General features: G+C 56.3%; 85 protein-coding genes, 4 tRNA genes and 2 pseudogenes (1 of these 91 running past the window's edge). 23 read left to right on the forward strand and 68 right to left on the reverse strand.

The window, feature by feature from the left end; translation table 11 throughout:
- From G3M56_RS10250 to G3M56_RS10265, 4 genes are all read left to right on the forward strand, one after another.
- Positions 1–436, forward strand: partial view of a sodium:solute symporter family protein gene (locus G3M56_RS10250; RefSeq protein WP_164362283.1) — the end only. 2303 nt of this gene lie to the left of the window's left edge; 436 of the gene's 2739 nt are visible here — the last part of the coding sequence; its start codon lies off the left edge, out of view; its stop codon occupies positions 434–436.
- A gap of 83 nt (positions 437–519) precedes the next feature.
- The gene (locus tag G3M56_RS10255) at positions 520–1722 is read left to right on the forward strand and encodes an AGE family epimerase/isomerase (protein WP_164362280.1); all 1203 of its coding nucleotides are present in this window, start codon (positions 520–522) and stop codon (positions 1720–1722) included.
- A 190-nt stretch (positions 1723–1912) separates the two neighbouring features.
- Positions 1913–4144, forward strand: coding sequence for an NPCBM/NEW2 domain-containing protein (locus tag G3M56_RS10260; protein ID WP_164362278.1), 2232 nt, complete (start codon positions 1913–1915; stop codon positions 4142–4144).
- A 199-nt stretch (positions 4145–4343) separates the two neighbouring features.
- A complete protein-coding gene (locus G3M56_RS10265) occupies positions 4344–4934 on the forward strand; it encodes an REP-associated tyrosine transposase (RefSeq protein WP_164362276.1) in 591 nt (196 codons plus the stop codon).
- Between the two features lie 240 nt (positions 4935–5174).
- Here the strand turns inward: G3M56_RS10265 and galB are convergent, their stop codons facing one another.
- The 8 genes from galB to G3M56_RS10305 all read right to left on the reverse strand — a co-directional run bounded on the left by galB (position 5175) and on the right by G3M56_RS10305 (position 15906).
- On the reverse strand, positions 5175–8108 hold the full coding sequence (gene galB / locus G3M56_RS10270) for a beta-galactosidase GalB (RefSeq protein WP_164362274.1): 2934 nt from the start codon (positions 8106–8108) through the stop codon (positions 5175–5177).
- 208 nt (positions 8109–8316) lie between these two features.
- A complete protein-coding gene (locus tag G3M56_RS10275) occupies positions 8317–9423 on the reverse strand; it encodes a M42 family metallopeptidase (protein ID WP_164362272.1) in 1107 nt (368 codons plus the stop codon).
- 45 nt (positions 9424–9468) lie between these two features.
- Entirely contained in the window at positions 9469–10668 is a 1200-nt protein-coding gene (kbl, locus tag G3M56_RS10280; RefSeq protein ID WP_164362270.1) for a glycine C-acetyltransferase, read from the reverse strand.
- A gap of 182 nt (positions 10669–10850) precedes the next feature.
- The gene (sufD, locus tag G3M56_RS10285) at positions 10851–12176 is read right to left on the reverse strand and encodes a Fe-S cluster assembly protein SufD (protein WP_164362268.1); all 1326 of its coding nucleotides are present in this window, start codon (positions 12174–12176) and stop codon (positions 10851–10853) included.
- A gap of 51 nt (positions 12177–12227) precedes the next feature.
- Positions 12228–13649, reverse strand: coding sequence for a Fe-S cluster assembly protein SufB (sufB, locus tag G3M56_RS10290; RefSeq protein WP_164362266.1), 1422 nt, complete (start codon positions 13647–13649; stop codon positions 12228–12230).
- Positions 13650–13714: 65 nt separating this feature from the next.
- On the reverse strand, positions 13715–14476 hold the full coding sequence (sufC, locus tag G3M56_RS10295; RefSeq protein ID WP_164362264.1) for a Fe-S cluster assembly ATPase SufC: 762 nt from the start codon (positions 14474–14476) through the stop codon (positions 13715–13717).
- A 68-nt stretch (positions 14477–14544) separates the two neighbouring features.
- A complete protein-coding gene (locus tag G3M56_RS10300) occupies positions 14545–14991 on the reverse strand; it encodes a Fur family transcriptional regulator (RefSeq protein ID WP_235203384.1) in 447 nt (148 codons plus the stop codon).
- Positions 14992–15057: 66 nt separating this feature from the next.
- A complete protein-coding gene (locus G3M56_RS10305; protein ID WP_164362262.1) occupies positions 15058–15906 on the reverse strand; it encodes an LpxI family protein in 849 nt (282 codons plus the stop codon).
- A gap of 130 nt (positions 15907–16036) precedes the next feature.
- Between G3M56_RS10305 and G3M56_RS10310 the strand changes: the two genes are divergently transcribed.
- From G3M56_RS10310 to G3M56_RS10330, 5 genes are all read left to right on the forward strand, one after another.
- Complete coding sequence (locus tag G3M56_RS10310; RefSeq protein WP_164362261.1) at positions 16037–16648, forward strand: AP2/ERF family transcription factor; 612 nt, start codon at positions 16037–16039, stop codon at positions 16646–16648.
- A gap of 296 nt (positions 16649–16944) precedes the next feature.
- Complete coding sequence (locus G3M56_RS10315) at positions 16945–18069, forward strand: glycoside hydrolase family 3 N-terminal domain-containing protein (protein ID WP_164362258.1); 1125 nt, start codon at positions 16945–16947, stop codon at positions 18067–18069.
- A 46-nt stretch (positions 18070–18115) separates the two neighbouring features.
- Positions 18116–18358: a DUF6868 family protein gene (locus tag G3M56_RS10320; RefSeq protein WP_164362256.1), complete on the forward strand. Its 243-nt coding sequence runs from the start codon at positions 18116–18118 to the stop codon at positions 18356–18358.
- A gap of 104 nt (positions 18359–18462) precedes the next feature.
- Positions 18463–19164 carry a zinc ribbon domain-containing protein gene (locus G3M56_RS10325; protein ID WP_164362254.1) on the forward strand — a complete coding sequence of 234 codons (702 nt, stop codon included), beginning with the start codon at positions 18463–18465 and terminating at the stop codon, positions 19162–19164.
- A gap of 259 nt (positions 19165–19423) precedes the next feature.
- The gene (locus G3M56_RS10330) at positions 19424–20653 is read left to right on the forward strand and encodes an AI-2E family transporter (protein WP_235203385.1); all 1230 of its coding nucleotides are present in this window, start codon (positions 19424–19426) and stop codon (positions 20651–20653) included.
- 775 nt (positions 20654–21428) lie between these two features.
- On the opposite strand, the gene G3M56_RS10335 is transcribed toward G3M56_RS10330, so the two are convergent.
- From G3M56_RS10335 to G3M56_RS10520, 39 genes and pseudogenes are all read right to left on the reverse strand, one after another.
- Positions 21429–21505, reverse strand: a tRNA-Arg gene (locus G3M56_RS10335).
- An 88-nt stretch (positions 21506–21593) separates the two neighbouring features.
- Positions 21594–21670, reverse strand: a tRNA-Arg gene (locus G3M56_RS10340).
- A 26-nt stretch (positions 21671–21696) separates the two neighbouring features.
- Positions 21697–22401, reverse strand: a complete 705-nt coding sequence (locus tag G3M56_RS10345; protein ID WP_164362250.1) for a M28 family metallopeptidase — start codon at positions 22399–22401, stop codon at positions 21697–21699.
- A gap of 384 nt (positions 22402–22785) precedes the next feature.
- Positions 22786–22862, reverse strand: a tRNA-Asp gene (locus G3M56_RS10350).
- Between the two features lie 178 nt (positions 22863–23040).
- A tRNA-Asp gene (locus G3M56_RS10355) sits at positions 23041–23117 on the reverse strand.
- 97 nt (positions 23118–23214) lie between these two features.
- Complete coding sequence (locus G3M56_RS10360; RefSeq protein ID WP_164362248.1) at positions 23215–23658, reverse strand: acyl-CoA thioesterase; 444 nt, start codon at positions 23656–23658, stop codon at positions 23215–23217.
- Between the two features lie 52 nt (positions 23659–23710).
- Complete coding sequence (locus tag G3M56_RS10365; protein ID WP_164362246.1) at positions 23711–24988, reverse strand: CinA family nicotinamide mononucleotide deamidase-related protein; 1278 nt, start codon at positions 24986–24988, stop codon at positions 23711–23713.
- Between the two features lie 31 nt (positions 24989–25019).
- On the reverse strand, positions 25020–25388 hold the full coding sequence (rsfS, locus tag G3M56_RS10370; protein WP_164362244.1) for a ribosome silencing factor: 369 nt from the start codon (positions 25386–25388) through the stop codon (positions 25020–25022).
- A 595-nt stretch (positions 25389–25983) separates the two neighbouring features.
- Positions 25984–26898 (reverse strand): PulJ/GspJ family protein, encoded by a 915-nt coding sequence (locus G3M56_RS10375; RefSeq protein WP_164362242.1) that lies wholly within the window; start codon positions 26896–26898, stop codon positions 25984–25986.
- Positions 26899–26980: 82 nt separating this feature from the next.
- Positions 26981–27709 (reverse strand): prepilin-type N-terminal cleavage/methylation domain-containing protein, encoded by a 729-nt coding sequence (locus G3M56_RS10380; RefSeq protein WP_164362240.1) that lies wholly within the window; start codon positions 27707–27709, stop codon positions 26981–26983.
- Between the two features lie 48 nt (positions 27710–27757).
- The gene (locus G3M56_RS10385) at positions 27758–28522 is read right to left on the reverse strand and encodes a pilus assembly FimT family protein (protein ID WP_164362238.1); all 765 of its coding nucleotides are present in this window, start codon (positions 28520–28522) and stop codon (positions 27758–27760) included.
- 754 nt (positions 28523–29276) lie between these two features.
- The gene (locus tag G3M56_RS10390; protein WP_164362235.1) at positions 29277–30806 is read right to left on the reverse strand and encodes a sugar transferase; all 1530 of its coding nucleotides are present in this window, start codon (positions 30804–30806) and stop codon (positions 29277–29279) included.
- Positions 30807–30970: 164 nt separating this feature from the next.
- Positions 30971–32665, reverse strand: coding sequence for a hypothetical protein (locus G3M56_RS10395; RefSeq protein WP_164362232.1), 1695 nt, complete (start codon positions 32663–32665; stop codon positions 30971–30973).
- 971 nt (positions 32666–33636) lie between these two features.
- Entirely contained in the window at positions 33637–35355 is a 1719-nt protein-coding gene (gene xrtU, locus G3M56_RS10400; RefSeq protein WP_164362230.1) for an exosortase U, read from the reverse strand.
- A gap of 74 nt (positions 35356–35429) precedes the next feature.
- A complete protein-coding gene (locus G3M56_RS10405; protein WP_164362228.1) occupies positions 35430–35789 on the reverse strand; it encodes a four helix bundle protein in 360 nt (119 codons plus the stop codon).
- Between the two features lie 53 nt (positions 35790–35842).
- Positions 35843–37366 (reverse strand): tetratricopeptide repeat protein, encoded by a 1524-nt coding sequence (locus tag G3M56_RS10410; RefSeq protein WP_164362226.1) that lies wholly within the window; start codon positions 37364–37366, stop codon positions 35843–35845.
- 1169 nt (positions 37367–38535) lie between these two features.
- The gene (locus G3M56_RS10415; protein ID WP_164362224.1) at positions 38536–39618 is read right to left on the reverse strand and encodes an adenylyltransferase/cytidyltransferase family protein; all 1083 of its coding nucleotides are present in this window, start codon (positions 39616–39618) and stop codon (positions 38536–38538) included.
- A gap of 65 nt (positions 39619–39683) precedes the next feature.
- Positions 39684–39995, reverse strand: coding sequence for a four helix bundle protein (locus G3M56_RS10420; protein ID WP_327786990.1), 312 nt, complete (start codon positions 39993–39995; stop codon positions 39684–39686).
- 107 nt (positions 39996–40102) lie between these two features.
- Positions 40103–41350, reverse strand: coding sequence for a glycosyltransferase family 4 protein (locus G3M56_RS10425; RefSeq protein WP_164362220.1), 1248 nt, complete (start codon positions 41348–41350; stop codon positions 40103–40105).
- Position 41351: 1 nt separating this feature from the next.
- Entirely contained in the window at positions 41352–43088 is a 1737-nt protein-coding gene (locus G3M56_RS10430; RefSeq protein ID WP_164362218.1) for a heparinase II/III family protein, read from the reverse strand.
- Positions 43089–43183: 95 nt separating this feature from the next.
- On the reverse strand, positions 43184–43543 hold the full coding sequence (locus G3M56_RS10435; RefSeq protein WP_164362216.1) for a four helix bundle protein: 360 nt from the start codon (positions 43541–43543) through the stop codon (positions 43184–43186).
- A 57-nt stretch (positions 43544–43600) separates the two neighbouring features.
- Complete coding sequence (gene wecC, locus G3M56_RS10440; protein WP_164362213.1) at positions 43601–44845, reverse strand: UDP-N-acetyl-D-mannosamine dehydrogenase; 1245 nt, start codon at positions 44843–44845, stop codon at positions 43601–43603.
- Positions 44846–45276: 431 nt separating this feature from the next.
- Positions 45277–46470, reverse strand: a complete 1194-nt coding sequence (gene wecB, locus G3M56_RS10445; protein WP_164362211.1) for a non-hydrolyzing UDP-N-acetylglucosamine 2-epimerase — start codon at positions 46468–46470, stop codon at positions 45277–45279.
- 81 nt (positions 46471–46551) lie between these two features.
- Positions 46552–46863: pseudogene (locus G3M56_RS10450) on the reverse strand (four helix bundle protein); the annotation flags it as partial.
- Between the two features lie 90 nt (positions 46864–46953).
- The gene (locus G3M56_RS10455; RefSeq protein ID WP_164362209.1) at positions 46954–49200 is read right to left on the reverse strand and encodes a bi-domain-containing oxidoreductase; all 2247 of its coding nucleotides are present in this window, start codon (positions 49198–49200) and stop codon (positions 46954–46956) included.
- 66 nt (positions 49201–49266) lie between these two features.
- Positions 49267–50235: a glycosyltransferase gene (locus G3M56_RS10460; protein WP_235203387.1), complete on the reverse strand. Its 969-nt coding sequence runs from the start codon at positions 50233–50235 to the stop codon at positions 49267–49269.
- A gap of 5 nt (positions 50236–50240) precedes the next feature.
- Positions 50241–51617, reverse strand: coding sequence for a hypothetical protein (locus tag G3M56_RS10465; RefSeq protein WP_164362205.1), 1377 nt, complete (start codon positions 51615–51617; stop codon positions 50241–50243).
- Positions 51618–51633: 16 nt separating this feature from the next.
- Positions 51634–52773 (reverse strand): glycosyltransferase family 4 protein, encoded by a 1140-nt coding sequence (locus G3M56_RS10470; protein ID WP_164362203.1) that lies wholly within the window; start codon positions 52771–52773, stop codon positions 51634–51636.
- A gap of 24 nt (positions 52774–52797) precedes the next feature.
- Complete coding sequence (locus G3M56_RS10475; protein WP_164362201.1) at positions 52798–53745, reverse strand: glycosyltransferase family 2 protein; 948 nt, start codon at positions 53743–53745, stop codon at positions 52798–52800.
- A gap of 96 nt (positions 53746–53841) precedes the next feature.
- A complete protein-coding gene (locus G3M56_RS10480; protein WP_164362200.1) occupies positions 53842–54969 on the reverse strand; it encodes a polysaccharide pyruvyl transferase family protein in 1128 nt (375 codons plus the stop codon).
- Between the two features lies 1 nt (position 54970).
- Positions 54971–55990, reverse strand: coding sequence for a nitroreductase family protein (locus G3M56_RS10485; RefSeq protein ID WP_235203389.1), 1020 nt, complete (start codon positions 55988–55990; stop codon positions 54971–54973).
- 3 nt (positions 55991–55993) lie between these two features.
- The gene (locus tag G3M56_RS10490; protein WP_268839995.1) at positions 55994–57037 is read right to left on the reverse strand and encodes an oligosaccharide flippase family protein; all 1044 of its coding nucleotides are present in this window, start codon (positions 57035–57037) and stop codon (positions 55994–55996) included.
- Positions 57038–57074: 37 nt separating this feature from the next.
- Positions 57075–57488 (reverse strand): annotated as a pseudogene (locus tag G3M56_RS14250) (oligosaccharide flippase family protein); the annotation flags it as partial.
- A gap of 395 nt (positions 57489–57883) precedes the next feature.
- Positions 57884–59953, reverse strand: a complete 2070-nt coding sequence (locus G3M56_RS10495; RefSeq protein WP_164362193.1) for a polysaccharide biosynthesis tyrosine autokinase — start codon at positions 59951–59953, stop codon at positions 57884–57886.
- A 1771-nt stretch (positions 59954–61724) separates the two neighbouring features.
- On the reverse strand, positions 61725–62543 hold the full coding sequence (locus tag G3M56_RS10500; protein WP_164362190.1) for an SLBB domain-containing protein: 819 nt from the start codon (positions 62541–62543) through the stop codon (positions 61725–61727).
- Positions 62544–62676: 133 nt separating this feature from the next.
- Positions 62677–63276 (reverse strand): hypothetical protein, encoded by a 600-nt coding sequence (locus G3M56_RS10505; RefSeq protein ID WP_164362189.1) that lies wholly within the window; start codon positions 63274–63276, stop codon positions 62677–62679.
- A 50-nt stretch (positions 63277–63326) separates the two neighbouring features.
- Positions 63327–64550, reverse strand: a complete 1224-nt coding sequence (locus tag G3M56_RS10510; RefSeq protein WP_164362188.1) for an outer membrane beta-barrel protein — start codon at positions 64548–64550, stop codon at positions 63327–63329.
- A gap of 984 nt (positions 64551–65534) precedes the next feature.
- Positions 65535–67598 carry a polysaccharide biosynthesis tyrosine autokinase gene (locus tag G3M56_RS10515; protein ID WP_164362186.1) on the reverse strand — a complete coding sequence of 688 codons (2064 nt, stop codon included), beginning with the start codon at positions 67596–67598 and terminating at the stop codon, positions 65535–65537.
- 906 nt (positions 67599–68504) lie between these two features.
- Positions 68505–70136 carry an excinuclease ABC subunit UvrC gene (locus tag G3M56_RS10520; protein ID WP_235203390.1) on the reverse strand — a complete coding sequence of 544 codons (1632 nt, stop codon included), beginning with the start codon at positions 70134–70136 and terminating at the stop codon, positions 68505–68507.
- Positions 70137–70329: 193 nt separating this feature from the next.
- Between G3M56_RS10520 and G3M56_RS10525 the strand changes: the two genes are divergently transcribed.
- Entirely contained in the window at positions 70330–71265 is a 936-nt protein-coding gene (locus G3M56_RS10525; protein WP_235203391.1) for a MotA/TolQ/ExbB proton channel family protein, read from the forward strand.
- A 41-nt stretch (positions 71266–71306) separates the two neighbouring features.
- Entirely contained in the window at positions 71307–71723 is a 417-nt protein-coding gene (locus tag G3M56_RS10530; RefSeq protein WP_164362184.1) for an ExbD/TolR family protein, read from the forward strand.
- Between the two features lie 1352 nt (positions 71724–73075).
- Here G3M56_RS10530 and G3M56_RS10535 read toward each other — a convergent pair.
- Positions 73076–74461 (reverse strand): tetratricopeptide repeat protein, encoded by a 1386-nt coding sequence (locus G3M56_RS10535; RefSeq protein ID WP_164362182.1) that lies wholly within the window; start codon positions 74459–74461, stop codon positions 73076–73078.
- Positions 74462–75638: 1177 nt separating this feature from the next.
- Here G3M56_RS10535 and G3M56_RS10540 point away from each other — a divergent pair.
- Positions 75639–76160: a hypothetical protein gene (locus tag G3M56_RS10540; RefSeq protein ID WP_164362181.1), complete on the forward strand. Its 522-nt coding sequence runs from the start codon at positions 75639–75641 to the stop codon at positions 76158–76160.
- Positions 76161–76202: 42 nt separating this feature from the next.
- On the forward strand, positions 76203–77255 hold the full coding sequence (locus tag G3M56_RS10545) for a M23 family metallopeptidase (protein WP_164362179.1): 1053 nt from the start codon (positions 76203–76205) through the stop codon (positions 77253–77255).
- Positions 77256–77837: 582 nt separating this feature from the next.
- Here G3M56_RS10545 and G3M56_RS10550 read toward each other — a convergent pair.
- Positions 77838–78707: a cation diffusion facilitator family transporter gene (locus G3M56_RS10550; RefSeq protein ID WP_164362172.1), complete on the reverse strand. Its 870-nt coding sequence runs from the start codon at positions 78705–78707 to the stop codon at positions 77838–77840.
- A 989-nt stretch (positions 78708–79696) separates the two neighbouring features.
- Here G3M56_RS10550 and ileS point away from each other — a divergent pair.
- The 4 genes from ileS to G3M56_RS10570 all read left to right on the forward strand — a co-directional run bounded on the left by ileS (position 79697) and on the right by G3M56_RS10570 (position 85308).
- A complete protein-coding gene (gene ileS, locus G3M56_RS10555; RefSeq protein WP_164362170.1) occupies positions 79697–82438 on the forward strand; it encodes an isoleucine--tRNA ligase in 2742 nt (913 codons plus the stop codon).
- 156 nt (positions 82439–82594) lie between these two features.
- The gene (locus G3M56_RS10560) at positions 82595–83170 is read left to right on the forward strand and encodes a signal peptidase II (protein ID WP_164362168.1); all 576 of its coding nucleotides are present in this window, start codon (positions 82595–82597) and stop codon (positions 83168–83170) included.
- 626 nt (positions 83171–83796) lie between these two features.
- A complete protein-coding gene (locus G3M56_RS10565; RefSeq protein WP_164362166.1) occupies positions 83797–84549 on the forward strand; it encodes an NYN domain-containing protein in 753 nt (250 codons plus the stop codon).
- 18 nt (positions 84550–84567) lie between these two features.
- A complete protein-coding gene (locus G3M56_RS10570) occupies positions 84568–85308 on the forward strand; it encodes a hypothetical protein (RefSeq protein WP_164362164.1) in 741 nt (246 codons plus the stop codon).
- Between the two features lie 158 nt (positions 85309–85466).
- Here the strand turns inward: G3M56_RS10570 and gpmI are convergent, their stop codons facing one another.
- The 5 genes from gpmI to ccsA form a co-directional block, all read right to left on the reverse strand.
- Positions 85467–87014 carry a 2,3-bisphosphoglycerate-independent phosphoglycerate mutase gene (gpmI, locus tag G3M56_RS10575; protein ID WP_164362162.1) on the reverse strand — a complete coding sequence of 516 codons (1548 nt, stop codon included), beginning with the start codon at positions 87012–87014 and terminating at the stop codon, positions 85467–85469.
- 832 nt (positions 87015–87846) lie between these two features.
- Positions 87847–89385: a uroporphyrinogen-III C-methyltransferase gene (gene cobA / locus G3M56_RS10580; RefSeq protein WP_164362160.1), complete on the reverse strand. Its 1539-nt coding sequence runs from the start codon at positions 89383–89385 to the stop codon at positions 87847–87849.
- Positions 89386–89427: 42 nt separating this feature from the next.
- Positions 89428–90366 carry a hydroxymethylbilane synthase gene (gene hemC / locus G3M56_RS10585; protein ID WP_164362158.1) on the reverse strand — a complete coding sequence of 313 codons (939 nt, stop codon included), beginning with the start codon at positions 90364–90366 and terminating at the stop codon, positions 89428–89430.
- 8 nt (positions 90367–90374) lie between these two features.
- On the reverse strand, positions 90375–91391 hold the full coding sequence (hemA, locus tag G3M56_RS10590; protein ID WP_164362156.1) for a glutamyl-tRNA reductase: 1017 nt from the start codon (positions 91389–91391) through the stop codon (positions 90375–90377).
- Between the two features lie 43 nt (positions 91392–91434).
- Positions 91435–92217 (reverse strand): cytochrome c biogenesis protein CcsA, encoded by a 783-nt coding sequence (gene ccsA, locus G3M56_RS10595; protein ID WP_164362154.1) that lies wholly within the window; start codon positions 92215–92217, stop codon positions 91435–91437.
- 103 nt (positions 92218–92320) lie between these two features.
- Between ccsA and G3M56_RS10600 the strand changes: the two genes are divergently transcribed.
- On the forward strand, positions 92321–92857 hold the full coding sequence (locus G3M56_RS10600) for an adenine phosphoribosyltransferase (protein WP_164362152.1): 537 nt from the start codon (positions 92321–92323) through the stop codon (positions 92855–92857).
- A 100-nt stretch (positions 92858–92957) separates the two neighbouring features.
- Positions 92958–94511: an O-antigen ligase family protein gene (locus G3M56_RS10605; RefSeq protein WP_164362150.1), complete on the forward strand. Its 1554-nt coding sequence runs from the start codon at positions 92958–92960 to the stop codon at positions 94509–94511.
- 299 nt (positions 94512–94810) lie between these two features.
- Here the strand turns inward: G3M56_RS10605 and gcvH are convergent, their stop codons facing one another.
- Both gcvH and gcvT read right to left on the reverse strand, forming a co-directional pair.
- The gene (gcvH, locus tag G3M56_RS10610; RefSeq protein ID WP_164362148.1) at positions 94811–95188 is read right to left on the reverse strand and encodes a glycine cleavage system protein GcvH; all 378 of its coding nucleotides are present in this window, start codon (positions 95186–95188) and stop codon (positions 94811–94813) included.
- Between the two features lie 47 nt (positions 95189–95235).
- Positions 95236–96345, reverse strand: coding sequence for a glycine cleavage system aminomethyltransferase GcvT (gene gcvT, locus G3M56_RS10615; RefSeq protein ID WP_164362146.1), 1110 nt, complete (start codon positions 96343–96345; stop codon positions 95236–95238).
- Between the two features lie 97 nt (positions 96346–96442).
- On the opposite strand from gcvT, the gene G3M56_RS10620 reads away from it, so the two are divergent.
- A complete protein-coding gene (locus G3M56_RS10620; RefSeq protein ID WP_164362144.1) occupies positions 96443–97285 on the forward strand; it encodes a hypothetical protein in 843 nt (280 codons plus the stop codon).
- Between the two features lie 360 nt (positions 97286–97645).
- Here G3M56_RS10620 and G3M56_RS10625 read toward each other — a convergent pair whose 3' ends face one another.
- From G3M56_RS10625 to G3M56_RS10660, 8 genes are all read right to left on the reverse strand, one after another.
- Positions 97646–98410, reverse strand: coding sequence for a sulfite exporter TauE/SafE family protein (locus G3M56_RS10625; protein WP_164362142.1), 765 nt, complete (start codon positions 98408–98410; stop codon positions 97646–97648).
- Between the two features lie 46 nt (positions 98411–98456).
- Complete coding sequence (locus G3M56_RS10630) at positions 98457–99686, reverse strand: aspartate kinase (protein WP_164362140.1); 1230 nt, start codon at positions 99684–99686, stop codon at positions 98457–98459.
- A 52-nt stretch (positions 99687–99738) separates the two neighbouring features.
- Complete coding sequence (gene thrC / locus G3M56_RS10635; RefSeq protein ID WP_164362137.1) at positions 99739–100836, reverse strand: threonine synthase; 1098 nt, start codon at positions 100834–100836, stop codon at positions 99739–99741.
- 34 nt (positions 100837–100870) lie between these two features.
- Positions 100871–102178, reverse strand: a complete 1308-nt coding sequence (locus G3M56_RS10640) for a homoserine dehydrogenase (protein ID WP_164362135.1) — start codon at positions 102176–102178, stop codon at positions 100871–100873.
- Between the two features lie 262 nt (positions 102179–102440).
- Positions 102441–102884 carry a DoxX family protein gene (locus G3M56_RS10645; protein ID WP_164362132.1) on the reverse strand — a complete coding sequence of 148 codons (444 nt, stop codon included), beginning with the start codon at positions 102882–102884 and terminating at the stop codon, positions 102441–102443.
- An 80-nt stretch (positions 102885–102964) separates the two neighbouring features.
- Entirely contained in the window at positions 102965–104050 is a 1086-nt protein-coding gene (locus G3M56_RS10650; protein ID WP_164362129.1) for a peptidylprolyl isomerase, read from the reverse strand.
- A 127-nt stretch (positions 104051–104177) separates the two neighbouring features.
- A complete protein-coding gene (gene gcvP / locus G3M56_RS10655; RefSeq protein ID WP_164362127.1) occupies positions 104178–107042 on the reverse strand; it encodes an aminomethyl-transferring glycine dehydrogenase in 2865 nt (954 codons plus the stop codon).
- A 306-nt stretch (positions 107043–107348) separates the two neighbouring features.
- Complete coding sequence (locus G3M56_RS10660; RefSeq protein ID WP_164362124.1) at positions 107349–107723, reverse strand: NADH-quinone oxidoreductase subunit A; 375 nt, start codon at positions 107721–107723, stop codon at positions 107349–107351.
- A gap of 559 nt (positions 107724–108282) precedes the next feature.
- On the opposite strand from G3M56_RS10660, the gene dinB reads away from it, so the two are divergent.
- The 3 genes from dinB to G3M56_RS10675 all read left to right on the forward strand — a co-directional run bounded on the left by dinB (position 108283) and on the right by G3M56_RS10675 (position 111415).
- Positions 108283–109374: a DNA polymerase IV gene (gene dinB / locus G3M56_RS10665; RefSeq protein WP_235203392.1), complete on the forward strand. Its 1092-nt coding sequence runs from the start codon at positions 108283–108285 to the stop codon at positions 109372–109374.
- A gap of 257 nt (positions 109375–109631) precedes the next feature.
- Positions 109632–110732 carry a TIGR02597 family protein gene (locus G3M56_RS10670; protein ID WP_164362119.1) on the forward strand — a complete coding sequence of 367 codons (1101 nt, stop codon included), beginning with the start codon at positions 109632–109634 and terminating at the stop codon, positions 110730–110732.
- A 32-nt stretch (positions 110733–110764) separates the two neighbouring features.
- Positions 110765–111415, forward strand: a complete 651-nt coding sequence (locus G3M56_RS10675) for a PEP-CTERM sorting domain-containing protein (RefSeq protein ID WP_164362115.1) — start codon at positions 110765–110767, stop codon at positions 111413–111415.
- Positions 111416–111513: 98 nt separating this feature from the next.
- Here the strand turns inward: G3M56_RS10675 and G3M56_RS10680 are convergent, their stop codons facing one another.
- From G3M56_RS10680 to G3M56_RS10695, 4 genes are all read right to left on the reverse strand, one after another.
- Positions 111514–112386 (reverse strand): MYG1 family protein, encoded by an 873-nt coding sequence (locus tag G3M56_RS10680; protein WP_164362113.1) that lies wholly within the window; start codon positions 112384–112386, stop codon positions 111514–111516.
- A gap of 118 nt (positions 112387–112504) precedes the next feature.
- Positions 112505–113116 (reverse strand): orotate phosphoribosyltransferase, encoded by a 612-nt coding sequence (gene pyrE, locus G3M56_RS10685; RefSeq protein ID WP_164362110.1) that lies wholly within the window; start codon positions 113114–113116, stop codon positions 112505–112507.
- Positions 113082–113864, reverse strand: coding sequence for an orotidine-5'-phosphate decarboxylase (gene pyrF / locus G3M56_RS10690; protein ID WP_164362108.1), 783 nt, complete (start codon positions 113862–113864; stop codon positions 113082–113084). Before pyrF ends, pyrE begins: the two co-directional genes overlap by 35 nt.
- 356 nt (positions 113865–114220) lie before the next feature.
- Entirely contained in the window at positions 114221–115225 is a 1005-nt protein-coding gene (locus G3M56_RS10695; RefSeq protein ID WP_164362106.1) for a PhoH family protein, read from the reverse strand.
- Between the last annotated feature and the right edge of the window lie 118 nt (positions 115226–115343).

The raw sequence follows: 115343 nt of genomic DNA on the forward strand, positions 1-115343 counted from the left end.
CTTTGACTCCCGCCTGTTCCGCCCTGGCCGCGACGACAAGACCTACCTGCGCGCAGCACAGTTTGTCGTCACCGGCATCGGCATCCTCGGGACCATCGTTGCCATCATCATGGCAAAGTCGGACATCGAGTCGGCCTTCAAGACCTTCAACTCGATCATCGGCCTGACCGCAGGTTCGCTGGGTGGTCTATTCGCCCTCGGAATCTTCACCCGCAAAGCCAATGGCACAGCAGCTCTGATTGCCGCATTCATCGGCGCGGGAGTGGTGATCACACTCTTCCTCACGGAAGCACCTGTCACCGGTCTGCTCTACGCCTTCATCGGATTCGCTACCTGCTTCGTGCTCGGCATCATCCTCGGCACCATCATGCCGGCCAAGCCACAGCAACTCAAGGGGCTCTCGTTCTCCACCATCAAGGACATCGGAAAAGACTAATTCCAACAGCCCAAAATCCACATTAACTTCAAGGTAGCCACTCCGGTGGCTGCCTTTTTTCATCCACTCAAAAGCCACATCCCATGTCTGCTTATACCACCGAAGAATTGAACGGCCTGCGCGACTTCTACCGCGACAGCTTGCTCGACGACACCCTCAAGTTCTGGCTCCCTGACGCCATCGACAAAGAACACGGCGGCTACCTCCTGATGCGCGACGCCGACGGATCACTCGTCGACACCGACAAATCCGTCTGGTTCCAGGGCCGCTTCGCAACCATCCTCGGCACGCTCTACAACCAGGTCGAACCACGCCAGGAATGGCTCGACGGGGCCAAGGCAGGCGTCGACTTCCTGCGCAAGCACTGCATCGACGACGATGGTCAGATGTTCTTCATGGTCACCCGCGAGGGCAAGCCTCTGCGCAAGCGCCGCTATTTCTTCTCCGAAGCATTTGCCATCAGTGGCTACTGCCAGCTCGCCAAAGCCACCGGCGACGAGCAACTCGCCCAGGAAGCTCGCGATTTGTTCAAGCGCTGCATGGAGTACGCAGACGGCACCCGCCCGCTCGCTCCCAAGTTCACCGACGAACGCCCGACCATAGGAATCGGCGTGCCGATGATTTTCCTCAACATCGCCCAACAACTTGTCGACACCGTGGGCTGCGAGTTCGCCGAATCCTGTATCGACAAGTTCGTCGAAGACATCCGCAAGTTCGTCAAGGACGATATCGAATGTGTGATGGAGTGCCTCTCCCCTGAAGGCGATATCATCGACCACTTCCAAGAGCGCACGCTCAACCCGGGCCACGCCATCGAGGGCGGATGGTTCATCCTCCACGAGGCACGCCGCCGCGGCGGTGACAAAGACCTCGAAGACCTCGGCCTGCGCATGATCGACTACATGTGGAAGCGCGGATGGGACGAGCAGTTCGGCGGCATCATCTACTTCAAGGACGTCTACGACAAACCGGTGATGGAGTACTGGCAGGACATGAAGTTCTGGTGGCCACAGAACGAAGCCGTCATCGCCACCCTCCTCGCCTACACCATGACCGGCGATGAAAAGTGGGCCGAGCGCCACCGCATGATCCACGAATACGCTCACAAACATTTCCACGATCCTGAGCACGGTGAGTGGTTCGGTTACCTCAGCCGCGACAACCGCGTCTGCTCCACACTCAAGGGAACCCACTACAAGGGACCATTCCACCTGCCGCGCATGCAGACCTACTGCTGGCAGTTGCTCGAATCCCTCGGCACCGACCCGACTTTGGTCGTTCGTTAGACCTGCCTATCACCTATCAACCGCGGCTCCGATTCACTCCGGAGTCGCGGTTTTTTTTGTGCCCGCTCAACAAGCTTACATACAGATCATTATGTTATGTGGCACACTCGTCATACATCTGAAAATTTCGCGCTGGCTTTCAATTTTTGCCTGATACATCCTGCGACCACATCACGTAAGCCGCTCCGCTATGATCAAAACCATCGCATTTTCCACGATGATCGCCTCCGCAATCACTGCGGCCCAGGCATCACCCGCCACCGATATCCTCCAAGGCACGCAAACCTACGGCGCCGCCAAAATTAACGAATCGTCCAGCGGCGGCAAACTTACCATCGCCGGCAAAACCTACGAAAAAGGAATCGGCGTCCACGCCACCTCGGAAATCCCACTCAGCATTCCTAAAGGCGTCTCGTCCCTCACCGGATTGGCCGGAATCGACGACAATGCCGCCGGTCCGGGAAAGGTGCAGTTCCGCATTCTCTCGGGCAGCTCGGTGCTTTGGGAGTCACCGGAAATCTCACACGGTGATGCGGCGGTTGCGTTCGATGTCGCGGTCCCATCCGGCGCCCGCAAGCTCTACCTTCAGGTAGACGAGTTGGAAAACAACGCCCACGACCACGCCAACTGGGTCGACCTGAAATGGAAAGACGGCGATGTCGCCACCAAAGCGGCCACCACATTCAAGGGCGCGGACTTCGGCTTGAAGCCTAACGTCACCGAAGATCAGGCACCTGCCTTCCACAAGGCGCTCGATGCCCTGCGCTCGGCTCCGGGATCCACTCTCGTGCTGGAAAAAGGCACCTACCACTTTCACCACAGCAGCGCGATCAAGCGTCACTACCACCCGTCCAACCACGACCAACCGATCTGGCAACCTGTCTGTGTTCCATTGGTGGACCTGATGGACGTCACCATCGATGCTCAGGGATCACTCTTCCTCTTCCAAGGCAAGGTGGCACCGATGTTCATCCAGGACACGGACGGACTCACCATCAAGGGACTCGCTCTCGACTACGTCTATCCACCGGATTCCCAATGCACCGTCACCAAGGTCACCCCCGAGTTCTATGAAATGACCATCGACCAGCAGAAGTTCCCTCACCGCGTGGAGAACGGCTGGATCACATTCACCGGAGAAAACTGGGAAAAGCACGACGGATCACACGGTATTGTCTTCAGTGGAAAGACCGGCGAAATCGTCGCCGGCACCAGTGACTACGGCTACCGCGGCAAGCTCACTGTCATCGCAGACGGCCACTACCGCGTGGAAAAGAACGTCCAGAAAGACGGCATCGTCGCTGGCGACACCATCACCATGCGCCACGGCTGGGGCCGCCCACACCCAGGTGTCGTCATGTACCGCGCTAAGGACACCGTGCTCGAAGACTTCGTCATCCACGCATCGCAAGGCATGAGCCTCGTTGCCCAGCGTAGCGAAAATGTCCACATCAAGGGCGGTGGCGTATTCCCACGCGAAGGAACCGGCCGCAACTTCTCCGCCGGCGCTGATGCCACTCACTTCTCAAACTGCAAAGGCGTCATCATCACAGACGGCGCACTCTACGAAGGCATGATGGACGATGCCATCAACGTCCACGCCACCTGCCTGCGCATTGAAGAGAAAATCGATGCCAATACCATCCGCTGCCGTTACGTCCACGGCCAGGCCTACGGCTTCGAGGTCGTCATGCCGGGTGAAACCATCAACTTCCTCCAGGCCAAGTGGCTCACCCCGCGCGACCCAAGCAAGGTCAAAGCGGTGAACTGGATCGATAACAAGAACCTCATCCTGACTCTCGAAACTCCGATCCCGGACGACCTTGGCCCGGGCGATGCCCTGGAGAACGCCGATTGGCACCCGAGCGTCCACTTCAAGAACAACATCGTTCGCAACAACCGCGCGCGAGGCAGTCTCTTCACCACCCCTCACCCAGTGATCGTGGAGAACAACACGTTCGAAACCATCGCCGGCTCCGCCATCCTGCTCGCAGGAGACGCCAACGGCTGGTACGAAAGCGGTGCCTGCTACGACGTGGTCATCCGTAACAACACCTTCAAGAACAACCTTACCTCCCGCTTCCAGTTCACCGAGGCGATCATTTCCATCTTCCCTGAAGTGCCGGACCTCAAGGGGCAAAAGGAGTTCTACCACCGTAACGTCCGCATCGAGGACAACGTCTTCGAGACCTTCGATGTGCCATTGGTTTTCGCAATCTCGACCGATGGCCTGACCTTCACCGGCAATCAGGTCAGCTACAACAACGACTACCCGGCGTGGAACAAGCCACCGTTCATCCTCCGCCGCGCGGCCAACGTCACCGTTAAGGACAACACGGTGAAGGACGCTCCACGCCAGTGGACCAAGGAGAACAGCTTCGACCTCCACCTCACACCGGCGGAAGAGATTACCTTCGAATAACGGCACCAGCCCACATCAAAGCTCACGGCCACCACCCCGGCCGTGAGCTTTTTTTTTGCCGTGAGGGAACGGTCAGGCGCAAAATCATCGCCCGCAGACCGAGTCTGGAACGCCAAGCATCGCCTTGGCAAACCAAACCACCCGCGCAACGCGCGCATTACTCCCACCAAAAATTAACACTTAGGCGTAACGTTCAATAATGAATGAACACGGTCCCAACTGGCACTCCAGAGGCTACCTCCCACACTTCGACTCAAACAACCATGTTCAATCCATCACGTTTCGATTGGCCGACTCGCTCCCCACTGCCGCGTTGGAAGCCCTCAAAACTGAGCTCACAAAAGCTCCCGAAACCGAACGCGAGAAAACACGGAGAAGACTCATCGAAAAATGGCTCGATTCGGGCCAGGGCTGCTGTGCACTAGCCCACCCCGGCATGGCGAAGATCATGCAGGACACGCTTCTCCACTATGATAAGCAGCGGTACCACATGATTGCATGGTGCGTAATGCCAAATCACGTGCACGTCATGATCGGGCCAACCGCCCCCATATCTCAAATCGTGCAATCTTGGAAAGGCTACACCGGTTACTGGGCAAAACAACACGCAGAGGATATCGGCCTGAAATCCGCAGGCAGATTCTGGATGCGAGATTACTGGGACCGGTACATTCGCAACGAACACCACTTCCACCAAACGATGCGCTACATCCACCGCAATCCGGTGAAAGCGGGCTTATGTAGCGACCCTAAGGATTGGCAGTGGTCCAGCGCATGCCGATATCGGTAGACATGCGGCTTCGCCGATTACTGACGGCTTGCCGAGACGATGCTCGGCGTTCCAGTCGTTCTCACCAGCTTCCCCCCACCAACAGCCTCCACAGCCCCCGCGCACAGCTCACACTGAAACGCCAAGCATCGCCTTGGCAAACCAAACCACCCGCGCAAAGCGCGCACACCACAAAAAAAGCCGGAGAGGTCTCCCTCTCCGGCTTCCATGAACGAATTCTTCGTTGAATCGTAGGCTCGCCTACTTCACTTCAACATCCACTTTCGTGGTGCCAACGCCTTCGCCGGCGATTTCGATTGTGGCCGCGCCGGACTCGCCACGCTTCGAGCGGACGATGACCTGCGCCAGACCATTGAAGGCTGTGATGCGCGCCTTGGTCGGATCGACCGGCTTCATCACGGTGTGATCAGTTGGATCACCATTACCAATGCCGACGATCTCAGCAGGTCCGCTGATGCGCACGTGCACTGGCAAGCGGGTGCGTGGCACTTCACGCCCTTTCGCATCCAACACGCGGATGGTCAGGTACGAAAGGTCACGACCATCATTAGCAATCGTTGAACGATCCGCAGTGAGCTCAAGCTTGGCCGGTTCGCCGGTGGTCTCCTTGACCGCCTTCGCCCACTCTTTGCCGTCCTTGGTCACCACGACCTCCAGCTTACCTGGAGCGTACTTCACCTCGTCCCAGGTGAGACGGTAGTGATGCGGTTCACCAATCTTGCGCTTGCCGAGCGATTTGCCATTGAGGAACAACTCCGCCTCGTCACCATTGGTGTAAACGTGCACTGGAGTCACTTCGCCCTGACGCTCTTCCCAGTTCCAGTGTGGCAGGATGTGTGCCACTGGATAGTCCGGGCGCCAACGGGCCTGGTAGATGTAGAATCGGTCCTTCTTAAACCCGCAAAGATCGAGGATTCCGAAGTACGAACTACGCGATGGTGCGCGGTTGCCCAGTTTTTTGAGCAACTCCATGGCTTCCTTGCGCTCTTTTTCGTCGCGGAAGTTCAGCGCGTTGGACTGATCCTGGTTGTACGGAGTTGGCTCGCCAATGTAGTCGAATCCAGTCCAGACATACTCACCGGCAAAGCGTGGGTACTTGTCGAGCGCCTCGAACTGAAGGTCCGGACGGTTCGCCCAACCTGGAGCATAGAGGTCGTACGAGCTCACCTGGAAGTTGTAGAAGCCCTTCGACTTGTTCCAGTCCACCGGGAAGAAGTACTCGCCGCGGGTGCTCACCGTCGACGACGTCTCCGACGCGTAGAGCGGCATATCCTGACGGTTCTTGGTGAGTGCATCGTACGAGCCGAGGTGGTAGTTCACACCATAGACATCTACCGTGTTCTGGAAGCCATTGGTGGCGGCTGCCGGGTTGTTTGAGCCAGCGGTGACCGGACGGGTCTTGTCGTAGCTTTTGATCATGTCGCGCAACTTGGCAGGAACCCAGTGCATCGACGGGGTGCCAAGTTCGGGAATCTCATTCCCGGTGCTCCAGGCGATGATGCTCGGGTGGTTGCGGTCACGCAGCATGAAGTTGCGGGTGTCCTTCTCGTTCCACTCGTCCCAGTAGATGTTATAGCCGTTGACCTTGCCGTACTTCTGCATCTTCCAGATGTCGAACAACTCGTCGATCACCAGGATGCCCATGCGGTCACAAAGTTCGAGGAACTCAGGAGCCGGTGGGTTGTGCGCGGTGCGGATCGAATTGCAGCCCATCTCTTGCAGGATCTCAATCTGACGCTCCATGCCGCGGGTGTGAACAGCCGCCCCAAGAGGCCCGAGATCGTGGTGCAGGCAGACGCCCTTGAGCACGACCTTACGGCCATTGAGCAGGAAGCCCTTCTCGTTGTGCCACTCGATCTCACGGATACCAAACGTGGTGTCCTTGACGTCAATCACCTCGTCCCCTTTGAGCAACGTGGTGCGCAAGGTGTAGAGGTTCGGCGACTCGATATCCCAGCGCTTCGGCTGCTTCACGGTCAGCGAGGTTGGAACCATCGCGGTCTTGCCGGCTGGCACGTCGAGGCTGCTGACTTCGGTCGCTACGACTTGCTCACCGTCGAGCACTTCCGATCGCACTTCAAATGTACCAGAGGCCTCGGTCGTGTTGTCGATGGTCGTTTCCACCGCCACAGTCGCTGCTTCATCGGTGATCTCAGGCGTCGTGACATACGTCCCCCAGTGCGCAATGTGCACCTCAGGGGAAACGGTCAGCCAAACGTGGCGATAAATACCTGCGCCAGGATACCAGCGGGTGGATGCCGGCAGGTTCTGCAAGCGCACCGCCACAGTGTTCTTCTCACCAACCTTCAAATGCGGCGTCGCGTCGATGCGGAACGAATTGTAGCCGTACGCCCACTCACCAGCGAACTCGCCATTGATGTAGACCTTCGGCTGCGCCATCGCACCGTCAAAATCGAGGTAAACCTTCTTGCCCGCCATCGATGCAGGCACATCGAAGGTCTTGCGGTACCAACCGATACCTTCCCATGGCAGCTTGCCGGTCTCGTTCTCAATGTCCATGTGGAATGGACCCTCAATCGCCCAATCGTGCGGCAGATTCAGCTCGCGCCACGACGAGTCATCGAACGCCACAGCGTCCGGCGCCAACTGCACATCGTCACCAGTAGCCGGCTCAGGCTTCACCACATTGCCGTCTTTGCCCAACACTTCGAGTTCACGGATACTCGCCCAGGCGGCCTGCTTGCCGTCGGCCACCACGCGTACATATCGAGCTGGAGTCGAGAAGCGCACGGTCTGCTCGGCGCCTTTGGCTTCCGCCTTGGGTACCACTTCCACCCATGTCTTTCCATCACGGGAAAGGTCGACTTTAAACGGATTGCCACTGTCTTTCTCCCACACAATGCGAACACCGGTCATCTCAACCTGACGCCCCATATCCAACTGCAGCCACTGGTTGGCCAGTCCACTCGCAGCACACCAGCGTGTGTTAGTGTCGCCATCAATTGCGTGATCCACCGGGTTGTGGTTCTCGGCACTCGATGCGGTAACCATCCCGGTCACAACACCTGGCTCGGGCACCCGCGTGCCATCCGCCATTTTGCCAAAACGGGCAAACTTCCAATCCAAGTCAAACGAGCTGCGCTCGGTTGGCTCAGCCGACGCGGCGGCACATAGCAATGCCCCGCTGGTTATCGTCATCAATAATTTGTTCATGATATCCGTGAGTTCCCGTTTCTCCTATCATCGCGGGCCCGCCCTCTAACGTCGAAAGCCAGCCCTCTATTACAGGAATATTTCAGAAAAAACGCTACAGAGCTGCCTCACTTTCGTCACGACTGAAGTCACCACGAGCGAGACAAAAAAATCCCCGTGGAGCCCGGCCGAAACCAACTCCACGGGGACATCAAATGCATCCTACATTCTAGATCGCCCAGTCGCCCTGGTCGAAGTTGGCAACCACCAACTTGAGCAAGTCGATCGACGCGCGCAGATCTTCCTTGTGCGACATCTCGGTCGACAAGTGAATGTTACGCGTTGGAATCGAGATCGCGCCGACGATCGCACCACCTGGTGTGTTGCGCTGCATGCCCGCGGTATCCGTTCCACCTGCGGTCAGCACTTCCGGCTGCCACTTGATCTTGGCGGCATCGGCTTGTGCCTTCATGTAGCGGATCATGCGCGGATCGCAGATCACCGATGAGTCCATGATCTTGATCGCGGTGCCATCGCCCAGCGAGGTGACCTTCGTATCAGGACTCGATCCCGGACCATCGAAAGCAATCGTCGTGTCGAGACCAATGCCGAACTTCGGCTGAATCTCGAGCGAAGATGCCAACACACCACGAAGTCCCACTTCCTCCTGCACGGTGAACACCGCGTAGAAATCGTTGGAAAGCTCGATCTTCTCCTCGGCGATCTCACGCAAGGTCTCAAGCAACACGAAAACACTCGCGCGGTTGTCCAGCGACTTGCAGTTGACGCAGTCGCCTACTTCAACCAGTGGGCTCCATCGGGTGATCGGATCGCCGATCTCCACCAGCTCGTTCACCTGCTCACCCGGCAATCCGAGATCGATGAAGAAGTCGGTGATGTCGAGCGCCTTGCCGCGCTCGTCCGGCTTCATGATGTGGATTGGCTTGCCACCCATGGTTCCCATGAGGTCGCCGCCCTTGGCGTGAACGATCACGCGCTGCGCGGTCAGTGCCTTTGGATCGAAACCTCCGAGTGGAGCAAAGCGGATGAAGCCACGCTCATCGATGCTCTTCACGATGAAGCCAATCTCATCCATGTGAGCAGCAGCCATCGACGGCTCATCGGAATTCTTGCCTTTCACGTGGCAGATCACGTTGCCGATGTTATCGACACGCACCGAGTCACACCAATCGGTGACCGATCCGAGGATCAGGTCGCGGATCGGCTTCTCGTAGCCAGGAGCTCCCGGTGTGGTCGCAACCGCAGCAAGACGCTCCAAATTGATTTCCTGCGACTTCTCCGCAGCCTTCTTCGAACTTTTCTTAGCCTTAGCCATGTTCTGAAAATTTAATGATGAATCGTTTCTTATCCCGGAATCCCCTTAGCTGATCACGCCAAGGTCCTTACCGGTCTTGATGAACGCATCAACAGCTTTCTCCAACTGCTCGCGGGTGTGAGCTGCGGAAATCTGCGTACGAATGCGCGCAGTGCCCTGCGGCACCACTGGATAGAAGAAGCCAATCGCGTACACGCCGTAGTCGAGCAGACGGTCAGCGAACTTCTGCGACAAGGCAGCATCACCCAACATCACAGGAGTGATCGGGTGGTCTTTGCCGCTGATCTCGAAGCCGGCTTTCTCCATCTCGCCGCGGAAGTACTTCGTGTTCTCTTCCAATCGGTCACGCAATTCGGTCGACTCCTCGAGCATCTCGAACACGCGAAGTGCCGCAGCCGCAATCGGAGGTGCCACACTGTTGGAGAAGAGGTACGGACGGCTGCGCTGACGCAACAGATCGATGATTTCCTTCTTACCGGAGGTGTAACCACCCGATGCACCGCCGAGCGCCTTGCCGAGTGTGCTGGTGGTGATGTCGATGTCCCCCATGATTCCGCAGTGCTCATGAGTACCGCGGCCGGTCTTGCCGAGGAAGCCGGTGGAGTGGCAGTCGTCGAAATGAACGATCGCGTTGTACTTGCGAGCGAGCTCATGCACTTTGTCGAGCGACGCGATGATGCCGTCCATCGAGAACACACCGTCGGTCGTGATCAACTTGTTACGCGCTCCATTGGCATCGGCTTCCTGAAGCTTCGCCTCGAGGTCCGCCATGTCGTTGTTGGCGTAACGGTAGCGCTGGGCTTTGCAAAGACGCACACCGTCGATGATCGACGCGTGGTTCAAGCTGTCGGAGATGATCGCATCTTCCTTGGTGAGCAAAACTTCGAACAGTCCGCCATTCGCATCGAAGCAGCTTGGATAAAGGATGGTGTCCTCGGTGCCAAGGAAGCTGGAAATCTTCTCTTCCAACTGGCGGTGGAGGGTCTGGGTCCCGCAAATGAAGCGGACCGACGCCATGCCGAAGCCCCAGCGGTCGAGCGCATCGTGCGCCGCTTTGATCACCTCAGGGTGGTCCGCCAAGCCGAGGTAGTTGTTGGCGCACATGTTGATCACCTCGCGCCCGTCCTTAAGCGTCACGGTCGCATCTTGGGTGGAGTCAATGTAGCGCTCGCGCTTGTACAATCCGGCCTCGTCGATTTCACTCAACGTGGACGCCAACTGGGACTTGAAGTCATCGGTAATCATAGAATTTCAAGGAAAGATCTCTGTGTTGCAATCGGACAAAGGAATCACAGCGTCCAATGAACAAAAGAACACTGCAACCGATTTTCCACCGATTGCAGTGTTCTAGGAGTGAATTTAACGAATCCGCCGATGAGCGGACCCGGGTGTATGACACTTTCGCCGGAATTACCGGCAAAGCTGACTTACACCCCGATGGTGCGTAGCTTGGCTTCGATGCGATCGGCCAGCAACGCTTCGATTGCTTCATCGCCGATCTTCTCGATCACCTCCTGGGTGTAACCCGCGATCACCATGAATCGCGCCACATGCTCGTCGATACCACGAGCCAGGAAGTAGAACAACTCATCGCGGTCGATCTGTGCGCTGGTCGATCCATGACTGCACTTCACCTGATCCGCGTTAATCTCCAAACCTGGCATCGAGTTGGCCTCGGCTTCATCCGAGTTCAACAAGTTGCGGCAGGTCTGGTAGGCGTCGGTGTAATGCGCCCCTTCGTCCACCATGATCAATCCCGAGAACACGGTGCGGCTCTTGCCGAACAACGCATTCTTGAACAACAAATCACTCACGGTGTGCGGCGACTTATGGTGCTGGAAGGTACGCTGATCGTACTCCTGGCCACTGTCAGGCAGCGAGACCGACAGCATGTAGCTGTTGGCACCCTCACCCTGCACGTAGCTCATGTTCTCCGTGCGCACCCACTTACCGCCGGTGTTGAGCACAAAGCTGGTGGTGGTGGCGTTCTTGCCGGCCACTGAGTTGTTGACGAGGATGGCACGGCTCGCTGCGTTCAGCTCCTGCACGGCGTAGTAGCCGATGCGGGCGCCGTCACCTGCGACCAGGTCGTTGGCTCCAACAACCCAGTTGGCGGACGCATCGTCAGCCGAACGGAATTGGTCGATCACCTTCACCGAGGCGTTGTCCTCAGCCACGATCAAGGTGTGTGGGAAAACCATCACATCCGCCCCGCTCACCCAGTGGGTGATCTCAATTGGCTTGGATACTTCCACACCCTTCGGTACGAAAACCACCACACCCGAGCTCGCTGCCGCCTCGTGCAACGCCATGTACTTGGCACTGCCCAACTTGGCCTCACGCGCCATGAAGTGCTTCTCCACCACGTCACCCAACTCAACCAAGGCCTGGTCGAGCGGCAACACTTTCACCCCCGCAGCCTCAAGCGACGCGTCGAGCACGTCGTGGGTCACGCAGGCTTCGTTGACGAACACAAATCGTGCCGCCACGTCTTCGAGCATCGCCGACTGCGCACTCAATGCCTGCGCATCCGCCGCAGCCACTTCGCCCGCATAGCTCACCCCCTTGAGCTTGAGCTGACGCAGACTACTGAAGCGCCACAACTGATCGGTGCGCCCCGGCGTCTCGGTGTCCTGGAATTTCTGCCACGCCGACTGACGACGCGCATTCAACCACTCAGGCGCGCCCACCGCACTCACTGCAGCAGGTGCCACCGATTCAACGGCTGGCTGGTCAATGGAAACTTCTACCATATCTATAATCTTTAAATTTCGTGGATGTTCGCTATCCGTCGAATCAGGCGCTTAGCCCACCGACCCTTCCATCTCCAGCTCGATCAATCGCTTGAGCTCGACGCTGTATTCCATCGGGAACTCGCGCACCAAGTCGTTGACGAAACCATTCACCGCGAGACTCATCGCCTCACCTTCACTCAGACCACGCTGCTGCATGTAGAAGAGCATGTCCTCGCTCACCTGGCTCACACTCGCCTCGTGCTGAGTCGCGTGCTGGTTACCATTGACGGTGATTGCCGGGTAGGTATCGGTCTTACTGTTCGTATTGATCAGCAAAGCATCACACTCGGTGTTGTTCTTACACCCTTTGAGATGCTTCGGAATGCTTACCTGGCCACGGTAGGTCGAGCGGCCGGTGCCCACACTAATCGACTTGGAAACCACGTTCGAGGAGGTCTCGTCAGCCTCGTGGATCATCTTGGCTCCGGTGTCCTGATGCTGACCGTCGTTGGCCAAAGCAATGCTGATCACCTCACCACGGGCTTTACGCCCCTTCATCACCACACCTGGGTACTTCATGGTCAAACGTGAGCCGATGTTGCAGTCGATCCAGCGGATCTCCGCGTTCTCGTGCGCCAGTCCACGCTTGGTCACCAGGTTGAAGACGTTGTTGCTCCAGTTCTGAACGGTAATGTACTGGATCTTCGCACCAGGCATCGCCACGAGCTCCACCACCGCGCTGTGCAGGGTCGAGGTCTCGAACTTCGGCGCGGTACATCCTTCCATGTACACCACCTCGGATCCTTCGTCAGCAATGATGAGCGTGCGCTCGAACTGACCAAAGTTCTCGGAGTTAATGCGGAAGTATGCCTGCAGCGGGTGGCTGACTTTCACACCCGGAGGGACGTAGATGAAGCTACCACCGGAGAACACCGCACTGTTCAAGGCGGAGAACTTGTTGTCGGTGGTTGGAATCACTTTACCGAACCACTTCTTGAAGATCTCAGGGTGCTTCTTGAGTCCTTCGGTGCTGTTGACGAAAATCACGCCCTGCTCTTCGAGGACTTCCTTCACGTTCGAGTAAGCAGCCTCGGAGTCGTACTGGGCTTCCACACCGGCAAGGAACTTACGCTCCTGCTCAGGGATGCCGAGACGCTCGAAGGTCTCCTTGATCTCATCAGGCACTTCGTCCCAGCTACGCGTTGGACGGTCACCGCTGCTGAGGTAGTAACGAATGTTCTCGAACACGATGTTGTCCAGATCTTCGCTCGCCCAGTGCGTTGGCATAGGCTTGCTCTCGAAGACCTTCAACGCGCGCTTGCGGAACTCACGGACCCAGTCCGGATCATCCTTCACGTCGCAGATGTAGTCGATGGTCTTTTCCGTCAGACCATAACCAGCATCGTATTTGTGCTTCTCTGGGAATTTGAAGTTTCCGACATCGTCCTTCTCCGCGGCGATCTGGGAAACGGTTTGTACTTCGGTGCTCATAGCTTGCGCTCCTTTCCAAGTTGATTTCTCTAGCGGTGCCCCGCACGGGACCCGCGTCTTTCGGATTAAACCGACGCTGGCGCTGCCGCATCGATCACCCAGTCGTAACCTTGCTCCTCAAGCTTGAGGGCGAGATCCTTGTCACCGGATGTGATGATCTGGCCGTCGCTCATCACGTGCACCTTGTCTGGCACGATGTAGTTGAGCAGGCGCTGGTAGTGGGTGATCAAAAGGAATCCGCGGTCCGGTGAACGCATCGCGTTCACACCCTTGGCGACAATCTTGAGCGCGTCGATGTCCAGACCCGAGTCGGTCTCGTCGAGCACTGCGTACTCAGGACGCAACATCATCATCTGCAGGATCTCGTTGCGCTTCTTCTCACCACCGGAGAAACCTTCGTTCACAGCACGGGAGGTGAACTTACGGTCCATCTCCAACTCGTCCATTGCTGCGTAGAGCTCTTTGTAGAATGCCACAGCGTCAAGCTCTTCGCCCTTCGGCTTACGTGCCTGCAGTGCAGCGCGCAGGAAGTTGGCATTGCTCACACCTGGAACTTCGTGCGGGTACTGGAAAGCAAGGAAGAAACCAGCGCGGGAACGCTCGTCGATCTCCATGTCCAAAAGCGATTCGCCGTTCATCAGCACTTCACCTTCGGTCACCTCGTAGTCTTCGTGACCAGCCAGGATCTTCGAAAGCGTACTTTTACCGGAGCCGTTAGGTCCCATGATGGCGTGAACTTCACCCTGAGGAATCTCAAGGTTCACTCCTTTGAGGATCGGCGTACCGTCAACGTTTGCGTGCAGGTTCTTAATGATTAGTGAGCTCATAGTGGTTCTTACTAAATTGGGTTCAATAAAGGATTCGGGGGAAATTCGAATGCGGCTTCCAAGCCAGCCTAGCCAAGCGGCATCCCTTTGAAGGTGATGTCCGCGGCAGTCATCTCAATGCCATCCGGCAAGTCGAACACATCGCTCAGCGATGCGCCCTCTTTCAACGGCACGTCAATCACCTCGCCAGTGTCTTCACGAAGCAAGTGCGCATGCGGGCGCAGGTTCGGACAGTAACGGGACGGGCTGCGGTCAATGTTGACCTGCTTCACCAGCCCCGACTGCGTCATCGCCTCCAGCGAGTTGTAAACTGTCGCCAGTGAGATGCCTGGAATGTGCTCTTGCGCTTTGATGAACAACTCGTTTGCCGTCGGGTGGTTGCGCTCACCCATCAGCAGATCGTAAATCTCACGCCGCTGCGCGGTCCACCGAAACGCCTTGCCATCGACACGACGAAGGCCCGGCGCCTTGGTGTCGCCGGACTTGCCTGGTTGCGTTGTCGAATTCTTGTCCACGCGGCAACCTAGCCTCAAAAAAGGCTTAAACAAGAATTATTCTAATTTAAATTCAAAGGCAGAAACTCAGCCTTTGCGGTACCGTTCCGGCGTCGCATCCGTCGCCACCCCGTGCACCGAAACCCCGTGCCGCTCACACCCGTCACGCACCGCGTCCCAATCCAAAATCAACGTGCGCCCCGCCTCGAGCACCAGTGCTTTCACCCCGGCCTCACCAGCCACACGCACCGTGTCCGGCCCAATGACCGGTACATCAAATCGAAAATCCTGGTTCGGCTTCGACACCTTGGCCAACAACGCCTGCCCCTTGCCCAGTCCACCACCCCTACGAATGCACTCGTTGGTTCCCTCGAACGCCTCCACCGCCAGCACCGTGCCGTGACGAACAATCACCGTCTGACCGATGTCCAACTTGCTGGTCTGTTTTGCAATCTCAATCGCATAGGCGGCATCGCCTAACTGCCTCTCACTCAAAGCAGGCCCGAATACCGCCCCCTCTTTCACCAGCGCATCCTCCATAAACGTGGTGGCATCCAACAACTCGATTCCATCTTTGGCCAACTCATCACCAATCGCGCCGAAGATCGATTCCGCATTCCGCTGCTTGAGCTTACCCAACATCATCAGCGTGCGCATGTCAGGCCGCAGATCAAACAAGTTACCAGGAGTAATCTGGCCGGCCATCACCGCATGCCTCACCCCCTGCTTCTTGAAGAACTTGATCATCTTACCTAACTGCCCCACCCGCACCCACTCGTGCGCATCCGCCCGCCCCACCAATGCCTCCGAGGTCTCTCCATGGAAGGCCGCAATTGCTACCGATTTCACATTCGCTGCTCGAGCCCCCCGCAACAACAACTCAGGGTAGATTCCCTTCCCCGCTATCAAGCCGATTTTCTCAAATTTTACAATCATAACAATCTGATGAACAATTATCTAACTTTTTCAACCCAGCTTGCTAGTTGCCGGCGTATCCTAGATAGCCCGCTCCCATTGGTAACGTGGCTGACAAACAACCCACCTTGCAACCCCACAACCCTAAATCATGAAATCGAAACGCAACATTACGCGATTCGCTTACGAATCAACCGGCTTCAAGGGCTGGCGTGTTTCCATCACCCGCCATGGAGAGATTTTCACCGAGTACTTCTCTGATAAAAAGTTCGGAGGTCCTCGCAAAAGTCTCGCAGTAGCGGAGGAATGTCTGGAGTGGCTTCAACAGCGACTCGACAACGCAGACGTCACCACCAAGATCAAGAAAGCACCAGCGGGCCGCGTCATCGGTGTGACCCAAATCACCACCCCGCCTACCCGCAGCGGTAAAACCACCAACGTGTGGGTCGCCAGCTGGTCGGAAAATGGCAAGCGCATGGTGGTGAAGTTCCCCGAGAGCAAGCACGGCAAACGCGCCGCTCGTCAAAAAGCCATCGACGCCCGCAAGGATGCCGATGAGCGCCTCGGCCTGAACAAAGAAGTCACCATCAAAAAGGCAGACGTCGCGGCCATCAAAGAGGAATTCGCCTCCAAAGCCGCGCCACCTCCGAGCAAAAAGAAAGCTGCGAAGAAAAAGACCGCAGCAAAAAAGGCCACCAAGAAAAAGACCGCCGCAAAGAAGGTAGCTAAAAAGAAGAGCGCCAAGAAAAAGACGGCCAAATAGCGGATAACACCGCAGTCAAGGTTGCCACACTGCTTACCACCGCCGGACTTCCCCAGGGAGACCGGCGGTTTTTTTGTAGCTCCGCAGATGAACAGGGATTAGCGGCATTGATCCACAAGCGTTTCGGACCGCCGGATTTTACCCGGCCACCACGCCCAAAGGAGCGCAGCGACCACTTCCCCAATAAAACCTAACCACTCCCCCCCCGAATTCAAATTTCCGATTTGATTTTCGTAGCTATCCCCACCATCGACCGATAGAACTTCTTCCGACAATCCCCTTCCCAGCTTACCGCCATGAATCCAGCTCATCTCGGACAATTCCTCATCCTCGGCATCCCCGGCACCACGATCGACGCTCCACTTCGAGAGTGGCTCAAATCCATCAACCCTGGCGGCTACATTCTCTTCGGCCGCAACATCGAATCACCGCGCCAGGTCCACGAGCTCATCACAGACCTGCGCTCGATCAACCCCGTCGAAGAACCCATTATAGGAATCGACGAGGAGGGGGGCCGGGTCTCCCGTCTGCGCCCGATCCTCGATCATCCACTGCCCTCGCCCGGCGAGATCGCAGCCAACCACACTTTCAGGAATCAAAGCTTCGCCAATCTGGGGTTGATCACCGCGGAGGTTTTGAAATTCTTTGGCTTTACGATGAACTTCGCGCCGGTGCTGGACCGATCGCTAGGCAGTGACACCCAGGACGGAGTTCTTCGCCAGCGCTGCTTTGGCACCACCTCGATGGACATCATCTCGCGTGCCGGATTGTTCCTCAACAAACTCGAACGCGCGGGAATCCACGGATGTGGCAAACATTTCCCGACATACACCGGTGCCGGCGTGGACCCTCACCACCAACTGCCCACAATCAACGGTGACGTCAATGCACTACTCGCAGGCGAGATGGCCCCCTTTGCCGCCATGCTCCCCGACCTCCGCGCAGTGATGACCGCCCACGCTTGGTTCAAGGACCTCGACCCTCAAAGCCCCGGCCTGCCGGCCTCACTCTCCCAAAACGTCATCACCCAACTTTTGCGCAATCAGCTCAGCTATGACGGTCTGGTGATGACAGATGATCTCGACATGGCCGGAGCCCAGGCCAACTGCTCGGTCCCAGAAGCCGCCGCCCAAGCGCTCGCCGCCGGCACCGACATGCTACTCGTCTGCCACAAGCTCGAAAACGTTCCTGCCATCATCGACGCCATCGGCAAACTCCCCCACCACGTGTTACAAGACGCCGCCAGCCGCATCGAACAACACAGACGCCAAATTAAACCGGTCATCGCTGCCTTCAACGAAACCGAACTCGCCCGCTTGAACAAACAAATCCTCAAGTTCCGCATTCAGGTATTCGGCTCTGAAGAGCGCGCTCTCGACTACAACTACGACGCACCGGCCAACAACGTGGAGTCATACTAGCGTCACTCCGGCACCCGGAGCCTGAGTGAAAAGCGTACCGCCGTGTATGAGCCTCTCACAACTCAGCCCGCTTCTCGGCTGGTGCGCCATCATCAACCTCGGGCTCCTGCTCTGGTGGTGGATCGCCTTTCTCATCGCAAAGGACACCATCTACAAGATCCACACCCGCTGGTTCGCTTTGACCCGCCCTCAATTCGAAGCCATCCACTACTGCGGAATGGGCCTGCTCAAACTGGCCAACCTCTGCCTCTTCATCACTCCGTGGATCGCGCTACAGATTATCCGCTAGTTTTTTCCATCGGATAACCATTCGTCGCTTGGCAAACCCGTGCCACGTCATCAATGATGACGCCGTACACCTGTGGTTCACCCAACCTCACCCCATCACACACCATGCGACCGGAAATCACCGCCCTGCTCATCATCCAAGACCGCGACACCAAGATCGCCACCCTCAGCAAAGAGATCGAAAGCACACCGCGGATGATCGATGCCGCCAAACGGAGACTGGCCAGCGACCAGGCCAAAGTCGATGCAGCCAAGGCGCAGATGATGGATCTTGAAAAACAAATCAAGTCCCTCGAGATCGACACAGAAACCCGGCGCAACACCATCGAACGCCTGAAGACCCAGCAGTTCGAAACTCGCAAGAACGAAGAATTCCGCGCCCTCGGGAATGAGGTCATCCGTTACGAAAACGAGATCAGCGAACTCGAGGACCAAGAGCTCGAGCTCATGGAACAGGTTGAACAAGCCCACGCCGCGCTCGACCAAGCCCGCGAACGTCTGGCCCAAGTAGAATCCTCGGTCGAAAAGGAAATCGCCGAACTCGAACAACGCAGCGCCAACCGCACTACGCAGCTCGAAGAAGTCCAGTCCGACCGCGCCACCAAGGCCGCCGCCGTTCCAGAAGACTGGCTCGACCTCTACAACAAGATCCTCGACCGCACACCTCCGGCCATCGCCCCCATCACCCACGGCACCTGCGGCGGCTGCCACATGAAGCTGATCGGAGGCGACCTCTCGGCGGCCCGCTCCAATGAAGGTATTCCACAGTGCTCATCCTGCGGACGCATCATCTATCTTCAAGACTAGCGTTACGAGAACGCTGCTATTTTGTAATTCCAATTGAACAGTCGAATTGGCGGAATGGCGGAGAGCCCTTTCCTGTGAAGCTAAGCACGAGCCGCGATGCCTGCGTGCTACCTGAGCCGTGCCGAACGCAGCATCACCCCAAAAGATACCGACCACTCTGTTCACCCCATACCCCCCACAATCCCGATTGGTTACGCCAGCGTAACCTTTGATCTGGTTTAATCCCCTCGCTGCCCGTGCAGCATCGATGATCCGCTCCATGTCCGCGCCCAAGTTTCCCACTCCGTTTCAGAAGAAGACCCTGTGGAATGCCGTCACCGGCATCTCGCTACTGATCCTGGCCGCACTCATCGTCGGCGCACTCTGGCTCGGCATCAACATCATCGGCCTGCTTCAACCGGTGCTGATCCCCGTTGCGATCGCCGGAGTCATCGCCTACTTGCTCGACCCAGTGGTCCAATGGCTTGTTAAAAAACGAAAGTGGTCGCGCGTTAAGTCTGTCTCAATCGTATTCGCCGCCGGATTACTCATCCTAGGCGGACTCATCGCTTCCGTAGTCCCTGCCACAATCCGCCAAGGCAACGACCTTTGGGAGCAACGGCAAGCCTTGGTCAACCGAGTGAAGGGAACGGTTCAGGAATATGTCGAGGACCACCCCGACTCAGAACTCCTTGAGTGGTTCCAGCCACGCAAGGACGCACAGTCAGGAGCCCCGCTCCCGAGCGAGGCCGAGCAATGGTTCCGCAATAACATGTCAAAGATTTCATCCGGCGCCTGGAACATCCTTAGCTCCGGCTTCCGCGGCGCGTCCGCATTCTTCGGCATCGCGCTCGGCATCTGCCTGGTCCCGATCTACCTCTGGTTCTTCCTCATCGAAGCCGACCCCATCAGCAAGCAATGGCACGACTACATCCCTCTAAGAGCGTCCAAGGCAAAGGATGAGATCGTCGGCACCCTGCAAGAGATCAACGGCTACCTGATCTCGTTTTTCCGCGGCCAGATGCTGGTCTCAATGATCGACGGTGCACTCGTCGGCATCGCCCTCACCATCATCGGGCTCCCATACGGACTCATCATCGGATTCTTCGTCGGCGTGCTCGGATTAATCCCCTACCTCGGCAACCTGCTGTGCCTGGTCCCCGCCATGATTATCGCCGCAGTTCATTTCTCCAACCCGGCCAATCAATGGGAAGCTTGGCCCGGAGACACCATCTGGATGTACCCGCTCATCGTCGCTGCACTTTTCTTTATCGTCCAACAGATCAACGGCTTCGTTACCGCGCCAAAGATCGTCGGAGACTCAGTCGGCCTCCACCCGATGACCGTCATCTTCTCCGTCTTCTTCTGGTCATTCCTCATCGGTGGTGTGCTGGGCGCCATTCTCGCCGTCCCTCTCACCGCCTCACTCAAGGTGCTCTTCCGCCGCTACATCTGGGAAGCTCGCCTCAACAAAGAGAAGGAGACCGAGGCCACACCAGCCGAAGCCTGAACACGCGCAAGACTCGGACCGGCACCCTGCGGCATTGAGGGAATCCGCAGATGACGCCGATTATGATGATTTTCGCGCAAGCACCCTGGGAGCGGCGGATCTTACCCGGCCACCGCCACCGGAGCAAAGCGAGCACTTCCAAGGATTCTCACGCAGAGCCGCAAAGACGCAGAGGTGTCTTCTTCGGAGCAATGCTCGACGACCTCACCGCCGGTTGTGTCTTTTAGGTGACCCGCAGATTGTTATGATTTTGCGCAAGCGTGTTCGAGCCGTTGACCACACTGTCGTCGATCACGCGACCTCTTCTTAGAACCATCACGCAGAGACGCCTGGGCGTATGCGGAGCTAGGCGCGAGGTCTGCACCGCTCGTGCTGGCTTGTGCTATTCTTCCCCACAGATGAGCAGGATTGGTGGGATTCTTACCCAAGCGTGGAGTGACGGTGTCCCCACCGTCGTCACCCCTCCAGCGCGCAGCGCGCAGACCTCATTTCAAATTTCCAATTTCAGCTTCCCCATTTCGAGGAACTTCTCACGCAAAGCCCCGAGGATCCCAAACCTACTCCTCCCGAGCGCAGCGCGCTGACTTCCTTTGCGCCTTAGCGATAGCGTGGTCTCTGCGTGAGCCCCTAATCCCGTAAATCATGTCCATCCTGTCTAAAATGCCTCAGCCCTCCCGCGTGCTGAATGAATCTCAGCTTTCCCACGCCCTCTCGTCCCTCGATCACCTCCCAAACCACAAAAAAGCCACCTCGTCGAGGTGGCTTGATTTTTAAGTGGCGCGCCCGAGAAGATTCGAACTCCTAACCTTCTGATCCGTAGTCAGACGCTCTATCCAGTTGAGCTACGGGCGCATCCTTTTTCTTTTGAGCTCCTCATTCAAGAAACCCACACCACAACGAACACATCTAACAGAATCTGATCGATGCCCTCTGCAAAGAATGGCGCGCCCGAGAAGATTCGAACTCCTAACCTTCTGATCCGTAGTCAGACGCTCTATCCAGTTGAGCTACGGGCGCTTCGTTGCGGTGGTGATATCTACTCTCTATTGGGATCCTTGCAACAGAAAGTTTTGCAAAAATCGCACCACGACCGCCCCCGAAACCTCCAAACTCTCACTCGAGATCGTGCTAAGCACATCACCCTCAGTGTGCCACGGCTCGAAGTCAAAATCGATGAAGTTCACAACCGGAATCCCCAATAAATGGAACGGAACATGATCGTCAGTCACCCCACTCCGGGAACGGCCGACAAATTTCCCCGCGCCCACTTCGTTGGCGGACTTTAGTGCCAAATCGATCAAGCGCTCGTTGCAGTTTGCCGGTATCTCAATGTTCAAATTCCGATCGCCGATCATGTCCACAATGACGACGGCCTGCGGCCACTGAGTTCGCGGCTTCATCCGCAGCTGACGTGCGTAATAATGGCTCCCATATAGCCCGTCATACGCATTCTGTCGGTCGAACCCCGCAGTGGTCGGGTAAATAATATCCTCACCAATCGCCTCCTCGCCATCAAAGAACACCAGCTCCACCTCCCTTGCGAGCTGCGGGTACTTCGCCGCCAACACCGACGCCATCTCCATTAGCAGACCGCAACCGGAGCCCCCATCATTGGCCCCTACAAATTCAAACTCATCATAAAGCTTGGTGTCGTAGTGGCAGCCCAGCAAAACCTTAGCCGGACGCCCCCACACCGCATCCTCCCGCTCGCTCCCCAGGAAGCGAAACCGCAGGTTCTCCATCTTCATCCGACCAATAGGAGTCCTCGCAGTGAAGCTCTGGCGCACACCAGACCACCCAGCCGTTTCAAAATGGCGCTCAATGATCTGACGCGATCGCTCCAACTCAGCGGAAGCCGGTGGACGAGGTCCCAGCTCCACTACCTCGGTTGCGTGCGCAAGAGCCCTCTCCCCGGAGAAGCCCGTATCTCTCAATTGCTCGTCATCACAACCCACCAGGCAGCCGCCCAACAACGCGCACAGAAACGCTCTCCATCGTCCAGGATTTAGCAAAGTCATCACCCGAAGCCATCGCATCCCAGCCCGCCGCAATCAAGACGGATTTCCTACATGCTGCAGCCATACCTCCGGACATAAAAAAAACCGCACCGGGTAAACCGGTGCGGAAAAAAATGGCGGAACGGACGGGACTCGAACCCGCGACCTCCGGCGTGACAGGCCGGCGCTCTAACCAACTGAGCTACCGCTCCAAAAACTGAAGCTATCCAACCTCTCGGTTGGCGTGCGGATACTTAGTACATCCCAACAGTCCGCGCAACTAATATTTCACACATAAATCGATAAAAGTTACCGCTACGAAAAACCACTCTTCCACCAGGTAGACAGGACATAAAAAATCCCGCACCAGACGAACTGATGCGGGAAAAATGGCGGAACGGACGGGACTCGAACCCGCGACCTCCGGCGTGACAGGCCGGCGCTCTAACCAACTGAGCTACCGCTCCAAAAATTGAAGCCTTCCAACCTCTCGGCTGGCGTGGCGGAAAGTAGATCACACGGACATTCCCCGCAACTCATTTTTGATCGAAAAAGCCTCTAACCCTAGACTTCCGAGCCCCCCAATCGTTCCAACTCCTTGAGGAACAATTGACGATCACTAGAACATATTTCCGACGATTTTACCGCAAAATCCCCACCGATCTCGACATACGCATTCGTCATCGTGCCAGCACAAACGACTCGACCTGCTGCTGACATCAGCTCTGCTCGATATCGCACCGATTTCCGCCCCAATTCCTCAAGCCAGATCGCAACCTCTCCTTCATCCCCAAAGCGCATTGGCGAACGGAATTGAAAATTCACATCCACCCGAGGCCACCCCGAACGCACGCCCGCTTCATCAGTAAAGACTCCGATGCCAAGCGACTTCAAATAAGCATGCTCGGCCGCCTCGATAAATGTCAACAGCCGTGAAAAATGCGCCACCCCCGCGGCATCTGTATCCGCAAACTCCACCCGCACGGGATATCGAAAAGCTCTCTCCATACCAACAAACTAACCAAAGTCCGGAATCACCGCGACCAATATTCTCAGAGCCTCAACCACACCGGCCAACTGCCCCGCGCACCATATCCAATGCCTTCACCACAACCCGCTGCTTGAATGTCGCTCGGGCGCCAAGAAACAAGCATCGCTCAACATCCACATTGCCGCCCCGGGTCCCAACGCCGATGAATACGGTCCCCACCGGCTTGTCATCACTGCCGCCAGTTGGTCCGGCGATTCCAGTACAGGCCACCACCACATCACTACCGCTGGCCTCAAGCGCTCCTAACACCATCTCGCGGCAAGTCTCATCAGACACTGCGCCATGCTCGTCGAGCGTTTGCTTTGAAACCCCAAGGAAACGCATCTTCGCCTCATTAGAGTACGTGACCAAGCCACTGTCCACCACCGCGGACGCACCGCTCACATCTGTCAAAGCCGATGCGATGGCGCCACCGGTACAGGATTCAGCCGTAGTCAGCATCCAGCCCCGATCTGCCAATAGACGGATCACGGTAGGCACCAAGCCCCCCGCCGCCACCAACCGGTCAGCAAAGACACGGGTCACCACCTCGCGCCCCCGATCGACAATCTCCCGCTTTCCGATCAACCGCACGTCAACTTCACCAATTCTCGCGCAGTAGCCATGCCGCAGTCCGTCGATAGCTTCTAACGGGCCGTCCACTGCGGCAGCGACATCCGCCTCCCCCACCCCAATCAAATGCAACACGTCAGTCACCTCAGCGTCTCCCCTCCCGAAGGCACTCCTCAAACGCGGAATCACGAGCTCATTCACCATCGGATGCAACTCGCGCGGTGGCCCCGGAAGCACCGCCAGAAAACGACAACGCACCCCATCCCGAGGTAGACCATCAAACCACAACCCCGGAGCGGTGCCATTTGGATTCTCCAACACCTCCGCTCCCTGTGGCACCATAGCCTGGCGCGATTGCTCAGCGCGCACGGAAACTCCCCGACGCTCCAGATAGCTGCGGATAACTGAATCCACCGCAGGATCCAGCTCCAACCCCACACCCAGCGCACTCGCAACACACTCGCGGGTAATGTCATCACTGGTAGGCCCCAACCCACCGGTAACGATCACCACATCCGCCTGCGTGATGGCGCGCCCCACCTCATCGGCGATCACCTCACTATCTGGAATCGTCACCTGATGAGTCATCTCGACCCCGACATCCCACAACGCCTGCGCTAAAAAGGCGGGGTGCGTGTTCAAGGTGTGCCCTTGCAACAACTCCCCGCCTGTCGTGATCACATGGGCAACGATCCCCTCGTCTCCATGATGATCTTTAGCTTCTAAATCACTCATAAGACGGTTCCGCTGCACCAGCGCCGAGATCTCAATTGGTTTTCCATTCGACCTGTGGAGCATCGGCCCACAAGTCCTCAAGCGCGTAGTACTCGCGCTTCTCCGGATGGAAAATGTGAACGATCACATCGACAAAGTCGACCAGCACCCACTGGCTGTCTGGCATTCCGTCCTTGTGGTACGCTTCCACCCCATGCTCGTCTTTGAGCCGCTCGAGCACCTCACGACGCAACGCCTTGAGATGCGGCGTCGAATTACCGCTGCACACTACAAAGTAGTCCGCAATGTTGGACAACCCTTCTAGGTTCAACACTACAATGTCCTCGCCCCGCTGGTCTTCAAGTACCTGGGCTACGGCAATCGCAAGCGCCTTTCCGTCGAGTTCAGTTCCGGATGGCATCGGTTCGTTTGAGCTGGAATCGGTCAAAGTAAAAAAAGTTCAGTATGAATTCCGGCCAACCTGCAGCAAAAGCCGCGAAACGTCAACGGCAACTACACGCGCCACCAATGAGTTTGTGAATTTGCATCCACCCTATCCCCGCGAACCTTCACGGGTGACTCATGCGGAGCGATGCGCAAGAGCATCATCGCTCGTCGTGGCTTTGAGTGATCCGCAGATTTTGCTGATTGTTATGATTTTCACTCCCCCCCCCCTTTCGGACCGCCGGATTGCCCCCACCACCAACACAAGAGCGTAGCGACCACTTCTCAGAATTCTCACGCAAAGGTCCTAGAAGCCTCCCATTCAAAGCAAAACCTTGCTTAGAGGAATTCGACGTAAAAACAACAAACCACAGAAGCTGGTTCTACCCCCTCCAAATGACTTCCTGTTCTCCGTACCCTTCGCGGTTCTAAGGCTCCGCGAGGATCATCTGTGGTTCATACACTTAAATCACTTAAATCACTTAAATCACTTAAATCACTTAAATCACTTAAATCACGTAAATCGTGTAAATCCTGTCTAAAAAACGCCCCACCTCCAGCGGCCCAGCAGCCTAGATCGCGAGATCTAGCTCGGACTCTGGCAACAGCTTGATAAAACGTGAGTAAGTACGGCTGCGCTTCTGCAGGAACTCCTCAGGCTCAGTGCCCTCATAGGTCCCATCACGCACACGCTCGATCGCACCTTCGTCCAAAACCGTCAAATTCACCTCAACACCATAAAGCAAGGCACCAACACCATTTGCACTCAGGTTCACACCGTTCGCCACGACGCCTTCAGAGGTCACCGAAACCTCGGTACCTGGCGCCACCTTTACCAACTTACCCGTCGCGTCCCGCAACATTGGCACGACCTGAAAGTCGACCACATTCGTCGCCAACAAGTACGCAGAGTCCCGTGAGAACGCCTCGCCTGCACCGCTCTTCCAGTACGCGGTCAAGTCAGGCTTCCCGAGAACCTCATCAAAGGTCACCTTGGCGGCGTTATCAATGTTAGCGTAGTCCACAGGAAACGCACGATAAAGCGAGTAAAGCGGGAAATCACCGTTCTCCTCAACCGGATCCTGTTCGACCAAGCGGTAACTCATGGTCACCACATCACCAGGCGCATCCGAGCTACGGTCGGTTGGCGAGGTGAAAAACATCAACCAAGTCGGATCTTCACCCGATGCGACCACTCCATTGGCCAGACCACTCTTATCGGGCAAAACCCGAAACCACTCGGCATTCTCCAATCGGCTCACAAAGTAAGCAGAATCCAAATCCGTCGCGATGCGCTCGAACGCTCCCCGTGCCGTCGCATTAGAGAACAACTTGTTGCGCGACTTCCTCCAAGTGTCTGCCACCGTTGCGGTCAACGACAACATCACCAGAAGAATCACCGAGGTGATCGTCATCGAAATCAACAACTCAATCAAACTAAAGCCACGGCGGCCTGCAGTTGGGTTCTGGGAGCTTGGAGCAATCATGGAAATGAAATTAGGAAAGGGGTATTAACAAAGTCAGCTCGCTGCGGTCATTCGCCATTGCGCAAGCTGTGCGGAATTGGGCCTATCGACGGAAGCCTGTGTTCAACCGGATGATCGGCGAAACTTCGTCCGCTGCGATTCCTTCGAGCAGCTCGGTCGGGCGGTTACCACCGAGCACCTGGTCGAGCGACTCCACCTCATAGTAGGAAATGCTCGCAGGCAGTGTCGCCTTGATGAAGTCGTCCGAGTCAGCAGCATTATCGAAAGACGCCTGTGCATCTTCAGGCACGGTTTCCAACAGGTCCCTCAACAATTCAATCTTAGCCAAATAGATCCTTCCCTCGGCCGCATCGAAGTAATCATCCGCATCCCCATTGTCTACCGCCGCCTGAGTGAACACACCAATCGCAGGCATGTAGTCCACACCAACGCGCTGGTCAGTCAAAATCCCCGCAGTATCAGGCCGAGCCCGCTTGTCCGATGGATTCAATTCCACCTCACCGTTGTTGATCGGGGCACGATAAAAGAACGCGTAGACGAGCCCGTCGCCCTTGAGGACCTTGAATGCCTTATCGAAGCCAGACTTGTACTCAGCCAGCTCGTTCGGACGAACCACGGTCATCTCAGCCTCAATCCCGCGTTGCAAGCGGTTCAGCTCATCCACAGCCACGATATCCTCAACATTTTTGGCTGCGGGTCCGAGTAGACCCACCACCGCCAACACCACGACCGCCACAATTGCCAAAGCAATCGCGACCTCAACCAAACTAAATCCCCCGTTTCTCTTCATCCGCTGCATGCTGATCTTCATCACTTGTTTGCTTCTGATTTGCTCAAAATTACTAATGCGACCTAGGTCCTAGTTCTTACCACCGGTCAATTCGGCCTGCTCGTAAGCCAGCTCCAGGCGCACGGGTTGGCCATTGGAACGCACGACCATCACGCCCTCCGCATATTTTACATTCGGCGTGGGAACAAAAAGCCCATTCCCTTGCCCACGGGCCAGATTGACAACCAAAATCGGATTTTCATTCAGCGGAGTCTCACTCACCACGCGACCATTGCCGTCAAACGCCAGCGAGATCCACGCACCGATATCGGAATACTCCTCCAATGCTTTACCAAAATACGGCGATTGCGCCGACACCCCACCTCCGGTCTTATTCCAGCTCGTCGCCACGCGGTCGTAAACCTTGGACGAGGAACCTTCTGTGAAAGCTGACGGCTTCAAGTAAGCCACACCACCAGGAAACGTGCTTGGCTCACCAAGCGGCTCCCACACCCACTGGTCCTTATTCGTTGGATCAGGCTTGGCCACCACGACCATCGCCATCCGCAGGTAGCGCTCCTCATCTGATTCCAGGTTCGCAATCAACAAGCGCGCCTCGGTGCCCCGGCCAACAGCAGCAGCGCGAGCCTGGCTCACCAATCCTCTCACTTGGTCACCAGAAACACGCACAGAACTCGATTCCGTACCGCTCTTCATCACACCCGCTCCCACTGCAAGCAAAATGGCGATGATCGAAATCACCACCAACATCTCAATCAACGTGAATCCAGCAGAACCACGCGCCGCGGCACGACGAGAAGTTCGAACACATTCAGGGGAAGCTGCAATCATCATCAAAAAATCTGGGTTTGAACCGGGAGAACGCCTAAATCAAAAAACGCCGCGATCTGCGGCGTACTTCGCCGTCACTCTTGCGCGACGGCATGCATCACAGCCGATCATCGGCACCTTGCCAAGCGGAAACATGGACGATTTTGCGCATTCATGGAAGCAAATACATTGTATGGACAAGACCACCCAAGCACAACCATCCATTCAAGCCCCAGATTCCGCATAATCAAAGGCGCGACGCCCGCACCACTCGTTACGTGACATCCATCCGTGATCGCCATGTTTCGGAGATCGCTGTGCCATTTACGCGAGCACGTCAGGACCGCCGGATTTCACCCGGCATCCCGCAGTCGCGGAACTACGCTGGAAGCGTAGCCTGCGGAGCGCAGCAACTTCTTTCAAGGATTCTCACGCAAAGCCCCAAAGATCGCAGAGCTTCTTCATGCGATGTCACCCCCGAGTTCCTTACATTCCGTAGTGGCTTTTTCTGATCCGCAGATGACGCCGACTCCGCAGATTTTGAATCACGTGAATCCAGGAGATCCCGTCTAAAAAGAACCTCCTACCACCCGCGCGCAGCGCGCTGACTTTCTTTGCGTCTTTGGGTCTCTGCGTGAGCCCCAATCCCGCCTAGAAAAGCTTTCGTGATCTTCGTGGATCTACACTTCTGCCCCCCACTGTGCTCTCGCAGCCCTCTGTGGTTCAGACCCCCAAATCCCGTGAATCACGCCCCCGCCGCTCAAAGCGCCATCCTCGATCACTGACCACGACCAAACAGCATCATGTACAACGTCTTGATCACAATGGTCATGTCCAGCACAGGTGAATAGCGCCGGACATAATAGAGATCGTAATAAAGCTTCTCCACCGTGTCCTCGTCACTTGCACCATAAGAATAATTCACCTGGGCCCATCCGGTGATACCTGGCTTCACGATGTGGCGGAAATGATAGTACGGGAAGCGTTGCTCATACCCCTTCACCAGTTCCACCCACTCAGGCCTTGGGCCAATCAAACTCAGATCCCCCTTGAGAACGTTCCAAAGCTGAGGCAATTCATCGAGACGAGATTTGCGCAGGAAGCCGCCCACCGCAGTGATGCGCGAATCCCCCTTCGCCGTATACTTCGCCCCTTTCTCTGAGCCCACCTTCATCGAGCGAAACTTATACAACTCGAAAGGTTGCTCCTGCTTTCCGACCCGCGTCTGCTTGAAGATAATCGGCCCCGGGCTGGTCAACTTCACCGCAATGGCAGTCACCAACATGATCGGCGAGGCCATCACCAACCCAAACAGCGACAGCGCGATGTCACTCAAACGCTTCACTCGGTCGTAAGTGATACTCCGACTCAAGCGGAATCCCTCGGACAATGCCCACTGCATCGACAACTCACTCGGTGGAATCATCATCAGCTTCTGAGACAAAAAGGTATCGTAAGTGAACACGCGAGCACCATTGAAATGGGCCGACACCAAAGATCTTGAGAAATCCGCCGGATATTCATCAATAGGCGAAGCCAGCACAAAGGCCTCTACGTACTTCCCGCGGATCGATGAATTGAACTTCACCAAGTCCAAGCCAGCCACCTCAGGCGAATGGGGGTCACCTTCGATCAGCCGCCGTCCCACGCGCTCATCCCCACTGTCGACCACGAACACTTCATGACCGGTCTCGTGTTGGCGCATTCTGCGGTACAGATCCTCCGCCTGCGCCCCGGAGCCAATAATGCAGTACGCATTGCCACGCTGTAGCGCCAACTTCAGCTTTGACAACACTGCGCGATACAAGATCGAGGAGGCAGGGAACGCTACCAGCGTCATCATAATCGTCGCACGCGATGTGTGCACATGCCCACCATAGCCGACAAAAGCAAACACTACAGCCATCACCGCGATGAACGCCCCAATCGAAACGATCAAGTGCTCACTAACAAACCTCAGGGAGGCCTTGTTCACCTGATAGTTGTACCCCCCCACCAAATAAACAGACACCACGCTCACCGCAGCAATCACGCCAAGCACGCGCCGGCTAAACAGTCCCAAAACCTCGACCGAAGCAGCCTGCCGCAACTCCATTGCGACCAAAAACAACACAAACAGAGCCACGAGGTCGATCGCCAACATCACGATTGGATACAACCGCATCGCCCACGCCCGCTTCCAATGCAGCGCTCGTTGAATCCGGCCATCACCGAATATCGTCCCAACCGTTCCTCTCAGCCCCGATTCGCCGGGATTCGACTGGTGCATGGCGCTCTGATTGTTCTGGGTGTTTTCAGCAGTGCTCATATTTTTTTAGGTTCCATTCGGTGTCCGCAGCATGGAGCCGCGGACAGCTACCATCGATTGTCTCCACCCGCTAGTGAAAACGCTGTTTGGTATGATACAGGTGAAATTTTCGTTACTTAGTCCGGTTCAGTTTGACTTTACCCTCCCTGCTGCCGGGCCTTTAGCTACTGACCGCCCTGCTGGATCTCACGAGCCAGGTCGCGTTTGCCATCGTTCCAATAAGCGAGCGCCAGCAACTGCCGCGCCGTTGCGCGCTGTTCCTCATCCCCGCGCTCCAACATTGGCTCCAAACGCTCGGCGGTCGCAGTCCACGCCCCCTGTTCCAACATGACCCGACAACGGGTCAGCTCAACATCCACAGGATCCACACCCTCTACCGAAGCCACCGCCTCGACCAAGCGCATCGCAAGATCCCCTACACTTCGAGCCGCCCCCATCATTACCTGGCCCTCAATGCCCCCCCCCTCGGATACCGCCGACTGCACAACCGCCACATTAAGCAAGCAATCTACCGCCCCTTCGTCATGGTCCTTCGCACGTTTGAAATGAAAACGAGCTCGCTCCAGCTCCTTCTCTTTAAATGCATCCAGACCAAGCAGAACGTGTGCAACCATTACTCCTCGCCCACTGACGAGAGCTTCCCGCACGTCAACCAAAGACACAGACCCCACAGGATTCAACACCGACGCACGGTAAACTGCATTCGCCACCAAGTCGGGCGACAGCCCCAGATCAAGCGCCAACTGCAGATAACCAACACCCATCTGGTTTCCGTCCCAACTCTGAGTCCGCAACAACATCCGCGCCGCATCCAGATAACTCCGACCGGCAAAAATCTTCACCGCTGCACTGCCGGGATTCCGCAACAAAGCAGCATCGAGAACCTGCTCGACCTCTTGCACCATCTTGAGCTTGGCGTCGAGTTCTGGAGCACCATCGCCCAGCAGCATCAGCGCCCCGACCCGCAACACGTCGGCCTCAAGAGGATTATCACTCAACGCCCCATTGTCGAGTAGCTCGATTGTCTTGCGAGCCTCCAGCGCTGCCATCGTCGGATACTCCAACACCAAGCGCGCGCGCCCCTTGAGAAGCGTGGCTCGTGGATGCGGCTCGTGCATTCCATCCACCAGTTCAAGCAAATCCCAAAAGCGTAAGTCCTTCGCATAGAGTTCCGCCAAGCTCAACCGCAGCCGGTCCGACTCCTCGGCCAATTCCTCCTTCTCAGCCAGAGCCAATGCCTGATTCATGTACTCAATCCCCTCTCGCACGGTCGACGCACGGTTCCCCTCCGCCAACATCTGCTGTGCCAACCATGCGTACGCACGATAGTACGGGAGCTCAAGAGTCAGACGCTGAATCAGCTCATCCCGTCGCGCCATATCGCCGCCCCGATCCGCTACCATCATTGCCTGATACAACAACTCTTTGTCGGAGCGGTATGGCTCTACTGAGGTCAGCTTGCTGAACAACATCCCAGCCGACTCCCAATCCTCTTGCATCATCGCGTCAAATGCTTGCCCGCGATACTTCAGATAGCGCTCCTCATCACTCAAGTTGCCGGACATGAACCACAGCGACGCCAACCCACCGATCATCGCCAATCCGATGGAGCCAACCAACATCTTCTTCCAGTCACGAGACTCCCACCAACTTCTGGCAAAACCTCGCACAAAGTTCACCGGCAATGCCAGCACGACCTTCGCACGCTCAACGACCCGTTTGAGCCCGGTCGGCACGCTATCGACCACTTTCCACACCAACCACAAAGGAAAACGCACCACCGTACTGACCGCCAGGTGCACGCGTTTACGACGTCGCTTGTACTCTTGATGAAGGGGATTCGAGTAAGGGTTTCTCATTGATCAGTTAAGGAAATTGGGAACAAGAAGTGGGAAATCCGTTTGGCAGGGCCGTGGCTTGAATTCGTAAACTGTCTTGCGCGCACTAGTCGAACTCAGCTCGACTCGTTGCGTACAACTGAGCCAAGCCGACTGTTCAAAGGAGCTGTGCGCGCATGGTGCTGACGTTTTTCGCCAGAATTTACAAGAGCAACATTGTTTTAATTCTGAGAATACTTGGGGCGCGTTAGCATCTCCTTTCTCACACCACAATGAAAATGAGCGACCTACGCTCGAGAAAATGAGAAATTGGAAATCTGAGATTTGACTCTTCCCCCCACACACAAAGACTTCTCATTCGATGTCACGAGTGAGCTCACCACCTCCCGTGCCGGCTTTAGGAGATCCGCAGTTTTCGTGGCTTGTGACGCTTTGACGCAAGCGTGAAGTGACGGTGTCTCTGCCGCAATCAGATCTTACCCGGAGACATAGAGGGGCTTTGATAGCCACGAAAAAGCACAATAAGCCACAACAGGGGCCCTTTGCTCTTTGATTCCTCTGTGCCCCCCCCCCTCAAATCATGCTCATCATGTAGATCCCGTCCAAAATGCCACTTACCTCTCGCGCGTAGCGCGCTGACTTCCTTTGGGGCTTTGGGTCTCCGCGTGAGCCCTTAGTCCTATCTAAAACGGCGGGAATCGCAGGTTTCGCTGATGACTCAGATTTTTAGTCGCGTCAACCCTGCAAATCCTATCCAAAAAAACTTCCGCCCTCACGCATGCCGCGCGCTGAGCCAAGGATCCTCAAGCAAAAACGTAGAGATTAGGACTTGAGGGCCACGACGAGGGCCAAAACGCCACAAGAAAGGCTCTGTGCTCGTTGTGTCCTCTGTGGTTCAAAAACTCAAATCATGTCTCTCATGTAAATCCTGTCTAGAGCCCCATCTCCCCCCCCGCCAGCTGACTAATTTCAAATGTCAGCTTTCCCATTTCTCAACTTCCCCTTCTTGCCTGCAGCCTGGCCCTCACCTGCATACGGAACTGATCGTACATCGCTTGAATCTCCAATTCCTCCTCTGGGCTCAACTGATCGCGCGAGCGCACCATCATCTGCGTTTGATAGAACGTACGTTCATCCTTACTCAACTCTGGACCAAAGGGCATCACCATCCTCCGAGGCTCAAGACGATAGATCACAGCCATCAGGTTAGTGGCATCCGGGCGAGGCTCCACAGGGATTCCGCTCTGGTCACAGTGACTACACAGAATATAGGCATTCTCCCCGCTTGGCACCACCATCCGGCTTTGCGATGCCTTCCAATCACCAGTCGAAGACAACTCACTGATCACTTTGTTCTCAGTCAGCAACCACCCAATGTTCCCGTAACAACGGTTCACATCGTGCCAGTTACTGAACGCATAGTCTACCGCCATCACGATGGTTCGGCGGTTGTACTTCAATGTCCAAACATCAGACCAACGTCCCCACACGCTTCCCATCGGGCGCTCGTTGCGCTTGTACGCCAGCACTTCCCACCCTGGGCGCTCAAACGACACCACCTCCTGCGGGAAGCGCATCAACTCCTCCTCACTCGCCATGCGGGTGTGCGCACCGACCTTCCGTGCATAGAACGCCACGACCATCTGCAAAGCCACGAGCCCGACCAGAACAAACGCAAAGCCCACTCGGAAGATCATCGACCTACGGGCACGACGCGCGCGCCCCACCTCACTGTCGTCACGAGTCTTGAAGAACCAGTGACCAGGTATTGAGAAACTAGTCAACCAGTTCCAAAACACTGGCAGAGGGTTGGTGACATGCCTACGGCGCCACATACGCACTGTCGGCACGTTCGGCACTTTTTGGGTTAATACCGAGAACAGAGCATCGGTGCTGTAGACCCCCAACGCACACACCACAAAAATCAACACAGCTGTGATTGAACCCGCTATTCCCTCTGTCAAATTAGCCTCAAAGCGCATGTATGCAACGGTCGTTACCACAACACTCAGCACATTAAGAACGCCCCCCCACAGCAAGCCGCTCAGCATCACAAGCAAAGTATGAAATGCTTTGCGCTGACGCCAGACACACACCATCGCCGACGCAGTCACCATCGCCATCAGCGCATACTGACCATTACAAATACCATCGAGCGGCAATTCAGCGCCCGGCAGTTCGAGCACACTCTCTTTCACCACGTGGAAATATCCGAGGAAGTCGAGAATGCGGCTCGCCACCTGGGTACTGGCGTGGTGCTGGAAGTTAACAATCAACAGATCGACTTGAGGCGGAAGACGTAACAGCAACAGCAACAACATCCACAGCCCAAGAAAACCAGGCACCTGGCGCTTCGCCGAAAGACTCAACGCCCCCGCCCCCAAGACAAAGATCCACCCCACGTGCGCAAACCAGAGAATCTTGTAAACCTCCGCCACAGCCACCAACAAACATGCCAGTCCAAAAGTAAAACCAATCAACCACGGCCGCGCCACACAATCAGACGCCTCAGCCCTCCGCCACCGCACCACAAACATTAAAACCACCGCCCCCAACACAAACGGCGCGAACGTCCAAATATAGGAAAACGTCGCCTTCAACCCCAAAAAGTGACGCCACACAATCGGCACAAATGCCAACAAGACCAGCGCAGGGAACCAAGCGGTTGAAAAAATGCGGCGAAGCCGGTCAGAAATAGGAACTTCAGACATATGAAATTTGAAATATTTAATCGGCGTGGCTGGACAAGGCATCTCATTACCGCACCTCTAAGCAAGCACTTTCCTTATACTTGCGTATTCTTAATCATCGTACTCATAATCGCGATGAGCTCATCGCCCTCGCCCTCTAGGTCACGTGCGGCAGCTACATCACCACCACACTCCTCTCTCAACAACTCGAGCCACAAGAGGGATTCATCTGCCTCCTGTAACGCCCCACCCAGCTTTGCAACGAACTCAGCATTGGATCTCGCGCGATTTGCTTCCCGCACATGCGCTGCAACCGAGGTTCCCGCTCGAAGCAACTGCTTGCTGCATACTCGAACTTCTTCGCGCCCCTTCGAGAGCGCCACATAATAACGCATCTCCCGTTTGGCGAACCATTTGGTTCGAGCCAAAAAATCATCGGACAGCCGAGCACTCATGCACTTCCCTTGCCCCCCCATCTCAGATTTCCCATTTCCCATTTCCCATTTCCTCACTCCGCCATTGCGCTGTGGCGTTTGGAGAGCGCCTCATCTCCAACCTTGGCATAAGCAGCCGCCAGCATTGAATGCAGCTCCTTCGGAACCACGCTACGGTCTAGCGCCTTTTCCAAGTCGCCAATCACGACATCCCACTTCTCAAGTTCAAAGGCAAGACGCCCGCGCAAGTCATAAGCCTCACCCAAAAGCACCTCGGGATCCTTCGCCAAGCGTACCGATTGATCAGCCAGCTCATAGGCCATCTCCGACTCGCCACGCGCCCTAGCATTCCGAGCCAATGACAAAAGCATCACGGCATTGTGAGGATCCGCATCCGCGGCTTCCTCAAAAAACTTCATCGCATCCTCTAGCTCACCACGATCCTGCGCCCACTCCCCTAAAAAGCGCTGCACAGATGCAAAAACAGCATCCGACACTCCCTCAGCTTCCACGCTTTCAGCAAATGCCTCGGTGACCGCTGGACGTACTTCTGGATTCTCAGTCGCAAACTGGCCCATCACCTCAACCAAAGTCCCCTCGGTTGGCAAATAGCGAAGCGCCGCACAAAGGTGTCGCGCCGCCGCCTTCACATCCGGCTCTAAATCATCGCCCACGCCCATCGCATCCAACGCTTTGGAGTACTCAAGAGCCATCATCATGCCGTCCCAAGCTTGATGAACGCCGGGATATCGACGCGTGTCATAGAAGTCCGTACGCATCTTCTGCAAAATCACTGCGCAGTTATCATACTTGCGCAGCATCAGTGCGGTTGCAGCATAGTCCAAACGTACATCCAGATCTCCCGGCTTCTGTAGTGTTTCGTTGCCTTGGATCGCAAACGAATGCCACCACTCCTGATACACCGGACCGTCTTCTGGCAGCATCCGGGCCACATGCACCAACGGAATCATCACTCCGGCCTGAGGCGACTGCGGACGAGTCGCCGCCTCCATCAGTACCAACGCTGCCTCCCCCGTGCGCCCACGCGCCAGAGCGATCTCTGCCATCCACAAGGCACCGGTCGCCTGCTTGGGCTCCAACGTATCAGCAGCACGAAAATGATCACGTGCTCGCTGAACCAACTCAGGTGCCATCGCCGCCAAATCATTACTGCGGAATGTCGACAGTATTGGCGATTGCCTCACCAGCATCGAGCGGTCGGTCACCACCGCCGGGCGAACTAAGTCCAAACCCAACCACAAATGAGCCGGCACATGTCCCACCGGCTCCACTCCTTCTGCCCGCGGCGGTGCGATCTCACGCAAGATCAAGCGAGCTTCGTCCAACTTCTTCTCATCTACCAATGCCAGAGCCTCAACATACCGAGCCTCAACTGGCACATCCCCGATCTGAGTCCGAGGACCGCGCTTCTGATCCGCGATCGACTCCGCAAACGCATCGTAGTCCTTCTCCTTCTCACCGACATTTTGGGCTACGGTCACCATGCCATAGATCAATCCACCCACCACTGCCACGCCCACGCCCCAGCGCAGACCGGTCATCAGCTGTCGCTTCTTCTTATGTGATAACTTCGCCATGAATAATCAAAAATTGTCTCCGCAAGCCGGAGCGTGCGGAGAATTAGTGTGTTCCTCTCAAATTGACAAGCCTAAATCGGAGATCAGTGATTCAAGAGCCAAGACAGACGACGAGGGCGCTCTTGACTCACCACCTCCCCTAGTGGCTTCGAGTTATCCGCAGATTGCGCCGATTGTGATAATTTCTACGGAAGCACATTCGGACCGCCGGATTTCACCTGGCCACTGCCCCCCGGAGCGCAGCGACCACTCTCATTGGGTTCTCACGCAGAGTCGCAAAGACCCAGAGGCTTATCATGCGATGTCACCCGCGAGCACCTTACATGCCGTAGTCGCTTTCTTCTATCCGCAGATCTCGCAGATTGTGATGATTGAACACAAGTGTGGAGTGACGGTGTCCTCACCGTCGCCGGTCCTCCCGCGCGCAGCGCCTAACTTCCTTTGGCGTCTTGGGGGCTTTGCGTGAGCCCACTCCCTCTTCCCTCCGTGCGCATCGCGCTGACGTCATTGCAGCTTTCCTAGCTCTTGAGCATGTGCTGCTGCGCCGGATCTCTAATGCAACCTCAAGAGTGAGGCTGCTCTACCCTCAATCGTTTTCGTAGCCTTTTGTGCTCATTGAGGACATCACCTCCGCGTCTCAGTATGAACCATCAATCACGTGAATCATGTCAATCCTGTCTAAAAACAGCGCGATCCGCAGATTTCGCAGATTGTTATAATTTCTACGCAAGCGTGGAGTGACGGTGTCCCCACAGTCGACAATCACACCGGAACGCAGCGAGCTCTAATTGGGGTTCTCACGCAAAGCCCCAAAGAGCCCAAAGCCCCCCTTCTCCAAACACCTTCGTGACCTCAGTGCCTTTTCGTGGTTCCAATCCCATGAATCATATCAACACTGTCTAAAAAACCTCTTCCCCCCCCGCGCGTAGCGCGCTGACTTCCTTTGCGTCTCAGCGTCTCTGCGTGAGCCCCTAATCCCGCAAATCCTGTCTAAGATAGAGTCATCCGCAGATTGCGCCGATTGTTATGATTTCTACGCAAGCGTGTTTGGACCAGCTCCCTGCAAAACCTCTGCGTCTCTGCGTGAGCCTCCCTCCTCCTCCCGCGCGCAGCGCGCTGACCTCATTTCCAATTTCAGCTTTCAAATTTCCTCCCTCCTCTTCCCGTCCTCACCGGCAATACGGCTCAATAGCAATCATCGCGTCACCAGTATCGGTCACCGCAGCATCCCTCGCAGCGCGCGACGTAAAGAGATAGAGCGCATAGCCCCCATGCCCACCGCCACAATACTTGCTCGCGATTGCCCCATCAACTTCGCCTAGCTCCTCCATGCCCTCGCCCAGTTGCACCGCATAGGACAAACTGACAGCTTCCGCCAACTGCTCAATCGACTCATCAAGCACCGCCTGACGCGCTACCGCTGCCGCACGTTCGATTGCCGCGTAATCGCGCTCCTGATCCGCAACCCCTGGTGTATCATGCTCGTGCCCAGTCCACAGCAAGGCCATCCGGCCCTTGAGCATTTCCCCATTGCGCTTGAAATCCAACACCGGGCGCTGACCGCTGCGCCACACACACACACCGGTTTCACGGATCACCGCCGGGTCCTGCCACCCCACACCAAGCGCGAGCTCGCCAGTGACACCATCTTCGCCGTTCAACAACGCCCAGGCACCACTGCCACCAAGACCAGAGCGCTTGCGATAACCCCAATCACGCAAACTCACCATCGGCGAAATCGCACAGTTGACCACATAGGCACCCTCCCTGGCATAGCGCGGCACATCCAACCATCCGCCCGCGAAGTCCACCCGCAGCGGCGACTCCGTCGGCGCTTTCACCCACTTCACAATCCCGGAGGTCGAAACCGGCGCAAACCGCGGCGGAGTCTTCGGCAGCACGTGATAAGTAGCCCCAACCTCCGCGCACAACGCACGCTTCACATCCTCATACTGATCGTCCTCGGTGACCACCAGCATGTCGGGCTTGGCCTCCAAGAACCACGACTTGAAGTCCAACCCCAGATCGTGATCCGACCCGACGATCACTTCATCAATCATCCGCAGGCCCTCTAGCACCACCTTCTTGTGCTCGTCAGGGATCGACGACCGACGCTGCTTGTGGTGCCACAACACCTCCTCAGAGGCAAAGCTCACCGTCAGATGATCCCCCAGTGCCCGGGCCTCTTCAAAAAACTGAAGATGCCCAGCGTGCAAGATGTCATAGCAGCCTGATACGAAAATGCGCTTCATCGGTAAGGTACGGCAGTTAGGAAGTCTTGCAGTCCAGAATTCTCGAGTCGCGATCGACTAGAGCGTCACATCGTTTTGAGGTATTTGATGAGCCCTGCGGTGGTGTTCTTTACTTCGCCACACATCGCATAACAGCGGTCGAACACCTCGCGATCAACATACCCCAGATCCAGCGCCGCGTAGAGGTGACTCTGCACCTCACCAGCCGAGCGATAGCTGTATCGAAGAAAGCGAGCGAACTCGACATCGCTCCCCGAATCGAAGCCCTCCACAATGTTAGGCATTGTCGAGCCAGCCGCCCTGCGAATCTGATCAGCCAACGCCCAGTCCCTCGAAAACGGAGCCTCAGCGTTCTTGCTTTCTGCCAAGCAATGCAATCTTTGAACTTTTTCATAGTTCTAGAGGGCCGCAGTCGAGCTGTCTTGAATAGCGGGAGTCCCGACTTCAAGACTTCAAGACTTCAAGACTTCAAGACTTCAAGACTTCAAGACTTCAAGACCTCCAAATAATCCCGTGCCAGCTGGTCCCGATCGAAGTTCTTGAGCACATACTCACGCCCAGCTTCGCCCATTGCAGCCCGCCGCTCCGGATCGCGTTTCAATTCAAGAATCCGTTCCACCATCTGCACCTCGTCCTCAGGTTCCATCGAAACCCCACCTCCACTCGCCTCAACCAGATTTCTGGCTTCGCCATCCACTCCAATCAGAATCGGACGACGCATTCCCAATGCTTCGAAAATCTTCGAAGGCATGACCGTTTCAAACAGCGGCGTCTTCCTCAAGTGCACGAAACATACATCGGTAGCGGCCAGTAACTGCGGCATCTCCTCTTTTGGTCGACGCCCCGTGAAAACCACGTTATCCAGCCCTTGCTCAGCTGCGGCCTGCTGCAAATCCTCACGCACCGCACCGTCGCCGACAGCCAGTAACACCACATCATCTTCCCCCATCTCCTTGAGACGCTTGGCCGCCCGCAGATACACATCCAACCCGCTCGCCATTCCGATCGTCCCGATATAAGCGCAGACAAACTTATCCTTAAGCCCCCACTCCTTGCGCACCGGTGCGGGGTCAGGCGTCGATGCCTCGAGCAGATCGCGGTCCACTCCGTTCATCACGATCGACATCTTTTCCTCAGGCACCCCGCGTTCCAATAGGCGCAGCTTATAGCCATTGCCCACCGTCACCACATGGTTGGCCGCCGCATACATCCGAAGCTCCATCCACTCGAGCAGCTTCATCACCAACGGGTTCCCCAGTGCCCCCACCGCACCGATCGACTCCGGCCAAATATCACGGATCTCCAGAATGAACTTCGGCTTGCGAGTCCACGGACGACTCAGTCGGAACCACCACTTGCTCAGCACCCCGGCCCATCCACAGAAAAACTGCGGAGAAGTCGCAATCAACACATCAGGCCTCCCCATGGTCAGCACCTTCAATGTCGCTGTCACCATGTACGAGACATAGTTGGCGATGCGTCGCCCGGTTCCTTTGTTGGGAGCCAACAGTGACCACACACGGACCACCTTCACCCCATCAACGACCGAGGTCTGCGGCAGCAATCGGTTGGCGTAGCCCGGGTACACCACCCCATCCGGCACATTTGGAGCACAAGTAATCACAGTCACCTCATGGCCTGCCTCCACCCACCGACGGGCAAGTGCACCCACACGTGTCGCCGGTGCATTTCCTTCCGGCGGATAATAATGACACAAAAACAAAACCTTCACCTTAGTTCCCCCTGATCTTTCTGATTTCAAATCGACAATATGCCTCCGGTCCATCTGCGGGCAGTCGCACGACCAGTACCGATCGCTCTAACCCTGCGCCGAATGAGGGATGTGCCAAACAGTTCTCCACCTGGACATCCACATCGGCATTCCAAGAAAGCGCGTAGCTTCGTCCGTTGCTGCGAATAACCGCAGCCCCATCAGCTACCTCCAATGACACGCCTGGAGCAAAACAAAGTCGGCTCACTAACCGAGCAGGTGAGACAAGACGCACGCGATCCTCGATCACCAGTCCATCATTCTCCCACTCAATCCGGCGACGGTGAACCGCCTTGCAGGGTAAATGCACATATCCCCCGTGCTCCGCATCCAACACCATCGAATTCGCTCCCGGTATCCACTCGTTCACCCTCGGCTCTACCCGACGCCCGACACGAAACGCCCCCCAAACCTCACATGAGTTCTCACCTGCGACCTCGACCGTGCTATGCGCTGCAGTCGATCGATCAAACCGACGCATCTCACCAGCATCATAAGTTCCAACCCCCGTGTCCGTGATTATCCGCTGACCATCCAGACTCAGCTCGAAAGAAAGATAATCCGCATGGGCATGCCCCGGCTGGTAATCCGGACCGATCGCTCCTGCGTCTACCGCAAGATAATCCCCATCTACATTGCGGAAACCATAGTACCCCGCATCTGGAAGTGCCCATGCCCCGATCTCCGGCGCATCCGACCAGCCATCGTTGTAAACCCCGCGCACCGCATCGTTGAATTGTGCAATCCCTCCATCAGGATGACGCATCATCCCCAGCGCCCCCCGCATCCGAGCTGCTAAATCACCTAAATCTGAACTACCTAAACTTAAACTTCTCTCTTCAACTGGCGACATCGTCGCCCCCAGCATCTCCACCAGCCACAACATCCGCAGATGGTACATCGCCGACCGTTCGTAATGCAGCCCGTCCGGCAGGATCTGCTCGGCCAATTCCCGCTCAAGCAACGGCATCACCCGCTTCAATGTGGCTCTCGCTTGCGTTCCCTCAAGCACAGAACCGACACATGCCAGAGCAGCCAGATTCTCCAACAAATGGTTCGCCTGGATATGTGTCTCCAGGTTCAGCTCCAACCACCGCACCTGCTTGGCAATCGATGCCATCACCGCATCGTGAAACTCACCATCCGCCACAAATTGCTCTCTATACCGAACACCGAATAGCAACGCCCAGTTCATCAACCGCAGCGACGTTGGATAAGGCTCCCACCCACAAGCCCCCTTCACCGGCGGATGCCTCTCGATCCAATCAAACACATACATCCGCACCACATCCCAGCAATCAATCTCAGCTTTCCGCTTTCCGCTTTCCGCTTTTTTCTGCCTTCCGCTCTCATCTTTCCCCCGCGCAGCCAGATCAATTTCAGCTTTCTGCTTTCCACTTTCAGCTTTCAAAAGACTCCACAGCCAATCGAAATACTGCAAGTTATACTGCCACAGACGCGGCAATCCCTCAGCAGTCCAGTCCACCGCACCGGTGAACGTGTGCCTTCGCCCGATGAACACAAACGTTCCACCGCCAAGATCGGCAGCCGACTGCGGAGGCACCGGATCACACAGATCCAACTCACCCAAACCCGCCCTCACCTGCCATCCCGTGCCATCCACCGACGCCAGGATCCTCTCAGGATCGCGCAATCGGTTCTGCACCCGTACCCGCACCTGCCCCACAATCTGAGACAAGCGCAAATGCCGCAGGGTCCGCCCATAAAGAGTAGCCCTGCGGGCAGTTGAAGTGATTAGTTTAAGTTTAGACATACCGCCCTCCGCTCCATTCTTCAGTGATCACGCGTCAGCGACTGCATCAATGCATGGAGCATCCGCGCAATCTGCCGCCCTTCCTCAAGCCAATCCCCGGCAACTTCTTGGTCAAAATAGCCAAGCTCCTGCCCGATCATGATCTGAGTTCGCAGCTCACCCAGCGAGCCCTTGGCGATCCCTATAAACTGAACGAACTCCTTTGGCCCGTTGCGTTCCGCCCCTTCGGCTAGATTAGAAGGAACGGACACCGCACTCCGAGTGATCTGATCGCGGAATCCCCAGTCCTTGCAGTGGGCAGCTGCTTTACAAACATCAACAGCCAACGCCATTGAACGCTGCCAAACCTCAAGCCCCTCAAACGACTCCGAACTCCGCATTACCAACCAACTCTTAAACTTAAACTACCCCACTTAAACAGGAAGCAACGCTCCGCGTTACTTCCAAAACCCCCTCGTATCGATGATCATCCGCTCGGCAAGCACTGGCTTCGAAAGCGAGGCGAACGACTTGTGGTCAACCAGCAGTACCACGATATCCGCGGCCTTGATCGCGTCTTCCGCATCCATCAACTCACACTTTCCTTCGAGTGCCTTTGGCAGCTCGGTGATATGCGGTTCGGCCACCAACACTCGGGCTCCCTCGATACCAGCCACCTGCTTGGTGATGTCCAAAGCAGGGCTTTCACGCAAGTCGTCGACATTCGCCTTGAACGCCAGCCCTAGGCAGGCGATGACCGGGTCTTTCAACCGATCCGCCTTGCGCTGAATCTGTGCCAACACATACTCAGGCTTGCTCTCATTGACTTCGCGCGCGGTCCGGATCAACCGTGCCCGCTCAGGCGCAGCATCCACGATGAACCACGGATCCACTGCAATACAGTGACCGCCCACGCCTGGCCCGGGGTTGAGGATGTTCACCCGTGGGTGACGATTGGAAAGCTTGATCACCTCCCATACATCCATATCCAGCTCGTCGCAGACCATTGAAAGCTCGTTGGCGAATGCAATGTTCACATCGCGGAATGAGTTCTCGGTCAGCTTCGACATCTCGGCCGAACGTGCATCCGTAAGGAAGATCTCCGCCGTGCAGAAGCACTCGTAGAGTTCTTTTGCCTTTTGCGCCGCCTCTGGCGTCAAGCCACCGGAAATCCGGTCGTTGGTCACCAGTTCCTTCAGCATCTGACCCGGCAAAATGCGCTCAGGACAGTGCACAAAATGGTAGTCCTTCTCGTTGGCTTCGGTGTTGCCCTGCTTGACCAACTCATCGATCAACCAGTCGCGCACCTTCTCAGTCGTTCCCACCGGACTGGTCGACTCCAAAATCACCAAATCACCAGGCTTCACCACAGGAGCAATGCTGCGCGTCGCTGCCTCAACATACTTCAAGTCCGGCACACGACTCCCGTCCTCGCGCTCGTCAAACGGAGTCGGCACCGCAATGATAAACACATCGGCCACCGCAGGTGCCACCGCAGCGGTCAGGTTCCCACTCTGCACCGCTGCCCGAACCAACAAATCAAGGTCCGGTTCTTCAATGTGAATACGGCCATCGTTGATGGTGTCCACCACACTCTGCACAACATCCACCCCGAGAACCTTCTTCCCCTTGGTCGAAAAAATAGACGCCGTAGGCAATCCAATATACCCAAGGCCCAACACACAAATATCGTAATTATTCATAGATTTTAACAAATTAGAGAACTGAAAGCGGAAAGGTGAAATCGATTTCCTCTCGCACGCTAGAACTGAAGTCTGGAAGTCCGGCTGTGCTTTCGTCTGGAAGCTTCCGCGCTCCGCGCGCTAACCTCATTTCAACTTTCCCTAGCAAAGCGACCACTTTCACGGATTCTCACGCGAAGGCCCAAAGACCCAAAGTTTCTTCATGCGATACCGCTCACAAGAACATCAACAACCTTAGTGGGTTCTGTGGGATCCGCAGATTTCGCAGATTGTTGTGATTTTTACGCAAGCGCTTCTCGCACCGCCGGATTCTACCCGGCCATCACTCCCTGAGCGTAGCGACCACTCCTCTTAAACTGAAACTCTCAACTTAAACTTGCCGCGTCAGCGCCCCCGCTCGCAGTGCGCACTATCATTTCTACTTTCCAATTTCAGCTTTCAACTTTTCCCAGCGAAGCTTCCAGCGTAGCGACAATCTTCCTCGCCGCCGTGCCATCCCCATACGGGTTCTTCAACGCACTGCGTCGTGCATACTCGTCCGCATCGTCGAGCAACACAGCCGCCTCGGACAAAATCTTGTCCGGATCGGTGCCGACCAATCGACAAGTGCCAGCCTCCACTCCTTCCGGGCGTTCGGTCGTCTCGCGCATCACCAAAACCGGCTTGCCCAAGGAGGGAGCTTCTTCCTGTACCCCACCGGAGTCCGACAAAATAAACTTCGCCTGGTTCATCAACCACACAAAGTCCTCGTACCCCGCAGGCGAGCAAAGCTCTACCGCCGGGTTGTCTCCAAGAATCCGGTTTACCGGCTCCTGTACTTTCGGGTTCAAGTGCACAGGGTAAAGCACCCCCACACCCGGATGGCGCTTGGTCAGATCGTTGATGGCCTCGCACATCCGCTCAAACCCACCACCAAACGACTCGCGACGATGTCCAGTCACAAGGACGAAGTCGGAGACTTCGTCAGTTGAAATGGCTGATTTTAAGTTGAAGTATTTTTGTGCAAAGTCGTTGGAGATTCCGAGGCGCTTGGCCACGTCTGCAGCGTCTACTCCCGCACTTTCCTGCTTGTCGCGGATCCACAGAAGCGAATCGACCACTGTGTTGCCGGTCACGTAGCAATCGCACTCGGCAATGGCCTCGCGCACCAGGTTGTCTTTCGAGCCATCGGTCGGGCAGAAGTGCCACTTCGCAAGAGGCGAGGTCAGACGACGGTTCATCTCCTCAGGGAATGGTGAGCGCATGTTGCCCGTGCGCAACCCCGCTTCAATGTGCCCCACCGGCACATCCGCAAAGAACGCTGCCATTGCCGCCGCCAACACCGTACTGGTGTCTCCCTGGACCAGGATCGCATCCGGCTTTTGTTCATCGATGAACTTGGTCACCGCCTCGATCGCCCGGGCGGTCAACCCCGGCAAGGTCTGCCCCGGCTGCATCAATCCCAAATCAAAATCCGGCTTGAGGTCAAACGCCGCCAATGCCTGGTCCAACATCTCCCGATGCTGCCCCGTCGACAACAGAACCGGCTCGAGTTCCTTGGACTCGCGTAACGCGAACACCACCGGCGCCATCTTGATCACCTCAGGCCGCGTACCTACTACTACTGCTACTTTTCTTCGATTCATTGCATGAACTCCCGTGGGAGCTGTTTAAGTTGTTGTCGCTGTACGACAGTTTAGGTTTAAAAGGGGCGACGTTGTCGCAGTTTAAGTTGAAGTGCCGCGGAGTGACTTGATGAGTCCGTGCAGCATTTTCGGAAGCTCCCTCGTTTCGGCAATCCAGTGATGGGCCACGTTCTCTTCAAAATAATGAAGTTCTAGGCCGATCGTGATTTGAGTCCGCAACTCAGCAAGCGACCCTTTGGCTAAACCCAAAAAGTGGATAAACTCCTTGGGGCCATTTCTCTCCGCTCCTTCCGCAATGTTGGACGGCACAGATACCGAGCTTCGCATGATTTGATCACGAAAGCCCCAGTCCTTACATGCAGAACTAGCGCGGCAAACGGCAACAGCAATCGCCTTGGATCGCTGCTAAACGACCAAACCTTCAAAATCAGTGCTAGAACTCATGACTTAAACTAGGAGCGAAGCGCCCCTTGAACTTCAACTTTATAGCACAACCGTGCTTTTAGTCTGCAACGCCTCATGCACAGCGAAGCTCACTTCCGTCGTGTTCACCAGCGACTCCCATGAGATCGGGGATTCCTTGCCTTCTTTGATCGCTTCAACAAATGCATCCAGCTCCTGAGCAAAGCCCTTGGCTTGCTTGCCAGTCAGCTTCTCTTTGCCGAGCTTGCCTGAACAGGTCGTGGTGCAGAAGTCCTCCATCACCGCCACCGACTCATTGGCAAAGATCTCACACCGCTCTTTCGCAATGTCAGTCGAGCCCAGAGCCACATACAAAATGTTCGCTACCGATCCATCGGCATACTTCAGGTTGATCGAAACATTGTCTTCTGCCACCAACCCAGCATTGTCGGTCGTGACACACTGTGCCTGCACCTCCACCACGTTTTGGCCGATCACATGCGACGCGAAGTCGATGAAGTGACAGCCCTCGCCAATGATGCGCCCTCCGCCCACCGCAGGGTCTTGGATCCACACATCCGGTGGAATGATCCCGGCATTCACCCTGTAGCTCATGAAAACGGGCGTCTTACGCTTAGAGAAATAATCCTTCAACAACGTGGCATGCGGCGAAAAGCGTCGGTTAAATCCAACCATCAGGACGGGCGTGCAGCCCGTGTTTAAGTCGGATGCTGCCGCAGTCCCCTTCAGCGAAGCCGCCGATTCACTTAAACTTAAACCATCAACTTGAACTTTGAGCCGCTCCATCTGCTCTCGAGTAATCGCCAACGGCTTCTCAACAAACACATGCTTCCCTGCAGCCAGGGCCTCGCCGACAAATTTGGCGTGCGAGTTATGCTGGGTCGTCACGAACACTGTGTTGATCGAAGCGTCACTGAGCATCGATTCGTAATCGGTCGACGCGATCTCAAACCCTTCTTTCTTCGCCGTTTCACCGGCATTCATCCCGGTAGCGGTGCAAAGTGTTTTGAGGTTCACATCGATGCGCTTCTTAAGCTCAGGTAAAAGCACTGCTTTGGTGAAGTTCCCCGCACCGATAAACCCAATATTCACCTCGCCACTCTTGAGCCCCCCGGTATTCTTCGCTCCGTCACCACTTCCACTCTTGCCAACAGCAACCCGTCTCCCCTCTGCAAGCGCACCGGCCGGCTTCTCGTCGTAGTTCAGCACGATCCCAAGATATGGCTCTTCGGTCTTGCCCAACAGAAGGTCATACGCATCCAATGCATCGGCGATCCCAAAGCGATGGGTCACCAACTTGGATGGTGTGACCGCACCCGCGGCAACCAGATCCAGAAATGCAGCAATGTTGCGCTGCTCGGTCCACCGCACATATCCATATGGATAGTCATTCCCTCCTTCCTCGTAGCTGGAGTCGTAACGCCCCGGCCCGTAAGAGAGGCTCAACTTGAAGTCGAGTTCCTTCTTGTAGTAGTCGTCCCGCGGTAGGTCCATCCCAACCAATCCAGTCACCACGACTTTCCCTTTCATCCGGGCAATCTCTCCGGCAACGGTCACGGGTTCGTTGCTCTTGGTCGCGGCAGTGATTAACACGGCATCCACACCCACTCCTTGCGAAAACTGATCGCACGCCGCCACAAGGTCGGCGGAAACCGCCGCATCCGCTCCAAGGTTGAGCGCGTCCTGGCAACGCTGCGGGTTCGGGTCAAACCCAATCACCCGGCAGCCCGATGCCCTGAGCATCTGCACCGCCAACAAGCCCAACAGCCCCAAGCCCATCACACACACCTGCTCACCCAAACGCACGTCACACTGACGCACGCCCTGCATGGCAATGCTGCCGACCGTGGCACAACTCGCATCCTCAAAGCTCACCCCCTCTGGGATCTTCACCATCAGGTTTTTTGGCACGTAGTTGTAATCCGCGTGGTTGGCAAAGCCCGCACCGCCACAGGCAACCCGGTCACCTACCGCAAACCCACGCATGGAATGACCAAGCTCCTCGATCACCCCGGCACACGAGTAGCCTAGCGGAATCGGCTGGTCGAGCTTGGCCTTCACCTTCTCCAAAGTCTCGAAAACCCCTTCGGTCTTCATCTTGCGGATCACTTTGTTGACCTGATCAGGCATCGCCAACGCCTTGCCCACCATGTTCTTCTTGGCAAAGTCCACCAGCATCCGCTCGGTGCCCGCCGAAACAAACGAAGCCCGCGTCTGCACGACAGCACCACCTGATTTACACGCAGGTACAGGCACGTCGGCAAGCCACAGCTCGCCACTTTTGAATGATTGGATAATTTGCTGCATTGATATACTTCTATCTACTAATATTTACCGCTTCTAAATCGAATAGACGCCGCTGGGGCCGCTACGTCATACGCCACACAATCGATAGACCGAGACAATGTCGTCGTAACCGGTCGGCCCGTTGCTACGAGCACCCTCGTCCGGAGTATATTGCTCGAGCACATTGGCTAACTCTTCGAATTCAAGCTTCCGATATGTAATAACACCATCTGGCCGACTCACACAACCACTCGCAACGACGCCCTTTCCCAGATAAAGAGCCTCGCGCACCGAAAGAGAATCACCATCAGTTGTCGTAGCCCGGATCAAACAATCACTAATCTTCAGCACTTCGAAGAAAGAATGCGGGACCGGAAGCAACAACACATTCTCAGGAACCTCAATCTGTTCATCAATCAAATACCTCTCATATGCGGATGATGGATCTGAAATGATCAGTTGCGCGCCTGGCAAGGACCGGAACAACCGAATCAATTCTAAGATTCCATAGGTCTCATCTCCATTTGAGTCAAAAACGAAGTCATAAGCGTTGGTGCAGAACACCACTTCATCGCCGGTTCTCTCGTCAAGAAACTTACCAAGGGCCAAAGAAACTGCATCTGGCAATTTCTCACCACCCACGGGCGGTAGAAATGCCGACACCAACTGCACGTTTAGGTTCCAGCGTCCAACCATCGAAAAGCTGGCATCGTTAAGAACAAGCGGAATCGAGCACATCGACAACGTGACGCGGTCTAGAAAGTTCCGAAACGCTCCCCACCTCCCGACATTACCGTGATAGGTCAATATCGACGTCCTGCCAAGTAATTTGCACAGTACCGTCATAAAAAACAGCAAGTAGCTATTGCTCAAATTGAGATGTACAACCGATGCGGATAGAACTGCCCGTGCGAATGACACGGGAGAAAATGACGACAGATCGTAGAATGAGTGCGCGGTCTCATCGCGCACCAATGAATCCAACAAACGCTGCACGTGGATAGTAACGCCGCCTACAGGTGGAGGAACTTTACCGACTATCAACAAACTCCCCATTTTTCCTATTTTCCAATCAACAAGATCCAGTACACGAAATGCAGTACCACGAGACACCCCACACTGCCCCACGCTACTCTCTTTGCGGAAGGGCCTATCACCCGATAACATGCCACAGAAACGAGGTAAATCGGCAGATACATCGCCATCATCCTTCGGGTGTCGGCATTGGAAACCATGAGATAAAGCAGCAGCAAACTCATCCCAAACAGAATAAGAACCGACAGTGGGAACTTTTTAAACACACGCCCCCGTGTCGCAACTACGAACAATATCCCGCCCCACACGCATACCCAGAATATACCAGCGATCGCATGAGGGAAAGCTAGGGCACTCTTTGACTCATCGGAAACGGGAACAAAATCCGCCCACAACGGGAATGGCTGCATTTGGTTGAACCCAATAATCGCTAGATGTCTCGCGCCCCAAGGGAGAGAGTAGAGCTTTTTGCCAAACGAAGAACTGCTGGCCCCATCGACTGAGTAGTGCTCGTAGCGCGTCAGGGTCCTTTCGGCACTGGAGGAAACAGAACGATACCCGCCGAGAACAAGAACTGCACCAACCATCACGACGCCAGCGAAAACCGCAAAAGCGGTATTCACCTTATGTTGAAACTTCAAAAATAGAAAAACGGGGTATAACGCAGCCAAAAACAACCCGCTCTCAAAACGTAGTCCCATACACGCCCAGGCAAGTAGCGGAATCAGCCAAACCCCGTAGCTAACCCGCTTGTGAGCCAACACCATATACGTGCAAAAGTAATAAAGAAACGCGACATGAACGTCCCGAAGAAACACCAAAGAAAAGAACATGAAATGCCCTAGAAACGCGTAAACACACGCATACCTAAAGGATTCCTTCTGTTTGAAGAACACGCGAATCGAGCCGTAGACAAACACTTGACACATCGCAGCGAACCACGCAACATGCAACTTTTGATGCATCAAAGTAGCCCCATCGATCAGGTTTGCCATTCGTTGAATGCATCCGGTAAAATAAGAGAACAAAGGCAACTCGGAATACTCGAATTCCTCATAAGCCTCGTGCCTCATATCAACGAAACCGAACTCCGCCAACTTTGACGCACGGTCAAAGAAGCCCTTTTGATCAGGGTATCGAAAATAGTCCACATATGGATCAGAAATCTTAACAAGATCAATCATAAAGGAGTACGACAAGTACACTCCAAAGCATAAGAAGAACAACTTGAGGTAACCAGGGTCTCCACTATTCCCAAAAACTAACGCACACAGCCCCACTCCAAGCAACACCCAAGCGAGAGCCATCAGCAAAAACGACCCACCTGAGGTCAGGCTAACCAACAACGAAATCGCCAGAACGAGCGTTGCGTACGGACTATCTTGAAAAAATCCTTTCATCATAAATACTGCGACTCTCTCAGTCTTTGCCACGCATCAAACGTTTCATAAACCGAGCATTCAACAGGTTGTCACGTACCGAGAATCTCCCTAAATGTGCTCTAAAGGGCGCACTCCATGGTTGGATCTGACGCCAACTCCGATTTCTCAAAACACTCAAACAATCGGAATCACACGCAACCAAGTACCCCGACACGCCATGTTCAATCGCTTCGACCACGCCCCCATTCGGAGGGCCTATCGTGGGCAGCCCACATGCGTTCGCTTCAAAATAAACATTCCCGAGTGACTCTTGGAATTCAGTCAGCAACCAGAACACATCCGCCCCTGACAACAAGCTTGCGAGATCCTCTTGGGGATAACTTCCAACGAAATGCACTTTACTGGTGATCCCCAGCGCCTGTACGCCCTCTTTCAGGGTCTTCAAGTAAGCACCATCACCAACGACGACCCAGTGATAACTCTCCCCCATCTCACACAGTTCGCCGAACAAACGTAGCATTCTACCGTACCCCTTGCGCTCAACAATCCGGCTAACCGAGATCAACACATCAGCCTCATTCGGAATTCCCAGCCGGGACCTAAGCGAACTTTCCGTTGGGCAAAACATATTGGAGTCGAAGCCACTGTACACCACCGAAATCTTCGACTCGAGAGAAGCACAGCAGTCAAAATCTAAAATCTCCGACCTCATATAATGACTTACCGCAACCACCTCCTGACATCGGTTCATCAACTGCACAAATCTCTTTCGGTACCCCCCGATCCGCAACTTGAGAGAAGGGTTGCCTAATATATCTGGCCCTTCTTGACCGTGCAAGTAAACCACACACTTAGCGAGTTGCGTTGAGTTCAAACAATAAGCACCAAAACGCTTGGCAACTCCATCATTCAAAACCACAAGATCATACTGATCCCACCACTTGCGTATTGCCGCCCACAATTGATACGGCCGCAGTAATTTCGTGGTCTTAACCCCAATCACGCTGGCCTTCAACGAAGAGTCACCCTCCAAAAACTGGGCGTTTCGAGCTTCGGTCAACACCGTCACATCGAACCCGAATTCCGAGATCGTCTGCGCAGTACGGTAGCCGACAATACCAGCGCCTCCCACTTGAGGAGGCATCTCAACAGAGACCATCAATACCCTCTTTTTCATCTACTTACTTAACCATCTCCGCTACTACCGCAATCCACCAACTAATCGACGCAATTTCTCTGCACGGCGCTCCCCGAGAAATCGCCTTATGATTCGTGTAGCGAAGCGACCACGCATGTTAAAGTCGGGAGCCAGAGCATCTCTGGCATCGAAACAACCTTGAGCAATATCAGGAAACTCAATACAAGCCTGCCGACCAATCCAATCGTACCGATGCGCAAAACCGTCACGATAGACATCTATCCGCCCCCTCTCTTTTAACTCTGCGACGGTGCGATCCGTCACCCTTAACCGGCTTTCAATTTTATTCATCCCGTACCCCTTGCTCACGCGAGGTGCCCGATCGTGCTCACGATATACAAAGCACGTATCACCGCACCACACGTAGCGGTTATCGACCAAAGCGCAGCGGAAAACCAAATCGCCGTCCTGATCTGCACTAAGCGACTCATCCCAACCTCCGACCTGTTCAACAAGTGACCGTTTGAATGTGAGCGCTCCGCAACTCGCAGTACCATTGGTAAGATGAAGTTGAAGCAAGTCACATCGAACGCTCCCCTGATTACTTGGTTCTGTAAGTCTCCGCCGCCCACCACGATCAAAGAGATAGCGATAGGGTGAAACAGCAATCGAACAATTGGAAGAACGTAACGCCATAACCTCACAACGTAGCTGATTCTCACCTAAGAGGTCGTCGGAATCTAGAAACTTCACATACTCGCCAGTCGCCAATCCAAGGCCACGATTACGGGCAATTTGGGCACCTTGATTGGCCTGTAACAATACCCGGATCCGACAATCTCTCTCTTCAAGCTCGCGAAGCAAACTCCTGGTTTCCTCGTCGGACCCATCATCAACCAAAATCCACTCCCACTGAACTCCGCGTTGTGCCAGCACACTGTCTGCAGTCTCCAAAATCAGGCTGCGAACATTGTAGACGGGGGATATCACAGAAACATCAATTACATTCACTAAACTATTAACTTAAAGTACTGCCAGAGTCTCCCTCAAAACAAAACAACGCGAGCCTCTAAGAACAACAAAAAACAACACCAACAAGGACGCATGTCACAATAATGAGAAGACGTCGTTCCACATTTCGCGGCTCTTCGCCTTCATCTCCTCGGAAATCACCTCGATACGTCGTTTGACCGCTTTATCCTCACACCTGTCTATCATCGCTAAGTCCACTTCGGAAGACCCAAGCGTCTCCAAATTTTCAGCAAGGCCATACTCATCGAGAAGTGTTTCATATTTATGGTTCCATGACGTCGCGATAACAGGAACACCCTGAGACAGGGCGCTAACACAACCATGAAACCTAGAAGACATAATATATTTTGCCCGCCCGATCACCGTCTTAATCATAATAGGGTCCCACGAAGAGAACACATCAAGACCTCCGTACCTCCGGGAAAGGTTCGCACATATCTCCTCATCTTTCGCGCCTTCATGATTCAACAACACCACAGTCTCCCCGCGACCAACGCAAACCTCAATGAAGTTGCACAGATAGTCATAGTAAACAGAAGAAACAGATTCACTGGTCTTATCTAGCATCCTAGTATTAGGAATAACAAGAACCACGCCTTCATACTTCGCAGAGCAATCATCCCCTACGTAAGGAGCCAACAAATTGGTAAAATCAGGAGCAACGCGCAATTTGGACGCGTCAGTCAAAACTGATTTCAGATAGTCGGCAGAAATCGAGTCTCTTGCAAAACACACGTCTACACAATCCAATATACGGCAAGTCGCCTTAGCAACCTCTGGATCCCGAAAAGGACCAAAAGCCTGTGGCAGCATAACAATCTTCTTCCCTCTCTTTCGAGCTGCCTCATAACGCCTAGCCACCTTCTTCGCTCCAACACTCCCCCATTTATCGGAGTAGCGAAGACCAGAAGCGTCAAGAATAATATCGACGTCACGGCTTTTAGTCACACCGAAAGTATCGACTAGCTTCTGAGGCACCAAATCGACCATCCAATCAAGATCGACGCCCTTGAACGTAAAATGCCCTAATTGCGAAATATCTTTGCAACCCAGAACCTTATAACTATATCTAATCGATTGCCGTGGAGCACAACAGACATTCACTTTATCACCATAATGCGATCGCAACTCTTGAACTACCGCATACAACATCAACTCAGCCCCCTTATTCGGAAAACCTATCCCTTCAACTTGAATATTCATTTTATAGAAATTTTCGAATTTGATCTAAAGATTTCTTATGTGAGTGTGGAATCATTCCTGACTGTTTCGCATAGCCCACAGATATTAACATCACTGGACGCTCGCATGCATCAAGCCCAAGTTGTTTCGCCATCTCGTCCTCAAGCGTCTCTATGTCAGGCCAGTTGATCGGGCAACTACTCAACCCTAAGGTTTCTAATGCCAGCATAAAAGTCATCGCTGCGAGGGATGCGTCTATATATATTAAGTGACGATCTCTAGCGAAAGCAAAAGCCTCTAGCTTACCAACTAAAACCACTATCATTGGAAACTGATGGGCAAACCCTTTTGTTCCCATTGGAATATCGGACACTCGATTGACAACCGCCGGGGTATCTATAACTACAAATTCGAATGGTTGGCGATTACAAGCGCTCGGACTCTGGGCTGCGGCAGAAATAGCTTGATCTACCAGACTCCGTGGCACCGGAGTATCTTCATACCAACGTACCGAACGTCGTTGCCTGGTCAATTTGTAAAAGTCATCGAAACCAACCGGCGCTATTTCGTATTCCGATCTAGCAACCGGACTTGACTTCTGCGGTTCACTTCTTCTGCCGATACCTTCGGCCAGCAAACTGAAACGGCGTTCACACTTTTCTATCACGGGATCACTCCCTGTCACAGAGAAGTATTCAGTCAGAACGTCACAAAACCACGCAAGTTCATCGTGGTCTACAGGTTCACAATGACCCGAGACCACAGCTTCGAATGAATCAATCGTCTCTTGTATATAGCCCAACGCAAAAACATTTTTCATAGGATCCATAATCAATCCTTTTTCCAAACGATGAATATTGCGTCTAACCCTGAATCTATGTCCCTCCAAATTCAGCACACCAATACCATACCTCTCAATGCCACGATACACCGACAATATCTCTCTCCGAAACGCCTTGGCAATAAACACACCGTGGAATAACTTAAGAAAGTCGAACCGAGCCATTAACCAAAAGTAGATCCCTTTAATACACCTCTTCATAAATCAATTCCTAATTCTGTACCAAACGTCACCAAGAGGCTTTACAAGCCCCTCCCCTCTAAACGAGCAAACATCAACAAAAAGAAGCGAAATGACGTAGACCACCGTATACAAACATACCCTAAAAATTAACAACTCACCACCAATAACACTCTTGAACAGCAGGACCAGAAAAGCGGCACACAACACGGAGAACAAGGCCCTGAAAACCACTCGAAACACATCCGAACAACGAATCAAAGTTCCACGGAAAGTGTACGAATAATATGGCCAACGCAACAGAACAAACGCCACACTGATTCCATACGCAACGCCGACAGCCCCCCATCGCGAACCGATCCACATAGCCAAAACATTCAAAGGGGCGGCAAAGAGAGTCCACTTGAGCTGCCTATCGGTAGTGCCAAGCGACAGGTACACCCAACCTGTCGTGACATTGAGAGCACTTACAAAAGCCGCTGGCATCAACGCCTTGTATATAGCAATCGAACCAATCCACTGGTTGCCCAGAATCAACAGAATCACCTCCTCATTCAAGGCCATCAACCACCCTACGATAGGGAACCCTAGTGCCAAAACAACTGTCACACTCTTTAGATAGACTATCTTATATGCCTGCGGATCGTCTTGAAGACGACTCAAAGCGGGCAACATTATTTTCGTCATTGGCGAGTTTATCTGACTCAACGGCAGCATCAGCAGACTGTATGCCTTGGAATAGTATCCCAGTGCCGCCCCGCCGAACCGCCAACCAACCAACACATTGTCAGCGTTCCTTGAGAAATAGTTCAATACATTAAAGCCCGCGAGGTTCAGCCCATAGCGGATATAAGGACGGACACTCACCTTACTGCTAAGCTTGCTAGGAATCCAACGACTGCAAAAAACGAGTCCGATGCATTCGATGAACACTGTTGCTAAAACCTGCCACACCAATGCCCAATACGACCACCCTAACACCGCCAGACAGATCGCGACCAAGATCCCGAAAAAAGCTGAAATCAGATCGATCACAGCCAATTGAGTAAAGTTCATGTTTCGAGTCATCAGTGCGCGATGCTGCGCGATGCCCCCCTGCAATGCTAAAGCCGCAGCCAAAAAACAGCGTAATATCAAAAATTTCTGGCCGATCGTAGAGATTCGAAATCAGAGGTGCTGAGGCGCAGACAATGAGCGCAATAATTACACTGACTCCCAGATTAACCCAGAACAGATTGCTCACTTCTTGCCTGGTAACCTGCGCTCTCTGAATCGTCGCCTGTGTCAGGCCGAAGTCTTTGAACATGTTGGCGAAATTCAAAAGAACAGCCACCATTCCAATCAGCCCAAAATCGTCAGGGGTCAGAACTCTCGCTAGTGCAGCCGTGGAACCAATCGTCAGAACAAAGCGCGCTCCCTGCCCCCCCATAATGACAACACCTCCTCTCACGGTCTTCCGGCCGAGCGATCCAACCTGGTGAGAGTCAGCAAATAGTTTGTCGCTATACCTCAGCTTCATCGATTAGTAGGTGGTACTGAAAACAACTTGCCTTGCGAACCCCTTTCCTCATGTGGCGGCATGCATCACCCGTTTCCCAACAAGGGGCGACCTTCGCCCCTCCCCCCCCCGCTTCAACGATAAGCTTTGCGAGGGCACGCTACCGCCATTGGTTGGATCACGGCAGCTTCGTAAACTGCAGCCAACCCTCCAAATAGCTAATAAGCGGGTTCTGAGCCGAACAAGCTCTATGTGGGGTGCGACCGGTCCCTCCGGTCGCATAAAGAAATCAAATCAGTTTCGCGAACCTTGGGGAGTCGTGCATTCCCCCACCGTGGAGTTTGGTCGACTCCTTCCACTAGAAACTGATATGCGAAATGTGTGGATCCATCGATATATCCAGGAACATGAGTCGACTAGTCATTATCTCCGTAATACCCTTCATGTCCGTACTCGCCATATCCGTGGTAGCCGTAGTAGCCAGAACCTCCAGTGTGTTTGACGCGCAATGCGTTCACCACAACTCCAGCGAGGGATATCTTCGCATCCTGCAATAGGTCCCGTGCACGCAACACGGCGCCGACCGGCGTCTTCAATGCGCGCACCACCAAGATGGATTTCTGTGCGTGCTGGGCAATCAGTCGGGTATCACTCACCGGAAGCACCGGTGGGGTATCGACAATCACCCGGTCGAAGTGCTCGGCTGCATGGTCGAACAAACTCTGGATGTCTTCTGGAAGCAGCAACTCACTCGGGCTTGGTGCCTTCTTTCCGGAAACCATTACATACAGGTTCTCGGTGCCGGTGGCATGCACCGCCTGGGAAAACTCGGCTTGTCCGGTCAGAAGCTCCACCGTGCCCGGCTTCCCTTTCAGATCCGGGAACTCGGCGTGGACCCGCGGCTTGCGCAAGTCGAAGTCGACCAGCAACACCCGCTCACCAGCCAACGCGAATCCCGCAGCGAGCTCTGTCGCGGTAGTCGTCTTCCCCTCACCAGGCAACGCACTGGTCAGGCAGATTACCTGGTTGCGCTCCTTACGCCCAAGCAGACGAATGGACGCCCGCAGGTTGCGGATCGATTCGGCGTGAACGGTTTTCGGTTCGATCGCAATCACCGACTCAAACTTCTGTCCACTGCGACGGAAATCAGATCCCAGCGGGATCGCAGCCAAACACGCCATCCCGGTCGCCTCTTCTGCCGTGCGCACGTTGTAGATCTTGTAGTCCAGCAGCGAAAGCAGGAAAACCAGTCCCACGCCCACACCACTGCCAAGCACAGTACCGGCCGCGAGCGTGATCAGGTGCTTGTATTTCGATGGCGGCGGAATCGAAGCCTCTTCAAACACAGTGACTTCGGCGTTGGATGTTTCGTCCGCCACGTCGATCTCGGTCAGACGGTTTGTCACCGTTTCATAAAGACGGCGCTGATTAAGAATCCGCGATTCCAAGATCGATGCACGGGCCGACAGCGAGCTTTGAACCAGCGAAAGCCACCGATCCTTTGCCGCAGCGCGGGCCGACGGGGTTTGGGCGGTGCGAACCTCAATATCCAATTCGCGCATCTCATCGCGCTTCAAGCCCCAGAAATCGCGCTCCTCAGTGGTGCGGGATGCCGTATCGATCTCGCGGCGGAAGCGATTGTACAAATCTTCATAGACCGCCTCAGCCTCGATCCGCCGCGGGTGCTTGGGCAGGTAGCGCTGGCGCAACGCGGAAAGTTCGGTGCGGAATTGGTTCAACTCCTGGTTCAACGCCAAAGCGGCGCGGTAGACGTGGAACGAACGCTCGGCCGACTCAAGCTCCAGTGCGACGTCATCGGCCTCTGCCTTCAAAATACGAAACGCATCCGAACTGCCACCCGCACGGCGCGCCTGCTCTCCCTCGATGTAGACCATCATCACCGCATTGGCGATGGTCTTGGCGGTCTCCGGATCAGGGTGAGTCATCTCGATGTTGATGAGCGTCGTCCCGCGCTGATTAGAAACCGAGATTCCGCTGTAGAGCAACTCAAGGAAATCAGTCTCCGACGTCTCGGCGGCGCTTTGGAACTCACGCGAAGATTCATCACGCCAATACTTTGGCTTCAACGACAGTGGTGGTGGAATCACCTTCTCCAACGCCTGGACTTCGGGTCGCTGGATGACTTTTACAAACTGCCCTTGCCCGGTGATCTTGCTGGCAATGGTACCAATAATCTCATCGCGGAAGATCATCGAATCGCGCTCGGCGTCCCCCTGACCGACCAACTGAAGCTCTTTGGTGGTCACCTCGACCACAGCCCGCGCCTTGGTGGTTGGTTCTTTGATCGAAAGGTAGTACAGCGCGGCGACGTAGCCGAGCGCGGCGAAAATGACAATCATCCACCATTTCTCCAACGCCACCTGGATCAGCCCTGCTGCTGAACGGTTGCTGACAGGCACGTTTGAACCTGCATCAGAGCCCTCGGCGACTGCATCGTCGGAGAATGGATCAATCTCTTTCTTCATCAAAAATTGGAATCGGGGGAAAATGGGAGGACTGAGTCGGAACTTGCCCGAACTCAACCAATCATACCGGCTGTAGATACTCGGGATCCTAGCCAGCGCAAGTTTTTGATGAACAACTTTTGAAATCTGGCGACGCACAGCACGTCCCCCCGACACCGTGGATCCCACAGCTCCGGTGATCTCGCATCCGTAACCGCCACAGAAAAACGGCACGAAATTGTCACAAAAACTTCACCCGCGGCTGCGGGCGGAGGAAGGCCTATCGATTTCCCGCGCTGATGAAAAGGATTTTCTGCGGGTAATTTTCAAATGATTACCACCGCCGCCTCGGCCATCCGCACGGATAACAGATCCCGCGCAACACAGGCACTTCTCCCAGAAAACTCTGGGAGAGCGAGATACGGATATCGGAAAGCAGTCAGCGCACTGCGCGCGGGAGGTGGAGTTTTAATCTCACGCAGAGACGCAAAGACGCAAAGGAAGTCAACGCGCTGCGCGCGGGAAGCAGTGGGAGGTTTTAGACATGATTGACGGGATTTAGAATCTGTGTCATCTGAGGATCACCCAAAAGCAACGAAAACGGGCAAGGATGGAGCAACCTCACTCTTGAGGTTGACCAGCCAATCCGGCGCAGCCGCACATGCTCAAGAAGCTGGAAAGCTGAAATGTAAAATTGGAAATCAGCCAGTGCGCTGCGCGCGGGAGGCGGAGGAAGGTTTTAGACAGGATTTACAGGGTGGACATGATTTAAAATCTGCGGAGTCTGCGGATAGCCCATCGCCACAACGAGCGGTGACATCCCCACGCCTGGCTCCGCGCACGACACCTTGGCGTCTCCGCGCCTCTGCGTGAGAACCGACGACAGCGGGAACACCGTCACTCCACCCTTGCGCATAATCATCGTAATTCGAGTCATCCGCGGATCCCTCTATTCTTCAGACAAGATGGACATGATTCAACATCCGCGGAATCGGCGCAATCTGCGGATCCCCAAAAAGCCACTATGCTTGGTGATGTTCTCGCGAGCGGTATCGCATGAAGAAACTTTGGGAGCTTTGGGGCTCTGCGTGAGGTTCCTCAGAGGTGTTCGCGGAGGCTGCGATGGACTTGGCGACCTGGCACAATCCGGCGGTCTCATTCCTAGACAGGATTAGCAAGACGGACATGATTTGAGTAACTGAACCACAGCAGACTCAGAGAACACAGGGACATCTTTGTGACTTCTTGTACCTTTTCGTGGCTATCAAATCCCCTTGGCATCTCCGCACCTCTGCGTGAGAACGTAAAAATAGTGGTCGCTGCGCTTCTGGGCCAGTGGCCGGGTACAATCCGGCGATCCTAGCACGCTTCCGTTAAATCACCCCAGTCCGCCCAATCTGAGGTTCCCTCAAAGCCTCTACGGCTGGCAATGTTCTCAAGCGTGGCTCCGCACATGAGAGCTCTGCGTCTTTGCGTCTCTGCGTGAGGATCCATTCGCAGTGGTCGCTAAGCTCCAGGATTGGCGGCCGGGTACAATCCGGCGCACCGGGCACGCTTTCGTAAAAGCACAACAATCTGCTCAATCTGCGGATAACCCAAAGCCACTGTGGTTGGTGATGCTCTCTCGCTCGGCACCGCACATGACACCTCTGCGTCTTAGCGATCGCGTGGTCTCTATGTGAGAACCCGCGAAATCTGCGGACCAAAAAGCCTCCAGCCCCGCACACGCGAGAACTGGAGGCTAAAGAACCAATGACCACTATCTGTGATCATTCGCGATCATCTGCGGCCATTAAAAGATACTCTCATTGACGATCACGATGTCGCCAGCCTTGAGCATGAACAACTTAGCATCGCCACTGCGGATCTTCTTCACGTTCACCTCATAGGTCTTAAAACGGTCGCCTTCACGACGCTTCACTGTGACCACCTTCTCATTGGCAATCTCCGTGAAGCCCCCCGCTTGAGCGATTGCGGTCAGGATGTCCATTCCACCTTCCTTAGGAAACTCGACAGCCCGCGGACTACGCACCTTGCCAGAGACAGTCACAGCCAGTGCACTGAAGTCACTGCGAGGAACCGTTACGGTGTCGCCATGCTTCAGCGCAACGCTACCGGACGTCTTCAGATTGTAGGTCTTCACCGCCCCATCACGACTGCGCACGACAATCTTTGTGATATCACCGCTCTCAGCTTCACCACCGCCCTGGGCGATGGCATCTGCCAAGGTCATCACACCCTCTTCAGGATATGGCACAGTGCCCGGTCGACGCACATCACCGCCTACCGTGAGCCACTTCTTGGCATAACCCACGACTGAGATGTTCACCTTGGCGCTCGCGAGGTAGTCCTTCTCATAAAGCGCCTTCACCTCTTGCTCAACCTGCCCGGTCGTCTTGCCCAGCACTTTAACTGTCCCAATCAACGGCAACGAAACCTCACCGGACTTCCCAATCATGGCTTCCGTGGTCAAATCCTCTTCCTGGAAGACGGTCATCCGCAACACATCATTCTGCTGCAAAAAATACTCCTCCGCTGCCGCCACCGACGACAACCCACCAACACACATCGCCAGTGCACCCAGGCACCAGCGGACAAACCGATTTCTCATAAACTGCGATATTAATCTCATCTCTCCTCGGAAGCAACTAGCCGCTTCCATCCCACACTCATGACACCTGAGCGCAAAACGGCATCAGGGAGAATCTCTCCCTGATGCCAAATTATTCACAACTTGAACCGAGTTAGTTCATGTCGGTAGCCGGCTTTGGAGTCGGCTTTGGCTTCGATGGCGTGGTCGGCTTCTCCGGGGTCTCTGGAGTTTCAGTGGCCTCCGGCTCACCCTGACCTGCGTTCACCGGGTTAACGATGCCATTCTCCGCGTCATCCAACAATTGACCAAGAGTAGGCACATTGCCACGCTCCCACTCCTCAGGAGCAAGCCCATCCTTGAAGATGGAGAAAGCGGTGCTCTTTTGGTTCACTGCGGCCGGGGTCAACTCGGCAAGCTCGGCTGCCTCGATCACGCGGTAGGTCTGCACGATCGGCTTGGCACCGAACTGCTTGACGGTCACGGTGATCACTGTGCCCAGTGGGAAGCTCACGTTAGTTGCGGTCATTGGCACCATCGCCACGGATCCCGCACCGACAGTGACGGATTCACCCTGCTCGTTCGTGTAGGTCAAGGCTTCACCACCCTTTGGCACCGACACTTTTACAGTGACCTTAGCTGCCTGCTGTGCCTGCACCACTGCTTCTGGTGGAGCGGCCTCAGCGGAAACAGGAGCCGCGAATCCAGCCAAGCCAACGGCTACTGCTGCGAGACAAATGGGAGTCGATTTCATGATCTTTTGATATTCAATTGTTTGTAGTGATCGTTCAGTGCTCTGGGGTCTTACCAGAACTTATAAGTCGCATCAAGCGCAAGCTGGAGGTTCTCGAACTCATTGGCAGCATCGGTCGAATCATTCAAGCGATACAGCACGCGACCACCGAGGTCGAGCTTGTCGGTTGGCGACCAGACAGCACCGACATTGAACTTCCAATAATCGTTGTCACGGCTGAGCGTCGATCCTTCCACAGTGCGGAAGTACTCGTTGTGCTCGTAGGTGAGCCCACCGTTGAAAGAGAGGGTTGGTGAGTAGGTGTAGGTGGTGCCAAGCACCACACCAGTCGCCTCGTAACCAGCGCCAGCAATGTTCATCGATGGATTGTCCTTGCGGTAGATCGATGCAAGCACCTTGGTCTTACCGGTGAGACGGTGATCGAGTCCGAAGTTCCACACCACGGTCGACTTGTCGTCGGCGGCATTGGCACCGCTGAACGAGCGGGTCTCATAACCAACGGTACCAGTGAAACGGGTCTTCCCGGTGAACTGATAATCCACCTTACCACCCGCGCTCCAGAACTCGTGAGTTGGCTGATCGTTGGAAACTTCTGTCTGACCGAAGCCAACATAAGGCCCCACGGAGATCTTGCCGGTCGCACGGTAGAGAGCCGCGCCACTCACATCCCAGGTATCGTAGTCGAAGAGCGCATCATCGTCGTAATTCGATGCGTTGAAGCCAGCACCCGCGTCCAAGCGAGTCTTACCGGAAAGGATGTGCGAGACATCCAAACCTGCATCGAAGATCGAGCGGTCTACGAGATCGTTGATGAAACGCGATGCGTCCGAACGCTCACGATAGTCCGCATTGGCGCGGAACGTGGTCTTCGGCATCTGGTGGAACAACGCAACGCTTCCGTTGTTGTTGAAGTAATCGAGACCCGAGTTATCGGCGTAAAACGCAGCCACCGGCGCGTACTCAGCGGTGAACGAGCTCTTGGCCACGCGGCCACGGGCGCTGTCGAATCCGACCACAGGAATCAGCGAGAAAATCGTATCGCTCTCCTCATTGTCTGGAGTGAGGAAGATGTTGTCATCGTACTTCACCTCACCGCGGAGGTTAACGTAGAAACTGTCCAGCAAACCATTGGATCCAGCGGACTCAACAAGAGCAGCAGCTTCTTTAGCGCTAACCGGCTCGGGTGCTGCAGTGTCAGCAGAGACACCAGCAAATCCGGAGATGGCGGACAAGCCCAGCGTAGCGGGCACAGCAAGCTTCATAGAGCGTTTCATATTCATAGTTGGGGCTAGGTTGTCTCACAGCCCAAATCAGCGATCAAGCGTTTAATCTCAAGTTTTTGTAGTTTTTTTATTTCGTTACCCAAATCCCCACCCGGAGCCCCGATTCAGGTAGCATTAAAGATCTAGGTTCCCCCTACCGGCCCACCGGATCGAAGCGACCATCGCGCAATCGCGGGACTAAGCTTAAAGCGTAGCCATCCAAGCGCAGCCCCAACGCATCATACGATGCCACGAGTGAACTCATCACCTCCCGTGTAGGCTTTGAGAGATCCGCAGATTTCGCTGATTGTGATGATTTTTACGCAAGCGTGTTCGGACCGCCGGGTTGCACCCGGCCACCGATGCCGGAGCGTAGCGACCAACACCAATGATTCTCACGCAGAGGCGAAAAGACGCAAAGGTTGAGATCTTGTAGCCACGAAAAAGCACGAGAATCCACAAAGAAGCTCTGTGCTCTCTGAGCCCACTGTGGTTCAAACACCCTAATCACGTGAATCTTGTAAATCCTGTCAAGAAAGCGGGAGATCCGCAGATTTAGAATCCCGTCAATCATGTCCATCCTGTCTAGGAAGAAGGGAACCACAGATGACTCCAATTGTGATGATTTTCACGCAGGCATGGAGTGACGGTGTCCCCACCCTTCGGCGATCGACTGGAACGCAGCGACCAGCTCCAATGATTCTCACGCAAAGGAGCGAAGGTTGGGATCTTATAGCCACGAAAAAGCACAAGAATCCACAAACTCAGGCTCTGTGTTCTCTGAGCCCACTGTGATTCAACAAATCAAATCATACCCCTCATGGAGATCCTGTATAAAAACCCACACCCCCGTGCGCAGCGCGCTGAGTTCCTTTGCGTCTTTGGGTCTCTGCGTGAGCCCCCCCACCTCCCGCGCGAAGCGCCCCCCCCCCCCCGTTTCACTCCAAAAAAAAGCAGGGCGCGATGACGCGCCCTGCTATAATTGGATCGATCAAATTAATCTTCCTGCCCGTAGTACGAGTCGTGCCCGTATTCACCGTAATCGCGGTAGCCAAAGTACCCCGATCCACTGTGACGAGCCTTCAGCGCATTCACCACGACTCCCGCGAGATCAAGCTTAGCCCCGAGGAGAAGATCCTTCGCTCGAAGCACGGCCCCTACCGGAGTTTTCAAGGCACGCACTACGAGGATCACCTTGTGGGCATGCTGCGCAACCAGACGCGTGTCACTCACAGGAAGCACCGGCGGCGAGTCAATGATCACGCGATCGAATTCCTTCGACGCCTCATCCACCAGCTCCATGATTTCATCAGGCTGCAGCAGCCCCAGTGGGTTTGGCGGCTTCTTACCTGAAGGCACCACAAAGAGGCCCTCGACACGAGTTGGCGCAACCACGTCGTCAAACTGAGCATGACCAATCAACACATCCACGGTACCCGGCTGCCCCTTGAGCTTTGGATACAACTCGTGCACACGCGGCTTACGCAGATCGAAGTCGATCAACACAGTCCTTTCTCCCTCAAGAGCAAACAACTCGGCCAACTCCGCAGCCGTGGTCGTCTTCCCTTCCCCCGGCATCGCACTGGTAACCACCAGCACCTTGTTATTCTCCTTGCGACCAAGCAGCGTGATTGACGCCCGAAGGTTGCGGATAGATTCCGCATGCACCGTATTTGGATCGGAGGACGAAATCGACCGCCACTCACCGTCCTCTGAGTCGACTGCCGAGCTGAGTGGAATCGCCGCCAAACAAGGCAATCCGGTCGCCTCCTCGGCAGAACGCACGTCGTAGATCTTGTAATCCATCAACGACAGCAAGAACACCAAACCGACACCGACACCGCCGCCGAGCACCGAGCCTGCAGCCAACGTGATGAGGTGCTTGTACTTTGAGGGAGGAGGAATCGTAGCTGCCTCGTTCACTCGAACCTTGGAGTTCACCCCTTCATCATCCGCGACATCAATCTCCGCCAGTCGACGGGTAAAGGTTTCATAACGACCGCGCAGTGAGCCGATTCGCGACTCCAACACACTAGCTCGCGACGACAACTTGTTCTGCACAAAGGACAACCAGCGGTCTGTCGCGTCACGGCGATCCGCCTCACTCTCAGCACTGGCAATCTGTTTATCCAACCGATCTACATCAGCCATCAAAGGCTTCCAATAATCAACCTCATCCCCCGTGCGGGCAGCCGTTTCAATTTCCAGACGGAATCGACGATAAAGATCCTGGTAAATCGCCTCGGCCTCAATCAGGCGCGGGTGTTTGCTCTTGTAGCGCTGGCGAAACGCAGACAACTCGCTACGGAACGTATTGAGCTCCTGATTCAACTCCAGAGCCGCGCGATACGTTTGGAATGACCTTTCAGCAGCCTCCATCTCGGCGGCAATTTCATCCGCTTCAATGCTCACCACCTTGAAGGCATCACTTGTACCGCCGCTGATCCGAGCTTCCTCCTCCTCGACGTAAGTCATCATCACTGCATTGGCGAGTGTCTTGGCAGTCTCTGCATCAGGATGGGTGACCTTGATCGCAATCAACGTGGTCCCACGCACGTTCTCCACACTAACCCGCTGATGCAACAGACGCAGGAATTCAGCAGGATCCGCATCGCCCGCCGAGATAAACTCACGCTGCGACTCGTCACGCCAGTACTTTGGTTTCCACGAAAACTGAGGTGGAATCACTTTCTCAAGCACCTGCACCTCCGGACGCTGCATCACCTTTTGCAGCTGCTCAAGACCGACAAGCTCGGCAGCAATCGTCCCAAGCATCTGGTCACGGAAAACCATTGAGTCCTGCTCAACCTCATTACCCACCAACAACTGCTGCTTGGTCGTCACCTTCAGCGACGCCATTGCCATGGTCTCCGGCTCCTTTACCGACAGATAATACAGCGCCCCGACATAGCCGAGCACCATGAAAATCAAAATCAGCCACCAACGCTCGAGCGCCACGCGTAGCAATCCAGCCGCCGATCGATTACTGACCCTGGCCCCCTCGTCATGTGCGTCACCCTCTGCCAACGTATCGTCGAACGGATCAATCTCTTTCTTCATATCTTAGACAAATCTAACTGAAATCACCGCCCGTTTTGAACGGCGAACACAGGGAAGCCAAGGTGCTACGGAAATCCCCCCACCAAAGCAACCCCAAATCGTCGTCAAACAACGAAAATTTAAAATCCTCCGATTTATATGAAAATGCGCACCACTTCGTGTGTGCTGCAGCGCCCGCCATCACACATGCTCACGCAGAGGCGCAAAGACGCTGAGACCCACCATGGGGAGCCATGCGCGAGTACGTCACCGCACGTCGTGGCTTTGCGGGATCCGCAGATTGCGCTGATTGTTACGATTTTTGCGCAAGCGTGGAGTGACGGTGTACCCACCGTCGGCGGTCCCCCGCGCGCAGCGCGCTGACTTCGTTTCAAATTTCCAATTTCAGCTTTCCCATTTCGAAAAGTTCTCACGCAAAACCCCAAAGCACCCGAAGGTTTCCTATGCGGAGCGGAATATTGTCATCGGTGAGCATCCTCACGCAGAGACGCAAAAGCAGGACCTGATACCCAAACAACTTCGTGCTCTCCGCGCCCTTCGTGGTTTCACCGCGTCTAACGGCTCCTCTGTGTACTCTGCGATCTCTGTGGTTCAAACACTCAAACCATCTAAATCACGGACCAAGAAAGAGTGATCTGCCATAAGTGCGATTGAGCCGACGCCGCCACTCAACCTCAAGAGTGAGGTTGCTCCATCTCCGGCCGTTTTCGTGGCTTTTTGTGATCTGTGTGGCCATCACTCCCGGCTACGCCTGCAATCGAAAGCAGTGATGCTCACTGCACTCCCAAATGGGCTGCGCCGCAGACGCATGAGCGAAATCCTGTCCAAAAACAATTCCTCCCTCGCGCGCAGCGCGCTGACTTCCTTTGCGTCTCTGCGTGAGTCCTAAATCCCCTCCCAATTTCATCACAGATTCTCAATAATCTGCTCCGCGGCACTAATCGAGATCCCGCGAATCTCCGCCAACTGCTCAGGACTCGCCTTACGGATCGCTGCGACCGAGCCAAACTTCTTCAACAAGGCCTCCTTGCGACGCGGACTCATCCCCGGCACCTCGTCGAGCACCGACTCGCGCATCCGCTTCTTGAGCAGCAACTGGTGATAGCCATTGGCAAAGCGGTGCGCCTCGTCGCGCAAACGCTGCAACAACTTCAACGCCCCTCGATCGTGAGGGATCAAAATCGGCAAATCACGCCCGGGAACAAACACTTCCTCCCGCTGCTTCGCCAATCCGATCAAGGGCACGTCATGCAGCCCGAGCTTCTGCAACTCAGCCATCGCCATGGCCAACTGCCCTTTTCCCCCATCGACCACGATCAGATCCGGCAAGCCCGCCACCTTGGATGCCGACTCTTTTTTCCGAGGACGACCATCCTCGCGGTCAAGCACACGCTTTTCGATCCTCCGCGCACGCTCCAACACATCCTCATTCGAGTCCTCGGCATCATCCTCCGCTGCCAATTCGCGCAAAATCCGGGCATACCTCCGCCCGACCACCTCGGCCATACTCGCGAAATCATTCTGACCTTCCACGGTTTTGATCCGATAACGACGATACGCCTGATTGTCCGGCAAGCCGCCAGAGAACCGCACCATCGACGCCACAGAATAAGTCGCCGAAATATTCGAAATATCAAAGCACTCCATCACCATCGGCGGCTCCGCCATTCCCAACTCCATCTGCAGCTCCCGCACATCATCCAGCGCCGACTTCTTCGCCTCGTCACTGGTCACGCCGCGCCCACTGCGGGCAAATTTGCGCGTCGGCTCGAGAATCTTCTCCATCGACACCATCACATCGCGCAACTTGGCGGCCTTCTCGAAGTCCATCGCCTCGGCCGCCTCGGTCATCTCCGCCTTGATCTCCTTCAAGATCGTCCGGTTGCGCCCCTCAAGCACCTTCATCGCGGCCTCAGCGCGTTCACGATACTCCTCCGGCGTCACCCGCCCAATACATGGCGCCGAGCAGTTCCGGATCACATCCGCGTGACAATGCCGGTATTCCGCCTCACCTGGGTTCATTGGCCGACAGGTCTTCAGACCGAAGCGTCGGTTGAGCCAAGTCACCACTTCCCGCAACGCCGCATTGTGCACGTACGGACCAAAGTAGCGCGCTCCGTCTTCCTTGCGCATCCGGGTCATCCGGAACATGGGAAACTTCGCCGTCGGGTCGATCCGTACCATCGGAAAACGCTTGTCATCACGAAAACTCACGTTGTAGCGCGGTCGCACTTCCTTGATCAGCTTGGCCTCCAAAAGCAGAGCCTCCGACTCGTTGCGCACGGTGTGGAATTCAAAATCCCAGATGCTATTGATCAGCGCCCGCGTTTTCAGGTCGGCCTTCCGTTGCCGCGACGGCAGAAAGTAGCTGGTAAGGCGTTTGCGCAAATCCTTGGCCTTGCCCACATAGATCACCTGCCCAAGCCGATCCTTCATCTGGTAGATCCCAGGCTGATGCGGCACATCGCGCAAGATCACCCGGAAATCGGGCTTCTCACGTCGCGGTGTGGCAGGTTGGTCTGGGGAACGCTCACTCATGAAGGATGATGGGTTGTAATCCTGGCGTGTAGGCGCATCATACACCATCAGATCAAGCGCGCGCCCGGAATCCATCTGTGGGCGGAACCAAGCACAGGTTCAACCCACAGATTCATGACAGATTCGCAGCCGCTGAAACGATTACCATGCCCCGCAAGTCCAGCGAGTCCATTTTCCCACCATGCATACTCACATGACCTCCCCCGCCCGAGCCATCCGCCTCGTTCTCGTGGCTCTCGTCGCATGCTTTGCCATGCCGCAGCCTGCCAGCGCCCAGCAAGCGAACGAACCCACAACCAGTGAGCGCATCGAACTCGCCACGGACCAGGCCAAGCAGAAAGACAAGGCCGCAGCAGAGGCCACCGTGGTATCATTGCGCGATATTTTGAAGAAAGGCGGATTCATGATGTACCCGCTGGCCGCTCTCTCGTTCGTCGCGGTCTTGTTGATCATTTTCTACACCCTCACCATCCGCCAGAACGCCGTAGTCAGCGATCACTTCATGGACGAAGCCGAATCCATGATCCGCAAGCAGGACTACCTCGGCCTCATTGCCTACTGCAACCGCTCGAACCAAGCGGTCGCCCGCGTCACCCAGAAGACCCTCGACTTCGCAACCCGCAACCCGAAAGCCCGCTTCACCGAAGTCCGCGAACTCGCTGAGGCCGAAGGCAGTCGCCAAGCCAGCCTCATGGGCCAGCGCATCTCATACCTGATGGATGTCGGATCGGTCGCCCCGATGGTCGGCCTTCTCGGCACAGTGCTGGGCATGATCAAATCCTTCAACGAGATCGGATCGAGCACCTTCGCCGGAGCCAAGCAAGTCGAGCTTGCTGGCGGCGTCTCGGAAGCCTTGATCACCACCGCATCCGGTCTGGTCATCGGCATTCCCGCTCTGATCTTCTACTCGATCTTCAAAGGTCGCGTCGCCAAGTTCATCTCAGAACTCGAAGCCGCATCCACCCACATCGTCGCACTTCTGGCGGTGCAATACTCCGACGCACGTGAACGCGCCGCCGAATGGGCCCCGGAAGCACGCGGCGCCGGCATCCGCTCAACCGCCACCCGCCGCTCGCGCCGTGACGACGAGTTCCCACAGGATCCTCACGACGAGCCGCGCGGTATCTAATCGCCCCCTCCCCGCCAATTCTCACCGGCTATTCCCCGCCCATGAAGTTCAACCGCAGAAGCCTCGATAACACCGGAGGAATGCAGCTGGCACCGATGATCGACATCGTGTTCCTGCTGCTGATTTTCTTCATTGTCACGTGGAGCTACGCACGCTTTGAGACCGAGCTCGACGTCCAAGTGCCCGTCGCAAAGGAAGGCGAAAGCTCAAACCGCCAAGTCGGGGAAATCATCATCAACGTGCGCAAAAACGGCGACGTCGTGCTCAATGGCAATGTCATGAGCCGCGAGGAGCTGCTGGAGCGCGTGTCAAAAATTGCAGTCGGCTACAAGGACGTCGCCGTCATCCTCCGCGGCGACGAGGACACCAAATACAAAGACATCATCGGAGTGGTCGACACCTGCCGCAGCGTCGGCATTTGGAACGTCGCATTTGCTACCCAGCAGCCAGAGCAATAACGCCTCGGACCGCCGGATTTTACCCGGCCAGCGCCCAGGAGCGAAGCGACCACGGACCGCCGGATTGTCCCCCCCCCGGAGCGCAGCGACCATTCTGAAGGATTCTCACGCAGAGACGCCACGACGCAGGGATGCCCCATGCGGCGCGATGCGCGAGAACGTCGCCACTCGTGGTGGCTTTTGGTGATCCGCAGATGTCCCAGATTGTTGTGATTTTTACGCAAGCGTGGAGTGACGGTGTCCTCACCGTCGTCCCGCCCCCCGCGCGCAGCGCGCTGACTTCATTTCAAGTTTCCAATTTCAGCTTTCCCATTGCGAAGAGCCCTCACGCAAAGCCGCGGAGACGCAAAGGTGGATTGTGCGGAGCCATGCTCGAGAAAATCACAAGCCGCTGTGGCTTTTGAGTTATCCGCAGATTCCACAGATTGTTACGATTTATGCGCAAGCGTGGAGTGACGGTGTCCCCACCGTCGGCGCGCTCACTTCATTTCAAATTTCCAATTTCAACTTTCCCATTGCGAAGAGTTCTCACGCAAAGCCGCGGAGACGCAAAGGTGGCTTGTGCGGAGTCATGCTCGAGAACATCACCAACCACTGTGGCTTTTGAGTTATCCGCAGATTTCTCAGATTGTTATGATTTTTGCGCAAGCGCGGAGTGACGGTGTCCTCACCGTCTTCTCTCCCCTCCCCGCGCGCAGCGCGCTGACTTCATTTCAAATTTCCAATTTCAGCTTTCCCATTTCGAAAAGTTCTCACGCAAAACCCCAAAGCCCCCGAAGGTTTCCCATGCGGTTCGGAATATTGTAATCAGTGAGCATTCTCACGCAGAGACGCAAAAGCAGGACCTGATACCCAAACAACTTCGTGCTCTCCGCGCCCTTCGTGGTTTCACCGCGTCTAACGGCTCCTCTGTGTACTCTGCGATCTCTGTGGTTCAAACACTCAAACCATCTAAATCACGGACCAAGAAAGAGTGATCTGCCATAAGTGCGATTGAGCCGACGCCGCCACTCAACCTCAAGAGTGAGGTTGCTCCATCTCCGGCCGTTTTCGTGGCTTTTTGTGATCTGTGTGGCCATCACTCCCGGCTACGCCTGCAATCGAAAGCAGTGAAGCTCACTGCACTCCCAAATAGGCTGCGCCGCAGACGCCTGAGCGAAATCATGTCCATCATGTAAATCCTGTCCAAAAACAATTCCTCCCCTGCGCGCAGCGCGCTGACTTCCTTTGCGTCTTCGCGTCTCTGCGTGAGCCCACAATCCAGTCTAACAGCTCACCACATCAACCAAAAAGGCGCGCCCGGATCACTATCCGGACGCGCCTTTTGGCAAACTTTGAGCCCAGAGCTATGCCTAGCCAGCGTAGGACGACTCCACACGGTGGGCCACGTCGAGGTAGCCGTAGTCCGCTTCGTAGATCTCCTTGAGCGAGCCGAGATACTTGTCCTTGTCGCCGTTCTTCTCCGCCACCATGGCCAGCGCGTAGAGAACTTCCTTCTTGGTGTTGTCCATGGTCACGAGCTCGGAAAGAGCCTCCTCGAGCTGGCTTTGCGCCATATCGAGCATTCCCTTGGCGTCGTAGCAACGACCAAGCATCAAAATCGAGCGGGTACGGATGTGCGGGTTGTTACGTGCACGCTGAAGATGCGGGATCGCCTCGGTGAACTCGCCGGAGTTGTACAAGTGCTGACCCAACTCAAAGCGCAGTTGCGGATCGGTCGGGTTGCGCTCGACACGCTCGCGGGCAGCTTCGGTAAGGCGCGCGGATCGTGCCCCCACCAACTCATCGAGTTCAGCCTGCTTGGCAGCCGCCTCTTCTCCGCTAAGCTTTTCGAGCTCCGCCTGAAGCGACGCGATCATTTCATCGCTCGCACGTTCTTCCATCTGCGACGCCTTGCGCTCAAGCGCACTGTCCCCTTCGGAAAGGTGGTGAGCCCAGGCATAGAACTGATGGGCATTCTGCCACTCCTCAAGCTTTTCGTAGAACCCACCGATCTTACGCACCAACGCCAAGTCGTTCTGGTTCTCGCCGTACTCGCCGAGCCCATTGGTCAGCTGAGCGCGGATTTGCTCTTTGGTCATGCCGGCACGGGACGCATTCTCCAGAGACTTGGCTTCATCTTCGTTCTTGAGCATGTCGCGGAACCCACCCTTGGACTCCCAGTTGCCCTGACGCATCGACGCACGCGCTGTGGCATCCTTTTCGCCCTTCACCGCGACCAAGTCGCTCGGGTCACGCTTCACGATGGCTCCGAAAATTTCCGATGCCTTGTCCGGGTTGTCTTGATCCAAGTGGAACTGAGCCAACTTGTGCAACGACTTGGTATCCTCTGGATGCCCCTCTTTGATAGTCTCCAGTGCAAACTCAGCGAGATCGTATTGCTCGTTGGCCACCGCCAGATCGAACAATGCGTTGTTGACCTTGACGTTGAATGGATCGCTGGCGAGTTCCTTTTCGACATCTGCCAGCGCATCGTGCCAGCTCTTCTTGGCGAGAGCCTTGGCATTGAACGCACCCAAGCCACCGAAGAACTTCTTCTTTCCTCCCCCAGCCTTGGCTTTCTGGATCTGGGCGCGACGCAGTGCTTTGCGACCAGTGAGGAAATCAGGCTCCTCCTTGACCAGTGCCTCAAGCAGATTGATCGCAAAATCGGCGTTACGTTGTTCCAGCGCAGCAATCGCTTTGAGCCAAAGCTTGCGGGACTTCTCGGACAAATCGGATTCTTCGATAGTAGACATTGAATGGGGATATTACTAAACGGTTCACAGCCTCTGCCCGCACGCCATTACCTCGAAAACAAGCCAATGCAACACACGCCGGGGGCTGACGCGTGATGACAGTGCGTTTATTGGCATGCGGCGTCAAGCATCCAGTCGCAATCGCTCGGACATATCTGAAAATCCAACGAATCCAGCGCACATCCCACGAACGCCCGGCACCCATTTCCAAAATACTCACGCAAAGGCGCAGTGACGCAGAGGTTCTTCATGCGCTGTCGCGCTCAAGTTCACCATCTCTCGTAGCGGCTTTGAGGGATCCGCAGATTTCGCAGATTGTTATGATTTTCACGCAAGCGTGTTCGGACCTTGGAGTGACGGTGTCCCCACCGTCGTCAATCTCACGGGAGCGCAGCGACCTCATTGAACGATTCTCACGCAAAGCCCCCAAGACCCAAAGGTGACGTATGCGGAGGCTGGCGCGAGGGCAGCGCCACTCGTAGTGACTTTTGCTTTAGACTGGATTCACATGATTGACATGATTGGTACGCAAGCGTTTCCGGACCGCCGGATTGCACACGGCCACTCACGCCGGAGCGCAGCGACCACTCCTCACCTAAAACCTAACCACTTAACAACATAAAGCCCCCCCCTGCGTCTCTGCGTGGGTTCTTACCCCCCTCCAAACACCTTCGTGGTTTTACCGCTCCACAAGACACCTCTGTGAACTCTGAGTCCTCTGTGGTTCAAAAACTCAAATCATGTCCCTCATGTAAGTTGCCTGCGGCCATCTCCGCAGGCTCCGATTCTGTCCAAAAATCCTCGCTCCCGCGCGCAGCGCGCTGAATTCCTTTGGGGGCTTTGGGGCTTTGCGTGAGCCCAAACATCAATCCGCTCTCCTGTCGTGCGGCTGCGCCGGTTCTCTCATTCAACCTCAACAGTGAGGTTGCTCCATCGCCACCCGTTTTCGTGGCTTTTTGTCTTCTCTGTGGCCATCACCTCTGCGTCCTTGCGCGTCTGCGTGAGCCCAAGACCAATCCCGTAAATCATGTAAATCCTGTCTAAAAACTCCTCATCCCTCCCGAGCGCAGCGCGCTGACTGATTTCAAATTTCAGCTTTCCAGTTCCAGCTTTCCCTCCATCCCCTTCGCTGGATCCGTGATTGCATTCGCGCGCGGGAACCCGTATCTACATCGCCATGCAGTTCGTCCCCTCCATCCGCTCGCTGATCGCGATCGCCGCACTGGCTTTCGCAACCGCGCCTCTCGTCCCACAAAACGCTCACGCCGGCGACAAAAAAGCCGGGGTCCGCATCTCGTTTCACGTTGAAGGCGACGAGACAGACGGCCCGAACCGAGTCCGCCCATTCCGAGTCCACGGCGAAGAGAAATTCTTCACCAACATCCCAGTCGTCACCCACGAGCACTTTGTGGCGTACTACCCATTTGCCAACGAGAACGGAACCTTCGGCGCCGCTTTCCTTCTCAACGAACGCGGTCAAACCCGCATCAAACGCGCCGCACTGGAGCACAAGGAAGGCCTCATGATCCCCGTGATCAACGCCAGCGCCGGTGAACCGATCGTCCTCGATGGTGCCACATCACCATTCATCGTCGTCTGGAACGGCCTCAGCACGGAACACTTCGCCTTCTTCGAGAAGGAGTGGAAACTCCGACCGATCAGCGGCCCAGAAGACCTGCCACCAGGCATCGCCAACTAACCACACCATCCTCCGCACCCGATGATCCGCCTCCCATTCCTCATGAATCCGAAACGCTTCATCTCCGGTGCCCTCGCTGTCGTCGCGCTGATCGCAGCGCTGCTCCCATGGGGCAGTGCTGCGGCAGGCAGTCCGATGAAGCTCTCGCTCCCGACCGAGAACACGGCGATCTTTTCCAAAGAGCCTTGGCGGTTCTACATGTACACCGACCGCAGCTTCGAGGGCAAAAAATCAAAGCCCTGGCAGGGCGGCACCTACGGGTTCTCGCGCAACCCGAAACGCACCGCCGAAGGCCTGCTCTACACCAAGCTGCATGAGGGCGTCGACATCTCGCCCGTGCGCCGCGATCCATCCGGCACACCAACCGACGCCGTGCGCGCCATCAGCGACGGCAAGGTCGTCCACACCAACCACCAGGCGAACCACTCGAACTACGGACGCTACATCGTGATCGAGCACCGGTGGACCGACGGCACCTATTACTCGCTCTATGCCCACCTCCAGTCGATCCGGGTGAAACCGGGGCAAAAGGTCCAGCGAGGCACCCAAATCGGTGTACTCGGATGGACCGGCCGCGGCATCAACCTCACCCGCGCCCACCTCCACCTTGAGCTCAACCTCATGGTCCACTCGGACTTCGAGCGCTATCACGATCGCTTCCTCAGCGGCAAGAACCACCACACGATCTACAACGGCATCAATTTGGTCGGCGTCGACGTGGCATCGCTCTTCAAATCCGCACGCGGCAACTCAAAGCTCACCATGGCAGAGTTCATCCGTGCCGCCCACCCGCCACATTACCGCGTGGCGATCCCCGATGGCTCGAAACTCGAGATCGTCAACCGCAACCCATGGATCTCCAATGGCAAGAAAGCCCAGCCGGGACCATGGGAGCTGACTTTTTCCCGCGAAGGAGTACCGATTGCCGCCCGTCCGATCCAAGCCAATATCACCAAACCCGTGGTCACCTGGGTCAAACCGTCAAAGACCTACCACAGCTATCAGACAAAAGGGTATCTCACAGGCTCCGGCCGCACCGCCGGGCTCAGCCCCTCAGGACTCGGTTTCATTGCACTGCTTACGGGTGATTTCTAGGGAACCGCTCACTTTCGTTTTGAGGGACCCGCAGATTACTCCGACTCCGCAATGCGCGAGTGCATCACCACCCGTCGTTGCTGTTTTTGTTTTCCACAGATTAGCAGGATGGATGGGATTTTTAACGCATGCGTGATCCCCACATTCAGGAGTGACGGTGTCCCCACCGTAGTCACCCCCTCCCGGAGCTCAGCGACCTCATTGAAGTATTCTCACGCAAAGTGCCCAAAGATCTCCCATGTAATGTCACTCGTGGACTCACCAGCACTGGTAGCGGCTTTTAGGGATCCGCAGATTACGCCGATTGCTATGATTTTTGCGCAAGCGTGGCACTCACGTTTCCCGCCATTCGGGTGATGGCCACAAGAACCGCAATATGCCTAGCGGCCCTCAGTCCCATCGGACCTACGGATTGCCCCCCCCGGAGCGCAGCGACCACTCCCCACCTAAAAATTCTTCTCTCCTTTGGGTCTTAGGGGCTCTGCGTGAGACATCAACATCTAAAACCCTGTCCCTCATGTGAATTACCTGCGGCCATCTCCGCAGGCTCCGACTCTGTCTAAAAAGCACCCATCCGCCCCCTCACTCATGCGGCTCGATGTGGATCACGACATCCTCAAGTTGCGGCATCTTCGCCAATAAATGGTCCTTCACCTCATGGCTGATGCGATGTCCTTCATGCACAGTCAAATTTGGATCCACCTCGACGTGTAGCTCCGCGAAATAGTTCACCCCACTCTTGCGGACCACGCATTTCTCCAGCGCCTCCACTCCGCTAACCAACGCCGCCTCCTCCACTATCTTCTCACTCACGTCCGAGTCGACCCGCCCGTCCAGGTTCTCGTGCAATGACCGCGAAATGATCCTCCCGCCATTGAGAAGAATGATCACGCAAGCCACCAGCGCGGCATAATCATCGGCCGCCGCGTATTTCTCCCCCCCGATCAACGCGATTGCAATTCCGACCGCAGCCGCTCCGGACGTCAGAGCATCCGATCGATGATGCCAAGCGTCGCCCTCCAACGCCCGGCTATCGTTCACATCCGCCACCGACTGGATCCGCCGCGCGAGAAACTCCTTCGCTGCAACCACACAAAGCAAAACCGGCAACGTAAACCACGCCGGTCCCTCATGCGGAGTCCTGATCTCGTGCACACTCATCACTGCAATCGACACCCCGGCCACCACCAGAGCCCCACCGGAAAACATCCCCGCCAGCGACTCGATCCGACCATGCCCAAAGGGGTGGTTCCGATCCGGCGGACGCAGCGACAAATAAAAGCCCGCCCAAGTCACCAAGGACACCAAAATGTCCGACGCCGACTCCACTCCATCGGCAATCAACGCGGTCGAATGACCGATCACGCCGGCCACGATCTTCACCACCATCAACACCACGTTGAAAAGCAGCGTCAACAGCCCGAGGCCAATTAGATTTCGGTTCCCGTTCATTTGTCCAATCATCAGGCTCCGATCATCAAAAGCCGTCCCGTGACGATAAGAACAAAGCCCCTCACACAACAGCGAAAACTACACGACCTGTAGACACTTTGAGTTATCCGCAGATTGTTATAATCTCCACCCACCTGTATTCGGACCGCCGGATTGCACCCGGCCACCGACACCGGAGCGAAGCGACCACTCCTAAGGACCCTCACGCAAAGCCCCAAAGATCCCAAAGATTTCTCATGCCATGCCACTCGTAAACTCACCACCACTCGTAGCAGCTTTGAGGGATCCGCAGATTTCGCAGATTATTATGATTTGTACGCAAGCGTGATCGAACCTTCTGAACACATCATCACTCCAAGGTTCAATGATGCCAATCATGTCCCTCATCTGAATCCAGTCTAAAAACAACCCAACCACCGACTCCACCTGCCGCAGCCACAGCTGCTCGAATTCTCACGCGAAGCCCTCCCCCTTCAAACAACTTCGTGCTCTTAGTATCCTTCGTGATTCTACCACATCTCACGGTCCGTCTGGGGTCGAACACTCAAATCATCTAGATCACGCCCAAGAAAGAGTGCTCCATATTAAGTGCGGCTGCGCCGGATTCCCTATTCAACCTCAAGGGTGAGGTTGCTCCATCGACGCCCGTGTTCGTGGCTTTTGTGATCTGTGCGGCCATCGCCCCCGGCTACGCCTGCAATCGAAAGCAGTGATGCTCACTGCACTCCCAAACAGGTCGCACCGCAGACGCCTGCGCAGAATCATATCCCTCATGTAAATTGCCTGCGGCCATCTCCGCAGGCTCCGATTCTGTCTGAAAAACCTCTCCATCCCTCGCGCGCAGCGCGCCGACTTCATTTCACCTTTCCAATTTCACCTTTCAGCTTTGCCCCCCCCTCCGCACGTGACGGCTTCAAAATCAGTCGCTCGGTTGATATTGGCCAAAGCGGGTGCTAGGCTCCGCCGCACGACATTTTGCCCCGTCGACTATGAGCGCTGACCAAAAAAGCTACAAAGACACGCTGACCCTTCCGCAGACCACGTTCCCAATGCGTGGCGACCTCGTCAAAAAGGAGCCAGGCCGCCTCGAAAAGTGGGAGAAAAGCAACCTGTACCAGCGCATTCAAAAGCGCCGTCAGGACCAGGGCGCACCTAAGTTCATTCTCCACGACGGGCCTCCATTCGCCAACGGCGACGTCCACATGGGCACGGCTTTGAACAAAGTCCTCAAGGACCTGGTGCTCAAGTCCAAGACCATGGCCGGTTTTGAAACCCCGTTCATTCCGGGCTGGGACTGCCACGGTCTACCAATTGAGTTCAAAGTCGTCCAGCAGGCACGCGACTTGGCACCTGCCGAAGTGCGCCGCCGCTCCGCTGAGTTCGCCAAGAAGTTCATCGACATCCAGCGTGCCTCGTTCCGCCGTCTCGGTGTGTTCGGCGATTGGGAAAACCCATACCTCACGCTCGACCCAGCCTACGAAGCCGACATCATCCGTGTGTTTGCCAAAATGGTCGAGTCCGGCATGGTCTACCAGAGCAAAAAGCCGGTCCAGTGGTCGTACGGTGCGCACACCGCATTGGCCGAAGCAGAAGTCGAGTACAAGGACAAAGTCAGCCCGTCCATTTTCGTCAAGTTCCCACTCACCACTCAGCCGCTCGACCTCGGAGTCGACGTCTCGATGGCGATCTGGACCACCACACCGTGGACACTTCCGGCCAACCTCGGAATCGCCCTGCACCCGGAGTTCACCTACGTCGTCGGTAAGTTCGAAAACGCCGAAACCGGTGCCACAGAGAACTTCGTCATCGTTCGTGAGCTGCTTGAACAGTTTGCTGACAAGACAGGCTACAAGCTGGTGGAAACGCTCGCCGAGACCAAGGGCAAGCACTTCGAAGGCCTCGAAGCCCAGCACCCGTTCCTCGACCGCACGTCCCGTGTGATCAACGCCAACTTCGTCACCACCGACACCGGTACCGGAGCGGTGCACATCGCACCAGGCCACGGTGCGGACGACTACGTCGCCGGCCAGCAGAACCAACTCGGCCTCGTCTCGCCAGTCAACGACGACGGTGAGTTCACCGAGGAAGTCGGCCTCGACGAACTCGTCGGACAACACGTTTTCAAGAGCAACAAGCGCATCATCGAGATCCTCGAAGAACGTGGCGTGCTCCTCGGTCAGGAAGAGTACCAGCACTCGTACCCACACTGCTGGCGCTCGAAAACCCCGATCATCTTCCGCTCTGTCGAGCAGTTCTTCATCTCGCTCGACACGCTTCGCGAAAAAGCACTCAGCGAGATCGACGAAGTGAAGTGGCTCCCAGCCTGGGGACGCAACCGCATCTACGGCACCGTCGAAGCACGTCCTGACTGGTGCATCAGCCGCCAGCGCACGTGGGGTGTGCCGCTTCCTGTGTTCTTCGACGCTGACGACAAAGCCATTCTCGACGCCGAGCTCGTGCGCAAGATCGCCGACTACGCGGAGAAGGAAGGCACCAACTTCTGGTTCGAAATGTCCGACGAGGAACTGGCCGAGCTTTTCGGCCTTCCAGCAGGCAGCAAGCGTTGCCGCGACACACTCGACGTGTGGATCGACTCGGGCTGCAGCCACGTTGCCGTTGTCGACCGTCGTCCGGAGCTTCACGGCCCGGCCGACCTCTACCTCGAGGCCACCGACCAACACCGCGGATGGTTCCAGAGCTCGCTCATGCTCTCGGTTGCATACCGTGGCAGCGCTCCTTACAAGACCGTGCTCACCCATGGCTTCGTCGTCGACAAAGACAAGAAGAAGCTCTCGAAGTCGGAAGCCGAGAAAGCCGGCAAGCCAATCGATGCCGCCCACTTCTACAACAAGTACGGCGCCGACATCGTGCGCCTCTGGGTGTCGTCGGTGAACTGGCAGACCGAAGTGCCATTCGGCGAAGATCTCTTCAAACAAGTCACCGAGCCATACCGCCGCTTGCGTAACACATTGCGCATTCTCCTCGGTAACCTCGACGGCTTCAATCCGGAAACCGATCGCGTGGCCGCAGCTGACATGCCATTGGTCGACCGCTGGATCCTCGAGCGCCTCAACGAAGTGATCAGCGAGTGCCGCAAGGCTTACGAGCAACTGGAATTCAACAAAGTCTTCACCAAGATCAATGAGTTCTGCGCCGCGGACCTCTCGTCGATCTACGTCGACATGCTCAAGGACCGCATGTACTGCGACGCCTCATCAGGCGTGCGCCGTCGTGCCAGCCAGACCGCGATGTTCGACGTCTTCTCGGCTGTCTCCCGCCTGCTTGCACCAATTCTGGTCTACACCGCGGACGAAGCATGGGAACACGCCGGTTTCGAGGGCTCGATCCACGAACTGGACTTCCCAGAGGTAAACCCGGACTTCACAGATGGCAGCGCGACCACCAAGGTCGACCGCTTGCTCGAACTGCGCCACACCGTCCAAACCGCAATCGAAGCCCAGGTCCAGGCCAAGACGTTCAACAAGAACAACGAAGCCGCTGTGACACTCACCGTTCCAGCCGACGAACCTGTGCTCGACCTGCTCAACGACCGCGAATTCGCCACCGAGTTCTTCATCGTGGCCGACGTCCATGTCACCACCGGCGACGAAGTCAGCGCAACCGCAGCCATGACCGAGCACCCAATGTGCCCACGCTGCCGCCGCTATGAGCCAGTAGCTAACGAAGCAGAGGGCCTCTGCGAACGCTGCGACTCCGTCGTGAGCGCATAACGATAGAAAGATCCGACAAAACGGGGACGGAAACGTCCCCGTTTTTTTGTTTCGACATCACGCCGGATCTACTGGATTAGTCCACCGCTGACGCCTCCCCCGCAGCCGCGCCTATCATTCCAGCTCTCCCAATTTCAACTTTCAGATTTGCCTCCCATGTCCGCCAAATCACTGATTCTCTTCATCACCCTGCCGCTCTATATCATCGACCAGATCAGCAAATGGTGGATCGTGATGAACTTCGCGCCGCCCCCCTCGATGCCGGCTCCCAGCAACGTCGCAGACCTGGAGTACCACATCACGGTCATCGACGGGTTCCTCAACATCATCCGCGTTCACAATACCGGCGTCGCCTTCGGCATGGGCAATGGCACCACCTGGGCTCCCTTTGTGTTCCTTGCTGTCCCCCTGATCGCACTCACCATCATCACCATCGCTTGGAAGAAAAAGTTCTTCATTGGATGGACCGGAAAAGCTGCGTTCGCCCTGCTGCTCGCCGGCATCTTCGGCAACCTGACCGACCGACTGACCCAGGGTTTCGCACTCGAACACCTCAAAGACGAGTCGTTCTGGACCCGACTGATGAACGGCTACGTCGTCGATTTCATCGATGTCATCCTCCCATTCTACGGCAACTGGCCGACCTTCAACGTCGCCGACTCCTGCATCTGCGTCGCCGCCGTGCTCATGGTCATCTGCTCGTGGAACGAAGAGCACAATAAGAAGGCCTAGCCCGGCTCGACGCGCGGGGAGCCTGGAGTGACGGTGTCCCCACCGTCGTCGATCACACAGGAGCGCAGCGACCACTCTCGGAGATTCCCACGCAGAGCCGCAGAGCCGCAGAGGGACCGTATGCGGAGCCTGCCGCGAGGCCGACGCCGCTCGTGTTGGCTTTTTGTTTTTCCACAGATGAAGAGGATTGGTGGGATTTGTACGCAAGCGTTTTCGGACCGCCGGATTGCACCCGGCCACTAACAGCGGAGCGCAGCGACCACTCTCGAAGATTCTCACGCAGAGCCGCAGAGGTTCCTCATGCGGGGTCATCACCTCCCGTGGTGGCTGTGAGCTATCCGCGGATTACTATAATTTTACGCGGGCGTGTGCGGAGCCTGGAGTGACGGTGTCCCACCGTCGTCGATCACACAGGAGCGCAGCGACCACTCCCCACCAAAAACCTAACCACGTAACCACCTAAAACTCTTCTCCCCCTTTGCGTCTCTGCGTGAGCCATGAACATTCAAAATCACGTAAATCATGTAAATCCTGTCTTAAAAACTCCTCCTCCCCGCCGGCTCGCGCGCCCCCTTCTTTCCAACTTTCCGCTTCCAACTTTTCGCTTTGCCGATCACCCTGCGAGCATGCCTCAAAACCCATCCGCAGATAACGATCAGATCGCTCTGTTAATTGATGCCGACAACGCACCCGCGGCGAAGATCGACTTCATCATCTCCGAGCTCGCCAGCCACGGCGTGGCAAACATTCGCAAAGCCTACGGCAACTGGACCAAACGCTCGCTCAAAGGCTGGGAAAACGTACTACACGAGTACGCCATCCAACCCGTCCAGCAATACGACGTCTCCAAGGGGAAAAACGCCGCCGACATGGCCTTGCTCATCGACGCGCTCGATATCCTCTACACCAAGGACGTCCAAACCTTCTGCCTCGTCTCATCCGACAGCGACTTCACCCCGCTCGTCTTCCGCCTCCGCGCCGATGGCAAACAAGTCATCGGGTTCGGCCGCAGCAACACGCCCGAACCATTCGTCAATAGCTGCACCCGCTTCATCTACCTGGACGACGAACCATCCAGCGACAAGGAATCATCGAGAACCAGCAGCCAAAAGGCCGCCAATAGCGCCAACCAGCTGAAGCAAAACACCAAGCTGATGAACACCCTGCGCAACGCCGTCCGCGCCACCGCCGATGACGATGGCTGGGCACCTCTTGGCCCGGTCGGTTCACACATCAGCAACCAGGGCCCGTTCGACCACCGTACCTACGGATTCTCCAAGCTCAGCGACCTCTTCCGCTCGATCGATCTGTTCGAAGTGAAAACGCTCAAAACCTCCAACAGCCACCAGGTCCGCGTACGGTTGAAGAAGGGGAAATAACATAGCGCCACCTCTAGTATGCGTCTTAAGAAAACCTACGTCATCAACTGCGGCCTTAGTGAGATCCAGCTCACTAACACAGGCACGAACACTTCTACCAGCTACCCACTCGACACAACATCAGGCTACGAAGCTGCGATCCATCGTTTCTTTCTTCGATTTCCAAAACGCCACCTCATTGCGCCAATCGGAGTTGTCACGTGGCATCCATTGGTTGAGCCTCCAAAAGGCGCGATAATCTCGGCTATGGAGAAAAAGAGCTCTCTAAGCGAGGTCTATTTCTTCGATCCAATGGGCACCTTGGCTTTGAAGCTCCTACAAAGTAAAGCCAAGGAAACCATCACCCCACGGCAAATCATCATCGCTCAGTTCGATCAGCAGATAGTGAGCTGCATCTTCTTCGCAGGATCCATTTATCACACCACCATCTACGACTATCAGCGATCACCCGACTCGTTGCTGGACCATATCGTTGCGGACCTTCAAGCGAGACACTATCCTCCGCAGCCTCCCAATAGCGCAGCCCTCCTCAAGACACTCACAGCCGATGAGGGAATTGCAATGCTCAAACAATGGAAAGCTCCCATCGGACGGGAGATCGCATGGTTCAACGGACTGAGCACATCCGGCCACATTCCAACATCAACATCCAACGGTGAGTTCACCGTCAAGCATTACGGGAGCTTCGCCGAAGCCATTCAAACAGGATCTAGCAGCGTGGCTATAGATACAGCTTTGCAGAAACTTGTGCGAAGCTAGCTCCCTCAGCCAAAGCCTCCTCATGACGGTGGAGACACCGTCACCCCAAGCTCCACCACGCTTTCTTCACATCGGAAAAGACCCTCTCTCCGACCACAAAAAATGCCCACCAGCAAGGTCTCCCCTGCCGGTGGGCATTTTGAATTCAGCAGCTGCGCTTACTTGGCAGCGCGCAAGGTGTGACCGGTCATTTCGGCCGGTTTGTCCACGCCGAGCAGGTCGAGCAAGGTCGGCGCGATGTCGGCCAGAATACCATCCTTCATGGTGTACTGGTCGTGATCGGCAGCAACGTACAGGCAGTGCACCAGGTTGGTGGTGTGTGCGGTGTGCGGCGAGCCGTCCGGGTTGATCATCTTCTCGCAGTTGCCGTGGTCGGCGGTGATGATGAGCTTGCCACCGAGCTCGAGCGTGCGCTCGACCACTTGGCGGACTCCTTCATCAATGGTCTCCACCGCCTTGATACCCGCTTCGACGATGCCGGTGTGACCGACCATGTCCGGGTTGGCAAAGTTGAGGATCACGAGATCGAAGTTTTCCAGCTCCTTGACCACAGTGGCGGTCACGGCCGGTGCGCTCATCTCAGGCTGGAGGTCGTAGGTCGCAACCTTTGGCGATGGCTCCACCTTGTGCACTTCACCGGCGAGCGGCTCTTCCACACCACCATTGAAGAAGTACGTCACGTGCGGATACTTCTCGGTCTCGGCGATGCGCAGCTGGGTCTTGCCTGCGGCCGAAACCACAGGTCCAAGCACGTTGGTGAGCTCAATCGTTGGGAACGCCACATCACAGTCGAAAGTCTGGTCGTACTCGGTCATCGTCACGTAGTGCACCTTCGGCACACCGTTGGTCTCAAACTTATCGAAACCATCAACGAGGAACGCCTGCGACAACTGACGCGCACGGTCGGAACGGAAGTTGAAGAACAACACGACGTCACCGTCACGAACGCGACGCTGATTTGCCTCTTCGAACACAAGCGCCGGCATGAACTCGTCGGTCTTCTGCTCGTTCTTGTAAACCTCGGCCACTGCCTCGGATGGCAGCACCTGGGTCTCTGTGCCCACGCCGTCGACAATCGCATCCCAGCCAAGCTTGGTGCGCTCCCAACGGTTGTCGCGGTCCATGGCGTAATAGCGGCCCACCACGGTTGCGATGCGCGCTCCCGATGTCTTGAGTCCTTCTTCCACGGTGCGGAGGTATTCAGCACCGCCGGTTGGCGACGTGTCGCGGCCGTCGGTGATCGCGTGGACCATGATGTCGTTCACGCCGGCATCCTTGGCTGCAGCAGCGAGGGCGACCAAGTGGTCCTGATGACTGTGCACACCACCGTCGGACACGAGACCGACCAAGTGAAGTCGGCTGTCACCGGTTGCCTTGGCGAATGCGTTCTTGAGTACTTCGTTGTCGGCAAGCTCGCCGTCAGCGATGGTCTTGTTGATGCGGGTGAGGTCCTGATAAACGATGCGGCCCGCGCCCAAGTTGAGGTGCCCCACTTCCGAGTTGCCCATCTGTCCTTCAGGGAGGCCAACGTCATTGCCGCTGGCGCTCACCTTACTCATTGGATAGGTCGCGTACAGATGATCGTGGAATGGAGTGTTGGCGAGAAGCGTGGTGTTGCCTTCTGCCTCTGCTGCGGCCTGACCGTTGGGCGCGATGCCCCAACCGTCACGGATGATCAAAACGACTGGACTATTTTTTGTGCTCATAAATTGGGTTGGTAAATCTGGATACCACCGCAGCCCATGGCCCCGGAGGTTTGGAATGTTCCCCTACACCAATTGACCAAGCTCCCCGTCGTGCAAGTGAAAGCCGTGCCAAGCGGCCAAACTTGTACGGTTTGAACGGGAAATCCGGGAGAACCGCCGAGTTCCCTTCCAAATTCCGTGGCGATCACGTCCGAATGCGGCATGATGCGCCCGCCTCACCGCTTCTCACGCAAAGGCGCGGTGGGTTCTGATGCGGAGCCGAGCGCGAGAATTACATCAAACGTAGTGGCTTTGAGGAATCCGCAGATTTCGCAGATTGTTGTGATTTTTGCGCAAGCGTGGAGTGACGGTGTCCCCACCGTCGTCTATCGCCCCGGAGCACCGCGACCTCTTTCTTTAATTGTCACGCAAAGACGCAGAGGCGCAAAGACTTCTCATGCAATGTCGCGGGCTGGAGCATCATCTCACCTAGTGGCTTTGGGGGATCCGCAGATTGCGCAGATTGTTATGATTTTGCGCAAGCGTGGAGTGACGGTGTCCCCACCGTCGGCAACTCACCTGCGAGCAGCGCGCGCTTTCATTTCAGCTCTCCAATTTCAGCTTTCAAATTTCCCCTGCACAAGCGCCCTCCGACCGCCGGATTTCACCCGGCCACCAACGACGGAGCGAAGCGACCACTTCGGACCAGAGTTCCGAGCTATGCCTCTGTGACCTCTGAGTCCTCTATGGTTCAACCTCAGAAAGCGCACCCATAAAAGAACCCGCGGCTCCAGGCGCACGCGGGTTCTGAAATATGAAGCTTGTAAGGAGCTGCGAAAAGCGCCCCCTACCGCTAGGCGGACTGTCCCGCGTAGTATTCTTCGATTGCCGCGACAAGCCCTGAAATGCTGCTGTCGGTGGCTTCGATATCCACTTTGTGACCGTGCTTGCGGACGGTCTCCGAAGTGATCGGCCCGATGCTGGCAATGAGGCATCCTTCTGGCACTGGAATACCGAGCGCGAAGAAGTTCTCAACCGTCGAGGAACTGGTGAACGTGATCACGTCCGCACCTTCCTCGCGCAGGCGTTCCTGGCCACCGCAGATATCCTTGGTTTCCGGAACCGTGTGGTAAGCAATCGCTTCGTCAACGATTGCTCCCATCTTACTCAGACCTTCCGACACCACAGGGCGGGCGTCTTCACCACGCACCCAAAGAACGGTCAGGTTCTCCAGATCACCGTGTTTGTCTTTATTGCCGAACTCCTCGACCAAGCCCTCCGCCACGTGACGCTCCGGCAGCAGATCGGTCTTCAAGTGGAAATCCTTGAGACGCTTCGCCGTTCCCGGTCCGACCGCAGCGAAACGCGCACCGCCAATGCTGCGTGCGTCGTCGAAGATCTTGTAGAACATATCAAAGAAGCGCTCGACCCCGTTCGGGCTGGTGAAAATGATCCAGTCGTACTTGTGGGCGTCGAGCACCAAGTGCCCGAACTCTTCCAAGTTTGGTGCGCCTTCGATCCGAATCGTCGGCAACTCGTAAGCATCGGCACCCAGCACTTCGAGCTGGCGGCTCAGCTCACCCGCCTGTTGGCGCGTGCGCGTCACGACGATGCGCTTGCCAAACAACGGGCGGTTGTCGAACCAATTGATCTTTTCACGCATGGTCACGACGTCGCCGATCACCGCCACAGCCGGCGCTTTGAAGCCCGTCTTCTCAACGAGATCCGCGATTGTCCCGAGCGTCCCCATCAGGGTCTCCTGCTTCGGAGTGGTCGCCCAGCGCACCAGAGCCATCGGTGTCTCTGGATCAGCGCCGTGCTCGATCAGTTTGTTCGTAATCTGGCGCATGCGGCTCACTCCCATGAGGAAAACCTTGGTCCCCTTGGCATTGGCGAGACGGTCGTAATCCAGTGACGTCTCCGCTTTGTCTGGGTCCTCGTGACCGGTGAAAATGGTGAGCTCCGAGTTGAAGTCGCGGTGGGTCACCGGAATCCCGGCAAACGCAGGACCACCAATGGTCGAGCTGATGCCCGGCACAATCTCAAAGTCCACGCCGGCCTGGCGCAGTTCGTCGGCTTCCTCACCTCCACGGCCGAAAATCATCGGGTCGCCCCCCTTGAGGCGCAGCACTTTCTGCCCGGCCTGGGTTCGCTCGACCAACAATGCGTTGATCTCATGCTGCTTGAGCGTGTGATCGCCCGCTTTTTTCCCGACGTAGATGATCTCGGCATCCTCGCGGGCCCAGCGCAGAATCTGCGCGTTGCTCAGGTAATCGTAAAGAATGACGTCAGCTTGTTCGACGCACTCACGGGCGCGCACGGTGACGAGTCCAAGGTTTCCCGGTCCAGCTCCGACGAGCCAGCAGACACCGCGTTCAGATGAGGTTGACATGATAGATAGTTGTTAAGAGTCAGTAATTCGTCCTGCCAGCCATCAGGCCAGCTCATTGAAAAGCAGTGCTGCCAGTGCTTCGGGATCGCTCACAGCACCATCGCCACGGGATTGGCGCAGCGTTCCATCGTCGTCAAACACGACCGCAGACGCGCGCATCGCAGAGCCCTCAAGTTCGGTGCGAACCCCGATTGGCGTTTCACAGCCCGCGTCGAGCAAGCGCAAGAACTCACGCTCACAGCGCACCCTCGCCCAGGTTTCGTCATGATTGATCCCAGCGATCAACTCGGCCGCGTCGGCATCGTCTTTGCGGATCTCAAAGCCCACGGCGCCCTGTCCGGCAGCAGGCAGCATCTCGCTCTCGTCGAGCACACGCGCGTGCACAGAGCCACCTTCCACCTCGAGCACTCCTTGGCTCAGATCAAAGCCCAAGCGCACTAGTCCCGCCTTGGCGAGCAAGGTCGCATCGTAGTCCCCTACCGCGACTTTGCGCAAGCGGGTCGGCACATTGCCGCGAATGTCCTTCACCTCAAGCCCCGGCAGCAAACGCAGGATCTGCTTGGCACGACGCACACTACTCGTCCCCAACACAGCCCCGTCCGCCAAGTCGCCCGCCGCACGAGTAATCAACACATCCTCGATAGGAGCGCGCTCGAGCACACCGGTAATCGCAAACGCATCCGCAACCTGAGTCGGCACGTCTTTCAAGCTGTGCACCGCCACGTCGATCTCGCCCTGCATCAATGCGATCTCGAGTTCTTTGGTGAAAACGCCTTTGTCGATGATCTCGCCATCAGGACCCACCGTGCCGGAAAGCTCGGACAAGCTCACGTTCTGGCATAGGTCGCCGGTGGTCTTGATTACCACGCGCTCCAGTTGGATACCCGGATACGCCGCACGCAGCGCAGTTTCCGTCATTTCCGCCTGAGCCAACGCCAACGCACTGCCACGGGTTCCGATCTTCCAAATTTTATCCGTCATCTGCTGGGTCATGCGTTGTTGGTTTCTGAAAAATTGATCACGCCATCGAGTCGGCTTTCCAGCTCACCGTTGATCAACAATCGGCACTCCTGGATCTGCGCCTCCCGTTGGTCTCTGGCCTCGGATGCCAAGCCTTCCAGCGCATCGATGTCGTAAAGATAGATCTCGTCCAGGTCGTTCACATCCGCGGCGATGTCACGCGGCACGGCGATGTCGATCAAGAACAATGGACGTCCGGCCCGCTGACGTCGGATCGCGACCATGTCTTCTTTGGTAATGATCGGGTTCCGCGCAGCGGTGGAAGAAATCAAAATATCGAAACCGTTCACTCGGGATTTCCATTCGTCGAAGCGAATGGCTTCACCACCGATCGCGTTCGCGAGCTCCACCGCCTTATCGTACGAGCGGTTGGAAACAATCACACTCTGAGCTCCACGCGAAACCAGGCTCTGGGTGGTCACCCGGCTCATCTCGCCGGCACCGAGCACCATGACATTGCACGAGCGCAGGTCACCGAAGATGCGCTCGGCGAGCTCCACCGCGACCGATCCCACCGAGGTCGCACCCCGCTGGATCCCGGTGTGGTTGCGCACCTTTTTCCCCACGGCAAAGCTCGACTGGAAGATTTTGTTCAAGCGCTTGCCAGTCGCCGACTGCTCGAGCGCATGCTGGTAGGCCGATTTCACCTGACCAAAAATCTCCGTCTCACCCAGCACCATGGAGTCCAATCCTGCCACCACTTCAAACAAATGCTGCACCGCCTCGCGGTCGTGCAAGGTGTAGAGATGCTCGCGCACTTCGTCACCCACCTCACGCAGTGATTGGATGCAATCAATCACTTCATCCTGTGCGGCGCCGGCAGATGTATTGAGCCCGGCATACAACTCCACACGGTTGCACGTGGAGACCAATACCGCCTCACTGACCGCCGGTAGTTCACGCAAAGCCGACAACGCCTCGGTAACGCCCACCGGACTAAACGCCAAGCGCTCCCGCAACTCCACCGGCGCGGTTCGGTGATTCATTCCCAAACAGAGAAAAGACATAGCAATCGCAAGTCGACCCGCCTCAGGAGGTCATAAATCCAATCGTTCCCGCTGCCAGCGAGAACACCAGCAGCACCACCCAAGCCACATTCTTCTGCGACAGGTGAAACACCTTGCGCAGCACCAACAAAATCGCAAACGCCCCCAACACCAGCCAGCCAATCGCCGCCTTCACTCCACCCGCTTGCTCCATCGCCAACAACGAAACCGACAACGATGCCCCGAGCAAAACCACGCCAATCGTCACCAAGCGGATCAAAGCATCAAACAACCGCGTGATCGGAGGCAGTGCAAACACCGCCTTGCTCGTCCGCCGACGCTTGAGATGCCAGTTCTGAAACACGAACATCCCAGACGCCACAGCAGCCAACCCAAACGCTCCATAACCCAGAATCGCCGTGGCGGCATGTAACTCGACCACCGCATTGACCGTCTCCACACGTTCCTCAGGCAATGGCTGGTAAACCCCGGGAACCAAAGCCACTCCCTGCAGCAATACCACCAGCGGCATCGTGCACATCCCCAGCAGCGACAAACGGTACGACGAACCAAACAACAGGTACCAAACCACCATCGACCACGCCAAAAAGACCAACACCTCACCACTGTTGGTGATCGGGCAACGGCCGTGCGCTTCGCCGCGGTACCACAGAAGCAGCAGTTGCACCGCGCAGCCGATGCCAACCACGAGCAACCCACGTTTCGTGTCCCACGGGCGGTCCGCCCTGACCGTGCGCAAAACCACCATGAAATGCCCTGCGAACAGAACGGTGGATGCGAGTAGGATAATTTGGTCGAGTGTCATGAAAAAATCAGCCGCTGATGTCCGCCTTGGCGGCGGGCTGACACCATAGATTCCCCTAATCGGGATTGCAACCTGCCCTTCACCGCACCTAGAGTCCTAAATCATGACCCATTCCACGCCCGAGCTTGCCGCATTGTCCGCCGCGATCCGCGACGTCCCCGATTTCCCAAAACCAGGTATCCTTTTCAAGGACATCACCCCGATTCTCAACGACGGCGCGCTCTTCCAGCAGACCATCGACACACTAACCGCCGCAGCCGCCAACCACATGCCGAACAAAATCGTCGGCATTGATGCGCGCGGCTTCATCTTTGGCGCAGCCGTCGCAGACCGTCTGGGCGTGGGCTTCGTCCCGATGCGCAAGAAAGGCAAGCTCCCCTGGCAGACCCTCAGCCAGTCGTACGCGCTCGAATACGGGGAAGCCATCCTCGAAGTGCATGAGGACGCCATCCTGCCCGGTGAGCGCGTAGTCATCGTCGACGACCTGCTGGCCACCGGTGGCACCGCGGCAGCCGCCGCCCAACTCATCAGCCAACTCAATGCGGACCTGGCCTCATTCATCTTCCTGATCGAACTCGAAGCACTCCAAGGCCGCGACCTTCTCGGTGAAACCACCATCACCTCGCTGCTCCGCTATTAGCCGAATCCGGCACGTTTCCCTCACTCCCGGTCAACAAATGCTCGCGCCGAATGCGATCTCGTACTAACGATCGCACCGCTAAGCTTGTACCATTTCCCCAGTGTCTGATTCACCTCCCCCAAACCCCACCAAATCCTCTTCGTCATCACGCAGCAAACGCTCGCGGCGCAAGTTGATCATCCCTGAAGCCGACCGCCCGCGACCAATCGCTGAAACCGCCATCATCCTGGTGCTCATCGCCTTGGTGATCGGCCCTTTGGTGCTCGGCTCCTACTACGAACCCTACCGCTGGCCTCTGCTGATCGTGTCAGCGCTGGCCACCGTCGTCGCCTGGTTCGACAAAGGAACATGGCGCAAACCTCCTTGGCTGCTTTGGGTATTGATCACCGGACTCATCGCCCACGCCGGGTGGATGACATACAACGCATGGGGCAACTACCTCACCGATCCGTTCGATTGGGACAAACAGATCGTCCAGCGAGCCGACCAGCCTCACCCCGACCTCCCCGGCGCCATGGCGCTAAATGAAAGCCTCGACCGCATCACTTATATCATCCCCTGCCTCCTGTTGGTGTGGATCGTGCGTTCACTGTGCATTACCCGACCGAACTTCCTGCGCAGGGTTCTGACCACCCTCTTCTGGTCTGGCACCGCCATTGGCATCCTCGGACTGCTACAACAGTTCACAGAAGCCAAAGGCATCTTTTGGAGCGAAGAGCTCAGCTGGAAATACCTAAGCCTCTTCTTCGCCACCTTCCGCAGCCCCGGCATCGCCTCCACCTACCTCAATGTCTGCCTCGCCGCAGGTCTGGGCTTGGCGCTCCATCACCCAGGTGGCAGATTGCGCCCTGGCAAAGCCGTACTCTATGCTATCGGCAGCGTGATTCTCGCCTCCGCCGTGGTCGCCGCCGGATCCAAAGCGGGCATCGTCCTCGCCGGCGTTACACTCTTGCTATTCCTGGCAATGAACCTGCGCACCATGAGCTCGCTCTTCTTCAAGAAGCGCGATGCCGTCGGCCCAAAGCGCATCGAGCGCCTCACTCTCACTGTAGCGCTCCTCGCCATCCTGTCACTCGGAGCACTCTCGCTGGCTGAACTTCAAGTCAAACGCTGGGAGAAAGCAATCGACACCGACTTCGGCTCGTGGCAAGCACGGGTCAAAATGAACGAGGTCCAGATCCACATGATGACGGACAAAGCGTGGAGCCCACTCCTGGGCTACGGCGTGGGATCGTTCCACCCGCTGTTCCCAGTCTTCAAGAACCAGGTCGACGAAAAGATCTACGGCGAGGTCTACTACTCTCACAACGACTACCTTCAAACATTGGTAGAGTGGGGATGGGGCGGCACCGGCGCCTTCATCCTCCTCATTGGTGGTGGTGTCGGTCTGCTGTTCGTCGAGATCATCTTCCGCTCACGCCATCACCGACGCAGCCAACTGGTACTTCTGCGCTCGGTATTCATCGGCATGTTCACCTTCCTGCTGCACGCCAATGTCGACTTCCCATTCCAGATCGAATCCCTGGCCGTGATTTTCGCGGTGCTGCTGGGCATCGGCTGGGCCAGCCCCCATTTGCGCAACCAAAAGCCACGCAAAAAGAAGTCCAAGTCCCGCCGCGAACCAAAACCTGAGGGTGCAACTCAGAATGGGTAACCCGAACCCGCTCGAGGCCTGATACAACAAACTTTCATAAGGCAGCTCGTCCGCATTACGAGCCGACCGGTGAACGCGTGCCCCAAGGATTCAACGGCGGAAAGACCCTACAAGTCGCGGAGCGACGGATTACCGGTTAGCCGGAGGTTTTCAACCTCCGGGTACAACACCGCAGAGCAACGCGTCCCAACGGGACGAATTACCCTAACTTCCCGCCTCCCCAACAAAAAAATCTCCCGCTGCCACGAGCCTGGGCTCGGACAGCGGGAGATCAAAATTCGCGGAGATCCGCTCTGGAATTATCCCAGAAGCTCGCGGTACTGGTCGGCGGAAAGCATTCCGTCGAGGTCTGCCACGTCGTTCACTTTGAGGCGGTAGATCCAGCCTTCACCGTATGGGTCGGTGTTGACCAGGTCTGGCTCGTCTGCGAGGCCTTCGTTACCCTCGACAATCACACCATCAACCGGTGCGTAAATGTCGCTGGCTGCCTTCACCGACTCCACCACTGCAGCAGGGTCGCCGGCTTCAAGCGCCTCATCAGCATCAGGCACCTCGACAAACACAACGTCGGTCAATTCTTCCTGTGCGTGGTCGGTGATACCAACAGTGATGGTGTCGCCTTCGATACGAATCCATTCGTGGGATTCGGTGTATTTCAAATCATCTGGAACGTTCATAATTCTGGTGATGGTTGGACAGGTTCGCTGCTTCCAAAGCAACCGATTCAGCCCTTTTTGTAAAACGGTTTTTTGACGATCTCTGCATTAAATCGTCGGCCGCGAATGTCAATCTCGATCTGCGTACCAATCTTCGCCAATTCAGTCGGCAAGTAAGTCATACCAATGCCCTCGTTGAGCGATGGCGACAAGCCGGCACTGCAGGCTTCGGAAATGATCTCGCCATTGACTGCCACTGGGTAGTGAGGACGTGGTGGCGGCGACTTGCCCACCATCTTGAACGCTACGAGGCGCTCACCGAGACCTTCTTCCAATTGCTTGGCCAACACAGAACGACCGGTGAACTCGCCCTTGTCCATTGCCACGGCAAACTTCAGACCAGCCTGCAACGGTGTGCGTGTCGGGCTCAAGTCCGAGCCATTCAACGGATAGCAAACCTCCAGACGGAGCGAGTCACGGGCACCCAATCCACATGGCAGGCAGCCGAACTCTTCACCTTCAGTCACGAAGCGCTCGAACCACTTCGGCCCTTGCTCCGACGCACAGAAGAACTCGTAACCATCTTCACCGGTGTATCCGGTGCGGCATACCACGATGGTCTCGCCGTCCACCTCGGCGGTGGCGATCCCATTGCGCGGAGGCAGCGCCAACGCATCGCCGATCAGCTTGGAGTAAAGGTCGCTGCTCTTTGGTCCCTGCACCGCAAGCCCCGCCCACGCATCACTGTGGTTCTCCAAGGTCACGCCATCTTCCAACTTACCAGCAAGCCAAGCGTAGTCCTCGTCGATCATCGAAGCATTCACCACCATGAAGTACGAGTCCGCCGCGGTGCGGTAAATGATCAGGTCGTCGATCACACCACCCTGCTCATTGAGCATGAACGTGTACTGCCCCTGTCCGTCACCGAGCTTGTTGATGTCCGCGGTCAGCTGACGGTTGAGCCAAGCTCCGGCATTCTCACCCGAAACGATGAACTGCCCCATGTGGGAAATGTCGAACACACCGACGTCGTTGCGCACTGCCAGGTGCTCCGCCTTGATCCCCGAATACTGCACCGGCATGTTCCAGCCAGCGAACGGCACCATACGTGCCCCGAACTTCTCATGAACCTCGCGAAGCGGGGTCTGTTTAATGTCTGCGTCAGAAGAGTTTGCCATGCCGCAACCTGTTCCCCGCAAAACCAATTGTCAATCGCAACACACCCCGCACACACCAACGATTGATTTTTCCCCGATCCTCTTGTCTGTTGGCGCCATGACCCGCCGTCCAGCCCCCCTTTCAGACCGACTTGTCATCCCCGGCCTGCAGCGCATCCTCGCAGGATTCAACGTACTCGTCTACATCCTGGTCATCATCAACCCGCACTATGGGCAATGGCTGGAGCTCGCACCGGACAAGGTACTCCAAGGACAAATCTGGCGCCCCCTCACCGGCTTCCTGCTCCCAACCGTAGGTGACGCCAACGCTGCCGACCTACTTTCACCACTGTCCCTTTTGTTCCTCTTCATCAAATGCCAGTTGCTGATCATGATGGGCAACGCACTGGAGGCGATCTGGGGCGCCAAGAAGTTCAACCTCCTGGTCTTGGGAACTGCCGCATCAGTGACCATCGCCACACTACTCACCTATTGGATCAACCCGGACATCGGCCGCCTCCTCGGACCGACCACCAGCTTCAACCTTTATCTGGTGATCTTCTTCAGCTTCGCCTCCGTACTCCCCAACACGGAGTTCCGACTCTTCTTCGTGCTTCCGGTCAAAGTGAAGTACCTCGCAATGATCACCGGCGCATTCGTCCTCATGACATTCACCGGCCACTGGTTGGTTCTGGTCCACGGCCTGCTCAGCTACAGCATCCTTCTTTACCTCCTGCTTCCGGAGTTGGCGGCATCCGTCAAAGCACGCCACCGCCGATCAACATTCGAGCGACGTGTCGTTGAGTCCGCCCGCAACGCCCAATTAACCCAAGGACGCACCTGCTCGGTCTGTGGCACCACCGAAGCCAACTCACCCCAGCGCGAATTCCGCGTCCTCGACAACGGCGACGACATCTGCATGCCCTGCATCGAGCAACAACGCGATTCAGAACAGAACTGACGCCAATCGCCATAGCCCGGCATCGCGTGATGCCCTCCCTCCGACGGTGAGGGTACCCTCACGCCATCCCGACCAAATGGAGGCTCGATCTCTACAACCGTGGGATCGACACCTTCGAAAAGGAGCGCAGCGACCTCTCTCCCCCCTTTGCGTCTCTGCGTCTTTGCGTGAGCATTCACCCAAAGCGCCGAATGACGGAGCGGCCCCGTCAACGGCGAGGACAACGTCACCCCCCCCATAGAGGCTCGATACAGCACCCACGAAATCGACACCTCCCAACAGGACCGCAGCGACCGCTCTCCACCTTTGCGTCTTCGCGTCTCTGCGTGAGTACCCCCTACTCCCTCACTCGCCATTCGCTCAACCGAGCAAGGTCACAACAAAGGCCAGCAACCCGATTCCCGTGATCATGCGGCGCACCATCAGACGCGGAATCCGCTGGGAAAAATGCGCACCTAGATAGTACCCGGTCACCGCACCCACGGTCATCACCCCCACCCGCGCCCAATCAACGAGGCCTTCGCCTGCGGTGATGAACACAATAGCCGCGACAACGTTGATCAAACATCCCAACACGTTCTTCAGCGCGTTCATCTCGTGGATGTCACGCATCCCCATGAAACCGAGCGACGCCAGCATCAAAATCCCGATCCCCGCGCCAAAATAACCGCCGTAGAGAGCGACGAAAAATTGAAACACTACCGAAGGCAGAACCTTCATCGGCCGCTCATCCCCCTCCGCACCAGCGGCCGCATACTTCCCCACCGCCCCCTGCACCAGGAACAGCAAAGTCGCAAAGAGGATCAAATACGGCACGAAGCGAGCGAATGCATCATTGCTCGTGCGGGTCAGCAACTCGCTCCCCAGCCATCCTCCAGCCAGACTCACCGGTACAAACCGCCACAGCCACTGCTTGATCACAGGCAGCAACTTGCGAAAACCTACGACACTGCCGCCGGTGCCAATCACCAATGCCACCGTACTGGTCGCATTCGCCACCACGGCAGGCACGCCAAACGACAACAGAACCGGAAACGTAAGCAGAGTGCCACCGCCAGCCACTGCATTGACCGCACCGGCAATCATGCCCGCCACGATCAACACGCAAACTTCAGTGACACCCATCGGCCCGATATGTTCGCTCCGACCGTCTCAGTCGGAGCGCGACTGCCTAAGCTTCCGACGGAGAAGCATCCAGACCAAACACAGCGTGCACCACACGTGCCGCCTCATCCGCTTCCGCTTCGCTAATGGTCACCGCAATCTTGATCTCAGACGTCGAGATCATCTGAATGCTGATACCCGCAGTCGCAAGCGCGTCGAACATCGTACCCGCCACACCGGAATGCGATCGCATACCGATGCCCACCGCACTGAGCTTGGCGACGCCAGTCAACGACTCAACAGGACCAGAGCCAATACGCTCAGTCACCGACTTGAGTGCATTCTGAGCGGCGGCCAACTGATCTTCAGGCACGGTGAAGGAAATCTTGGCAAAGCCTTCCTTCGACACGTTCTGCACGATCATGTCGACGTTCACATCCGCTTCACCCAGTGCTTGGAAAATCGCCGAGGCAGAGCCCGGTGTATCTGGCACGTCGAGGATCGTTACCTTGGCTTGGTTGCGCTCGAGGCTGACGCCACGGATCACGACGGACTCCATATTGGGATGTTCTTCTGTCACGAGAGTTCCTGGGTTGTTGTTCATGCTGCAGCGCACCTCAAACGGCACGCCAAACTTCTTGGCAAATTCGACCGACCGCGACTGCATCACTTTCGAGCCGCTGCTCGCCATCTCGAGCATTTCATCGTACGAAATTTCCGGGATTCTGCGAGCCTTTGGCACCACGCGCGGGTCGCAGGTATAGACGCCATCAACGTCTGTGAAAATCTGGCAAAGGTCCGCCTTCACCGCGGCCGCCATGGCAATTGCGGTCAAATCGGATCCACCACGCCCCAGCGTTGTGATACGCCCCGCATCACTGACACCTTGGAATCCGGCAAGAATCACAATCTCACCACCATCAAGACGCTCCTTCACGCTCTCCGCATCGATGTCCTGAATACGCGCCTGGGTGTGCGCACTGTTGGTTCGGATCCCCGCCTGACCGCCGGTAAACGAAACCGCACGCCCACCCATCTGGTTGATCGCCATCGACACCAGCGCAATCGTCGTCTGCTCGCCAGTGGCAAGCAACACATCCATCTCGCGCCGCGTCGGCTTATCAGACACAGCCGCTGCCAGATCGATCAGTTTGTTGGTCACGCCCGACATCGCCGAAACCACGGCGATCACCTGGTTTCCTTGTCTCTGTGATTCAAGAATGCGCTTGGCCACATTCTTGATGCGATCGGTAGTGCCGACGGACGTGCCGCCATATTTTTGAACGATGAGTGCCACTGGCTGAGGAAGATGCTATCTGGTTCGTAATGCCGCCGGGGCTTGCGGGACTCTACATCCCCAGCACGCCCAGCACGGAATCCGCGGATGCCCCGGCCTCGAGAATTTTTCCACCACCAGCAAATTCCATCGGCGTGTCAATATCCTTGAGTCCGTGACCAGTCACGGTGCAAACGACGGTAGCGGTGTCAGGCAACTTTGCAACCAGACCTTCATCAATCGCTGCCAGCAAACAGCCTACAGACGCCGCACTGGCAGGCTCCACGAAGATCCCTTCGTTGGCGGCCAACCACGCCTGCGCCTCAAGCAACTTGTCGTCGCTCAGCGCGCGGATCATTCCACCCGACTGCTCGATTGCTTCGTTCGCGCCCTTCCAACTCGCCGGATTACCGATCCGAATCGCGGTGGCTACCGTCTCCGGGTTGGTCACAACCTCACCACGCACAATTGGCGCAGCCCCCTCAGCCTGAGCACCCCACACCATCGGCAACGCACTCGACTTCCCAGCCAGATGGTACTCCCGATAGCCTTTCCAATAGGCAGTGATATTACCCGCATTGCCAACTGGAAGACAGTGCACGGTCGGAGCATCCCCCAACTCATCGATCACTTCAAACGATGCGGTCTTCTGCCCTTCGATACGGAATGGGTTGATCGAGTTGACCACCGCAATGCCATCGCGCTGCCCCAACTCGCGCACCAATTCGAGCGCATCATCAAAATTTCCATCGATCGCTACGACATCGGCACCGTAAACCACCGCCTGCGCAAGCTTGCCCATCGAGATCTTGCCCGCAGGCAAAAGCACGACACAACGCATCCCGGCACGCACCGCGTACGCCGCCGCCGCCGCCGAAGTGTTGCCAGTCGAGGCACAGATCACCATCTTGGCACCTTCCTCGGCCGCTTTGCTAATCGCCAACGTCATCCCGCGGTCCTTGAACGAACACGTCGGGTTCAAGCCCTCATACTTGATGAAGACCTGACGCTGAGCTCCAGCCAGAGCCGACAACTTCGGCACGTGGATGAGTGGCGTCGAGCCCTCGTTCAACGACACCACCGGTGTGGCGTCGCTCACAGGCAAAAACTCGCGGTAGCGGGAAATCACGCCGCGGTCGTGAAGAATCTTGGGGACGGAGGTCTGACTCATGGGGGGGGGTATTGTTTGAGGTTGAATCCTTGCCTTACAACTGCTCAACCCGCAGGTGCACCACCGGCGCGGTCACATAATCAAAGGCTTCAATCTCCTTAAGAGCAGCAAGCAGCGTGCCGTAACGGGACGCATGCAACACGAAGATCACTTCGTCGAACCCAGCTTCTTTCATCTCACCAGGCTTCAACGACGACGTGGCACGGATCCCGATACCATGCGCTGCCAAAGCAGTGGAAATCCCAGCAATCACGCCTGGCTGGTCGGTCACCGTGATGCGCAAATAATACTCACTCACCGTGTCCTCGATCGGCTTCACCTCGCCGTAATGACCGTGCGGGACAAAGCCCGGCCCGCGCTGGTGCGTGTCCACCGCGTACGCAGCATCCACCACATCCGCCAGCACGGAGCTGGACGTTGGGTCCTGCCCCGCGCCGCTGCCATAGTACAAACTCTCGCCGGAAGAATCGCCGTGCACCGCCACCGCGTTGAACACACCACTCACCGATGCCAAAATATGCTCGTTCGGGATCAATGACGGCTGGGTGCGCACTTCGATACGCCCCTCATCGTCCGCCTTCACTACCGACAACAACTTGATCGCGTAGCCCAAACGCTCGGCATAATGCACGTCGGAAAGAGACAATCCGTCGATCCCCTCAACGTGCAGGTCCTCGATCGACACCCAGCTACCATAGGCAATCGATGCCAAAATCGCCGCCTTGTGCGCAGCATCCCACCCGGAAATATCCAGATACGGATCCGCTTCGGCATAGCCCAGGTCACTGGCCTCTTTGAGAGCATCGGCGAAACTCAACCCGGCATCCGTCATGCGTGTCAGGATATAGTTAGACGTCCCATTGATAATGCCGTAAATCCCCGTCACATGGTTGCCGATCAGCGACTCACGCAACGCCTTGATGATAGGAATACCACCAGCGACTGCAGCCTCATAGAAAACCGGCACTCCTTTTTCGCCGGCACGCTTGAATATCTCCGCACCGCGCTCTGCAAGCAACGCCTTGTTGCCGGTAACCACAACCTTCCCCTGGTCGATCGCGTCCATCACCAGGTCGTACGCAGTATCCACGCCACCGATCAACTCAACGACGATGTCCACATCCTCCGAGCGGGTAACATCCTGCCAGTTGGTGGTCAGCGAGTCAGCAGGTACTCCGAAGGCTTTTGCTTTGGCCATATCGCGCACCGCCACCATCGGGATCGTCAACCGGATACCGCTCCGGCTTTCAATCAGGTCACGGTTGCGTTCAAGGTTACTCCAGAGTCCGCCACCCACGGTACCAAGTCCCGCGAGTCCGATTTTGATATGTTTGCCTGCCATGGTGGCGAACTATTGACCGCGCTCCCTGCGCACGCAAGCCCAGTCTGGTTTCGTGGAATACCAATTGAATGGTCAAATCGGCGGAATGGCGAAGAGCTTTTTCGGGTGAGGCAAGACGCGAACCGCGATGCTAGCGGGCTACCTGAGCGGTGAGCAACACAGCCTCAGTCAAAAAGATCCCGCCAAGATCACCCTCTTCACCCCACCTTCCTGCACTCCAACACCCATCGGCTCCGGCTAGGTGACCATCCATTTGGTATAATTAGCGTAAGCGCGAGTCCAACGCATAACGGCCGCCTCCTGTGATCGCCAACACGACAAACGCGAACATGTAAATGAGGGCTGGCTCTTTGGATGCGGTTACGCCCGGCCCGAGGAACAACGGATCGCCCGCATGCACGACAAATGCCGCCACCCCCATGGTAAACGCCAACACCAATGCCGAGAAACGCGTAGCCACTCCCAACACTAATAACAACGCGAATAGAGACTCTGCCGCGACTGCCCCCACCGCACTCACCTGTGAGTTCACCACCACCGCAGGAAACTTTGAAGTCATCCCGGACCAGTTGGTAATCAGCCCGCTAAGTTTCCCCATTCCATGCCCTAAAAACATCGCACCACCAAAGGCCACCCGCATCACCAGCAAACCAAAATAGACCGCAGAGTCACCACTGCCCGACGAGAAAAGAAATCGCATTGCCATAACACCCCTACCCTACGTCACACCTCAGGATCTAGCATAGGGAAAATCACCACAGCCCGCTCCGGACGCGCCCCCCACCGTCACTCCTTCACCGGAAAAGAATACGGCTCACGCATCATTTCGTAATCAATGGCCGACTCAGCCTCCCCTTCCATCACCCGCTTCACCGCGGCAATGTACTTCCGGTACTGTTGATAGGTCAGGTATTTGCGGATCTTGGATTCGACCTCGGCAAACTCCAACTGCCTCGCCGGGCGCATGTCCACCATGTCCACAATGTGCCAACCAATCCTGGATTGAACCGGAGCCGACATCTGCCCCGGCTGCAAAGACGCAAACAAGTCAGCTCCCAACCCCGTCGGCAAACGATCGGTCGCCACCCACCCTAGGTCACCGCCCGCCTCGCGGCTTGCCGGATCCTCGGAGACCTCAGCGGCAATCTCAGCAAACGCCACCTGCCCCGAGGATATCTTCGTATGCACATCGGCAATCTGCTCCTCCACCACTTTCGGATCCTTCCCCAGAGTCGTCAGGAAAATGTGCCGGACATGGTAACGCTCGGGCAACACGAACTCCTCCTTATGACTCTCGTAGTACGACAAAATATGCTCCTCAAGCGGCATCCGCTCCTGCCCACCTTTGATCAACTTGTCGACATACGCCACCTGCTGCATCCATTGGTCATAATGCGCACGCAACTTCTCCTCGTCCATTCCTGCAGCATCCAGAGCCGCCCGATACGCTGCATCATCCGGGTACTGATCGCGCACCTCGGCGATCTGCGAGTCAAGGGCATCCGGCGCCACCTCATACTCCGAGCGCACTCGCAGTTTACCTTCCAAAACCCGCTCCAATATCAGCTCCTGAACAATCAAAAGACGCATCTCGTACAACCGCTCCGGCGTCAGTTTCCCAGGATCCATCCCCTTGCGCCGCAGATGCCGGGCCAGATGCAGGTCCAACTCCGCTAGCGTCACCCCTTCTCCATAAACCACCGCAACCACCTTGGCATTGCGCGCCTTCTCCATCGCTGTCTCGGACTGAGGATTCAGTGCATCCAGCGTCCGCCGCAACGGCCCGTTGAACAGATAAAGATCGGCACCAATGTAGAGCAAACAAGTCAGATAGACTCCAAAGCGGACGGCCAGGTTGCGGTTGCTACTCATAATCGCTGCCAGCATGCGCGCGCCGCGCCAGCCACGCAAGCGGAACCCACAACCCGCAAAAAAGAAAAGCCGCGGGAGACCGATTGTCGATCTCCCGCGGCTATTAGGAACTTCTCAGGAAGCCCGCTTACTCAGCGTAGTCTTCCATCGGGGCGCAGGTGCAAACCAGGTTGCGGTCACCGAACACGTTGTCGATTCGGCTCACTGCAGGCCAGAACTTGTGGTTCTGCGTGTAGCTGTCTGGGAACACAGCGGTCTGACGGGAGTATGGATGATTCCACTCGTCAGCGGTCACCATGGCCGAGGTATGTGGTGCGTTCACCAGCGGGTTGTCCTCGCGGGAGAACTCACCAGCCTCGATCTGCTTGATCTCGTTGTGGATCGAAATCATTGCATCACAGAAACGGTCCAACTCCGCCTTCGACTCAGACTCGGTAGGCTCGATCATGAGCGTTCCCGCCACAGGCCACGACATGGTCGGCGAGTGGTAACCGTAGTCCATCAGACGCTTGGCGATGTCTTCCACGCCGACACCCGCGGTGTCTTGGAATCCACGCACATCCACGATGCACTCGTGAGCGATCAAATCGTTCAAGCCACGGTACACAATCGGGAACACAGTCTCCAATCGCTTGGCCACATAGTTCGCGTTCACGATCGCCAACTTGGTAGCTTCCTCAAGACCTTCAGCACCCATCATCGCGATGTACATCCAGCTGATGACGTCGATGCTCGAACTTCCCCATGGTGCGGCGCTCACAGCGGACTGCTCGCTTTCGCCCAGGAAACTGTGCCCCGGAAGGAATGGCACCAAGTGTTCAGCCACACCAATTGGGCCCACACCAGGACCACCACCACCGTGAGGAATGCAGAAGGTCTTGTGCAGATTCAAGTGGCACACGTCCGCTCCGATGAAGCCCGGGCTGGTCAGACCAACCTGTGCGTTCATGTTGGCACCGTCCATGTAGACCTGTCCGCCATTCGCGTGGATGGTTTCGCAGATCTTGATGATACCTTCCTCGAACACACCGTGGGTCGATGGGTAGGTGATCATCAACGCGGCAAGGGTGTCGGCGTACTTCTCGGACTTCGCGGTGAGGTCGTCGATGTCGATGTTGCCGTTCTCGTCACATGCCACAGGCACCACCTTGAAGCCAACCATCACTGCGGTCGCTGGGTTGGTTCCGTGAGCAGAGGTTGGAATGAGGCAGATCTTACGCTGATCGTCGCCATTCTTCTGATGGTACTTGCGGATTGCCAGCAATCCTGCGTACTCACCCTGCGATCCTGCGTTCGGCTGCAACGAAACCGCAGCAAAGCCAGTGATCTCCGACAACCAGTCGCTGAGCTGGGTGAACATTTCGATGTACCCCTTGGCTTGGTCCAGCGGAGCAAATGGATGCAATCCATTCACCTCAGGCCAGCTCACAGGGATCATTTCCGCGGTCGCATTGAGCTTCATGGTGCACGATCCGAGCGCGATCATCGACTCGTTCAATGCCAAGTCTTTGGTTTCGAGACGGCGGAGGTAACGCAGCATCTCAGTCTCGCTGTGGTAGCTGTTGAAGACAGGATGTGTGAGCACTTCGTCGCTGCGGAGCAACTCGGCAGGAAGGCTCAATGGAGCGTCGTCAGCAACATCTTCGCCAGCTCCCACAACGGCACGCTCGAGGCCGAACGCACTGATCAGCAAATCGATTTCGTGAGCGCTGGTCTTCTCATCAAGCGAGATACCAACAAGATCTTCGTCGATCTGACGCAGGTTGATACCGCGGTCGCAGGCTTCCTCAACGATCAACGCAGCTTTGCCACCGGTCTTGACGGTCAGGGTGTCGAACCACGTGTCATTCTGCAGTTCGAAACCACCGGCACGAAGACGCTCGGCCAGCTGGGTGGCGAATCCGTGGACGCGATGTGCAATCGCACGCAATCCGTCCGGACCGTGGTACACAGCGTACATCGACGCCATCACCGCCAGAAGCACCTGAGCGGTACAAATGTTGGACGTCGCCTTGTCACGGCGGATGTGCTGCTCACGGGTCTGAAGAGACAAACGGTAAGCAGGCTTGCCAGTGGTGTCGTGGCTGATGCCGATCACGCGGCCTGGCATCTTACGCACAAGCTTTTCGGTGCACGCCATGAAGGCAGCGTGTGGACCACCGAAGCCAAGCGGCACACCGAAGCGCTGGGTGTTACCCACCACGATGTCGGCACCCATTTCACCAGGAGCCTTGAGCACCATCAACGAAAGTACATCGGCAGCGACCACGGCCATGGCCTTCACCGCCTTCGCCTTGGCGAGGAACTCGGTGTAGTCCGCCACGGAACCGGTGGTATCCGGGTACTGAACCACCACTGCGAACAAGTTCTCAACCGACTCAGGATCGAATGTCTTCCAGTCCGCCACATGCACGTTCACGCCCAGTGGCTCGGCACGGGTTTGAATCACCTCGATGGTTTGTGGGTGGCAGCTATCCGCCACGAAAATGGTCTTCCCTTTACGGTTGGTCGCCAATGCCATGCTCATCGCCTCGGCAGCTGCGGTACCTTCGTCGAGCAACGACGCGTTGGCTGCTGGCAGACCAGTGAGATCGGTGATCATGGTCTGGAAGTTGATCAGCGCCTCGAGACGGCCCTGGGCGATCTCCGCCTGGTATGGCGTGTAAGCGGTGTACCAACCTGGATTCTCCAGAATGTTGCGAAGAATCACCGGTGGAGTCACGGTATCGTTGTAACCCATACCGATGTTGCTGCGCAGCACCAGGTTCTGGTTCATGATCCCGCGCAGGTCAGCCAACGCTTCCTGCTCGGTTCGGGCTGCTGGCAGGTTGAGCGGCTTGTCGAGACGGATACCCGGAGGCACGGCCGCATCGATCAAATCGCGCACGGATTCAAACCCAAGAAGGTCCAGCATTTGCTGGCGGGTATCGTCGACGGAACCCAGGTGACGGCGCGCGAATGCCCGCTGCGGAAACGAGATGTATGGCTGCATGGTATGGTTGCTTAAGTGAGAGAGGTTCAGTCAGAGGGAAAGCCCCCCGGCTGCCGGACTATCGGGGCAAATTCGCGATCCGCAACCTCTGATGGCACATCCCGACCAGCGGCTGATTCATCAGCCGAATCCACACCTACGCTGCATGACAGATCGACACTAAACCACTTGCTAGATACAGCCTCAAAGCCCCCACCCAATCCACACCCTGCGCGCCCACTCCAGACACAAAAAAAGCGCGCCAGCACGGAACCGATCCGCACTGGCGCGCCTGAGTAAAATCTTCGAATTCTCCGCTCCGGCTAATTACGCCTCGTTCCAATCGAGCGCCTTCTTGCGCAAAACGTAAACGTAGGCCACTGCCAGAATTCCCACGAAACTCAGCGCACTCCAGAATGGAACACTGCTCTCCTGGATCAACGAATTGAACTGAATCGCCCATGGGTAGAGGAACACCACCTCAATATCGAACAGCACAAACAACATCGCGATCAGGTAGAACTTCACGCTGAAACGTGGCTGACCATCCCCTACTGGCAACATGCCGCACTCGTACGCGCTGTCCTTCATCTTGTTGGACTTGGCGGAACGACCAGCCAAAACACTCACCACCAAAACCACGGCGGCGAAGCCAAAAGCGATCAACACTTGGAACAAAACGGGAAGGTAATCAGACAACATGACCGAGTAGAAAATATTGGTTCAGCCGCAGCATGCCCCTCGTCTAGCGTCCGGTCAAATCCGGAATCACCACAAATTCGGGCAACAGACTGCGGCTTCATTTTTCCACAGATTGCAAGGATTGACAGGATTTGCCCGCGGCAGCCTGGCACCACAGATCACCGCATGAACGGATACTACCTTCCCCGCCTAGAAACCGTTGCGTGCCCCGAACGGCACTAACTTAGGCCTCAGCGTCGTCAATTCCGCGCTGAAAGCGCGTCTCATACCAGACTGGGGTCAGCGAGCCTCAGGCGAGCCCCCCCCAGGTAAATACGCCCATCAATCTCCGGCCGACCGCGCGATACAGCCATGGCGCAGCAGCCTCCCCGATGACCGCTCCCGACACGACCAGACACCTTAAGTCAGCGACATTCTTGCGTGACCTAAACACGATCCAATAGCAGCGTTTGCTCATAGCCCACACGCAAAGAGCCCTTTTCCTTTTTGTGGCATTTCGTGATTTTTGTGGCCAACTCCCCCACACACCTGCCCAACATCCCGTCACTCTTCGAAATCCGTGGAAAAAGATTCCCCACCGTCCACCCCACCTCGCAAAATCATCCATATCGACATGGATTGCTTTTACGCGGCGATCGAAGAACGCGACCACCCCGAATACCGAGGCAAACCAATCGCCGTCGGCGGGTCGTCCCGGCGCGGCGTGCTTACCACAGCGAACTACGAGGCCCGTAAGTACGGCTGCCGCTCGGCGATGCCGGTTTTCAAAGCGAAGGAGCTCTGTCCCGAACTCATCATCACCCCGATCCGCTTCGACGTGTACCGCGAGGTCTCCGCTCAGGTCCGGGAAATCTTCTCCCGCTTCACGCCCCTCATCGAACCGCTCTCACTCGACGAAGCCTACCTCGACGTCTCCCACCGCCCGGAATCGGCCATCCAGATCGCAGCCACCATCCGTCGACTCATCCATCAGGAAACCAGACTCACCGCATCCGCCGGGATCTCCTACAACAAATTACTCGCCAAAATCGCCAGCGATTGGCGCAAACCCAATGGCCAATACGAAGTCACTCCCAGAGCCACCGCCGACTTCATGCACGCCCTCCCCGTCAAACGCCTGTGGGGTGTGGGCAAGGTCACCGCGGAAAAACTCCACGCTCTCGGACTCGAAACCTGCGCCGACGTCCTCAACCTGGACCCCATCACGCTCGCCCGCGAACTGGGACGCTTCGGCATGGAACTGCGCGAACAATGCCAGGGCATCGACACCCGCCCCGTCACCCCACACCGCGAACGCAAATCCCACAGCATCGAACGCACGTTTGAGCACAACATCGACAAGCTCGAACCCGCCGCCGCTACTCTCCAGAATTTGATCGACGACCTCTATCAGGAATTGCACGCAGCCGACCGCATCGAGCGCATCGCAGGCCTCGTCGTGAAGCTCAAGTTCGACGACTTCACCACCACCACCGCCGAACAAGCCGGAACCCAGTTCCTCCCTGACACCTTTCTCGCCCTGCTCGACGAAGCCTGGAACCGACGCGAATCCCCATCCGTCCGCCTCCTGGGCGTCGGCGTGCGCCTCGCGGCGGAAAAGGAAACCAATCACCCATCGCAACAACTCTCACTGGAGCTCCCACCCGCATAACCCGCATAACCCGCATAACCCGCGGAAATCCTCAGAAAATCCGCACAAACCAATGGTTCCAAGATGAATCCTCGGCTAATCCTCAACTTCAGGATTGACCCATTCTTCGAATCCCGCCAACTTTTCCCAACGTGCTGCGCTGGCGTGGGATCGATGCTTCTCGCTCGTTGCACAATTTTGTAGAATTCCCCAATACCTTCCGCAGCTGGCGCGTTTCACCCGCGAAACCAGCGTCTAGAACCCCAAACCCATACCGCGTGAAAGCCTACTTTCTCTCTACCGCTCTCGTCGCCGCCGGCATCGCCACTCTGATCCCGGACGCATCCGCAGCAACCACGGACCCTGTCGGATACAACACCGTCGAATGCCTGCCTAACTCCGACACCATCGTTGGCGTCCCTCTCCGCCAGTCCGGCAGCGTCGTCGGCACCGTCGACTCCATCGGCACCCCTGCCGCTGACGCTGTGACCATCACGCTCACCTCGGCCCCAAGCACCACGGACGACGCATTCGCTTTCTCGCACTACCTCCAGTTCACCTCTGGAACACTCAGCGGCCAGTACTTCACCATCGGTGCCAACAGCGGAACCACCGTCACCATCGACCTTAATGGCGGCGACGTTTCCACCGTCGCACAAAACGATACCGTCCGAATCGTCAAATATTGGACATTGGAAGAACTCTTCCCCGCCGCTCAAGCCACAACTGCGTTCGGCGAGGCCCCTGACTACGAACCCAACGGACACGCAATCTTCGCCAGCTCATCAACGAGCCCTCGCGGCCGCATGACCCAGCTCTTCCTTCTTGGATCTGACCTCGGAGTCAACAAGTCAGCGTCACAAATCTTCTACATCGCGAATGGACAATGGCAGACAGCAACCGGGTCTCCTACTACTGGAGACACCATCCTGCTACCAGACTCCTACTTCGTCATTCGTCATCCTGCAGCAGTCACACAGAGCACGAAGTTCACCTGCACGGGCGAGGTGGAACTTGGGACATTCTCGATCCCGCTCGTGACATCGTCATCCAGCACCAACGATATCGTAGTCGCCCTCCCTCGCCCAGTTGACGTAAAACTTAGCGAACTCAATCTTTTTGAATCCGGTGCATTCACTGCAAGTGCCGGAACTTCACCACGAGGTCGCAAGGACCTTCTCATCGTCTTCGACAACTCCACAGCAGGCTTGAACAAGACTGGTAGGATCTTCTATCACGACGGCACCAACTGGCTCGAAGCCACAAACAGCAACGCCATCTCGAACGATTTCGTAATCTCCGCAGGAACCGGCTTCGTCATCCGCAAAGTAGCGTCGACCGACGGATCCGTGGAATGGCTGAACACTCCATCTTACTAAGCCCTCAACACACCCCAACCAACCACCGAGTAATGAACCTCCATAAATCAGTCGCCGCAGCAGCTGCTCTCCTGACCACAGGAACCTCGTTCGCAGCCGTGACCATCACCTACGACATCCAGGCCCTTCGCGATCAGAATGGCATCGCCCAAAACGGATTGGTCTACGCCCTGATCGCTTCGGACTCAACCAACTCCCTCGCAAGCTCCACTGATCTTGCAGGAGCGACCCTCAGCGAAGGGGAAATCATTGGCGGAAAGTTTCAAATTTTCGAAGTTGGCACCACCGCTGAGGCATTGGGCAACCCAGGGAATGCCACTGGCACCGTAGCAGGTCTCACCTTAGGCAGTGGGGACGGCGCACTGATCCAAGGCAATTCATGGGGCATCTACTGGTTTGAGGGACTCTCCCAAGGAGGCCAGATCTTGAATGGAACTCGCTATGGAATGTTCACATCGACAGCGCTGGACCCAAGCTCCGGCGGCGAGATTGGAACTATCTTCCCTACCGACGGCACGTTGAACGCAAACGTATTCTACTTTGACACCGACAACTTCGGCGGAGTTTCACCGAGCGACTTTACTGCAAGCCTCACCGTAAACGCTGTGCCTGAGCCATCGACCGCACTGCTTGCATTCGCCGGCCTGGCAATCCCAGTGATGCGTCGCCGTCGTCGCGACTAATCCCAAGCGGATCAGCTAAGAACTACACAAAAATCCCCGCTCCTCGATTCGAGGAGCGGGGATTTTGCGTTCTAGATGAAACCTCTCGAGCGATGGCGTCAGGCGCCACGCAAGGCGAGTGTCAGCAACTCTTGCAGCCGCGCATGATCGGTGGACGAGGTCTTGGCAACAAACCCACGCACGTGCGCGAAGTGCACATCGTCACAGGCCTCGACCTGGGTGAAGTCCATCAACGGATGGTCATTGAAGCGCGACAACCCGTAGCCGCTGCCACGCCGGTCAGGGTAGACCATGGCGATCGTCGTCTGCTCCTTACCTGACTCCGCAATGAAGCGCTCAAGCCCGCCAGACGGCTCGCTCGGCATCGGTTCGGTGCGCGGTAGGAAAAGCACGTCGCGCTCGCCCTCAGGCGTCGGCAACTGCCACCACGAGGCATTGTCTGCGATAAACTGCAGCCGCTCGCGCTGACCACGCACAAACGTGACCAGGTCCTCGCCGATCATCTGCATCACATTCCACAGCGAATCTCCTGGACGATGAATATCCGAAGCCGCGAAGCGACGCGTCAACGTCACATCCACTGGCGAATGAAGACGGTGCAACGCATCGCGATCAACACCAAGATGCTTGGCTGTATCAACCGGACCGCGGCAGTCAAACCACTCAACCGCTTCCAGCCAACTGCAAAAGCGCTTGGCATCCTCGTACAGCCCGAAATGCTCGAGCACGAGACTCAAGGCACAGCGAGGCTCGGAGTCAGCGGGAAATTGATGGTGGTCGAAGTTCCCCCAGTTCGGCTCATGCGCACCACCCACATCCACCACCATCACCCGAGGGTCGTCGAGATCATCAGGCGTCGGCTCGGCACGCACAATTTCCACCGGATGGAAATGCGTCATCACAGCACACGCCAGGAACTCATCCATGTGAGCTCCGCCCGGGTGCGTCAAAATTCTAACAGGATCCCCCATACTCAGAAAAAAGTAAGCGAGCAGGAGCGGGAATGAATGAGGCGCCATGCATCCGGCAATCCTCGCCGGACTCTCACGACTCCCCTTCCCTGCTTCCTACTCGCTGCTAGCTATCCGCTTAGTCCACCTTCTTGGTGCCCGGGCGGACGGCTGGGATCGCCGCAAGTTCCGCAGGCACCTCGTCCGGAGCGTACGTTGGGAACACGATGTCCATGCAGCTCACCATCGGGTGGCCGAGGATCTCGTCGCGGCCGCTGCGGTTGACCACCACAAACACACCAGCAACTTCACCACCGAACTTACCGACGAACTGCTCAAGCTCTTCCAAGGTACCACCGGTGGTGATCACGTCTTCCACCATCAGCACGCGCTCGCCCGGCTCGATCGAGAAGCCACGCTTGAGCTCGAGCTCGTTGTCAGCGCCACGCTCGGCGTAGATGGTACGAGCATTCAATGCCAGGCCCACTTGCTGACCAACCGGGATGCCGCCAACAGCCGGCGACAGCACCACGTCGATCTGACCGAGCTCACGCATCGCGTCGACGCGCTGGTTGATCATCTCCTGCAGCTGCGCAGGATACTGGATCAGCTGGCCCTTCTTGACGTAGTGACCGCTGTGGCGGCCACTGGCGAGCTGGAAGTGGCCCTCGACGAGCGCACCGTAGGCTTTGAGCAGTTCTGCGGTCTCTTCCGCGTTAGTTGGCAAATTGGTTGGCAATGAGTTCTGCATAATACTTCGCTTGATCTGAAAATGAGTTTCCTTCTTCCGGGAACATGATCCCACGGGACACGTTGATCACAGTCGGCGCGTCGCGTTTCTCCGCCGCCAATCCTGCAAGATCCCCGCCCTGTGCACCGAGACCTGGAACGAGCAATGGCACGTCCGCCACGCGCTCCATCACCTCAGGCGCCACATTGGTCAATCCGACCACCAAACCGACCGAACCCGGAAGCCCTTCGTCGATACCACGCTGGCGGAACTCCTGAACCAACTCGAACACATAACGCCCGTCCGCCAACTTCTGGCGCTGGATGTCCTGCGAGCCAGGGTTCGATGTCACACCGAGCAGGTACACACCTTTACCCTCGTGGTGAAGAAACGGCTCGATGCTGTCGAAGCCCATGAACGGGCTCAGGGTCACGGCATCGACGTTCCAGTTTTCAAAGTAAGCCTTGGCGTAGTAGCGCTGAGTCTCGCCGATGTCGCCACGCTTGGCATCGAGAATCACCGGCAGATCTTCAGGCACCTCGCTAAGCAGCTCTTCAAGCAGCTCCACGCCCTTGATCCCCATAGCTTCGAAGTACGCCATGTTCGGCTTCAATGCGGCGGCATACGGTGCGGTCTCGGCAATCAGCCTGCGCAACACATCCTCTACCTTGCCGTCCATCAAGTCAGGACGCGGGTCAATCCCAACACACAAACGCGATCCGGTCTTGGCGATCCGGCGAGCCAGTTTTTGTTCGTAGTTCTCGGTCATGGTGAAACACGCACTGATAGCGCGAAATCCCCCGCCACGCTGCCGAAAAATCGTGAAAAAACAGGACAACACCAAATGCACCAACTTAACCCTCAGCGGCGTCAATTCCTCGCTGAAAGCGAGTCTCATACCAGCCTGGGGTCAGCGAGCCTCAGGCGAGTGCCACCCCAGGTAAATACGCCCACCAATCCCCGGCCGAGCGTGCGACTCCGCCAAGGCGCATCACCCACCCGCCGGCCGCTCCCTACACTGCGAGACACCCTGTCTTCGTGCCATTCAGAACAATACCAAATGACCGGTCACCTTGGCAGATCCACACCCGACCTACTCCCTACTGGCTACCCGCTACTCGAAAACTACTTCGAGCCATTCGGATCCACGGTAGACCCCTCTTTGCCCTCGCCGCCCGGGCGATGGCGCTCGTAGGCATCGATGATGCGCTGCACCACCGGGTGGCGCACCACATCCTGCCGCTCGAACTCGACAAAACCGATCCCTTCCACCCCCTTCAAAATACGGCGAGCTTCCACCAAGCCACTGCCCTGCTTGCCTTTGAGGTCGATCTGCGACGGATCCCCCGTCACCACACAGCGGCTCTCTTCGCCCATCCGGGTCAGGAACATCAGCATCTGCTCACGCGTCGTGTTCTGCGCTTCATCGAGAATCACAAACGAATCGTTCAGCGTGCGCCCACGCATGTACGCCAAGGGGGCCACCTCGATCTGACCTCGCTCGACAAACTTCTCAATCTCCTCGGCACCGCCCATATCGTACAGCGCGTCGTACAACGGACGCAGGTACGGGTAAATCTTTTCTTTCAGGTCCCCGGGAAGGAAGCCGAGCGCCTCGCCAGCCTCCACCGCAGGACGCGTCAACACCAACCGTCGGTAGTTGCCCTGGCGGATCTCATCCAGCGCCTTGGCCACCGCGAGGTAGGTCTTGCCGGTTCCCGCCGCACCCAAACCAAACACCACATGATGCTCGTCCATGGCCTGCAGATACTCGAGCTGCTTGCGCGTGCGTGCCCGCACCGCCGGCTTCCCTTGACCACCGACCAACTGCATCCGCGTGACCACTGTGGCGTCATCGGCGCTCCCTTGGCCCTCGCTCATCGCAGCAACCGCCATGCGAAAGCCCTCCGCCGTCACCTCACCACCCTGGCGCATCGACTTCTCAAGCGAAGCAAACAATGCAATCACGCGCTCGACACCGGCTTCAGGCCCGTGAAGCACAAGATCACTTCCGCGCGCTGCCGCCTTCACCCCGAATGCGTCCTGCAACCGACGCAACTCGTTGCTCGAGTTGCCAAAAAGCGCATGCAAAAACGCCGAACTCTCAAAACTTACTGTCTCTTTCACCATCACCCCCATCACGCAACTATATCAAAAAACAAAAAAATTGGCCGGCCTGGGCGGAAATCCTATCCGCCCACGGCGCGACCAACCAAATCGAAATCCCCCACCAAAGCAAGCCCAAGCG

Origin of the sequence: Sulfuriroseicoccus oceanibius (genome assembly GCF_010681825.2) — a bacterium.
Classification (GTDB): domain Bacteria; phylum Verrucomicrobiota; class Verrucomicrobiia; order Verrucomicrobiales; family SLCJ01; genus Sulfuriroseicoccus; species Sulfuriroseicoccus oceanibius.

What these genes read in the sequence shown, in the direction of transcription:
- G3M56_RS10505 (WP_164362189.1), bottom strand. Translation starts at nt 63,276, where the DNA reads ATGAAATCGACTCCCATTTGTCTCGCAGCAGTAGCCGTTGGCTTGGCT.
- G3M56_RS10620 (WP_164362144.1), top strand. Translation starts at nt 96,443, where the DNA reads ATGACCCGCCGTCCAGCCCCCCTTTCAGACCGACTTGTCATCCCCGGC.
- ileS (WP_164362170.1), top strand. Translation starts at nt 79,697, where the DNA reads ATGAGCGCTGACCAAAAAAGCTACAAAGACACGCTGACCCTTCCGCAG.
- G3M56_RS10275 (WP_164362272.1), bottom strand. Translation starts at nt 9,423, where the DNA reads ATGGCTAAGGCTAAGAAAAGTTCGAAGAAGGCTGCGGAGAAGTCGCAG.
- G3M56_RS10385 (WP_164362238.1), bottom strand. Translation starts at nt 28,522, where the DNA reads ATGATGATTGCAGCTTCCCCTGAATGTGTTCGAACTTCTCGTCGTGCC.
- G3M56_RS10640 (WP_164362135.1), bottom strand. Translation starts at nt 102,178, where the DNA reads ATGGCAGGCAAACATATCAAAATCGGACTCGCGGGACTTGGTACCGTG.
- ccsA (WP_164362154.1), bottom strand. Translation starts at nt 92,217, where the DNA reads ATGACACTCGACCAAATTATCCTACTCGCATCCACCGTTCTGTTCGCA.
- G3M56_RS10470 (WP_164362203.1), bottom strand. Translation starts at nt 52,773, where the DNA reads ATGAAAAAGAGGGTATTGATGGTCTCTGTTGAGATGCCTCCTCAAGTG.
- G3M56_RS10645 (WP_164362132.1), bottom strand. Translation starts at nt 102,884, where the DNA reads ATGGCAATGCGATTTCTTTTCTCGTCGGGCAGTGGTGACTCTGCGGTC.
- G3M56_RS10390 (WP_164362235.1), bottom strand. Translation starts at nt 30,806, where the DNA reads ATGAGCACTGCTGAAAACACCCAGAACAATCAGAGCGCCATGCACCAG.
- G3M56_RS10515 (WP_164362186.1), bottom strand. Translation starts at nt 67,598, where the DNA reads ATGAAGAAAGAGATTGATCCGTTCGACGATACGTTGGCAGAGGGTGAC.
- G3M56_RS10485 (WP_235203389.1), bottom strand. Translation starts at nt 55,990, where the DNA reads ATGAAGAGGTGTATTAAAGGGATCTACTTTTGGTTAATGGCTCGGTTC.
- G3M56_RS10460 (WP_235203387.1), bottom strand. Translation starts at nt 50,235, where the DNA reads ATGGGGAGTTTGTTGATAGTCGGTAAAGTTCCTCCACCTGTAGGCGGC.
- galB (WP_164362274.1), bottom strand. Translation starts at nt 8,108, where the DNA reads ATGAACAAATTATTGATGACGATAACCAGCGGGGCATTGCTATGTGCC.
- G3M56_RS10410 (WP_164362226.1), bottom strand. Translation starts at nt 37,366, where the DNA reads ATGGCGAAGTTATCACATAAGAAGAAGCGACAGCTGATGACCGGTCTG.
- G3M56_RS10310 (WP_164362261.1), top strand. Translation starts at nt 16,037, where the DNA reads ATGAAATCGAAACGCAACATTACGCGATTCGCTTACGAATCAACCGGC.
- G3M56_RS10375 (WP_164362242.1), bottom strand. Translation starts at nt 26,898, where the DNA reads ATGATTGCTCCAAGCTCCCAGAACCCAACTGCAGGCCGCCGTGGCTTT.
- G3M56_RS10660 (WP_164362124.1), bottom strand. Translation starts at nt 107,723, where the DNA reads ATGTTGTCTGATTACCTTCCCGTTTTGTTCCAAGTGTTGATCGCTTTT.
- G3M56_RS10650 (WP_164362129.1), bottom strand. Translation starts at nt 104,050, where the DNA reads ATGAGTAGCAACCGCAACCTGGCCGTCCGCTTTGGAGTCTATCTGACT.
- G3M56_RS10480 (WP_164362200.1), bottom strand. Translation starts at nt 54,969, where the DNA reads ATGAATATTCAAGTTGAAGGGATAGGTTTTCCGAATAAGGGGGCTGAG.
- G3M56_RS10345 (WP_164362250.1), bottom strand. Translation starts at nt 22,401, where the DNA reads ATGAAGATGGAGAACCTGCGGTTTCGCTTCCTGGGGAGCGAGCGGGAG.
- sufB (WP_164362266.1), bottom strand. Translation starts at nt 13,649, where the DNA reads ATGAGCACCGAAGTACAAACCGTTTCCCAGATCGCCGCGGAGAAGGAC.
- G3M56_RS10325 (WP_164362254.1), top strand. Translation starts at nt 18,463, where the DNA reads ATGCGACCGGAAATCACCGCCCTGCTCATCATCCAAGACCGCGACACC.
- G3M56_RS10545 (WP_164362179.1), top strand. Translation starts at nt 76,203, where the DNA reads ATGAATCCGAAACGCTTCATCTCCGGTGCCCTCGCTGTCGTCGCGCTG.
- G3M56_RS10530 (WP_164362184.1), top strand. Translation starts at nt 71,307, where the DNA reads ATGAAGTTCAACCGCAGAAGCCTCGATAACACCGGAGGAATGCAGCTG.
- pyrF (WP_164362108.1), bottom strand. Translation starts at nt 113,864, where the DNA reads ATGACCGAGAACTACGAACAAAAACTGGCTCGCCGGATCGCCAAGACC.
- G3M56_RS10495 (WP_164362193.1), bottom strand. Translation starts at nt 59,953, where the DNA reads ATGAAGAAAGAGATTGATCCATTCTCCGACGATGCAGTCGCCGAGGGC.
- G3M56_RS10405 (WP_164362228.1), bottom strand. Translation starts at nt 35,789, where the DNA reads ATGAGTGCTCGGCTGTCCGATGATTTTTTGGCTCGAACCAAATGGTTC.
- G3M56_RS10395 (WP_164362232.1), bottom strand. Translation starts at nt 32,665, where the DNA reads ATGAGAAACCCTTACTCGAATCCCCTTCATCAAGAGTACAAGCGACGT.
- G3M56_RS10525 (WP_235203391.1), top strand. Translation starts at nt 70,330, where the DNA reads ATGACCTCCCCCGCCCGAGCCATCCGCCTCGTTCTCGTGGCTCTCGTC.
- G3M56_RS10330 (WP_235203385.1), top strand. Translation starts at nt 19,424, where the DNA reads ATGTCCGCGCCCAAGTTTCCCACTCCGTTTCAGAAGAAGACCCTGTGG.
- G3M56_RS10320 (WP_164362256.1), top strand. Translation starts at nt 18,116, where the DNA reads ATGAGCCTCTCACAACTCAGCCCGCTTCTCGGCTGGTGCGCCATCATC.
- G3M56_RS10315 (WP_164362258.1), top strand. Translation starts at nt 16,945, where the DNA reads ATGAATCCAGCTCATCTCGGACAATTCCTCATCCTCGGCATCCCCGGC.
- cobA (WP_164362160.1), bottom strand. Translation starts at nt 89,385, where the DNA reads ATGTCAACCTCATCTGAACGCGGTGTCTGCTGGCTCGTCGGAGCTGGA.
- G3M56_RS10600 (WP_164362152.1), top strand. Translation starts at nt 92,321, where the DNA reads ATGACCCATTCCACGCCCGAGCTTGCCGCATTGTCCGCCGCGATCCGC.
- xrtU (WP_164362230.1), bottom strand. Translation starts at nt 35,355, where the DNA reads ATGTCTGAAGTTCCTATTTCTGACCGGCTTCGCCGCATTTTTTCAACC.
- G3M56_RS10465 (WP_164362205.1), bottom strand. Translation starts at nt 51,617, where the DNA reads ATGATGAAAGGATTTTTTCAAGATAGTCCGTACGCAACGCTCGTTCTG.
- thrC (WP_164362137.1), bottom strand. Translation starts at nt 100,836, where the DNA reads ATGAGTCAGACCTCCGTCCCCAAGATTCTTCACGACCGCGGCGTGATT.
- G3M56_RS10500 (WP_164362190.1), bottom strand. Translation starts at nt 62,543, where the DNA reads ATGAGAAATCGGTTTGTCCGCTGGTGCCTGGGTGCACTGGCGATGTGT.
- wecB (WP_164362211.1), bottom strand. Translation starts at nt 46,470, where the DNA reads ATGAATCGAAGAAAAGTAGCAGTAGTAGTAGGTACGCGGCCTGAGGTG.
- G3M56_RS10380 (WP_164362240.1), bottom strand. Translation starts at nt 27,709, where the DNA reads ATGAAGATCAGCATGCAGCGGATGAAGAGAAACGGGGGATTTAGTTTG.
- sufD (WP_164362268.1), bottom strand. Translation starts at nt 12,176, where the DNA reads ATGGTAGAAGTTTCCATTGACCAGCCAGCCGTTGAATCGGTGGCACCT.
- kbl (WP_164362270.1), bottom strand. Translation starts at nt 10,668, where the DNA reads ATGATTACCGATGACTTCAAGTCCCAGTTGGCGTCCACGTTGAGTGAA.
- G3M56_RS10540 (WP_164362181.1), top strand. Translation starts at nt 75,639, where the DNA reads ATGCAGTTCGTCCCCTCCATCCGCTCGCTGATCGCGATCGCCGCACTG.
- G3M56_RS10510 (WP_164362188.1), bottom strand. Translation starts at nt 64,550, where the DNA reads ATGAAACGCTCTATGAAGCTTGCTGTGCCCGCTACGCTGGGCTTGTCC.
- sufC (WP_164362264.1), bottom strand. Translation starts at nt 14,476, where the DNA reads ATGAGCTCACTAATCATTAAGAACCTGCACGCAAACGTTGACGGTACG.
- G3M56_RS10365 (WP_164362246.1), bottom strand. Translation starts at nt 24,988, where the DNA reads ATGAGTGATTTAGAAGCTAAAGATCATCATGGAGACGAGGGGATCGTT.
- G3M56_RS10305 (WP_164362262.1), bottom strand. Translation starts at nt 15,906, where the DNA reads ATGATTGTAAAATTTGAGAAAATCGGCTTGATAGCGGGGAAGGGAATC.
- pyrE (WP_164362110.1), bottom strand. Translation starts at nt 113,116, where the DNA reads ATGCAGAACTCATTGCCAACCAATTTGCCAACTAACGCGGAAGAGACC.
- gpmI (WP_164362162.1), bottom strand. Translation starts at nt 87,014, where the DNA reads ATGAGCACAAAAAATAGTCCAGTCGTTTTGATCATCCGTGACGGTTGG.
- G3M56_RS10490 (WP_268839995.1), bottom strand. Translation starts at nt 57,037, where the DNA reads ATGACTCGAAACATGAACTTTACTCAATTGGCTGTGATCGATCTGATT.
- G3M56_RS10560 (WP_164362168.1), top strand. Translation starts at nt 82,595, where the DNA reads ATGTCCGCCAAATCACTGATTCTCTTCATCACCCTGCCGCTCTATATC.
- hemA (WP_164362156.1), bottom strand. Translation starts at nt 91,391, where the DNA reads ATGAATCACCGAACCGCGCCGGTGGAGTTGCGGGAGCGCTTGGCGTTT.
- gcvH (WP_164362148.1), bottom strand. Translation starts at nt 95,188, where the DNA reads ATGAACGTTCCAGATGATTTGAAATACACCGAATCCCACGAATGGATT.
- rsfS (WP_164362244.1), bottom strand. Translation starts at nt 25,388, where the DNA reads ATGCCATCCGGAACTGAACTCGACGGAAAGGCGCTTGCGATTGCCGTA.
- G3M56_RS10255 (WP_164362280.1), top strand. Translation starts at nt 520, where the DNA reads ATGTCTGCTTATACCACCGAAGAATTGAACGGCCTGCGCGACTTCTAC.
- G3M56_RS10550 (WP_164362172.1), bottom strand. Translation starts at nt 78,707, where the DNA reads ATGAACGGGAACCGAAATCTAATTGGCCTCGGGCTGTTGACGCTGCTT.
- G3M56_RS10455 (WP_164362209.1), bottom strand. Translation starts at nt 49,200, where the DNA reads ATGCAGCAAATTATCCAATCATTCAAAAGTGGCGAGCTGTGGCTTGCC.
- G3M56_RS10360 (WP_164362248.1), bottom strand. Translation starts at nt 23,658, where the DNA reads ATGGAGAGAGCTTTTCGATATCCCGTGCGGGTGGAGTTTGCGGATACA.
- G3M56_RS10265 (WP_164362276.1), top strand. Translation starts at nt 4,344, where the DNA reads ATGAATGAACACGGTCCCAACTGGCACTCCAGAGGCTACCTCCCACAC.
- G3M56_RS10565 (WP_164362166.1), top strand. Translation starts at nt 83,797, where the DNA reads ATGCCTCAAAACCCATCCGCAGATAACGATCAGATCGCTCTGTTAATT.
- G3M56_RS10675 (WP_164362115.1), top strand. Translation starts at nt 110,765, where the DNA reads ATGAACCTCCATAAATCAGTCGCCGCAGCAGCTGCTCTCCTGACCACA.
- G3M56_RS10680 (WP_164362113.1), bottom strand. Translation starts at nt 112,386, where the DNA reads ATGGGGGATCCTGTTAGAATTTTGACGCACCCGGGCGGAGCTCACATG.
- hemC (WP_164362158.1), bottom strand. Translation starts at nt 90,366, where the DNA reads ATGACGGATAAAATTTGGAAGATCGGAACCCGTGGCAGTGCGTTGGCG.
- gcvT (WP_164362146.1), bottom strand. Translation starts at nt 96,345, where the DNA reads ATGGCAAACTCTTCTGACGCAGACATTAAACAGACCCCGCTTCGCGAG.
- G3M56_RS10260 (WP_164362278.1), top strand. Translation starts at nt 1,913, where the DNA reads ATGATCAAAACCATCGCATTTTCCACGATGATCGCCTCCGCAATCACT.
- G3M56_RS10570 (WP_164362164.1), top strand. Translation starts at nt 84,568, where the DNA reads ATGCGTCTTAAGAAAACCTACGTCATCAACTGCGGCCTTAGTGAGATC.
- G3M56_RS10695 (WP_164362106.1), bottom strand. Translation starts at nt 115,225, where the DNA reads ATGGTGAAAGAGACAGTAAGTTTTGAGAGTTCGGCGTTTTTGCATGCG.
- G3M56_RS10520 (WP_235203390.1), bottom strand. Translation starts at nt 70,136, where the DNA reads ATGAGTGAGCGTTCCCCAGACCAACCTGCCACACCGCGACGTGAGAAG.
- G3M56_RS10415 (WP_164362224.1), bottom strand. Translation starts at nt 39,618, where the DNA reads ATGAAGCGCATTTTCGTATCAGGCTGCTATGACATCTTGCACGCTGGG.
- G3M56_RS10625 (WP_164362142.1), bottom strand. Translation starts at nt 98,410, where the DNA reads ATGGGTGTCACTGAAGTTTGCGTGTTGATCGTGGCGGGCATGATTGCC.
- wecC (WP_164362213.1), bottom strand. Translation starts at nt 44,845, where the DNA reads ATGAATAATTACGATATTTGTGTGTTGGGCCTTGGGTATATTGGATTG.
- gcvP (WP_164362127.1), bottom strand. Translation starts at nt 107,042, where the DNA reads ATGCAGCCATACATCTCGTTTCCGCAGCGGGCATTCGCGCGCCGTCAC.
- G3M56_RS10435 (WP_164362216.1), bottom strand. Translation starts at nt 43,543, where the DNA reads ATGCGGAGTTCGGAGTCGTTTGAGGGGCTTGAGGTTTGGCAGCGTTCA.
- G3M56_RS10535 (WP_164362182.1), bottom strand. Translation starts at nt 74,461, where the DNA reads ATGTCTACTATCGAAGAATCCGATTTGTCCGAGAAGTCCCGCAAGCTT.